The organism is Aeromonas sp. 600948 (assembly GCF_049174875.1).
In the GTDB taxonomy this organism is placed as follows: domain Bacteria; phylum Pseudomonadota; class Gammaproteobacteria; order Enterobacterales; family Aeromonadaceae; genus Aeromonas; species Aeromonas veronii_A.
On sequence record NZ_JAAKTY010000016.1, the window covers coordinates 1 to 100112 of the forward strand.

Genomic DNA, 100112 nt, shown 5'->3' on the forward strand with positions numbered 1-100112 from the left:
TGTTGCTCCTGCTGGCTGAGACCCAGTTGTTCGCAGGCCTGCTCAAAGCTGATCCCCAGATGGCACATCATGATATCCAATAACGGGAGGGCTTAGTTGGCTTGGCTCTGCTGTTGCTGCAATTGATCCAGTGCCTGTTGCTCCTGCTGGCTGAGACCCAGTTGTTCGCAGGCCTGCTCAAAGCTGATCCCCAGATGGCACATCATGATATCGATGGCGGGCAGATAGTTTTTCATAGCTTCTTCCATGGTGATCCTCCAGACCCGTCACTTATGCCCTGAACCACTCGGTGCGGCAATTAGACTTTAGGCTTAGTTTGTCCATTTGATCAGCACCCCTGCCACTGGGGTAGGGAATTTGTTACCCTGCACCATGATAAAAACGGTTGCCGTATGACTGCGAGCAACAGGTGAGGAGCAGGGCATGTTATTGAGTTTCTTGATCATCGCTTCAGGTTGGTGGCACATCCGTGCTGCCTACGGTTCAGACTGCCGCCAGTTCTATATCAGCAAGCCGCTTACCATGCTGCTTATCATCGCGTTGGCGTTCGGCTACCAGAGTTATGACCACGATGGTTCACACGCTTGGATCCTGCTCGGCCTTTGTCTCTCGCTGGCGGGCGATGTGCTGCTGATGTTGCCAAGCGATCGCTTCATTCAGGGGTTGGCGGCATTTCTTGTCGCGCATCTCTGCTATATCGTCGGTTTTGCCCAGGGGCCATTGCTGCTCAATCTGGTGGATGGTTTGCTGCTGTTGCTGATCGCCGGCATGGTATTCGGCCTGCTGTGGGGCAAGCTGGGGGAGATGCGGATCCCGGTCTTCTGCTACATGCTGGTGATCATCGGCATGGCCTGGGTGGCCGCCGGTGCCTGGCACGCCTCTCTCACTGCCGGTTCGGCCGCCGCTCTGGTGGGGGCGCTGATGTTCCTCTTCTCCGACAGCATGCTGGCGCTCGATCGCTTCCGCCACCCCTTTCCCCACGCCCGCGCCTGGGTGATGAGTAGCTACTTCGCAGCGCAATTCCTGATCGCGGGGTCGCTGGCGGGATAACGCCTTCTGGTTGAGTGCAGGTAACAGATAACGAAAAACGGGCATTGGCCCGTTTTTCGTTTTATGCCCGGCGTTTTTCACGCCTCTAGCGGTTCGGCATCCGCAGCCCGTGGGGCGGGGGATTTGAGCAACAGCATCAGTGCGCTGGCGATCAGCAGGAAGATCCCCATGATGTAGAACACCTGGTTGTAGGCCATGATGGCCGCTTCCCGGTTGATGGTATTGGCCAGCATGGCGTGGGCTTGCTGCTGGGCAATCTCGGGGCCTGAACCCTGCGCCATCATGCTCTGGGCCAGTTGCAGCAGATAGCTCTGCCCCTCGATACTGCTGGCGGCCAGAGTGCTGCCAATCTGCAGCACATGGGTGCGGGTATCGTTGTCGAGCAGGGTCGCGATGATGGCGATACCGAACGCACCACCGAGGTTGCGCAGCACGTTGAGCAGGGTCGAGGAGGAGGGGATCTCGTCGTGGCTCAGGCTGGCGGTGGCGACCAGGGAGAGCGGCACCATGATGAAGGGCTGCCCCAGCGCCCGCACGATGAGGGACTGGATCAGCTGCGGCCCGGCGTAGTCGGCACTCATGTTGACGTTCATAAAGCAGCTGACGGCGAAGATCAGGAAGCCGAAGCTCACCAGATAGCGCGGGTCTATCTTGTGGGTCAGCCTGGGTACCAGCGGTAGCACCAGCAGTTGCGGTAGTCCCATCCACATCAGGACTTCGCCGATTTCCAGCGCGTTGTAGTTGTGGATCTGGGTCATGTAGAGCGGCAGCACATAGATAGATCCCATCAGCGCCATGCCGAGGATCAGATAGGCGAAGCAGGCCAGCGCGAAGCGCGGGTTGTGCAGCAGCCGCAGATTGACCAGCGGGTGACGGCGGATCAGCTGGCTGATGACGAAGAACACCAGCGCCACCGCCGAAATGACTGCCAGTCGCACGATGAAGCTTGAGCCGAACCAGTCTTCCCGGTTGCCCTCTTCCAGTACCACCTCCAGCAGGCCGAGGCCAAGCGCCATGGTGACGATGCCGATGAGGTCTACCCGCTTGATCACGGCCCAGTCCACCGGTTTTTTATCAAGCCCGTGGGCCAGCATGGCCATCACCAGCAGTCCCGGCGGCACGTTGAGATAGAAGATGTAGTGCCACGACATCTGCTCGGTGAGCCAGCCACCGAGGGTTGGGCCGATGGCGGGGGCGAAGGTGGCGCAGAGGCCAAACAGCGCCATGCCGGTGGCCCGCTTCTGTAACGGCAACAGGGTGACGATGAGGGAGAAGGCCATCGGGATCAGCGCCCCGCCAGTGAAGCCCTGCAGCGCCCGGAAGACGATCATGCTGGTGAGGTTCCAGCTGAACGAGCAGAGCACGGAGGCGGCGATAAACGCACCGGTGGTCCAGAGCAGGTAACGGCGCACACTCAACCCCCGGCTCAACCAGCCGCTCAGGGGGATGGCGATCATCTCCGCCACCAGATAGGAGGTGGAGATCCAGGAGCTCTCGCTCAGGGTGGCCGACAGGGCCCCCTGAATATCCTTCAGGGAGGCATTGGTGATCTGGATATCGAGGATGGCCATGAAGGCGCCGATAAGGCCCCCCATGACCGCGATCCAGTTGCGACGTGGAATGGGTTCCATCAGTTGGCAGCCACCACGGGCTCAGGAGTGCGGGTATCCACGATCACTTCGGTGGAGAGACCCGGCAGCAGCTTGCCTGCCAGCGGACCTGGCTCGGGGATGCGGATCTTTACCGGCACCCGCTGCACGATTTTGGTGAAGTTACCAGTGGCATTCTCCGGCGGCAGCAGGGCGAACTTGGCGCCGGTCGCCGGGGCCAGGCTGTCGATGATCCCCTCGACCGGTTGATCCGGGTAGGCATCGAGCACCACTTCGACCTTCTGGCCCGGCTGCATATGGGCGAGCTGGGTCTCCTTGAAGTTGGCTTCGACCCACACCTGCTGCAGCGGTACCAGGCTGGCGACCTGCATGCCGGACTGGACGTAGAGCCCTTCCCGCAGGCTGCGCTTGCCAATGATGCCGTCAGCAGGCGCCCGCAGCTCGGTGTAGCCGAGCTCCAGCTTGGCCTGCTCCAGTTGCGCTTCGCTCAATGCCAGCTTGGCCAGATTCTGTTTGCGTTCGGCATCCAGTACCAGCAGTCGCTCACGGGCCGCTTGCAGGGCGGCTTGGGCCTCCCGGGCTTGCGCCTGATTGACCTGCAGGCCTGCTCGCACCTCGTCCAGACTGTCTTGCGAGCTGTAGTGGCGCTGGTTGAGCTGACTGATCCGGTTGACCTGCTGGCTGGCGCGCAGCTGTTCAGCATTGGCGGAGGCGACCTTGGCCTCTGCCTGCTGGATCAGGCTCAGTTGTTGGGTGCGGGTGGCGGCCAAATTTTCGGCCGTCGCCTGATTGAGGCGCAGGTCGGCTTCGGCCTCCGCGACCCTGGTTTTGTATTCGCGATCATCGAGACGAGCGATCAGTTGGCCCGCTTTGACCGGCTGGTTGTCGGTGACCAGCACTTCGCGGATATAGCCGGGCAGCTTGGAGCTGATCCCGGTCACTTCACTTTGCAGATAGGCGTTGTCGGTGCTTTCAAAATAGCGGCCGTGAAGATACCAGTAACCGGCGAACAGCAGACCGAGCAGCGCCAATATCATGGCTGCCAGCAGGGGAATTTTTTTGTGTTGACTCATTTTTGTGATTCCTGAACTTAAGGGGCGCAGGCTAACACTGGTCAACTGTTTCGATTAGTATTGGTTCACGAGATATACAGTTTCACTGGTGCAACAATGGATCTCAATGCCGCGTTAATTCTGGTGCGTATCGTCGACAAGGGCTCGTTTACGGCGGCCGCCCGCGAGCTGGGGATGACCAAGGCGATGGTCAGCCGCCGGATCGCCGAGCTGGAACAGCGGCTCGGTGTGCGTCTGCTCTATCGCTCCACTCGTCAGCTCACTTTGACCGAGGAAGGGGAGAAGTACTACCTGCACTGCAGCAAGGCGGTCGATGCCCTGACCGAAGCCGAGCTGATGCTGAGCGCCAGCCAGCAGGAGGTAACCGGCACCCTCAAACTGGCGGTGCCCATCGAGACGGGGCAACTGGTGGTTGGGCGCTTGGTCGCCAAGTTTTTGCAGGCCTATCCCGCCCTGCAGGTGGAGCTGGAGCTGACCAACCGGGTGGTGGACCCCATCAGTGAAGGGCTGGATGCGGTGGTGCGGATTGGCGACATGAGCGACTCCAATCTGGCGGCGCGCCGACTCTGGAGCACCGGAAGGCTGCTCTGTGCCAGCCCGGACTATCTGGCCCGCAGCCCGGTCATCGAGCGGCCGGAGGATCTGGCCAACCACGAGCGGGTGACGGTGAGCAGCGGGTTTCTCGCCTCTCACTGGTGTTTCGAGCTGGATGGCAGAGAGGTGCTGGTTGACCCCCCATCCCGTTTTCGGGTCAATAATATTACCTGTGCCCGGGAGGCAGCGAAGGCGGGGCTGGGGTTGGCTTCGTTACCCGCTATGCTCTGTCAGGATGAGCTGGCCAGCGGCGAATTGGTGATCCTGCTGCCAGAGTGGCAGCAACCCAGGGTGCCAATTTATTTGCTGTTTCCGGAGCGGCAACTGATGCCGCGCAAGTTGCGGGCATTCATCGATTTCATGATTGAGAACGGCGCTGAGTTTGGCATCGACAAGTTGTTGTAAGGGGGAGCTATGGATAACTGGATCAATCTCTATCGCGCCTCACACACCCTGGAGGCGCACGCGTTGAAAGGGGCGCTGGAGGCGGAAGGGGTGCTGGTGCGCCTCAATGGCGAGGGGCTGTCTGGCGCCCTTGGCGAACTGCCGGTCGACATGTTGCAGGTGACCCTGATGGTGCGGGCCGAGGATCGCAGCAAGGCAGGACGGGTCATCGAGCGTTACCAGCAGCGTCAGGGTAACGGCTGGCTGTGCGGCCAGTGCGGGGAGGAGAACGGCGCCAACTTCGACGTCTGCTGGCGCTGTCATCACGATCCCCACGACAGCTGATCTCTCTTCCGCTAGCGCGGCGGGAACTCGATATCTTCCCCTGCGCTGGCATCGTGATAGGTCGCCAGATCCAGCTCGTTTTCGCTGCGGGCGATCAGCACCGACACCAGAATATCCCCCGATACGTTGACCGTGGTGCGCGCCATGTCGAGGATCCGGTCAATGCCTGCAATCAGTGCCACCCCTTCCAGCGGCAAGCCCACCGCTGTCAGGGTCAGGGTCAGCAGCATCAACCCGGTGCCAGGGGTACCTGCCGTACCGATACTGGCCAGGGTGGCGATGCTGATGATGGTCAGATAATCGACCATGTGCAGATCCACCCCGAATGCCTGAGCTACGAACAGCGCTGTCACTCCCTGATAGAGGGCGGTGCCATCCATGTTGATGGTGGCGCCGATGGGCAGCACCTTGGCGGTGATGGCGGGAGAGACTCCCAGCCGCTTCTCGGCGCAGGCCAGACTGATGGGCAGGGTGGAGTTGCTGGAACTGCTGGTAAACGCAACCGCCTGGGCATCAACGATGCTCTTGAAGTAGTGCAGCGGATTGAGCCGTGCCAGCAGGAGCAGCAGGGTGCTGTAGACCCCGAGCACGTGCAGCAGGCAGCCGAGGTAGACGGCGCCGATCACCTTGAGCAGCGGCAGCAGCAGGTCGAGACCGTACTTGCCGGTCATCCAGGCCATCAGAGCGCAGACACCGTAAGGCGCGAGCGCCATCACCATCTGGGTCAGCTTGAACATCCCCTCGGCCAGCGAGGTGAAGAAGAGGATGGCGGGGCGGCCACGGCGACCGCTGGCATTGAGGGCGACCGCCAGCGCCACCGCAAAGACGATCACTTGCAGGATCTTGCCATCCACCATCGCCTGTACCGGGTTACTCGGCACCAGATGGCTCAGCACGCTGGCCAGGGTGGGTGGTTCCGACATACCGACCCGCTCATAGGGGCCCATGTCGGCACCCATGCCGGGTTCCAGCAGCCAGCCCATCATCAGGCCGATGCAGATGGCGATGGCGGTGGAGCAGAAGTAGAGGCAGATCGCCTTGCTGCCGATGCGATCGAGGGCCTTGCCCTTGAGCAGCGAGGTGAGACCGGCGATGACCGAACAGAAAATGAGAGGCACCATCAGCATCTGGATGGTGTTGACGAACAAGACGCCAAGGGGCTTGAGCAACAGGGCTTGCTCTTCAAAGCTGACGCCCAGACCCACCCCTGTCAGCATGCCGATCAGGGTCTTGAGCCAGAGTGGTCGGCGGGTCCAGATCTGCCAGGGCTTGAGAGCCTCTCCATGGAACAGCATGACGCCAATATCCTTATACATTGTCTGCGATGGCCAAAAAGGGGCGCCAGTGTAGCGATCCCTGACGCGGGTTGCCACATTATCGACAAAGCGGTGGCGGTGACCACTCCCCTGACCAGGTAATGCGCAATTTATTGGCCTATATCAAGATCCCTCCGGGCGGGGAGATATTTAATTGGCATTAAATATGTTCATTATTGAGGTGAGAGATGTCGCAATCGGTTCATGGTCACGAAGTGATGGAGATGATGTTGGCACAAGGGGGACAATTTACCCGTGCCAGCCTGAAACAGGCGATGGCCGAACGGTTCGGTGCCGAGGCCCGTTTTCATACCTGCAGTGCCAGCGAGATGGATGCGGAAGCGCTGATCGATTTCCTGGCCGCTCGTGGCAAATTCATCGACTCGGCTGAGGGTTTCCAGACCCGCGCAGACAAGATCTGTAACCACGGTTAATCCCGCTGCGAGCGCATCATGGCGCTCGCTCAATTCTTCGCCCTTTGCTATATTTCGCCCCCTCTCTTTTCCCTATTCAGGGCGTAGCCCGGGCGTTGTATGGATACTTTCTCTGCCGCAGTCATGCTGTTTCTGATCATGGACCCGCTGGGTAACCTGCCGGTCTTCCTCTCTATCCTGCGTCATATTGATCCCAAGCGACGTCGCAAGGTGATGGTGCGCGAGCTGCTCTTCTCGCTGGCCATCATGATGCTGTTCCTGTTCGTCGGTCAGCAGATCCTCGGCTTCCTCAACCTGCGGCAGGAGGCGGTCAGCATTGCGGGGGGGATCATCCTGTTCCTGATCGCCATCAAGATGATCTTTCCGAGTGAGGGGGGCGTGACCGGGCTGGCGGCGGGCGAGGAGCCCTTCCTGGTGCCGATGGCGATCCCGATGATTGCCGGCCCCTCGATCCTCGCCTCTTTGATGCTGCTGGCCAATCAGGAGCCGACCCGGATGGTGGACTGGTCGCTGGCGCTCTTTATGGCCTGGGCCGCCAGCGCGGTGATCCTGATGTTCTACGAGGTATTCAACAAGCTGCTGGGTGAGCGGGGACTCACTGCGGTGGAACGGTTGATGGGTATGCTGTTGGTGATGATCTCGGTCCAGATGCTGCTGGACGGGGTACATCACTATCTGGCGGTGACCGGCCAGGGCTGAGTGGTTTACATCTTGAAGTGAATGAAACGGGGCTACGCAGAGCCCCGTTTTTTGTGCCGCCGAGAAGGCGTGCCGTCATCCGTGAGTGGTCGCTGCAGGTTCCAGTTTGCTCATGATGAGGGACAGCAGCAGCTCCCGCAGCCAGCGGTGGCCCGGATCCTCGCTGTGACGCTGATGCCAGATCAGCAGATGGGAGATGCTGTCCAACCCGATGGGCAGCGGCAGCTGTAACAGCGGATAGACCTGGGTGGCGTGGCGGGCGTAGAGCCGGGAGAGCGTTACTATCATGTCGGAGTGCATCCCCATCCGCAGCGCCGCCTCGAAGGAGGGCACGGTTGCCTCGATACGCCGGTAGAGATCCTGCTCTGCCAGCTTGTGATCCAGCATCCAGCGGTCCCGCCCCTCGCAGTAAGTCTGTACATGGGGATAGCTGAGGTAGTGCTCCAGATTCCAGTTGGGCTCCCGCAGCGCGGGGTGGTGCTGCTGCACCAGACAGGTGAGATCATCGACCGCCAGCACTCGCTGACAGATGCTGTCGGGCAGGGTATCGAGCCGATAATCGGAGCTGATGCAGTTCTCTCGCACCGCGAAGGCGATGTCCACCTGTCCCTGACTCATCTCGGTCAGACTGTTCTCGGTCCACTCCTCGTAACGCAAGCGGATCCTTGGTGCCTGCCGCTTCAGCTCGCTCAGGTAGAGCGGGGCAAACAGGGTAAAGGCGCTGTCCATGCTGGCGATGACGAATTCCCGCTCCGAGCTGGCGGGGTCAAACTCGGGCGGCTGGATCAGGTTATCCAGCGACAGCAGGATGGGTTGCAACTGCTGCTGCAGTGCAAGGGCACGGCCGGTGGGTTCCAGCCCGTAGGCAGATCGGATGAAGAGGGGATCATTGAAGGTATCGCGCAGACGGCCGAGGGCTTTACTGACCGCGGACTGGCTCAGATGAAGGCGGCGTGCCGCCTTGCTGCCGTTGCGCTCTTCCAGCAATACCTGCAGGATAATCAGCAAATTGAGGTCGATGCGACCCAGTTGTTCCAGCAGCATGATATGAATCCTCTTCAATTCTAAGATGAATTTATACCATTTGTTTTCATATCTTGGCGATCTTATCCTCGAATGGTCTCAGGTTCGCATGAACCACTGGTACAGGATGTAGCGGTTGAGGGGACATGTAGCACAATCAATATGGCGACCTCAGGGTCGCCCTATTTTTTGGCTATGATTTATTTGCTCACTTGCACCTGCCTTGATTTTGCCCAACAATCCCTGCGCTCTATTTTGATACAAGTAACAGATATCTCTTTGTGAGGGAGTATCCCTATGGGACTCGGTGGAATTCATATCTGGCATATGCTGATCCTCTTGCTGGTCGTTGTGCTGGTCTTCGGCAGCAAGCGTCTTGCCAGTGCAGGTGAGGATCTGGGGACCGCCATCAAAGATTTTCGCAAGGCGATGCGTGACGACGCAAATCATCCGAAATAAGCAGTAGGAGTAGAAAATGTCTGTAGACGAGAAAGTTGAACTGAACGAAACCTGTGACAGCTGCGGCTGTTTTGCCGAGATCGGCACCATCATCGGCGAAGGCGACGATGTGATGGAGCTGGTTATTGAAGCCGCGGCCGAGGCGGATGCCCGCGCCAAGCTGGCTGCCTATGAAGTACTGGCCAAACAGGTCACCGCCGAAGCTCAAGTGAGCAGCGAACTGACCCAGGGCGCCAACGGCGTGATCCTGAAAGCCCGCCTGCAATTCACCTGCACCGCCGAAAAACTGATTTTCGAAATGCGGGCCCGCTCTATCTGAGTTGTCTGATAACGCGGCAGGTTTGCCTGCCGTGTTGACCCTTCTGCTGTGGGTCGGCGTTCTATAGTTACTCTATCCCACAGACGTTTTGCCCGGCGCGAGTCGGCCAACAGAAGGCGTAAATATCATGACGCAGCGATGGATCTCTGCCCCCAATCCCACCCTCTATCGTGATCCGTGCTGCCAACAGGCAGCAGGCGTGACCTCAGCACAGGGGCAGCCATCGTGATGCGACGCTGGATTTGGGCTCTGCTGGCCCTCTGCTGTTTTTCCCTGCTGGCGGCTGAGCTCAAGCCGGTGCGTTTGCCCCAACCCGGGGACCTCGAAAGCATTCTGCAAAAGCGCGAACTCAGGGCTCTGGTGGTCTATGAGCGCGGTTTCTATTTTCTCGATCGCGGCACCCAGTACGGCATTCTGGTCAATCAGCTGCAAGGATTCGAGCGCTGGCTGAACAACACCTATCTCGCTAAAGAGAAGGTCAAACTCAAGGTGGTCTACATCCCGGTGCGGCAGGACAAGCTGCTGGACTATCTGACCGAGGGGCGTGGTGATCTGGTGGCGGCGACCATGACGGTGACCCCGACCCGGCGTGAACAGGTGGCCTTCTCCCGGCCGCTCATCTCTTCCATCGAGGAGTGGGTGGTTAGCCAGAACAGCCTGCCCGCCTTCAGCCGCATTACCCAGCTCTCCGGCAGGCGGGTCTGGGTGCGGGCCAGCTCCAGCTACTACGAGAGCTTGCGCCAGCTCAACTGGTTGTTTCGCGAGTTGGGGCTGCCCCCCGTCTATATCGAGACGGTGCCCGAATATCTACAGGATGGCGATCTGCTGGAGATGGTGGCCGCCGGCATTATTCCCCTGACGGTGACCGACAGCTACAAGGGGCGGATCTGGCTGAGTGGCATGATCTCCGGTCTCAAGGCTCACAAGTTGATCCCCCTGCGCAGCAACGGCACCAGTGGCTGGGCGCTGCGCAAGAACAGCCCCGAGCTGCTGAAAGCGGTCAATGGCTATCTGGCGAGCGTCAGCCGCAACAGCCTCTACAGCGACATGACCCTGCGCCGCTTGCTGGTTCGCAGCGATCAGATGAGCAATATCCTGGCGCCGGATCCTATGGGGCGCCTCGCGACCATTCGCAAGGTGCTAGAGAAGTACGCCAATCAATACGATCTCGACTGGCTGATGCTGGCGGCGCTTGGCTACAAGGAGTCCGGCCTCAATCCCAAGGCGCGCTCGCCCAAGGGGGCCGTGGGCCTCATGCAGTTGCTGCCCAGTACGGGGCGGGAAGTCGGCATCAACGGCGCCAGACTCACCACGCTGGAGGGAAATGTGGAGGCCGCCTGCCGCTACATGCGGTTGATCCTCGATACCTACTTCAATGATCCCAAGCTGGATCGGCTCAACCGCCACCTGTTTGCCCTCGCCGCCTACAACGCTGGGCCGAACCGGGTGCAGGCGCTGCGAGGCAAGGCGGAGAAACTGGGACTCGATCCCAACGTCTGGTTCGGTAACGTGGATCAGCTGGTGGCCAACGAAGTCGGACAGGGGCCGATCAACTATGTCGGCACCATCTACAAGTACTACGTGGCCTATCGTTTCAGCCTGCCCCAGATCGAGGGCAAGGCTGCCGCTATCGAAGCGGCTCAGCCCTGAGCCGGTTGACCGGCAGGGTCGCCTGCACGGTCGGCAATTGCCAGCCACCGTCCCTGTGTTGCAAAAACCAGTGAGCAGGGCCGGTGGCCGGGATGAGATCTGGCTGGCTGAGCTGGCCCAGATAGCGCAACATCGGGGTATCATGCAGTTCCATCAGCAACTCCTTTTGAATATGTGAAGAGGCTCGCCAGCGTTATGACACCCGGCCATGACAGCAGGATGACACCATGATCCCCGGATCCTTTGCCCTGATCGACGATCCCCAGCTGGCGCTCAAGGTGCGTTGTCACTGGATCCGCCATGCCCGCGAGCGGATCCAGGCGCAGTACTACAGCTGGGAGGAGGACAGCAGCGGCAAGCTGCTGCTGAGCGAGCTGCTTCACGCCGCCCGGCGTGGCGTCAAGGTACAGCTGCTGGTGGATGATCTCTATGCCGGTGACAACCGCTTTCTGGAGATGGTGGCTCACTACCCGGGGATCGAGGTACGGCTGTTCAACCCCTTCTGGCTGCGGGGCTGGCGCCCGCTGGCACTGCTGCTGGAGGGACTGCTCAGCTTTCGCCGCATCAACCACCGGATGCATAACAAACTGCTGCTGGTGGATGGCAAGCTGGCGCTGATCGGCGGGCGCAACATCGGTGATCGCTACTTCGGTCTGGATCCGCAAGCCCCCTTCGTGGATCTCGATCTCGCCTGTCAGGGGGGACTGTGCCAGCAGATGGTGCAGGGGTTCGAGCAGTTCTGGCACAGCCGCTGGAGTCACCCCATCCGCCATCTGTTGCGCCGCGAGCTGCTGCCCGCCGAAATAGAGGTGGTCAACGACTTCCTGTTCACCATGACGGATCCGGCGGTAGCGACGGTCTACGATCTGCCCGCGGCGCTGTTTGACGAGCGCGATGTGCCGCTGCAATGGCATGAGGGGCGGGCCGAGGTGTGGTTCGACCGTCCCGGCAAGGGGCTTATCTCCCGTCCCACCACTGCCCGTCAGCTCTGGCGCCAGCTGGCTGACAATCCCGGCTCGCTGGGGTTGGTGACCCCTTACCTCATCCTGACCCGCGGGTTCCGGCACCGTCTGGCGCGGCTGCGCCAACAGGGGATCGCCATCGACATTCTCACCAACTCGCTGGCCAGCACCGATGTGCCACTGGTCTATGGTGCCTATCAGCGTTATCTCGGCTGGTTGCTGCGCCAAGGGATCCGGGTCGCCGAGTTTGACCATGGCCACGGCAGCCTGCACGCCAAGTTGATCCTGCTGGGGGAGGAGCGGGCGCTGTTCGGCAGCCTCAACCTCGATCCTCGCTCACTGTTTCTCAATACCGAACTGATGCTGCATCTGCACTGCCCGCCGATCTGCGAGGCGCTGCGAACGTGGCTGGCTCGCTGGCAGGAGCAGGCCGGTGGATTGCCGCGCAAACCCGAGGGGTGGCCAAGGCGACTGATAGCCCGTCTGAGTGACTGGTTGCCCCTGCGCCGTTGGCTGTAAGGCAGCCATTTTTTGTGCGAGATCTCGCAAAGCCTTGTAAGCCATTGCTGATGCCCTTTGCGGGTGAATAACCATGCATGAATCTATCTTGCTGTTTTATAACAATTTAGTGGTGATGATGAGGCTGTTTTTTGTACTCTGATGTGAATGGAATTAGCATAAAAACGTTTTTTATTTTGTTTTTATGCGTAATATTTCAGTTGCAAGGACAAACACGGCGGCTTGTCTGCCGTGTGGACGAAGGTTGTAACGGGTAGCTGGCCGGTTGCATTGCTGCAATTGGCGCGCACTTAAGATGGGTCGCGAACTATCGGAAAGTGAAACAGAGACCTGGCGTGGCCGGACTCCAATATGGAACATGCTATTTGCGAGGGGGTGACATGGACATGTCACCCCACTTTTTTGGTTCTTTGGCGAGTCTCGAGCCAATGAACGTTGGCCGCCAGGGGGCTGGTAAATAGCCTGACACGATATGGACCACTCTCGACCGCATTGAATCTCGGCAGCCCAGATGAATGTAAAAAGGCCCCCTTGCATTAGCGAGGGGGCCTTTTTATCGGCTAGCGATCAGTGGGCTATCAGCCCTTGATGCGCTCGATGCGGCCACCCAGACCCTGCAGCTTCTGCTCGATGTCTTCGTAGCCACGGTCAATGTGATAGATACGGTCGACGATGGTGGAGCCTTCGGCCACGAAGCCAGCCAGTACCAGACTGGCGGAGGCGCGCAGATCGGTCGCCATCACCTGGGCACCCTTGAGTTGCTCGGTGTCACGGCAGATGGCTACGTTGCCCTGCAGTTCGATGTCTGCACCCATCCGTACCAGTTCGGGAACGTGCATGAAGCGGTTCTCGAAGATGGTCTCGGTGACCATGCCGGTGCCTTTGGCGACGGCGTTCAGCACAGTGAACTGTGCCTGCATGTCGGTCGGGAAGGCCGGGTAGGGGGCGGTCTTGATGGTGACCGGCTTGAGGGTGCGGCCAGTCATGTCGAGGGTGATCCAGTCTTCCCCCTTCTCAATCAGGGCGCCAGCCTCTTCCAGCTTGACCAGTACCGCTTCCAGCAGGGTTGGGTCGGTCTTGCGGCAGGTGATCTTGCCGCCGGTGACCGCTGCACCCACCAGGAAGGTACCGGTTTCGATGCGATCAGGCTGCACGCTGTAGTTGCCGCCGTGCAGACGCTCGACACCGTCGATGGTCAGGGTGTCGGTGCCCGCCCCCTGGATTTTGGCACCCAGGGTATTGAGGAAGTTGGCCAGATCGACCACTTCCGGCTCGCGCGCGGCGTTTTCGATCACGGTGCGGCCTTCAGCCAGAGTGGCTGCCATCATCAGGTTTTCGGTACCGGTCACGGAGACCATATCCATCAGGATGTGAGCGCCTTTCAGGCGGCCATCGACACGGGCCTTGATGTAACCATCTTCGATGGTGATCTTGGCGCCCATCAGCTCCAGGCCGTGGACGTGCAGGTTGACCGGACGGGCACCGATGGCGCAGCCGCCTGGCAGGGAGACGTCAGCTGCGCCGAAACGGGCAGCCAGCGGGCCCAGCGCCAGAATGGAGGCGCGCATGGTCTTCACCAGCTCGTAGGGGGCGACGTGGTTGTTCACCGCACCGGTCAGCACGGTGACGTTGCCGTTGACCTTGGTGGTCGCACCCAGCATCTCCAGCAGCTTGATGGTGGTGCCCACATCTTTCAGGCGCGGCACGTTGGAGAGGTGAACCTCTTCATCACAGAGCAGGGTCGCGAACAGGATCGGCAGCGCGGCGTTTTTGGCGCCGGAGATGGTCACTTCGCCGTTGAGAGTACAACGACCATCGATTTTGAATTTGTCCATTTTTACTTCGTTACCAAATCAGGAGGGCAATAGAAATTTACGTTCGCGTTTCCACTCGGCGTCGGTGAACGCCTTGATGGAGAGGGCGTGAATGGCGTTGCTGGCGATCTTGTCCATCAGCGGGGCATAGATGGCCTGCTGCTTCTTGACCCGGCTCATGCCGTCAAACATGTCACCGACGGCGATCACTTGGTAGTGACTACCGTCCCCTTTGACATGGACTTCGGACAATGGCAGAGCCTCAAGGAGTATCGCTTCAATTTCAGAGACTTGCATTATGCGTCCTCAGTTGTGAGCGGGGTTGACTGAAACAGCCCGGCCACCCCGTAGAGGTTGGCCAGGGTATAGAAATCACTGGAGGCGCCCACCAGTTGCGGTGTGGCGCCTCGCGCTAATACGGCTTTGGCCCATTTGACCAGCAGGGCCAGTCCGGCAGAGTCGAGGGTGGTGACGCCGCCGAGCTCGAGCTGGTCGTCCTGCCACCATTCGGCGCGGCGTTGCCACAGGTCATTGACCTGTGGCGCCTGCAGCTCACCGCTGAGGGTCATGGCTTGAGTACCAGCGGCTTGGCGTTGTGTTCGCGCAACTGGGCGATCACCGCATCGATGCCGTTCTGGCGGATCAAACCGCCGAGCTCGCTCTGTTTGGCGGAGAGCAGGCTGATCCCCTCTGCCACCATGTCGAAGGCTTTCCATTCGCCGGTCTTGTTGTTCTTGCGCAGCTTGAACTCGAGGAAGATGTCCGGCTTGCCGGCCTCTTTCACGCTGACGTTGACGGCGGTGATGTTGCCGCTGGGTGCTTTGCCCGGCTCGACCTTGACGGTCTGCTTGTCAAAATGGGCCAGCGCATCGGCGTAGGAGCTCACCATGTACTCGGTGAACACTTCGACGAAGGCATTGCGCTGCGCTTCGGTGGTCTCTTTAATCTGGTTGCCAAGCACCTTGTAGGCGGCGAAGCGGTTGTCCACATAGGGCAGCAGCTCTTCGCGGATGATCACCCGCAGGTGATCCGGATTGCTTTTCACCTGGGCCTGATCGGCTTTCAGGCGGGCAAAGGTCTGCTTGGCAGCCTGATCCACCAGCGCATTGGGGTCGGTGGCATCGACAGCGGCCTGGGCAGACAGGGAAAAGAGCATGCTGGTCATCAGGCCCAGCAGCAGGGCGATTTTCTTGAACATGATTACTCCTTCTTGCTGTCTGATTTGCTGTCGGAGGATTGGCTGTAGAGGAACTTGCCAATCAGATCTTCCAGCACGATGGCGGATTTGGTGTCTTCAATCAGGTCGCCATCCTTGAGCATCTCGGTGCCCATCTCCTCATCGCTGAAGCCGGGGGCCAGCCCGATGTACTGCTCGCCGAGCAGACCGGAGGTGAGGATGGAGAGGGAGCTGGTATCGGCAAACTCGCCAGCGCTCTTTTGCATCATCAGGGTGACTTCGGGCACCTGGGTTTTCGGGTCCAGTACGATGTCGCTGACCCGACCGACCACCACGCCGCCGACCTTGACCGGCGACCGGACTTTCAGGCCGCCGATATTATCGAAATGCGCGCGCAGGGTATAGGTTTCTCCTTCCGGTTTGAAGCTCAAACCGGCCACTTGCAGGGCCAGTGCCAGAATGGCACCGATGCCAGCCAGCATGAAGGTGCCGACCAGGAATTCTACTTTGCTGAACTTCATCTTTACCTTATCCAAACATGACTGCAGTGAGTATAAAATCCAGGCCGAGCACGGCGAGGGATGAGTGGACCACGGTTCGGGTCGTGGCCTGACTGATCCCTGCCGAGGTCGGCTTGGCATCATAGCCGTTAAAGAGCGCAATCCAGGTGACCACCAGGGCGAAAATCAGGCTCTTGATGGCGCCCTGCATGATGTCTTCATGCCAGTCGACGGAGGCCTGCATGGCAGACCAGAAGCCCCCTTCGTCCACGCCGAGCCAGTCCACGCCGACCAGCTTGCCGCCGAAGATGCCGATCAGGCTGAACATAAAGGCCAGCAGCGGCATGCTGATGACGCCAGCCCAGAAGCGGGGGGCAACCACCCGGCGCAGTGGGTCGACCGCCATCATCTCTAGGCTTGAAAGTTGCTCGGTGGCCTTCATCAGGCCGATTTCAGCGGTCAGGGCCGAACCGGCACGGCCGGCAAACAGTAGCGCTGTTACCACAGGACCCAGCTCCCGCAGCAGGGAGAGGGAGACCAGCGGTCCCAGGCTCTGCTCGGCGCCGAAATCCTTCAAAACGTTGTAACCCTGCAGCGAGAGCACCATGCCGATGAACAGGCCGGAGACCAGAATGATGGCCACCGACTGTACGCCCACCACATACAACTGCTGGATCAGCAGCGGGAAGTGCTTGCGCGGCTCGGGTTTGCCCGCCAGCGCATGGAACAACATGATGGTGGCGCGACCGACGGAGCTGATAAACCGCACTCCGACCCGCCCCAGCTTGCTTATTTGACTTATCAACATCAGAGATCCTGTAGCAGATCGCCTGCCGGAAAATGAAACGGAACAGGACCATCGGGCAATCCTTTGAGGAACTGCTCGACTTCGGGATTGTGCTCCTCGCGCAGCTGATCCGGCGTGCCGTGCGCCACCACCTTGCGATTGGCAATGATGTAGGCGTAATCGGCGATGCTCAGCACCTCTTTCACATCGTGAGTGACGATGACGGAGGTGATGCCGAGGGCATCGTTCAGCTCCTTGATCAGCTTGACCAGCACCGCCATGGTGATGGGGTCCTGCCCGACGAACGGCTCGTCATACATGATGAGGTCAGGATCGAGCGCAATTGCCCGTGCCAGGGCCGCCCGGCGCGCCATGCCGCCGGAGAGCTCGGAGGGCATCAGTTTCGCCGCTCCGCGCAAGCCCACCGCCTGCAGCTTCATCATGACGATGGTGTGGATCAGCTCCTCCGGCAGGCCGGAGTGTTCCCGTAGCGGGAAGGCCACGTTGTCGTAGACCGTCATGCCGGTAAACAGGGCGCCGCTCTGGAACAGCATGCTCATCCGTTTGCGCACTTCATAGAGGCGCGAACGGGATAGGGTGGGGATATCTTCCCCGTCAAACAGAATGTGACCGGACTCCGGCTTGAGCTGGCCACCGATCAGCCGCAGCAGGGTGGTTTTACCGATGCCGCTCGGGCCCATGACGGCGGTCACCTTGCCACGAGGAATGGTCAGGTTGATCCCGTCATACAACAGCCGATCTCCGTGACTGAAGGTCAGGTCGGAGATGGTGATCAGGTCATTGTTCAAACAATTGTCCATCCGGTGTAAATGAGGTGCGAATTTTATGGGGTAGTCTAGGTCTAAGCAACAGCAAGGAACAACTATTGAACAGGCTGCAAGCCCATTTGCACGACAGTTTTCTGTAACAAAGTGCGTCATTGAGAGCGGGACTTGCCATCCGATTCGCTTATCCGGGCAGACTTTTTTATAATCCCGCAGCTAATTTCGGCCCGGAGCTGTGTCTTTATGTCTGTAAAGCCTGAGAAAGTGTCTGAACTGTTCGATTTTCGTCGCAGTGCCCGCGCGGTGCTGGACACAGAAAAGCAAGCCATTGATGGACTCTATCAGTATCTGAACGACGCCTTCGACAAGGCGTGCGAAATGGTGCTGCGCTGCGGTGGCAAGATAGTGGTCACCGGCATGGGCAAATCGGGCCATATCGGCAGCAAGATCGCCGCCACCCTCGCCAGCACCGGCACCCCGGCCTTCTTCCTTCACCCGGGAGAAGCGAGTCACGGCGATCTGGGGATGATCTCCAGTGGCGACCTTATCATCGCCATTTCCAACTCCGGCGAGAGTGACGAAATCCTGGCCCTGCTGCCGGTACTCAAGCGCCGCGGCATTCCGCTCATCTGCATGACCGGTAATCCCGCCTCCACCATGGCCAAAGAGGCCAACGTGCATCTGTGCATCAAGGTGGAGAAAGAGGCCTGCCCGCTGGGTCTGGCACCCACTTCCAGCACCACGGCAACCCTGGTGATGGGCGATGCCCTGGCGGTCGCCCTGCTGGAAGCGCGCGGTTTTACCGCCGATGACTTCGCCCTCTCTCACCCGGGCGGTTCCCTTGGCAAGCGTCTGTTGCTGCGGGTCGGCGACCTGATGCACAGTGGCGATCTGTTGCCCCGGGTGGGGATAGATGCCACCATCAGCCAGGCGCTGCTGGAAGTGAGCCGCAAGGGGCTCGGTATGACGGCTGTGGTCGATGGCAATGGCCTGCTGGCCGGGCTCTTTACCGATGGCGACCTGCGCCGCATTCTTGACCAGCAGATCGATATCCATCACACCCCCATCAGCCGTGTGATGACGGCCAACTGTGTTACCGTAGGTCCAGAGATGATGGCTGCAGAAGCCGTCAAGCTGATGGAAACGAGAAAAATCAACGGATTACTGGTCGTGGATGAAGAGAAACGCCCGCTCGGCGCCTTCAACATGCACGACCTGCTGAAAGCCGGAGTCATTTGATGCAAAACGTACCGACCCTCTATGGTCCGGTGACGCGCAGCCAGTTCGACAAGGCGGCGCAAATCCGCCTGCTGGTGTGCGATGTGGACGGGGTGCTCTCCAACGGCCTCATCTACATGGGAAACAACGGCGAAGAGCTGAAAACCTTCTGCACCCGTGATGGTGCGGGCATGCGAGCACTGCTCAATGCCGGGATCGAGATCGCCATCATCACCGGGCGCAACTCCCGAATCGTCAGTGATCGGATGAAAAGTCTGGGTGTGGCCCATGTGGTGCAGGGGGCTGATAAAAAGCTGCCTCACTTCGAAGCGCTGCTGGCTAAGCTGGGGCTGACCCCGGAACAGGCCGCCTATATGGGCGATGACACCATCGATCTGCCGGTGATGGCCGCCTGCGGCCTGGGTATCGCGGTGGCCGATGCCCATCCGCTGGTGCTGAGTCGTGCCGATATGGTGACCCGGCTTGGCGGTGGCATGGGCGCGGTGCGTGAGGTGTGTGACCTCATTTTGCAGGCGCAGGGCCAGGACGATTATCAGCCCGAGGCCTCGGTATGAGCAGACAAACCCTGTTGTTTGCCCTGCTGTTTCTGGTCGCGCTGGTTGCCTGGCAGTTGGGCAAGGTTGAGCTGGTGCCTGAGAGCGCCGTCAAAATCGAAAACTATCAGCCGGATTTTGTCGCCAAAGATCTGGTGACCACCCGTTTTGATATCAACGGCAAGCGCACCGAGCGGCTGGAGTCGACCTACGCCGAGTATTATCAAATCCTCGAGCAGGCCACCTTCGACAAGCCGGTGGTCTACATGTATGACGATCAGGGTGCCGCCGAGTGGAAGGTGACCGCCGAAACCGGCGTGCTCAACACCGGCGACAACGTCATCCTGCGGGACAAGGTGCATCTGGATGGTCTGCTACCTTCCTCTTTCATCTCCACACTGGATACATCCTATCTGGAGCTGGATCTGGTGACACAGGATGTGCGCAGCAACCGGGAAGTGAACATTCTGGGTCGGGATTTCCAGACCCAAGGGGTTGGCCTCAAGGGCCATCTGGACCGCAAATATTTTGAGTTACTGGATCAAGGCCATGCCATCTATTTCAATGAAAAACGCTAATCTGGCCCTCGCAGCCCTGTTGCTGTGTGGTGCGGTGACCGCCAAAGAGTCCGACTTTGCCGAGAAGGTCTACGTCGATGCCGTCAAACAGGTGGCCGAGATGCAGGACAACCGCATCACCTTCGAAGAGGACGTGACCATCAATCAGGGCACCATCCGGATCAAGGCTGACAAGGTGGTAGTGACCCGTTCCGGCGAGAAAGGAGCCGAGGTGATGACTGCCTACGGTAAGCCCGCCACCTTCTTCCAGATCCTGGATAACGGCAAGCCGGTCAATGCCCACGGCAATACCATCCGCTACGAGCTGAAGAACCGGCTGGTGACCATCACCGGCAACGGTCAGCTCAAGCAGGAAGATAGCCAGGTCAATGGCGATCTGATCCGCTACGACATCGTCAAACAGAAGATGATTGCCGAGAGCAAGAGCCCGAGCCAGCGGGTCAAAACCGTGTTCCTGCCTGATCAGGTAGAGAATTTCGACAAGCCCGCCGACCAGAAGAAGCAGGGAAAATAAGCCATGGCAGTGTTGAAAGCAGTGGGTCTGCAGAAGAGCTACAAGCGCCGCATGGTGGTGAGTGACGTCAGCCTTGAAGTGGGCACCGGCCAGATTGTCGGCCTGCTCGGCCCCAACGGGGCGGGCAAGACCACCTCCTTCTACATGATCGTGGGGCTGGTACAGCGCGATGCCGGTCTCATCACCATCGACGATCAGGACATCAGCCTGCAGCCCATGCATGTGCGGGCGCGTAACGGCATCGGTTACCTGCCGCAGGAGGCCTCCATCTTCCGTCGCCTGTCGGTGTTCGACAACCTGATGGGAGTGATGCAGACCCGCAAGGGGTTGAGTCGCGAGGAGCGTGAGGACAAGGTTCAGCAACTGCTGGAAGAGTTCAACATCACCCACATTCGCGACAACCTGGGTCAGAGCCTCTCCGGCGGTGAACGCCGTCGGGTCGAAATTGCCCGTGCACTGGCGGCCGAGCCGCGTTTTATTCTGCTGGATGAACCCTTTGCAGGGGTTGACCCGATTTCTGTGATAGACATCAAGAAGATCATTCAGCATCTGAAAGATAGAGGCCTTGGCGTCTTGATTACCGACCACAACGTCAGAGAGACTCTGGACGTATGTGAGAAGGCCTATATCGTCAGCCACGGCAAGATGATTGCCGAAGGTGCACCGGCTGACATCCTTGCCGATGAGCAGGTCAAGCGCGTCTATTTGGGCGATCAATTCAGTCTATAGTAAGGGGGCATGCCTTCATTTCCTTTGACGAGTGCCTCGCTGAACATAAGGATATCCCGACGTAGATGAAGCCGACATTACAGTTGCGTCTCGGTCAGTCCCTGACCATGACGCCGCAATTACAACAAGCGATTCGTCTGCTCCAGCTCTCCACTCTGGAACTTCAGCAGGAAATTCAGCAAGCGCTCGAAAACAACCCTCTGCTGGAGCAGGAAGAGAGCGAGGCGCAAGAGACCAGTCCGGAAGCGCCGGTCGATGCCAGCCAGCTGGATTCCAGCGATGCCATGGCCCAAGAGCAGATGCCGGATGAGTTGCCGGTGGATACCACCTGGGACGAGGTTTACTCTGCCGGCACCGCCCAGAGCGCGGGCCCCATCCACGATGGGGAAGATAGCGTCTATCAGGGTGAAACCACCGAAAACCTGCAGGATTATCTGCTGTGGCAGATGCGACTCACACCGTTTAGCGATGTGGATGCCGCCATCGCGCTCGCCATCATCGATGCCATCGACGAATCAGGTTATCTGACCGTTGCGCTGGAGGATATCCAGGCTGCCGTCACCAGCGATGACGTAGAGGTGGAGCTCGATGAGGTCGAGGCGGTACTCAAGCGGGTGCAGCACTTCGATCCGGTCGGTATTGCTGCCCGTTCTGTGCAGGAGTGTTTGCTGATCCAGCTGGATCAGTATGACCCGCAGACCCCCTGGCTCAACGAGGCCAAGGAGGTGATCCTCGAGCACATGGAGCTGCTCGGCAACCGGGATTACCGCACCCTCGCCCGCAAGACAAAACTCAAGGAGAGCGACCTCAAGGAGGTGCTGGATTTGATCCAGCTGCTGGAGCCGCGCCCCGGCAATGGCATCATCCAGAGCGACTCCCAGTACGTGATCCCCGACGTCTCCGTTGTCAAGAAGGGCAGCAAGTGGGTGGTCGAGCTCAATCCCGACTCCGCCCCCCGCATCCGGGTCAACGAGACTTATGCCGCCATGGCCCGCAACGCCCGCAGCAGCACCGACACCCAGTTTATTCGCTCCCATTTGCAGGAAGCCAAGTGGTTCATCAAGAGCCTGGAAAGTCGCAATGACACCCTGCTGAAAGTGGCCAGTTGCATTGTCGAGCAGCAACAGGGCTTTTTCGAGTATGGTGAAGAGGCGATGAAGCCGATGGTGCTCAATGACATCGCCGAAGCGGTGGAGATGCATGAGTCGACCATCTCCCGGGTGACGACCCAGAAGTACATGCATACCCCCCGTGGTATCTTCGAATTGAAGTTTTTTTTCTCCAGCCATGTGAACACCGAAGGAGGAGGAGAGTGCTCATCGACCGCAATTCGCGCGCTCATCAAGAAGCTGGTCACGGCAGAGAATCCTGCCAAGCCGTTAAGTGATAGCAAGATCGCGGATTTGCTGGCCGAACAGGGTATTATGGTGGCGAGACGCACGATCGCTAAGTATCGCGAATCCTTGTTTATCCCACCTTCCAATCAGCGCAAACGCCTGGTTTAGGCAAACAAAAGGATGATGTTATGCAAATTAACCTGACCGGACACCATGTCGAGATCACCGAAGCTCTGCGTGATTATGTGAATAACAAATTTGCCAAACTCGAGCGTCATTTCGACCACATCAACAATGTTCATGTGGTGCTTAGCGTGGAAAAACTGAACCAGATAGCGGAAGCCAAATTGCACGTCAGCGGTGGCGAAGTGTTTGCCAACTCTGAACATGCCGATATGTATGCTGCGATAGACACCTTGCTCGACAAGCTGGACAGGCAGATCATCAAGCACAAAGATAAGTTAAATAAAAAATAACCATGCAACTTGAACACATACTGAGTCGGGACTGCACCAAGAGTGCAGTCCCTTGTACCAGCAAGAAACGCGCCCTCGAAATCATCAGCGAGCTGGCCGCCGAACGCCTTGGCACCTCCCGTCAGGCGCTGTTTGAATGCTTGCTGGCCCGTGAAAAAATGGGTAGTACCGGGATCGGTGCCGGTATTGCGATCCCCCACGGTCGCATTGACGATGAGTTCCCGCCAACCGCGATCCTGATGACCTTTGCCGACCCTATTCCTTTCGACTCCATCGACAATCAACCGGTTGACCTGCTGTTTGCCTTGCTGGTGCCGGAAAGCGAGTGCAAGCAGCATCTCAAGACCCTTTCTCTGATGGCTTCCAAGCTGGGTGACAAGGCGGTTTGCCGCCAGTTGCGTCAGGCAACCAGCGACGAAGAGCTCTATCAGATCATGACCTCGGCCTGACAGCAGGCCAAGGATGAGACACCCGTTTTGGCGTGAGGGAACAAGATGCAGTTAATCGTGGTAAGTGGACGTTCGGGCTCCGGTAAAACGGTAGCCCTGCGAGTGCTGGAAGATCTGGGTTACTACTGTGTGGATAACCTGCCGGTCAATTTGCTGCCCCAGCTGATTGTCTCGGTGGAGAGCCAGTACGACAAGCTGGCGGTCAGCATCGACGTGCGCAACCTGCCGAGCGATCCGGAGAAACTGGAAAATCTGCTGGCTCAGGTGCGCAATGAGGGGCGGGTAGAGTTCTCCAGCTTCTTCTTCGACGCCGACAACGGCACCCTGCTCAAACGCTATGGCGAGAGCCGCCGTTTGCACCCACTCTCACGCAACAAGCTGTCGCTGGATGAGGCGATTCGGGAGGAGACCCACCTGCTGGCGCCACTCTCCTCGACCGCTGACCTGCGTATCGACACCACCACCCTCAGCATTCACGACCTGAGCGAGCTCATCAAAACCCGGGTACTCGGCAAGAAAGAGAACGAGCTGGTGCTGGTGTTCGAGTCGTTCGGCTTCAAGTACGGCATTCCCAAGGATGCCGACTTCGTGTTCGATGCTCGCTTCCTGCCCAATCCTCACTGGATCCCCGAGCTCAAGCCGTTCACTGGCAAGGATGAGCCGGTCGCCAACTACCTCTCGGCGCAGGCTGACGTGATGCTGTTTACCCAGCAGATCGAGAACATGCTGGTGACCTGGTTGCCCCATCTGGAGCGCAACAATCGCAGCTACCTCACGGTCGGCATCGGTTGCACCGGTGGTCAGCACCGCTCGGTCTTTATTGCAGAGCGGCTGGCCAGTGCATTCCGTTTGCTTGGCAAGAACGTGCAGATCCGCCACCGCACTCTCGACAAGAGTGCCCCCCAATCTTGACGGACCAATAGGACGACCCGATGACTGTTTCCGCCTCGGTTGAAGTGAAAAACAAGCTGGGTATTCATGCCAGACCTGCCATGATGCTGTTCGAGTTGGTGCAGGGTTTCGATGCTCACGTGCTGCTGCGCAATGAAGATGGTGTGGAGGCCGATGCTGACAGCATCATCGGCCTGCTGATGCTGGATTCCGCGCAAGGGCGGCAGGTGGAAGTACAGGTTGAGGGCCCCGAAGAGGTCGAGGCCCTGGCCGCCGTGGTGGAGCTGTTCACCTCTGGCTTTAATGAGGAGTAGTCACTCCTCGTTCTTCTTCTATTCCTTTCACTTGTATTCGGTCGCGCTATTGCGGCATGACATGGCTGACTATGTAGTTCCATGGAGAAATGAGAGTTAGGCGCAGCCTAACAGGCTGCAGGCTGATGCAATAGACCTTTGCCGCGTTAGCTGGCCGATGAGACATTGCTGACTCCAGCCCGGTTCTGATAGCGCACATCCTCTTCAATGGTGACCACCACTTCCAGCGGCTTGCCGGAGCGTAACACCGATATGGTCAGCTTGGTGCCGGGGCGGCTCTCGGCGATCTTGTCCAAGGCGGCTCTGGGACCGCTGATGGCTTCGCCGTTGATCTTGAGCAGCACATCCCCTCGTTGCAGACCGCCTTTGGCTGCTGGACCGTAGGGATCCAGACTCTTCACTACCAGACCACGCAGATCGCCGAGATTCATCATCCGCGCGATTATCGGGTTGATCTCGACGCTGGATATCCCAAGGTAGCCGCGAATGACCCTGCCATTGGTGATCAGCTCATCCATGATCCGCTTCGCCAGCCGGTAGGGGATGGCAAAGCTGATGCCGTAGCTCTCCTGATTGCCGTTGAGGTGATAAGTGGCGGTGTTGATGCCCACCAGATCGCCACGGCCGTTGACCAGCGCGCCACCCGAGTTGCCCTCGTTGATGGCGGCATCGGTCTGCAGCAGATCCTGCCGGCCATTGCTGTCCGGCCCCATGCTGGAGAGACCGGTGCGGCCAGTCGCGCTGATGATGCCCTGGGTGATGGTCTGGCCGACGTTGTAGGGATTGCCGATGGCGAGTACTACATCGCCCACTTCTGGCAACCGCTCCGGATCTTGCGGGATTACCGGCAGGTTATCTGACTCGATATAGAGCACGGCAAGGTCGGTAAGCGGGTCTGTGCCGACCAGCTCGGCACTGAAAACCCGGCCATCCTGCAGGGCTACGATGATCTGGTCGGCGTCAGCGATGACGTGGTAGTTGGTCAGCACGTAGCCGCGCTGGGTCATGATGACGCCGGAGCCCAGTCCTTGTGGACGCAGTTCCCCCTGATTGCCCTGGTTGGGAGCAAAGCTGCGGGTGTAGATGTTGACGACGGCGGGGCCGGCCCGATGAGCGGCATAGGAGAAACTCAGTTCTCGGGCATTGGTGATGAGCCCCGGGAGTTGGGCGCCACCGCGAAAATTGGGAAACAGCAGCAACAGCAGCACCGCGACGGTCAAACCGAAACCGACAGACTTGCCCAAGTAACTGACTAAAGGGGAAATTTTCATGTCATTCTCATCCGTACAGGCTGCGGGCAGAGAATAACACTATCGATGGATAAAAATCACCCGCGGCGAAGGCCGCGGGTGATAGAGAGGTTGTTGAACCATCAGGGGGTTAGCGGATCACCAGATAGAGCGAGGAGTCGCCGCGCTGGATATTGAGCGCCAGTACGTCAGGCTTGTTCTTGAGCGCCTTGCTCAGCTCGCCCAAGGTGTTGATGCGCAGACGGTTGACCCCGATGATGATGTCCCCCTTCTGCAGGCCGGAAGCGGCTGCCGGAGAACGGGGATCAATGTCGGCCACGGCGACGCCGGAGACCGGATCGGTAGTGGTGCTCAGCTTGGCCCCTTCCAGTGCCGGATGCAGCGCGCTGGCGCGCACTTCGCTGTCATCGGCCTGCTTCAGGGTCACTTTGGCCGTTTGTGACTTGCCATCGCGGATCAGTCCCAGCTCGACCTGCTTGCCAGCGCCCATGGTGGCGATCTTGGCACGTAGCTCGCCGAAGGAGCGAACCGGCTTGCCATCGATGCTGACGATGATATCGCCCGCCTTGATGCCCGCCTTGTCTGCGGCGGAGTCAGGCATGACCTGGTTGACGAAGGCGCCATCCTTCTTGTTGTAGCCGAAGGTCTTGGCGATGTCTGAGGTGAGTTCGGTACCGGTAATGCCCAGCTGACCGCGACGCACTTCACCGTACTTGACGATCTGCTCGGTCAGATCCCGCACCATGTTGGAGGGGATGGCAAAGCCGATGCCGATGTTGCCGCCGTTCGGGCCCAGAATCGCGGTGTTGATACCGATCAGCTCGCCACGCAGATTGAGCAGGGCACCGCCCGAGTTACCTGAGTTGATGGCCGCATCGGTCTGGATGAAGTTTTCCAGATTCTCGATGTTGAGGCCACTGCGACCGAGCGCGCTGACGATACCTGATGTGACGGTCTGACCCAGACCAAACGGGTTGCCGATTGCCAACGCATAGTCACCCACCCGCAGCTCGTCGGAGTCGGCGAACTTGATCTGCACCAGATCCTCGGCCTTGATTTGCAGCAGGGCGATGTCGGACTGCTTATCTTCACCGATCTTCTTGGCCGCATATTCACGACCATCCTTCAGAGTGACCTTGATCTCGTCCGCCTCGTGAACCACGTGGGCGTTGGTGATCACGTAACCCTTCTTGGCATCGACGATGACACCGGAGCCGAGTGCCTGGAACGGCTGCTCGCTCACCTGTTCATCGGGCATATTGGGACCGAAGAAGAAACGGAATTGTTCCGGCAGACGCTGGCGGGTGATCTTCTTGCCGGAGACAGAGATATTAACTACGGCAGGAGTGACCTGTTCGAGAACGGGGGCCAGACTTGGCATCTCCTGATTAGAGCCTAACAGGGAAGGCAGTGCGGCCTGAGCAGGGGCCGCAGACATGGCGATACCGACGCTGAGGGCTAGCACACTGAGCATGGAAAGAGGTTTACGCATATGAAAAACAGCTCCCAGAAAAAGTTGCATTGCAATCGTCAAGGTCAGACCACAGGGCTGGCCAATTAGTTCCGCGAGGAACTAATTTGGTTGTTTGAGCAGTCCGGAAGAGGCGCCGGCATAGTCGCGAGGCGGGACGCCCGGCTCATCTGCTTCTTTGGTTGGGGCTTCTTCTACCAATGATTCACGGAACAGCGGTTCCTGTGCCTTGGCCAGGAATTTGCTCTGCTCGGCCATGTGGCGATAGAGGGTCTGATACTGCTCGGCCAGTTGCTCCATCAGCGCGGCGCTGTCGGCGAAGTGGGTATTGATTTGGCCCTGATAGCTTTCAAGCTCCTTGTGGGCCTTTTTCAGTTCCTGTTCCAGACGGCCGGCATCGCGGCTGCGTACCGAAAAACGGCCGAGAACGATACCGATAATCAAGGCCGCGACAGCCAGCAGGATCCCAGTTAACAGACTCATAGATGCTCCTTGTTACAGCTAAAACAGAGTGGGTTTATGCGGCCGTCATAACCGCCATGCCTTGATGGCACTATACCGTGCGTCCTGAGGCCGTGATACCATTTTGTCCTCGATTCAGGGACTTGGAGAGGCGCTCAAGGATGACACCGCAGCAAAAATACCAGCAGGATCTGCTGCGCCCCGGCTTTGTGGCCGACCCCGCGCAGGGGATGGCCATTAGCAGGCTGGAGCGACTGTATCAGGATTTGCTACGGCGCCCGACTCCGACCAGATCTCGAGGGTTGCTGGGTTGGCTGCAAAAGCCCAAGCAGCCGGAGCCCGTCCTCGGTATCTATATGTGGGGCGGAGTGGGCCGAGGCAAGACCTGGCTGATGGATACCTTTTTCGACAGCCTGCCGGGGACGCGCAAGATGCGCAGCCATTTCCACCGTTTCATGCACCGCATTCACGATGAATTGCAGGGGTTGAGCGGGCAGTCCGATCCCCTCAAACTGGTGGCCAGCAAGCTTGCCAGCGAGACAGACATCATCTGTTTCGACGAATTTTTTGTCTCCGACATCACCGATGCCATGTTGCTGGGCACGCTGTTTCAGGAGCTGTTTGGTCACGGTGTTGTGCTGGTCGCCACTTCAAATATTCCGCCGCAGGATCTTTATCGCAACGGGCTGCAGCGAGCCCGTTTTCTGCCAGCTATCGAGCTGATCGAGCGTCATTGCGAGGTACTTAACGTAGATGGCGGTATCGACTATCGCCTGCGTACGCTGGAACAAGCGGAGGTTTATCACTGCCCGCTGGACTTGCAGGCAAAAGCCAATCTTGACCGCTATTTTCAGCAATTAACCGGTGGGCACACGGCTTGCGAGGGGACGTTCGAGGTCAATCATCGTCAGCTGACGTCGCTCGGAATGGGGGAAGGGGTGCTCTATATGGAATTTGAGCAACTTTGCTGTACTCCCCGCTCCCAGAACGACTATATCGAGCTGGCCAGACTGTTCCATACTGTTCTGCTGGCCAATGTGCAGCCAATGGGCACAGGCACGGATGACGCGGCTCGCCGCTTCATTGCCATGGTCGATGAGTTTTATGAACGGCACGTCAAGCTCATCATGTCGGCGGCGGTTCCCATGGCAGAACTCTACGGTGAAGGGCTGCTGAATTTCGAATTCAAACGCTGTCTTTCACGGCTTCAGGAAATGCAATCGCACGAATACCTTGCCAGAGTGCACCTTCCTTAGTCACAATACCGCGCCTGCCAGTCGGATGGGCATCTGCGGCAGGTAGGGCCGGGCGACATTTGCTAGCTTCATGGCAGTGAAATTAGCAGGTGATATTTAAGGCAACTTCACTTATAATCGCTCGGCCCACGTTACAGCTGTCGATAAGACAGCAACACTTTAAGCTTTACTTGTATTCGAAGGGGTACAGGTAGGCCATCGTTTGTTGTTTGTGGGAGAGCCCCCATAAACAATTGGGTCTGTAACAGGTAATTGGGTTTAACTTAATGAAAACTTTCGTTGCCAAGCCAGAAACCGTAAAACGTGACTGGTACATTGTGGACGCAGAAGGTAAAACTCTGGGTCGTATCGCAACCGAGATCGCTGCTCGTCTGCGTGGTAAGCACAAAGCTGAATACACTCCGCACGTTGACACCGGTGATTACATCATCGTTGTAAACGCTGAGAAGGTACGTGTTACCGGTAAGAAAACTACCGACAAAATGTACCACGCTCACTCCGGTTTCCCGGGTGGTATCAAGTCAATCAGCTTCGACAAGCTGATTCAGCGTAAACCGGAAATGGTAATCGAAGCTGCTGTTAAAGGCATGCTGCCGAAAGGTCCTCTGGGCCGTGCCATGTTCCGTAAACTGAAAGTTTACGCAGGCGCCGAGCACGCTCACGCTGCTCAGCAACCTCAAGTACTGGATATCTAATCGGGAACTGGCAACATGGCAGAAAATCAATACTACGGTACCGGCCGTCGCAAAAGCTCCACTGCTCGCGTATTTATCAAAGCGGGTAGCGGTAAGATCGTAATCAACCAGCGCTCCCTGGAGCAGTACTTCGGTCGTCCGACTGCCCGCATGGTAGTTCGTCAGCCGCTGGAACTGGTTGAGATGACCGAGAAACTGGATCTGTACATCACCGTTAACGGTGGTGGCATCTCCGGTCAAGCTGGTGCGATCCGCCACGGTATCACTCGTGCTCTGATGCAGTACGATGAAACCCTGCGTTCCGAACTGCGTAAAGCAGGCTTTGTTACTCGCGATGCCCGTAAGGTTGAGCGTAAGAAAGTCGGTCTGCACAAAGCTCGTAAGCGTCCGCAGTACTCCAAGCGTTAATTCGCTTTCGGTGCTCACTCTTTCGAGTGTCAAAAAAGCCTGGCAACCGCCAGGCTTTTTTTATTAGTAATATTACCGACATCAATGCTAACCACGCGTCACAAAAGACAAAAAATTGTTTCTTTATTGTTTTTATTGCTCACCGCTCTTTCTTGTCAAGTTGTTATCTTTTCTTTAAAATTTCCCCTGTTTTCTGTGGCAATTGTAAATCCAGCTTCCGCCGCTGTTGTCACGGGAAAAATGGGGAACAGGGACACTATAAGAATGTGCGGAGTCCACATGGGAGAGTTTTTGGATGAGCAATGCGCCAGTTGATACCGGTCGCCGCAGATTTCTTACCTGGTCAACGGTTGCCGTTGGTGGGGTAGGAGCTGCGTTTACCGCAGTGCCGTTTATAAAGTCATGGAATCCGAGTGCCAAGGCCAAAGCAGCCGGTGCACCGGTTGAAGTCGATATCAGTAAGTTGGAACCGGGTCAGCTCATCCGTGTCGAGTGGCGTGGCAAACCCGTCTGGGTGGTGAAACGCACCAAGCAGACGCTGGATGCCCTGGCAGCACATGATGACAAGTTGCGGGATCCCTCATCAGAAGAGCCGCAGCAGCCTGACTATGCCCATAACGGGTACAGATCGATCAAGCCCGAAATTTTTGTCGCGGTCGGTATCTGCACCCATCTCGGGTGTTCACCTTCTTATCTGCCTGACAGTTTTGGTGAGCAGGTGCAGGGGGTTGCGTCCGGATTCTTCTGCCCGTGTCATGGCTCCAAGTTCGATATGGCTGGCCGTGTGTTCCAGGGGGTGCCTGCACCACTGAACCTGGTTATTCCGCCGTATCAATTCATTAACGACACCACCATTCTGGTCGGTGCCGATGGCAAGGAGGCCTGATCATGTTGAGCAAACTGATGGGCTGGATTGACGATCGCTTTCCGCTTACGGCCATGTACAACGACCACATGGCCAAGTATCCGGCTCCGAAGAACCTGAACTTCTGGTATTTCTTCGGTTCGCTGGCCATGTTGGTGCTGGTTAACCAGATCATCACCGGCATCTGGCTGACCATGAACTACAACCCCTCTGCGGAAGGTGCGTTTGCCTCCGTCGAGTACATCATGCGGGATGTGGAGTATGGCTGGCTGCTACGTTACATGCACTCTACCGGTGCCTCTGCCTTCTTCGTGGTGGTCTACCTGCACATGTTCCGAGGTATGATTTACGGCTCTTACCAGAAGCCGCGCGAGCTGCTGTGGATTTTCGGCATGCTGATCTTCCTGGTGCTGATGGCGGAAGCCTTTATGGGCTACTTGCTGCCCTGGGGACAGATGTCATTCTGGGGGGCCCAGGTCATCATCTCGCTGTTTGGTGCCATTCCGGTCATCGGTGACGATCTTACCCTGTGGATCCGTGGTGACTACGTTATCTCTGGTGCGACCCTGAACCGCTTCTTCGCGCTGCACGTCATCGCGTTGCCGCTGGTTTTGGTGATGCTGGTTGCCATGCATATCCTGGCGCTGCACGAAGTCGGCTCCAACAACCCGGATGGCATCGATATCAAGAAGCACAAGGACGAGAACGGCTGGCCGCTGGATGCGGTGGCGTTCCACCCTTACTTCACCGTCAAGGATATGATCGGTGTGGCCGGCTTCCTGTTCTTCTTCTGCGCCATCATCTTCTTCAAGCCGGATATGTGGGGTTACTTCCTCGAGAAGCCGAACTTTGAAGTGGCCAACGGCCTGAAGACTCCGGCTCACATCGCGCCTGTGTGGTACTTCACCCCCTTCTACGCGATTCTGCGTGCGGTACCTGACAAGCTGCTTGGCGTCATCATGATGGGCCTCTCTATTGTGGTGTTGTTCCTGCTGCCCTGGCTGGATCGCTGCAAGGTGCGTTCAGTACGCTATCGCAGCAAGCTGCACAAGCTGAACATCGCCCAGTTTGTGGTCTGCTTCATCATTCTGGGGGTGCTGGGTGTACTGCCGTCGACGCCGACTCTGACGCTGGTTGCCCAGATCTGTACCTTGGGTTATTTCGGTTTCTTCGTGCTGTTGTTCTTCTACAGCAAAAACGAACGCACCAAGCCGCTGCCGGAGAGGGTGACATTTAAATGAAAAAAATAATATTTGCAGTGCTGACCCTGCTGCCCTCTCTGGTGTTTGCCGCTGGAGGTGCGGTTGCACTGGACAAGGCCAATTACGATCTGAGTGACAAGGCATCCCTGCAACGCGGAGCGGCCACCTTCATGAATTATTGTGCCGGCTGCCACTCTACCCAGTACCAACGTTACAACCGGGTTGCTGCCGATCTGGAGATCCCTGAGGATCTGATGAAGGAGAACCTCATTTTCACCGATGCCAAAGTGGGTGATCTGATGAAGAGTGCCATGTCCGAGAAGGATGCCGCTAAGTGGTTTGGTGCGCCGCCTCCCGACCTGACTCTGGTAGCCCGAGTACGTGGTGCGGACTGGATTTACACTTATCTGCGTTCTTTTTACGTGGATCCGACCCGTCCGTTTGGTGTGAATAACGTGGTGTTCCCGTCAGTGGGCATGCCCCATGTGCTGGAGCCGCTGCAGGGGACTCCCCGTGCCGAGTTCGCGACTCACATGGTCGATGGCGTCGAGACCCAGCAGGTTGTCAGCATCAAATCTGACGGCAACGGTGAAATGGATGACGAAGAGTATGATAAGACGGTACTGGATCTGGTAAACTTCTTGGTCTACTCGGCTGAACCGGTACAACAGGAGCGTGAACGCATGGGCTTCTGGGTGCTTGGTTTCATCGTGATCTTCTTCATCTTCACTGTGCTGTTGAAGAAGGAATTCTGGCGCGACGTTCACTAAGCGACCAGATCCGGGTAATATAATGCACGGCAATGAAGACCAAGATGCTTCATTGCCGTTTCTGCTTTTTTATGACGGGAGGGTTCAATGGCTGTAGCTGCCAATAAGCGTTCGGTAATGACGCTGTTTTCCGGTGCCAACGATATGTTCAGCCATCAGGTGCGTATTGTCCTGGCGGAGAAGGGTGTTAGTGTGGATATCTGTCAGGTTGACCCAGCCAATCTGCCGGATGAGCTGGCCGAGCTGAACCCGTACAACTCTGTACCGACCCTGGTTGATCGTGAGCTGGCACTCTACACCTCACGCATCATCATGGAGTATCTGGACGAACGCTTCCCGCATCCACCCCTGATGCCTGTTTATCCGGTTGCGCGTGGTAACAGCCGCCTGATGATGCACCGCATCGAGCTGGACTGGTATTCCCTGGCTGACAAGATCATGGCCGGTACCGATGCAGAAGCAGCACGCAACGAACTGCGTGACAACTTGCTCGCCATTGCACCGATCTTCGGTGAAATGCCCTATTTCATGAGCGAAGAGTTTGGTCTGGTAGATTGCTATATGGCTCCGTTGTTGTGGCGTCTGCCGAGCCTGGGTATCGACTTGACCGGTCGTGGCGCCAAAGAGCTGAAGGCCTACATGGTTCGTCTGTTCGAGCGTGAGTCCTTCCAGGCATCCCTGACCGAAGCCGAACGCGAGATCCGTGCTGGCGTATGAGCATGGAACCGACAATGACGCCGAGTCGCCCGTACCTGTTACGGGCGTTCTTTGACTGGTTGCTGGATAACGATCTGACTCCCCATCTGGTGGTCAACGTCAACATTCCCCATGTGATGGTGCCGATGCAGTTTGCTCAGGACGGGCAGATTGTGCTGAATATCGCGCCCCGTGCCGTGATGCAATTTCACATGGATAATGAGGCAATCAGCTTCAGCGCCCGCTTTGGCGGGGTATCCCAACAGGTCTATATCCCGATGGCGGCCGTGCTGGCTATCCATGCTAGGGAGAACGGCGTGGGAACCCTGTTCCCCCCCGAGCCTGGTTACGATATCTGGCTGGAGCAGGCCGAAGCACCGGTGGAGCCAGAGCCGGAACCGCCGCGTCCAAGCGGTCGTCCGACCCTGAAAGTCATCAAATAAAAAAACGCAGCCAATTGGCTGCGTTTTTCATATCCGTAATTATCAGTTCTGGGCGTATTCGAATGCCTTGATGACTCGCTTCACACCGCTAACGTGGCGAGCGATGTTGACCGCCTGCTCTCCCTCCTGACGGGTGACAAGACCAATCAGGAATACTTCGCCGTTTTCGGTGACCACCTTGACCTTGGCGCTATCGAAGTTTTTGGTGCCGAACATGTCGGCTTTCACCTTGGAGGTGAGCCAGGTGTCATTGCTGCGTGTGGTCAGGCTGACTGGCTGACCAAGGCGTAACTCGTTGTAGACGTGGCGGACCCCCTCGATGCGGCCAACAATCTTGCCTGCTTCCAGCTTGTAAACGTCAGAAGGTGTCTGACCGACCAGCAGCACGCGGCCATTGTTGCTGTAGACGCTGATCTTGCTGGCTGCGCTGAGCGGTTTGTTGTCGGCCAGCAGATTGGCTGCTTTCAGCTCGATGCTCTGGTCATCCCACTGGGCGCTCATGGTACGGCGGTCGCCAGAAACCTTGGCGGTACCAGCTGCTCCGCCAACCACCACGGCAGCACAGCCCTGCAATAGCAAGGCGCTGGCTAGCAGGCCAAGGATGAGTATCTGCTTGTTCATGGTTTCAATCTTCCTGTTGCGGGAAAAGAGTCTGGTCGATGAGATCACACAGACAGTGCAGGGTCAACAGGTTGACCTCAAGAATACGGGGGCGGCGGGCAGAGGGTACTCGGATCTCCACATCGTTTGGCCCCAGCAAGCCAGCCATTTCGCCACCGTCGCCGCCGCTCAGCACCACTATGGTCATGTCGCGGGAGAGAGCTGCCTCGGCCGCCTTGATCAGGCTTCGGCTGTTGCCCGTGGTGGTGATGACCACCAGAATGTCGCCAGGCTGGCCCAGCGCGCGGATCTGCTTGGCGTAGACCTCTTCAAAACCATGGTCGGTGGCGATGGCGCTGATGGTCGCCATGTCCGGGGTCAGAGCCATGCCGGGAAGAGAGGGGCGCTGGGTCTCGTAGCAGTTGACCAGCTCGGAGATGAACAGTTGCGCCAGTGCGGCAGAAGGACCGTTACCGCATGCCAGCACCTTGTGGCCATTGAGCAGGCAGATGGTGATCATCTGGGCTGCAGTATGGATGGCATCCGGCAGCGCCTCGGCGGCGGCTATTTTGGTCTGGATGCTTTCGGTGTAGTTCTCTTTGATGCGGTCAGTCATAGGGTCCTCTTAAAATGCGTTCTGGATCCAGGCTGGCTGGTCACCCTCGAACGCAATCACATCGAATCGGCAGGCCTGATTGGCCTCGTTGATGGCATGTTGCTTCAAATAGTGGCGCGCTGCCAGCATGATCTTGCGCTGTTTGCTATGGGTGACCGAGCTGGCGGCCCCGCCATGGCTGCCGGTGGCCCGGTAGCGCACCTCAACAAACACCAGGGTCTGGCCCTGGTGCATGATGAGATCTATTTCACCGCCACGACAGCGGTAGTTGCGAGCTACCGGTTGCAGGCCCTGGGCCTGCAACCAGCATTCAGCGACTTGTTCAAAGTGCTGTCCCTTGCTCGTTGGTGAGGGGAACAGGCTCGGCAACTGCTGGCGCATCCGTTTCCATAGTTCCTTCATTGGAGGGCTCCTCCAGTTGCTGAACGGCGTTCTCGTCGACCAGTTTGCCGTTCTGGTAAGTACCCCAGCTCAGCATCCGCACGATATTGCCCTGGGCATCCACGCTCAGCTGACCACTCATGCCGGCCTGCTGCATGCCACCCACCTTGCGCATCTGCTGCAGGTTCTCAGCCAGGCTGACGGCATCGTAGCCCATGGCAAACAGACGCAGCAGGTCACCCTGGGTCTGCGGCCAGAGCAGGGCGATCTGCTCGCGCTGTTTCTCGTAGCCGCCCAGCAGCAGCGGCATATCGGCGATATGCATGCCGTTGAGCTCGGAGGCGACCTCGGTGGCTGCGCTGTCGTAGCCGCGGGAGCTGGTGTAGATGGGCAGGCTGCCCATCGGATTGACCGAGACATCCACGTAGGGCTTGATCATCCGGGTTTCCAGGCTGTTGGCCACCACATAAACGGCATCGATGCTGCGCGGTGCGGCATCAGAGAGTTGCACTACTTCGCCAGCACGGGCGGTAGAGCGGCCGCTCAGGGCATTCTTGACCATCCCCTGTACTTCGTTGCGGGCACCGAAGGTGGCAACCACCGGCTTATCCTGGCTCAGGGTGGCCCAGCTCTGCTCGAACGCCTTGATACTGCTGTAACCGATCCGCCCCTGAGCGGCGATCAGCAGCGGTTTGCGGTAGCCCTGGGTGTAGAGGTACTGGGCTGCCTGCGCGGCATCTGCGGCGGCAGAGAGGGAGAAGTAGTAGGTGGTGTCGTTGACGATCGGCTTGTCCAGCTCGTTGAGCGCCAGTACCGGCACGGTCGGATTTGCCTTTAGCAGCTCCTCGACCCGGTCTTTCAGCAGCGGGCCGATGATCATGTCTGCCCCTTCCTGAATCGCCTGCTTATAAAGGTCGCCGGTCGACTTGCTCTGGGTGTCGTAGAAGTTCAGGGTGAATTGCCCCTGATTTTCCTTATAAGACATCAGCATACCGTTACGGATGGCGGCGCCCTGCGGCTCCAGATTGCCGGAGAGGGGCAGCAGCACGGCGATCTGTTGCACCGAGGTGCTGGCAGTGGCCGCCAGATCGCCCAATCCTGCCGGCATATCCTTCTGGGCTGGATGGTTGGGGAAGTCGCGCTTCCAGCCTGCCAGCTGGCGGGCCAGCAGGTTCGGTTGGGCGCCAAACTCGTTGACCAGTGCCGCCAGTCGCAACCAGCCGGTGGTCACATCAGGGGCCGGAGCCTCTTCCAGCGCTTGCAGGGTGGAGGGGGTCATGCTTTTGAGCAACGACCAGATTTGCTGATGGTTGGTCGCCTGCTCGCTCTGATTGAGGTAGGGCTCCAGTGCAATCAACGACTTGGCTGCGCCAAACTTGTTGTTGATGTCGAGTTGCAGCACTACGCGCTGGCGATACCAATCCTTTTGGGTATCGGCATCCAGCAGCACCTCGGGTTTGCCTTCCAGCAGGATCAGCGCCTGATTGGCGTGGCCTTGCGCCAGCAACAGATGGGCTTGCAGCAGTTGCAACTGCGCCTTCTGGGCGGGGTCCTTGGCCTGCTTCTGCAATTGCTGGAACAGTGCCGAGGCTGGTTTGGTCTGGCCCAGTGCCAGATAGCTGCGTGCCGCCAGCATTTGCCAGGTAAAGGCTTCGGCCGGCTTGGCGGGGTCCACCTGCTCAAGATACCACTGGGCATTCTTGGTCAGATTGGAAAACGCAGAGGGCATGCCTGACTGCCCTGACGGTTGATTGGGCTCCGACGCACAGGCTGCGAGCAGTACTGCCGCGAGTATGATGCCGAAGAGTCGTGATACACTTAGCTGCTTTGTAACCCGGTTCAAGTTCATTCCCCGACCAGTGTTGAAGTTCCCCATAGTGTAAACGGGCCAATATGGCGACACAATTGTCGGGGCACTCGGAGATCCCATGAGTGACATCCCAACCCTGTATATAGTCCCCACTCCGATCGGCAATCTGGCGGACATCACCCAGCGTGCATTGGATATTTTACGCAGTGTCGATCTGGTGGCAGCCGAAGATACCCGTCATACCGGTATCCTGCTCAGCCACTACCAAATCTCGGTGCCGACCTTCGCCCTGCACGATCACAACGAGCAGCAGAAAGCCGATGTGCTGATCGGCCGGATCAAAGAGGGCAAGAGTGTTGCGCTGGTCTCCGATGCTGGCACCCCGCTCATCAGCGACCCCGGTTATCACTTGGTCACCCGCTGTCGTGAAGCTGGGGTCAAGGTGGTGCCGCTGCCCGGTCCCTGTGCTGCCATCACGGCTCTGAGCGCGGCCGGTCTGCCCACCGATCGCTTTGCCTTTGAGGGCTTCCTGCCCGCCAAGAGCAAGGGGCGTGACGATCGCCTGCAAGCCGTTATTGAAGACACCCGCTCGCTGGTGTTCTACGAATCCCCGCGCCGTGTGCAGGATACAGTGGAAGCGATTGCTCGCATTCTCGGTGAGCGTCAGGTGGTGGTGTGCCGCGAGCTGACCAAGACCTTCGAGTCGATCCACGGTCTGCCAGCCTCTGAAATGCTGACCTGGCTTGGTGAGGATGACAACCGCTGCCGCGGCGAGATCGTGCTGGTCGTGGCTGGCGCCTCCAAAGAAGAAGAGGATCTGCCCGCCGAGGCGATCCGTACTCTGGGTCTGCTGGTGACCGAACTGCCACTGAAAAAAGCGGCCGCCCTGACCGCCGAGATCCACGGCGTGAAGAAGAATGCCCTCTATAAATACGGTCTCGAGCACTATTGAGTCGGTCAATAGGTCATCAGACTGTTTTTTGACCTGCGCAATCCCCTGTATCGACAATCAGTCAGCCTGTAAACGGGGGCCAAGCGCGATAAATGGCTGTAAACGGGAATTGCCGGTTTACCCCGTACGTATCGCAAGGGTATAATCCGCGCTTCGGAGTTGGCTGGGCAATCGCTGCTTCGTCGTTGTGTCCCTCGGGACAGACGGGCGGAGGGGAGGAAAGTCCGGGCTTCACAGGGCAGGGTGCCAGGTAACGCCTGGGGGGCGCGAGCCTACGACCAGTGCAACAGAGAGCAGACCGCCGATGGCCCGCAAGGGATCAGGTAAGGGTGAAAGGGTGCGGTAAGAGCGCACCGCGCGACTGGCAACAGTTCGTGGCACGGTAAACTCCACCCGAAGCAAGACCAAATAGGCCCCTATTGGCGCGGCCCGCGTTGGGGGCGGGTAGGTTGCTTGAGCCAGCGAGCGATTGCTGGCCTAGAGGAATGATTGCTACCCGGGGCAACCCGGTACAGAACCCGGCTTACAGGCCGACTCCGACCTCATTCCGAAGAGCCCCGCGATTTATCGCGGGGCTCTTTTTTATGCATGAGAAAATATGGCTTCGTTGGCAGGATATTTTCGGCCTTGTCATTTTGAATGAAATTATATGTTTTAAATCAATCGAATAGTTTCGTATTTGGCACGATGGCAGCGATAGATGGTGATAGAACCCAGGATGATTGTTCGCACCCGCATATTGTGTGTGTTCTCAGTTCATTCACTTATTTCAATTAATCACCAGAGCCTAAAGCCAAATAACTTGTGGAAAATCAACCCACTCAATCTGCGGTATGCAAATGCTGCGTCAATATGTTCCCTCTGCCCCATCTCCTTGCTTGAAAAGCCCCCTGCACGTCCTTAAACTTCAAGGTGGGGAAAAGTGGATCAAAGTGGTTTTTAGAGGGGCAATCAGCCTCCTCATTCACCTTCAGGGACAGCAATTTGTTGCGTGGCGCTCATGCCATCAGCCTGGACAGTAAAGGGCGGTTGGCGATTCCGACCAAATTCCGTGACTGGCTGCGCGACGAAAGCGACGGCCAGCTGGTCTGCACCATCGATATTGCCCATCCCTGTCTGCTGCTTTATCCCCTGAACGAGTGGGAAGAGGTCGAGCGCAAGCTAAAGACCCTCTCCAGCATGAATCCTCAAGAGCGCCGTTTGCAGCGGCTGCTGCTGGGTCATGCAACCGAATGCGAGCTGGATGGCAATGGCCGTCTGCTGCTCAGCCAGCCACTGCGTAACCATGCGGGGCTGGACAAGAAGATCATGTTGGTGGGCCAGCTCAACAAATTCGAGCTGTGGGATGAAGCCCGCTGGCAGCAACAGGTCAATGACGACATCTTGGGTCTGCCCGGGGACGATTGGGCAAGCTCACCACGACTACAGGATTTCTCTTTATAAATGACCCAAGCCGCTGAACACATCACAGTGCTGCTGCACGAAGCCGTCGAAGGTCTGGCCATCAAGCCGGACGGTGTCTATGTCGACGGTACTTTTGGCCGTGGTGGTCATTCTCGTCTGATCCTGCAGCATCTTGGCCCCAATGGTCGGTTGATCGCTATCGACCGCGATCCCCAGGCGATCGCCGAGGCCGCCAAGATCCAGGATCCCCGCTTCGAGATCGTCCATGGCCCCTTCTCCGGTATCACTCGCTATCTGAGCGATCGTGGTTTGCTTGGCAAGGTGGATGGCTTTCTGCTGGATCTGGGGGTCTCCTCACCCCAGCTGGATGATGCCGAGCGCGGATTCAGTTTTATGAAAGATGGTCCGCTCGATATGCGGATGGACCCCACTTCCGGCCAGAGCGCCGCCGAGTGGCTTGCCAAGGCCGATGTGGATGATATCGCCTGGGTGCTGAAGACCTTCGGTGAGGAGCGCTTTGCCAAGAAGATCGCCCGCGCCATCGTCCACGACCGGGTGACCGAGCCTTACGTGCGTACCCGTCAGCTGGCTGAGATGATTGCCCGGGTCAATCCGAGCAAGGAGAAGGGCAAGCATGCGGCAACCCGCAGTTTCCAGGCCATCCGCATCTATATCAACAGCGAGCTGGACGAGATCGAAACCGCGCTCAACGGTGCATTGGACGTGCTGGCACCACATGGCCGTCTGTCTGTGATCAGCTTCCACTCGCTGGAAGACCGGCTGGTGAAACACTTCATTCGCAAGCACGAGAAGGGGCCTGAAGTGCCCTACGGCATTCCCTTGACCGAGGCCCAGCTGGCTGGCGGTCGCAAATTGAAGTCGGTCGGCAAGGCGCTCAAGCCTTCTGATCATGAGGTCTCTGAAAACACCCGTTCGCGCAGCTCGGTGCTGCGGGTCGCCGAGCGGCTGGCGGAGTAAGCGATGAGCGAAGTACGTGTCCACCTAGCCAAGGAGATCGTTGCCGATCTCTGGCGGCACAAGCTGCAGATTTTTCTGTCGGTTGCCGTACTGGTGACCGCGTTTGCCGTGATCCTGGTGACCAACATGACCCGTGGCCTCACCGCCAAACAGAATGACCTGATGGCGGAAGAGGATCGCCTCAATATCGAATGGCGCCACCTCTTGCTGGAGCAGGGCACTCTGGCGGAACACTCCCGGGTCGCCACGCTGGCCATGGACAAGTTGCAAATGGGTCGCCCTCTGGTGACCACCGAGAAGGTAATTACTCTGCCATGAAACGGAAGGCTACAGCCAAAACCGCTAAAGCGAACGTTAAAGCGCCATCTATCTATCCGTGGCGCTTCCGCACGCTGGTCGTATTCATCGGCATCGCCTTTGTCGGGCTGATCCTCCGTCTGGCCTGGATCCAGGTGATCAATCCGGATCGTCTGCGTCAGGAGGGGGACATGCGCTCTCTGCGAACAACCTCCACCCAAGCGGTGCGCGGCATGATCACCGATCGCAATGGTGAACAGCTGGCTGTTTCCGTTCCGGTCGAGGCGGTCTGGGCCGATCCCAAGACGGTGCACGAGTCCGGCGCTATCCACAATGAGCGAGCTTGGATGGCGCTCTCAGCAGTCCTCAAAATCGATATCAATACTCTCAAGCAACGGATCGCCAACCCCAGCAAGCGCTTCGTCTATCTGCAGCGTCAGGTAACGCCCGCTGTCTCTGAATACATCAAGGGGCTCAAGCTGGGTGGTGTCTATCTGCGTCCCGAGTCGCGCCGCTTCTATCCGACTGGCGAAATCAGTGCCCACCTGGTGGGGGTAACCAACATCGATGGCAACGGGATCGAGGGGATCGAGCGCAGCTACAACGAGTGGCTGACGGCGACACCGGGCGAGATGCGGGTGCGCAAGGACCGGCAGGGCAGGGTCATCGAGCGTCTTGGTATCGTCAAAGAGGGCAAGAACGCCAACGATCTGCAGCTCAGCATCGATCAGCGGGTACAGGCTCTGGCCTATCGGGCGCTCAAGCGAGCAACCGACGAGAACAAGGCAACGTCCGGCTCCATGGTGATGCTGGATATCAAGACCGGCGAAGTGCTCGCCATGGTCAATACCCCCTCCTATAACCCGAACAACCGCGGCCAGTATCAGAGTTTCCGGGTACGCAACCGGGTGGTGACCGATACCTACGAGCCGGGCTCCACAGTCAAGCCGCTGATTTTGCTAAGTGCCTTGCAGGCGGGTGTCACCAGCTGGAAGGATTTCATTCCCGGTGGTCCGCTCTTTATCGGTGCCAAGCAGATCAAGGACGTCAGTATTCACAAGGCGACCAACCTTTACGATATCCTGCGCTACTCCTCCAACATCGGCATGTCGCGCATTGCCCTGCGGATGCCGGCCCAAGAGATGATCAACACCCTCAGTATGTTCGGTTTCGGTATGGATACCGGCAGCGGACTGATGGGCGAGAGCGGTGGTATGTTGCCTCAGCGTCGGCGCTGGTCCGATATCGAGCGGGCGACCCTTTCGTTTGGTTATGGTCTGCGGGTTACCCCGCTGCAACTGGCTTCCGCCTACGCCACCTTGGCCAACAAGGGCAAGCGAGTGCCCATCTCCATCGTCAAGGTGACCACGCCGCCCAAGGGTGAGCAGGTGATCGATCACAACAACGCCTCCGCCATGCTGCAGGCGCTGGAGTACGTAGTCGACAACGCTATTCCCAAGGCCAAGATTCCGGGTTATCGGGTCGGTGGCAAGAGTGGTACCGCCAAGGTCGCAGTTGCCGGAGGCTACGGCAAGGATTACATGGCCTGGTTTGCCGGTTTTGCCCCTGCCAGTAATCCCCGTTTCGTCATGGTGGTGGTGATTAACGAGCCAAAAGGTAGTGCCTACTATGGCGGTGCCGTGGCGACCCCGCCGTTTGCAGAGGCCATGGGCGGGGTACTGCAACTCTTCAATATTCGTCCTGATGCGGTGCCCACAGCGGTGCCCGCCAAACTTGCCCGTACGGAGGCTCCTCTTGTCCCGCGCACTTGATGCATTACTGCGCCCCTTCGGTATTCAGGCGCCGGCGCTCACTCTGACCGATATCCAGCTGGATAGTCGGCGGGTCAGGCCCGGCACGCTCTTCGTGGCCATTTGCGGTCATCAGGTGGATGGCAGACGGTTTATCGAGCAGGCGGTGGCTCAGGGAGCGACCGCTGTTGTGTTTGAGGAGGATGGTGAATTTATCCCACCATCGACTCCGGTTCCCTGTATCGGGATGCGGGATCTGCCCGCTCACCTCTCTGCTCTTGCGGGCTATTTCTACGATCAGCCAGCCCAAAAATTGGATCTGGTCGGGGTCACCGGCACCAACGGCAAGAGCACTACGGCACTGCTGGTCGCCAACTGGCGCACCCTGCTGGGTGGCAAGGCGGGTGTGATGGGGACCATCGGCAACGGCCTGTTTGGCAATTTGATCGAAGCGGAAAATACCACCGGCAGCGCCGTGCAGGTGCAAGCCAATCTGGCTGCGCTGCAAGCGCAGGAGGCGGATCTGGTGGCGATGGAGGTCTCCAGCCATGGTCTGGTGCAGCATCGTGTTGCCGCACTGCCTTTTGCCGCTGCCGTTTTCACCAACCTGAGCCGGGATCACCTCGATTATCACGGCACCATGGAAGCCTATGGTGCGGCCAAAGAGCAGTTGCTGCAGCTGGTCGATGAGTCGAATGCGGTGATCAACCGCGATGACGAGTTGGGTGCCAAGTGGCTCGGAAAATACCCGGCAGCGGTGGCGTTTAGCGTTAATGGCCCGATTGAACACCATTCTGGCCGTCAATTAACGGCGCAGCAGCTCGATTTTCACCAGCAAGGTTTTCGCGCGCAGATTAACTCCAGCTGGGGGAATGGTGTATTATCCGCCCCCTTGCTCGGGCGCTTCAACGTCAGCAATGTGCTGGCCGCGATGGGCGTGATGCTGGTGCTCGGTTACGACTTCCACGAGCTGCTGGCAACGGCCCCGAAATTGCAGCCGGTAACCGGTCGCATGGAGTGCTTTGGCGGTGGTGATACGCCGCTGGCGGTGGTCGATTACGCCCACACCCCGGACGCTCTGGAGAAGGCATTGCAGGCCCTGCGGGTGCACTGCACAGGGCAGCTCTGGTGTCTGGTTGGTTGTGGTGGCGACCGCGATCGCGGCAAGCGCCCCATGATGGCCGCCATGGCCGAGCAGTATGCGGATCGCGTGATCCTGACCGACGACAATCCCCGTACCGAGGAGCCGGCCCGGATCATGGCCGACATGGTGGCGGGTCTTCGCGATCCTGCTGCGGTGCAGGTGGAGCACGACCGGGTCAAGGCGATTGCGCTGGCCATCGGTCAGGCGAGCAAACAGGACATCATCCTGGTGGCCGGTAAGGGTCACGAGGATTATCAGATCATTGGAACCGACAAGCGGCACTACAGCGACCGGGAAACCGTTGCGGCCGCCTTGCACACATTATTGGAGTCATTCAAATGATGACCCTCAGGCTTGCCGAGCTGGCTCAGGTACTCGATGCCCGTCTGATTGGTAACGATGGCGAGATCAGCGTCGTCAGTACCGACACCCGTACTCTGGGCGCGGGTGCCCTGTTCGTTGCCCTGCGCGGCGAGCGCTTCGATGCCCACGATTTTTGCGAGCAGGCCGTTCAGGCAGGGGCCTCTGCCCTGCTGGTCGAGCGTGAGCTGCCGCTGGCCATCCCCCAGCTGGTGGTGACCGACAGTCTGAAAGGACTGGGCCGACTCGGCAAGCTGGTACGCGAGCGCATCAACCCGAAAGTGCTGGCTATCACCGGCAGCTGCGGCAAGACCACGGTGAAGGAGATGGCAACCGCCATCCTGCGCAACGAAGGGGAAGTGCTGGCCACCGCTGGCAACTTCAACAACGAGGTGGGCGTGCCGCTCACCCTGCTGCGCCTCGAGCCGCAACACCGGTTTGCAGTGATGGAGCTGGGTGCCAACCATCCGGGCGAGATCGCCTGGACTACCTCGCTGGCCAAACCCGATGCCGCCATCATCAACAACGTGGCGGCGGCCCATCTGGAGGGCTTCGGCTCGCTGGAAGGTGTGTTCCACGCCAAGAGCGAAATTTTTGAGGGGCTGAGCGAGGGCGGCACGGCCATCGTCAACGCCGACAACGAATTCTGGCCGAAGTGGCGGGAACGCGGCATTCAGTGCGCCTTCTCCATCGACGATCAGAGCCAGCCGTTCCACGCGCGCAACCTTGTGCTCAACGAACAAGGCTGCGCCGAGTTCGTGATGGTGACCCCGCAGGGTGAGCTGAGCCTGACTCTGGCGATCCCGGGTCGCCACAACGTGGCCAATGCGCTGGCTGCTGCTGCCGGTACCCTGGCACTCGGTGCTTCTCTGGCCTCGGTCAAAGCCGGTCTGGAGCAGATGGCTCCGGTCAAGGGACGCTTCTGTGTTCAGCACTGGGGCGGTCTGACCCTGGTGGATGATACCTACAACGCCAGCGTGGAGTCCGTGCTGGCGGGCATCGATGCCTTGACCGCCATGAGCGGCTTTAAGGTGCTGGTGTTTGGCGACATGCGGGAACTGGGTGAGGAGTCTGCCGAGCAACATGCCCGGGTTGGCCGTCATGCCCGCGAGTGCGGTCTGGATGCCGTGCTGACAGTAGGGGAACATAGTCGCTATACCGCAGATGCCGCGGCTGGCCGACATTTCGATAACAAGGCGTCGTTGTTTGAAGTGCTTGCGCAAATGATAAATACACATCAGGAAATTTCGATTCTGGTCAAGGGTGCCCGTGGCTCCCGCATGGAAGATATCGTCGAGATGGTCAAAGGCCATCAGGAGTCAGCCACATGCTAGTCTGGCTGGCCGAACTGCTCACCCCGCACTTCACCTTCTTCAACGTCTTCTCCTACCTGACGTTTCGCGCCATCCTGTCGATCATTACCGGTCTGGGAGTTGCGCTCTGGATGGGGCCGCGCCTCATTCGTCGCCTGCAGATCCTGAAGTTCGGTCAGGTGATCCGCAACGATGGTCCCGAGTCCCACCTCAGCAAGCGGGGCACTCCGACCATGGGTGGTCTGATGATCATTGCTGCGATTTTCACGTCTGTGCTGCTCTGGTGCCGCCTCGACAACCCCTATGTCTGGCTGGTGCTGTTTGTGCTGGGTGCCTATGGCGCCATCGGCTTTGCCGACGACTACCTTAAGGTGGTGCGCAAGAATACCGACGGCCTGATCGCCCGCTGGAAGTACTTCTGGCAATCCGCCGTTGCGCTGGGAGTGGCTGTATTCCTCTACGCCACGGCCACCCATGATGGTCAGACCCAGCTGGTGGTGCCCTTCCTCAAGGATGTGATGCCGCAACTTGGCCTGATGTTTATCCTGCTCACCTATTTCGTCATTGTTGGTACCTCCAACGCGGTCAACCTGACCGATGGTCTGGATGGCTTGGCCATCATGCCGACCGTGATGGTGGCGGGCGGCTTTGCGTTTATCGCCTGGGCAACCGGCAACGTCAACTTCGCCAGTTACCTGCATATTCCCTATGTTCCCTATACCTCCGAGCTAGTGATCGTCTGTACTGCCATCGTCGGGGCAGGTCTGGGCTTTCTCTGGTTCAACACCTATCCGGCACAGGTCTTCATGGGGGACGTCGGTTCCCTGGCATTGGGCGGCGCGCTCGGCACCATCGCCGTGCTGGTACGCCAGGAGTTCCTGCTGGTGATCATGGGCGGTGTCTTCGTGATGGAGACTGTCTCGGTGATCCTGCAGGTGGGGTCTTACAAGCTGCGCGGCGTGCGGATCTTCCGCATGGCGCCGATCCATCACCACTACGAGAAGAAGGGCTGGCCGGAGCCGCGCGTTATCGTGCGTTTCTGGATCATCACCCTCGTGCTGGTGCTGCTGGGTCTTGCCACCCTGAAGGTGAGGTAAGGCCATGGTCATCGTTATCGGACTCGGCAAAACCGGACTCTCCTGCGTCGACTACTTCCTCGGCCGTGGTGTCACCCCACTGGTGATGGACACTCGCGCCAACCCGCCCGGCAAGGATCAACTACCTGCCGAGGTGGAACTCATTTACGGGCTGGATGGTGAGCGACTCAAACAGGCGCATATGATCGTCGCGAGCCCGGGCATTGCCCTGGCTACCCCTGAATTGAAAGCGGCTGCCGAATGTGGTGTGCAGATCGTCGGCGATATCGAGTTGTTCGTTCGCGAGACCGAGACACCGGTCATCGCCATCACAGGTTCCAATGGCAAGAGCACTGTCACGACCCTGGTGGGTGAGATGATTGCCGAAGCCGGGCTCAAGGTGGGCGTGGGCGGCAATATCGGTACGCCTGCGCTGGAGCTGCTCAAGCAGCCGATGGATCTCTGCGTACTGGAGCTCTCCAGCTTCCAGCTGGAGACCACTCACAGTTTGCGTGCTGCTGCCTCTGTGGTGCTGAACCTCTCTGAAGATCACATGGATCGCTATCAGGGTATGGCCGACTACCGCGCCGCCAAGATGGAGATCCATCAGCACTCCAAACACATTCTGGTCAATCGCGACGATCCCCAGACTTTGCCCGATGTGGGTCAGGTGTGGCAGAGCTTCGGTCTTGACTGCAATGGCTATGGCCGCTGCCTGCTGGATGGCCGCTACTGGTTGACCCTGCACGGCGAGCCGCTGCTGGCGGTGGACGAGATGAAGATCGTCGGTGCCCACAATCAGGCCAACGCGCTGGCCGCCATGGCGCTGTGCGATGCGGTCGGCATTCCCCGCGCTGCCCAGCTCACCGTGCTGCGCCGCTTTGAAGGCTTGCCCCACCGTGCCCGTTTCGTGCGCGAAGTGAACGGGGTGCGCTGGATCAACGACTCCAAAGCCACCAACGTGGGAGCTACGCTAGCTGCCGTTGCCGGTGTGCGCGAGTCGGTCAAGGGGCGCCTGTTGCTGCTGGCCGGTGGTCAGGGCAAGGGGCAGGATTTTGGCCCGATCCAGGCGCTGCTGGGCAACCAGATCGATCACATGTACTGCTTCGGTCAGGATGCCGAGGTGCTGCTGGCGCTGGGCGAGCAGACCGAACGGGTGGCCGACCTGGCCACTGCGGTTGCCAAGGCGGCTGCCGATGCCAAGCCCGGTGACTGGGTGCTGCTGGCGCCAGCCTGTGCCAGCCTCGATCAGTTCAAGTCGTTCGAGGTGCGTGGCGATCGCTTTACCGAGATGGTGATGGCGCTATGAATGTCCTTCGCGCAGCCGCAGGTCTGTTCCAGCGCTGGCTATTGCCGGCGCGCCCTGCCGGCCTCTATGACCGGCAGTTGGTGTTGCTGGCGCTCTCCCTGATGGCGGTCGGGGTGGTGATCGTGGCATCAGCCTCGATCCCGGAGGGGATCTCCCTGGGGGATGATCCCTTCATGTTTGTGAAGCGTCACGCCATGTTTCTGGTGATGGCGCTCGGTATCTCCTGGTTTGTGTTGCAGGTGCCGATGGCGCGCTGGCAGGAGTACAACGGACCCATGCTGTTGCTGGCCATTCTGCTGCTGGTACTGGTGCTGGTGGTCGGGCGCAATGTCAACGGTGCGGTGCGCTGGCTGCCACTGGGCCCCTTCAACCTGCAGCCGGCCGAGTTTGGCAAGCTGGCCCTATTCGTCTATCTAGCCGGTTATCTGGTGCGGCGTCAGAACGAGGTGCGTGAAGCCTGGCTTGGCTTCCTGAAGCCCTTGGCAGTATTCGGGGTGTTGGCGATCCTGTTGCTGCTGCAACCGGATCTGGGGTCGACCGTGGTGATGTTCGTCACCTCGTTCGGCATGCTGTTTCTGGCTGGCGCCAAACTGTGGCAGTTCATGATCCTTATCGGTGGCGGTCTTGGTGGGGTGATCATGCTGATCATCGTCGAGCCATACCGGATGCGTCGGGTGACCTCTTTTATGGATCCCTGGGCCGATCCGTTTGGCAGTGGCTACCAGTTGACCCAGTCGCTGATGGCGTTTGGCCGTGGCAGCTGGTTTGGCGAAGGGCTCGGCAACTCCATCCAGAAGATGGAGTACCTGCCGGAAGCGCATACCGACTTCGTGTTTGCGATCCTCGGCGAAGAGCTGGGTTACGTCGGGGTACTGGGCGCCCTGTGTCTCATCTTTGCGTTGGCGATCAAGGCGTTGAAGCTGGGGCATCGCGCCCTGCAAGCCGACCGCCTCTATGATGGCTATCTGGCTATCGGTATCGGCATCTGGTTCAGTTTCCAGACTTTCGTCAACGTTGGCGCAGCCAGCGGCATGATGCCGACCAAGGGGTTGACCCTGCCGCTGGTCAGTTACGGTGGCTCGAGTCTCATCATCATGACAGTGGCGGTGAGCATGTTGATTCGAATCGATTTTGAGTTGCGTCAGGCGACTGCCCAGGCGCGCGTGCGGGAGGTTTAGTGAGCAAGACTCTGTTGGTGATGGCAGGTGGTACCGGGGGGCATGTCTTTCCCGGTCTGGCCGTGGCCGATCGCCTGAAGGCCCAGGGCTGGACTGTCCACTGGCTCGGCACTGCCGACCGGATGGAGGCGGAACTGGTGCCAGCCCACGGTTATCCCATCTCCTTCATCGATATTCAGGGGGTGCGTGGCAACGGCATCAAGCGACTGCTGGTGGCGCCCTATCGCATCGTCAAATCGATCCTGCAGGCGCGTCAGGTACTCAAGACCGTTCGTCCTGATGTGGTGCTCGGCATGGGCGGTTTTGCTTCCGGCCCGGGTGGCGTGGCTGCCTGGTTCTCCGGCATCCCGCTGCTGCTCCATGAGCAGAATGCCGCTGCCGGCATGACCAACAAGCTGCTGGCCCGTATCGCCAGGCGGGTGTTGATGGCATTTCCGGGCGCCTTCGCGCCGAGCCGCCGTACCGCCGTGGTAGGCAATCCGGTGCGTCCCGAAGTGGTCGCCCTGCCGGATCCGCAGCTTCGCAGCGAAGCCGAGCCGCTGCATCTGCTGATCGTCGGTGGCAGCCTGGGTGCCCGGGTGCTCAACCAGCAGGTACCCGCTGCGGTGGCGGCGGCTGGTGTGCCTATCGAGGTGCGTCACCAGTGTGGCAAGGGCAATGCCGAGACGGTGTCTGCTGCCTATGCCCAGCACGGCATCAATGCCGAGGTGAGTGAATTTATCAAGGATATGGCCAGCGCCTACGCCTGGGCCGACCTGGTGGTCTGCCGTGCCGGTGCCCTGACCGTTTCCGAAGTGGCTGCCGCCGGTGTGGCCGCCATTTTCGTGCCATTGCCCCATGCGGTGGATGATCACCAGACCCGTAACGCCTTGACCCTGGTCGACGGCGGTGCAGCCGAGTTTCTGCCCCAGTCCGAGCTGAATACCGCATCGCTGGCGGCGCGCCTGACCTGGTTGGCTGGTCGCCGGGAGACCCTGTTTAACATGGCGAAAGCGGCTCGCCGCGTCGCTATCACCGATGCGGCCGAGCGGGTTGCAGATGAGTGCAAACAGCTCGCAACCGGGCAGCGTGGTAAAGATTAATGAGCAAGGTTGCAGTGGTGACACCGTGCAACCTTGTACCTGTATGTATTGATGCCGCTGTGCAGCCGAGCTTTGACGGTACATGGCCTGCGGCAGACTAAAGAGACGATTATGACCAAGGTTGAACTGGCAAAACTGCGTACTGTGATCCCCGAAATGCGCCGCGTGCGTCGCATCCACTTTATCGGCATCGGTGGTGCCGGTATGGGCGGGATCGCCGAAGTGCTTGCCAACGAAGGGTATCAGGTAACGGGTTCGGATCTGGCTCGCAATGCTGTGACTGAACGGTTGGCCGGACTGGGCGCTCACATCTTCGTCGGTCACAGTGCCGAACACGTTGAGGGTGCCAGCGTGGTGGTGGTCTCTACCGCCATCAAGCAGGACAACCCGGAGCTGCTGGCCGCCCGCGAGCTACGTATTCCGGTGGTTCGTCGCGCCGAGATGCTGGCCGAGCTGATGCGTTTCCGCCACGGTATCGCCATCGCCGGTACCCACGGCAAGACCACCACCACCAGTCTGGTGGCGAGTATCTATGCCGAAGCCGACCGCGACCCGACCTTCGTCATCGGTGGCCTGCTCAACAGTGCTGGCACCAATGCCCGCCTGGGCAGCAGCCGCTACCTGATTGCCGAGGCGGACGAGAGCGACGCCTCTTTCCTGCATCTGCAGCCGATGGTCTCTATCGTGACCAACATCGAAGCGGATCACATGGACACCTACGGCGGTGACTTCTCCAAGCTGAAGGCCACCTTCATCGAGTTTCTGCACAATCTGCCCTTCTACGGACTGGCGGTGGTCTGCATCGATGATCCGGTGATCCGTGGCATGTTGCCCGAGATTGCCCGTCCGACCCTGACCTATGGCCTCTCCGACGATGCCGATGTGCAGGTGCTGGATTTTGTCCAGACCACCAACCACAGCTGCTTCCGTGTTCGCCGCAAAGAGGCGGGCGAGCTGCAGGTGACCCTCAATTTGCCGGGTATTCACAACGCATTGAACGCTGCAGCGGCGATAGCTGTCGCGACAGAGGACGGTGTTAGCGACGAGGCCATCATCTCTGCACTGGCCAAATTTGAAGGGGTCGGTCGTCGCTTCCAGCAGTATGGCGAGTTTGAAACCGGTCGCGGCAAGGCGATGCTGGTGGACGATTACGGACACCACCCGAGCGAAGTGAAGGTCACCATCAATGCCGCCCGTGCCGGTTGGCCCGAGAAGCGTCTGGTGATGGTGTTCCAGCCCCACCGTTATACCCGCACCCGCGACCTCTACGAGGACTTCGCCGATGTGCTCTCCAAGGTTGACGTGCTGGTGATGCTGGAGGTTTATGCTGCCGGTGAGGAGCCGATCCCGGGCGCTGATGGACGGGCACTGTGCCGCTCCATTCGCTCGCGTGGCAACCTGGAACCCATCTTCGTCGCTACACCGGATGACGTGCCAGCCGTGCTGGCCGACCTGATCGGCGAGGGGGATTTGGTGCTGACTCAAGGCGCCGGGAACGTCGGGGCACTGGCCCGTCGTCTCGGAGAGATGAAATTGAGCATAGATAGCATGAAATCTGGCGCCTGAGGGCCCAATGAGTATTTTGACCGCCAAGCCGGGGCCTATATAATGGCGAACCGGTCTGTCAAAGGCCGGTTTAGCGCGTTACACGGGGATCGATCGGGTGGAGGCAAGGGCACAGGGGCGCACCAAGGGTGGCTTCATCGCAGGGGTAGCGTTTTTCCTGCTGGTGATATGGGGCTGCTACCGGACGGCGCTGGATGTTAAAGGTTGGCTGACAGATGCCAACCGGTTGCCCATGAGCGAGCTGTTGCTGCAGGGGCAACACCAGTATTTGCAAACTGAAGAGCTGCGGATGGCCGTGCTGGATGGCGCCGAGCTGCGCAACTTCTTCGAATTGGACGTCAATGAATTGCAGGCAAGGCTCAATGCCTTGCCATGGGTGGCCTCGGTATCGGTACGCAAGAAGTGGCCGAACAAGATCAAGGTCTACCTGACGGAACAGGACGTAGCGGCGCGCTGGAACGGCAACCGCTTCGTCAACACCAAGGGCAAGGTGTTCAGCGCCCCGGATCGGGTCAAGACGCCGCTGATGCAGTTGTCGGGGCCGGATGATCAGGCCGCCCGGGTGTTGAAAGAGAGTCGGCAGTACGAGTCGCAACTGGCTGCCAAGGGATACAAGTTGCTGGGGGTGAATCTGACCCCCCGCCATGCCTGGGAACTGACCCTGGATGGCAATATCAAGCTGTTCCTGGGACGCAATGACATTGCGCTCCGGTTGCAGCGGTTTATCGATGCCTTCCCGGTTATCGAACCCCGTGCGCAAGTCGCCTACGTGGATCTTCGATACGACACCGGAATGGCAGTTGGCTGGAAGAAGAGCGAAGAGAAAGTGCATGACCAACACCGCAGATAGGAATTTGATTGTCGGACTGGATATCGGCACAACCAAGGTGGCGGTTCTGGTCGGGGAAGTATTGCCGGACGGTGAACTGAACGTCATCGGTATGGGCAGTCACGCTTCTCGCGGAATGGAGAAGGGCGGGGTCAATGACCTCGACTCCGTGGTCAAGTCACTGCGCCGCGCGGTGGAAGAGGCCGAGATGATGGCAGATTGCCAGATCAGCTCGGTCTATCTGGGGTTGTCCGGCAAGCATATCGACTGCCGCAACGAGACCGGTATGGTGCCCATCTCTGATGAAGAGGTGACGCAGGAGGATGTGGACAACGTGATCCACACCGCCAAGTCAGTTCGCCTCTCCGACGAGCTGCGCGTGCTGCATGTCCTGCCTCAGGAGTTTGCGATCGATTATCAGGAAGGGATCAAGAATCCGGTCGGCCTCTCCGGTGTGCGGATGGCGGCCAAGGTTCACCTGATCACCTGCCACAACGACATGGCTCGCAACATTGAGAAGTGTGTGGAGAAGGTCGGTTTGCGCGTGGATCAACTGATCTTCTCCGCGCTGGCCTCCAGCTATGCCGTGTTGACCGAAGACGAGAAAGAGCTGGGTGTCTGCGTGGTGGACATCGGTGGCGGCACCATGGACATGTCGCTGTTTACCGGCGGTGCCCTGCGCCACACCAAGGTGATCCCGTACGCTGGCAGCACTGTGACCAGCGACATCGCCTATGCCTTCGGCACGCCGCCGCTCGACGCGGAAGCGATCAAGGTGCGCTACGGTTGCGCCCTCGGTCGTCTGGTCAGCAAGGAAGACAATATTGAAGTACCCAGTGTCGGCGGTCGCCCGGCGCGCAGCCTGCAACGGCAGACACTGGCTGAAGTGATTGAGCCCCGTTACACCGAGTTGCTCTCCATGGTGAATGATGAGCTGGTGCGGGTACAAAGCGAGTTGAAAGCGCAGGGGGTCAAGCATCAGCTGGCAGCCGGTGTGGTCTTGACCGGCGGCGCTGCCCAGATTGAAGGCATTGTGGAGTGTGCAGAGCAGATCTTCCAGAGCCAGGTCCGGGTGGGAGAGCCCATGAACATACGTGGTTTGAGTGATTACGTGCAGGCACCGGTGTACTCGACTGCGGTCGGGTTGCTGCAGTACGGCCGCACCCATCAAGCCACAGGTAGCAACAAAGAATATGCCGCCAAGGCAAGCGTCGGTGGCCTGGTCAAACGGGTTAGCAACTGGCTGCGTGGCGAGTTCTAAGAATTTTGCTGAGTCAGGCAAATAAAGCGGAGAGACAACATGTTTGAATTTATGGATAGCCACACTGACGAAGCCGTCATTAAAGTGATCGGTGTAGGTGGCGGCGGCGGTAACGCTGTCGAGCACATGGTTCGTCAAAATATTGAGGGTGTTGAGTTTATTACCGTCAACACCGATGCCCAGGCACTGCGTAACTCCAGCGCCAACACTACCCTGCAGATCGGCGGTGGCATCACCAAGGGTCTGGGTGCCGGAGCCAATCCGGAAGTGGGTCGTGATGCGGCCATGGAAGATCGCGAAGCACTGCGTGAGCTGCTGACCGGTTCCGACATGGTGTTCATCGCCGCCGGTATGGGTGGTGGTACCGGTACCGGTGCTGCGCCGATCGTGGCCGAAGTGGCCCGCGAGATGGGCATCCTGACCGTTGCTGTGGTGACCAAGCCGTTCTCCTTTGAAGGGAAGAAGCGGATGGGCTTCGCTGCGCACGGTATCGAAGAGCTCTCCAAAAATGTTGACTCCCTGATCACCATCCCCAACGACAAGTTGCTGAAGGTGCTGGGTCGCGGTATCTCCCTGCTGGACGCCTTCAAGGCTGCCAACGATGTACTGCTTGGTGCGGTACAGGGCATTGCCGAGCTGATCACCCGTCCGGGCTTGATCAACGTCGACTTCGCGGACGTGCGTACCGTAATGCGCGAAATGGGTACCGCCATGATGGGTACCGGTTCCGCCTCCGGTGATGACCGTGCCGAAGAAGCGGCCGAGAAAGCCATCTCCAGCCCGCTGCTGGAAGACGTGGATCTGGCCGGTGCCCGTGGCATCCTGGTCAACATCACCGCCGGTATGGACATGACCATCGAAGAGTTCGAAACCGTGGGTAACGCGGTCAAGGCCTTCGCTTCCGAGAACGCCACTGTAGTTGTGGGTACCGTAATCGATCCGGAAATGCACGACGAGCTGCGTGTGACCGTGGTTGCTACCGGTATCGGTGCCGAGCGCAAGCCGGACATCACTCTGGTTAAGAGCAGCCAGGTGCAAGAGCGTCCGGTGCGTCAGCCGCTGGTTAGCGACATGATGCAAGGCCGCGTGATGGACGAAGCCCCGGCCAAGGTGGTCAACGCCGAACCGCAAGCCCGTCGTGAACCGGATTACCTGGATATTCCGGCGTTCCTGCGCAAGCAGGCAGACTAAGCCTCTTATGGCTCTTGTTTGTTTGTTGTTCAAGGAATGTGCTAAGATGGCCTGCCAACGACCATCTGGTCCGGATTTTAAGCTGTTTAGGGTACACCCATGATTAGACAAAGAACCTTGAAAACGAGTGTACAGGCGACTGGTGTCGGCCTGCATTCGGGCCGGAAAGTCACCATGACGTTCCGTCCGGCGCCTGTGAACACAGGAATCGTTTACTTGCGTACCGACCTGAATCCTGTGGTGGAGCTGCCAGCCAATGCCGATCAGGTGCGCGATACCGTGCTCTGTACCGCTCTGGTCAACGAAGCCGGTGTCCGTGTCTCTACCATTGAGCACCTCTCCGCCGCGCTGGCCGGGATGGGGATCGACAACCTCTATGTCGAGGTTGACGCGCCCGAGATCCCGGTAATGGATGGTAGTGCGCATCCCTTTATCTACCTGCTGCAGGAAGTCGGGATCCGTGAGCAGAATGCTGCCAAGCAGTTTGTGCGGATCAAGAAGAGCATCCGGGTTGAAGACGGCGACAAGTGGGCGGAATTCCACCCCTATCGCAACGGCTTCAAGATGGATCTCGAGATCGATTTCCAGCATCCGGTTTTTGAAGGGCGCAATCAGCGTTGCGTACTGGACTTCTCCGGTGCCTCCTTCGTGAAAGAGATCAGCCGTGCCCGTACCTTCGGGTTCATGCGTGATATCGAGTACCTGCGTTCCCAGAACCTGGCGCTGGGCGGAAGCTTGGAAAACGCCGTGGTACTGGACGACTATCGGGTGCTGAACGAAGACGGTTTGCGTTATGAGGACGAGTTCGTCAAGCACAAGATGCTGGACGCGATCGGTGACCTCTACATGTGTAACCGCAGCATCATCGGTGAGTTCCGTGCCTACAAGACCGGACATGCCCTGAACAACAAGCTGCTGCGTGCCTTGCTGGCCGAGCAGGAGGCTTGGGAACTGGTGACCTTCGAGGGTGAGGGCGACAAAGCGCCTATCGCTTACTACGATAACGGTCTGGTTCTGGCCTGATAGCTGTGCAACGGAACGTCGGTCCTCTCTCCGCACCGACGTTCCGTCATTTGTTTACTCCATCCTTTAATACCGATTATCTCCCGGTTTTATTTCCCGTGCAGGCTCCTGGCCGCACCTGACCGAGCAGACTGATTTCTATGAGCATTACCCTGATCCTCCACGGCAAGCAGCGACGCAAGTTGCACCTGCCCAAACAACGTCTGGCCTGGGTCGGCGGTATTCTCTTCTCCCTGTTGGCTCTTGGTGGTGGTTGGCTCTGGCAGAGCTGGCACCAGAAAATGGAGGCGCTGGAAGTGGCGCTTGCCGTTGCCGAGCAACAGTCCGTTGACCAGATTGGCGACGAAGCCCGTGAACAGTTGGCAATGCTGGCAGCTCAGGTGGGCACCATGCAGGGCCAGCTTGGCCGTCTCAATGCCCTCGGCGAACGATTGACCGAGCAGGCCGATCTCGATCCCGACGAGTTCAATTTCAAAGAGCTGCCCCCCATGGGCGGCCCTTCTTATGATGAAGAGCTGGAAGTGAGCCTCAACGAGCTGCAAGCCTCGATGAAACACCTCAGCCAGCAGCTCAGCAGCCGTGAAGAGCAGCTGTCGGTACTTGAATCTTTCATCATGAATCACCATATCACCGATGCCGGTTTTATTTCCGGCACGCCAGTCAAACAGGAGCGAGTTTGGGTCTCGTCCGGGTTTGGTGGACGGGTCGATCCGTTCAACGGGCGTGCCAAGATGCACAAAGGGGTCGATTTCCGTGGCAAACCGGGAACCCCGATTCTGGCCACCGGGCCCGGCATTGTCAGCTGGGCGGGCCGTCATCCGGAATTTGGCAATATGGTGGAGATTAATCACGGCAATGGCCTAGTCACCCGCTATGCCCACAACTCCAAGTTGCTGGTCGAGGTGGGCACCCTGGTTGATCAGGGTCAGAAGATTGCCTTGATGGGACGCACCGGTCGCGCGACCGGGGTCCATTTGCATTACGAAGTGTTGAAAGATGGTCGTCAGGTCAACCCCGCACGCTTTCTCAGTGCCAGACGGGGTTAGGTTTTTTTCTTCAGGTTCCAGTGACGGAACGCTTTATAACCAGAAATAGTTGGTACCCATGATTAGCACACTGCTTACCAAGATTATCGGCAGCCGGAACGACAGAACGCTCAAGGCTTTGCGCAAAATTGTAAAACAGATCAATGCCATGGAGCCGCAGTTCGAGGCTCTCTCCGATGCCGAGTTGCAGGCCAAAACGGCTGAATATCGTCAGCGTATCGAGCAGGGTGAGACCCTGGAGCAGTTGCTGCCGGAAGCGTTCGCGACCGTGCGTGAAGCCTCCAAGCGGGTGTTCGGCATGCGTCACTTCGACGTGCAGCTGATCGGCGGCATGGTGCTGAACTCCAACCGCATCGCGGAAATGAAAACCGGTGAAGGTAAGACCCTGACCGCAACCCTACCAGCTTACCTGAACGCCCTGAGTGGCCGTGGTGTGCACGTGGTGACGGTGAACGACTATCTGGCCAAACGTGACGCTGAGGCAAACCGCCCGCTGTTTGCCTTCCTCGGCATGACCGTCGATTGCAACGTGCCCGGTATGGATGCGTCCCAGAAGCGTGACGCCTACGCCGCCGACATCACCTACGGTACCAACAACGAATTCGGTTTTGACTACCTGCGCGACAACATGGCGTTCTCGCCGGAGCAGCGGGTACAGCGTCCGCTCAACTACGCGCTGGTGGATGAGGTGGACTCGGTGCTTATCGATGAAGCCCGTACTCCGCTGATCATCTCCGGCCCGGCTGAAGACAGCTCAGAGCTCTATATCCGCGTCAACAAGCTGATCCCGCTGCTGGTCAAACAGGACAAGGAAGACACCGAAGAGTACACCGGCGACGGTCACTACACAGTAGACGAGAAGAACCGTCAGGCTCTGCTGACCGAAAACGGCCAGATCTTCGTGGAAGAGCTGCTCAAGAAAGAGGGGCTGCTGGACGAGAACGATTCCCTGTTCTCCGCCTCCAACATCAGCCTGCTGCACCACGTCAATGCGGGTCTGCGTGCTCACACTCTGTTCGAGCGCAACGTGGACTACATCGTCCAGAAAGACGAGATCGTCATCGTTGACGAGCACACCGGCCGTACCATGCCGGGTCGTCGCTGGTCCGATGGTCTGCATCAGGCCGTTGAAGCGAAGGAAGGGGTGAAGATCCAGAACGAGAACCAGACGCTGGCATCCATCACCTTCCAGAACTACTTCCGTCTCTACAACAAGCTGGCGGGCATGACAGGTACTGCGGATACCGAAGCCTTTGAATTCCAGCAGATTTATGGCCTGGATACCGTGGTTATCCCGACCAACAAGCCGATGGTGCGCAAGGACATGGGCGATCTGGTCTACCTGACCGCCAACGAGAAGTATGCCGCCATCATCGAAGATATCCGTCAGTGTGTGGCCAAGGGCCAGCCTGTACTGGTCGGTACTGTCTCTATCGAGAACTCCGAGCTGCTCTCCGGCATCCTGACCAAGGAGAAGATCCCGCACAAGGTGCTGAACGCCAAGTTCCACGCCATGGAAGCGGAGATCGTCGCCCAGGCCGGTCAGACTGGCGCGGTCACTATCGCCACCAACATGGCCGGTCGTGGTACCGACATTGTGTTGGGCGGCAACTGGCAGGCAGAGATTGCCAAGCTGGAGAACCCGACCAGCGAGCAGATTGCAGAGCTGAAAGCCGCCTGGCAGGTGCGTCACGATGCGGTGCTAGCCGCCGGTGGCCTGCACATTATCGGCACCGAGCGTCACGAATCCCGTCGTATCGACAACCAGCTGCGCGGCCGTTCCGGTCGTCAGGGTGACCCGGGTTCCTCCCGTTTCTACCTCTCCATGGAAGATACCCTGATGCGGATCTTCGCCTCCGATCGCGTGACCGGCATGATGAAGAAGCTGGGCATGGAAGAGGGCGAAGCCATCGAGCACCCGTGGGTCACCAAGGCGATCGAAAATGCCCAGCGCAAGGTGGAAGGTCGCAACTTCGACATCCGCAAGAGCTTGCTGGAGTTTGACGATGTGGCCAACGACCAGCGCAAGGTGGTTTACGAGCAGCGTAACGAGCTGCTGGATACCAACGACATCTCCGAGACCATCCACGTTATCCGTGATGATGTCTACGGCAGCGTGATTGACGAGTACATCCCGCCCCAGTCTCTGGAAGAGATGTGGGACGTGCCGGGTCTGGAAGCACGCCTGAAGGCCGACTTCGCGCTGGATCTGCCGCTGCAGCAGTGGCTGGCGGAAGATGACAAGCTGTATGAAGAGAAGCTGCGCGAGCGCATTCTGGACGAAGCCACCAAGCTCTATGCCCACAAGGAAGAGCTGGTCGGCAAAGAGGTGCTGCGCAACTTCGAGAAAGCGGTGATGTTGCAAACTCTGGATGGCCTCTGGAAAGAGCATCTGGCGGCCATGGATCACCTGCGTCAGGGCATCCATCTGCGCGGCTACGCCCAGAAGAACCCCAAGCAGGAGTACAAGCGCGAATCCTTTGATCTGTTCACCCAGATGCTGGAAACTCTCAAGCGCGACGTGGTCAGCATCCTGAGCCGTGTTCAGGTGCAGGAGCGCGATGTGGAAGCGATGGAAGAGCAGCAGCGCCAGCAGGCGGAAGCCGCTCCCCGTACCTATACCCACGCCGCTGCCGAGAGCCAGCTGGCCGATGAACAGGCTGCGGGCGAAGAGGGTCACACCACCTTCGTACGCGACGAGCAGAAGGTCGGTCGAAACGATCCCTGCCCGTGTGGTTCCGGCAAGAAGTACAAGCACTGCCACGGTCAGTTGACCTGATCGACGCTATGCCATAACAGGCGGGCCAAGAGCCCGCCTTGTTATTGGTGGCAACAAGCGAACAGAGGTAATTGATGGAACAGAAAAAACGGATCTGGGTGGCGGTTGGTGTCATCGAGAATGAACGGGGCGATATCTTCATCGCCAGACGCTCCTCCGATCGCCATCAGGGGGATCGCTGGGAGTTTCCCGGTGGCAAGGTGGAGTCCGGTGAGGATCTGCTGACTGCGCTGGATCGGGAGCTGTGGGAAGAGATCGGCATCCGGGTATTGGATTGTGCCCCCTTTATGGAACTGCAGCACGACTACCCCGAGAAGCAGGTGTTGCTGGATATCTGGAAGGTGACCCGTTTCAGCGGCGAGCCGTTCGGCAAGGAGGGGCAGGAGTGTCTGTGGGTGCCGGTGGCCGAGCTGCACAACTACCACTTTCCCGATGCCAACGGTCCGATTGTCGCGCGGCTTCAAGGCCTGCTGGCTTGAACCGGTTGCAAAAACAAGCATCAAAAAAGGGCCCATCGGCCCTTTTTTATTTTATAGCTGAGAGTGACCAGGGGCTTATAGCCACTGATCGCCCTCTTCCTGCTCTGGCAGCAGATCCGGGTTGATCTCCCCGGGTATCCGTTTCTCTTCATCAGCCCACTCGCCGAGATCGATCAACTGGCAGCGTTTGCTGCAGAAAGGTCGGAACGGACTCTGCGAGCCCCACTCCACTTCGCTCTGGCAGGTCGGACACTTTACCTTGGTGACCATAAGTACTCCTTAGCAGCAGGCGAGCTGGAATGGCACATCGCCAATCTGCTGCTCGCCCGTAGGCAGGAAGCGCAGGGCAAAACGATTCTTGTGGCCGCTCAGGGTCGGGTAGCAGAACAGATTGCCCGGCAGCTTGATGCGGATCAGCTCGGCGCTTTCGGCGGTGTCCTGGAAGAAGCCGTTGGTCGCCACCTGCTCGCTGAAGCTGCCCGATTCACGCCACAGACGCAGCAACAGAGTGATGGCATTCATCAGCAGGGTGATGTCGCTAAGCCAGCCCTGCATCTGCTGGTGACGGGTGATGGCCGGGGTTCCGAGCCAGTGGTGCAGCTGGGGCACGTCGAAGGCACACAGACCACCCGGGATGGAGAAGCGCTGGCGAATGGAACCGAGCAGACGATCCTCTTTCAGGCGGGCTCCCGGGCGTGGCGAGTTGAGCAGGTTGCGGGAGAGCTGGCTGCTCTCTTGCTGCATCTGTTTGATCTGCTCCAGATCGACGTCGGGCAGGCTGGCCCAGTGGCTCAGACGTTGGCCGAGACGCTCCAGATCCTTGATAAGGTCAGCGCGCAAGTCACCACGCTCCAGCAGCTCCTGCAGATCGAACAGCCCTTTGAAGAAGGCGATATGGGCCCAGGATTGCTCGCTCTCCAGATTGTCGCGAATTTGGGAAAACAGGGACTCCAGACGCAGGTAGGTCCGGCTTTTTTCATTGAGGGGAAAATCGTAAATCATGCCTAATCCTGGCCAGCCATAAACCGGCCTAGTGTACTCACTGTTGACGGGGTTGTTGAGAGGCAAATGCCAGATATGTCTCGTGCAGTGCCAAAATCCGCGTTTTTATCGCCATTTCGCTGCCATTGGCGTTCTCGATGACATCATCCGCCGCAGCTAGCCGTTCTTTCCGGCTGGCCTGTGCTGCGATGATGGCTCTGGCCTGCTCGGTGCTGACGCCATCACGACGGCAGGTGCGCTCAATCTGGGTCGCTTCGTCCACATCGATCACCAGCACCCGGTCGGCGAGGCCGGTGAGTTTGTTCTCCACCAGCAGCGGCACCACCAGCAGGCAGTAAGGAGAACTGGCTGCGGCACACTGGCGCAGCATTTCACTGCGAATCAGCGGATGGAGCAGTGCATTGAGCCACTCCTTGGCCTGCGGGTCGCTGAAGACCCGCTCGCGCAGGGTGCGACGGTCGAGTTGACCGCTCGGCTCAATCACATCCGGGCCAAAATGGTCGGCGATGGTGGCAAGGGCCAGGGTGCCCGGCTCTACGACCTCGCGGGCGATCACATCGGCATCCACCACCTCGATACCCAGTTCTGCAAACTGATTGGCGATGGTGGTCTTGCCACTGCCGATACCACCGGTAATAGCAACTACATACATGGGGGGCCTCTTGCTCAAAGCAGGGTAGAGAGATACCAGTTGGTGATGGTATCGCCCCACAGCAGGGCAATCCAGCCCGCGATGGCGAGGTAGGGGCCGAAGGGGATGGGCTTGCCCTGATGATGTTTTTGCAAGGCGATCAGGCTGATGCCGATCACGGCGCCGACCAGGGATGAGAGCAGCAATATGATCGGCAGCGCCTGCCAGCCGAGCCAGGCACCCAGCGCCGCCAGCAGCTTGAAGTCGCCATAGCCCATCCCCTCCTTGCCGGTGAGCAGCTTGAAGGCCCAGTAGAGGCTCCAGAGCACCAGATAGCCGACCATGGCGCCAATCACGGCATCCGCCAGCGGTACGAAGCCACCTGCCAGATTGAACAGCAGACCGCCCCACAGCAGGGGCAGGGTGAGCTGATCTGGCAGCAACATCTTGTCGAGATCGATAAAGGTGAGGGCCACCAATACCCAAGTCAGCAGCAGGGCGGCCAGTGTGCCCCAGCCCGGCGTTATGACCATGGCAACGGCCACCGAGAGCAGGGCTGTTATCAGCTCTACCAGCGGATAGCGGGCCGAGATGGGCGCCTGACAGTCGCGGCAACGCCCCTTGAGCCAGAGCCAGCTCAGCAGCGGAATGTTCTCGATGGCGGTAATGGGGTGACCACAGTGAGGACATGCGGAGCGCGGTACCATCAGGTTGTAGCGCTCTGGTGCGATGGCCTCTTCGTCGGGGGAGAAGTAGCTGCGATACTCGGCCTGCCACTCTCGCTCCAGCATGATGGGCAGGCGGTGGATCACTACGTTGAGGAAACTGCCGATCATCAGGGAAAAGATAAAAACCAGCGAAAAAAAGAGCCATGGCAAGCCGTGAGCCAGCTCGAGAAGAAGTGTCATAACCAACCGTCAGTTATTGAATGAGTGAAGGGCATGGCTTTGGCTCCATGCCCTGATGAATCAACCCACCACGTCGCCAAGTTTGAAAATGGGCAGGTACATGGCGATAACCATGCCGCCGACCAGCACCCCGAGCACCACCATGATGAGGGGTTCCAGCAGGCTGGTAAGGCCATCGACCAGGTCGTCCACCTCTTGCTCGAAGATGGTGGCAACCTTGGAGAGCATATCATCGATAGCGCCGGACTCCTCGCCGATCATCACCATCTGGATCACCATGTCCGGGAAGAGATCGACGGTGCGCATTGCCACGTTGATCTGCATACCGGCCACCACCTCGTTGCGAATGGCCATAACGGCGGTGCGATAGACATAGTTGCCGGAGGCTCCGGCCGCCGAGATGAGTGCATCCACCAGCGGGATACCGGCCGAGAAAGTGGTTGAGAGTGTGCGGGCAAAGCGGGCCATGGCCGCCTTGTGCAGGATCATACCGACCACCGGGATGGTGAGCACAAACTTGTCGGTATTGTCCCTTACCTTCTGGGAGGCGCGCCAGGCGCGTACATAGAGGAAGATGGCGAGCGCAGCTCCGCCGAAGAAGACATACCACCAGTTCTGCATAAAGCGTGAGATGCCGATAACAAACTGGGTGAACACCGGCAGCTCGGCGCCAAAGCTCTTGAAGATATCCTCGAACTGGGGGATGACGAACAGCAGCAGGATGGAAGTCACCACTATGGCCACCAGAATAACCATGGTGGGGTAGAACATGGCCTTCTTGATCTTCGACTTGAGCGCTTCCGACTTTTCCCGATAGGTGGCGATACGGTCGTAGATGGTCTCCAGCGCACCGGATTGCTCCCCCGCCTCAACCAGATCGCAGTAGAGATCGTCAAAATGGCGAGGGTGGCGGCGCAACGCCTCCGACATGGGGGTTCCGGTCTCAACATCGGAGGCGATCTCACCCATCAGCTCGCGCATGGCGGCTTTCTCGTGGCTGCGGGCGATGATCTGCAGGCTCTGTACTAGTGGTACGCCGGCGGAGAGCATGGTGGTGATCTGGCGGGAGATAATCGCGATATCCATCGGCTTGATCTTGGCGCCGCCTTTGGAGAAGAGCCCCTGAGATTTTTTGGCCACCTTGGTGACGTTTACTCCCTGCTTGCGCAGCTCCGCCTTGACGGTATTGATGCTGTCAGCCTGCAGCTCGCCGGAGACCTTCTGCCCCTTGCGATTGACCCCGTGCCAGCGGAAGGCAAAGACTTTTTTCGGGGTGTTGTTCTTTTTCGTTAGGGTTGCCATCTTTGCATCCTGCAATTGGGCGGATGGTCAGGGAGCCCCTGAACCATCTGACCTGATAAATATCCTCAAACGGCTTGGCACCATCTGGTCGCTTGCTGGTAGATCATCTTGCTCGCATCTTGGCGAGGTTTAATTGGTGGTGACCCGGTTGACCTCGGCAAGGCTGGTGACACCAAGCCGTGCCTTCTCCAGTCCCGAAGTGCGCAGGGTGCGCATGCCCTCTTTCTGGGCAATCGCCGCAATTTGCAGGGAGTTGGCCCCCTGCATGATCAATTTTGCGATATTTTCCGACATTAGCATGATTTCGTAGATGCCGACTCGCCCCTTGTAGCCGCCGGAACACTCCTTGCAACCAACCGGTTTGAACAGTCGCAAGCCGGCTGCCAGCTGCTGCGGGGTAAAACCCAGCTCCAGCAGCTCGGCTTCCGGCACCACCTCCGGCGCCTTGCAGTGGTCGCACAGTTTACGGGCCAGCCGTTGGGCCATTATCAGGGTGACCGAAGAGGCAATATTGAAGGCGGGCACCCCCATATTCATCATCCGGGTCAGGGTTTCGGCAGCCGAGTTGGTATGCAGGGTTGAGAGCACCAGGTGGCCGGTTTGTGCCGCCTTGATGGCGATCTCGGCGGTTTCGAGATCCCGTATCTCCCCCACCATCACCACATCCGGATCTTGCCGCAAGAAGGAGCGCAGGGCGCTGGCAAAGGTGAGCCCCGCCTTGGGGTTGACCTGTACCTGGTTGACGCCCGGCAGATTGATCTCCACCGGATCTTCGGCGGTGGAGATGTTTACCTCGGTGGTGTTGAGAATATTGAGGCCGGTATAGAGCGAGACCGTCTTGCCCGAGCCGGTGGGGCCGGTGACCAGTATCATCCCCTGCGGTTTCGAGAGGGCTCGCAGGTACTGTGCCTTCTGGCGGTCGTCAAAGCCAAGCTGCTCGATATTGAGGCGGGCCGCCGAGGAGTCGAGCAGACGGATAACGATCTTCTCCCCCCACATGGTGGGCAGGGTGTTGACCCGCATATCCATCGACTTGTTGCGCGACAGCTTCAATTTGATGCGGCCATCCTGCGGCAGCCGCCGCTCGGCGATATCGAGCCGCGCCATCACCTTGAGGCGGGCAGAGAAGCGGTTGGCCAGATTGACCGGCGGGGTTGCGATTTCGTGCAAAATGCCATCGATGCGAAAGCGCACTCGATATTTGAACTCATAGGGCTCGAAGTGCAGGTCGGAGGCACCGCGCTTGATGGCATCCATCAGGATCTTGTTGATGTACTTGACGATGGGGGCGTCGTCATCGGCGGTATTGACGCTCTCGTCCAGCCGGCTGTTCTCGTCGGAGACTTCGAGATCGGAAATCTCGGCCTCATCGATCTCCTCCATGCCGAGGGCATCGTTTTCGCTCTCCAGCAGCTTGCCGATGGCGGCGGTGAGCTTGTTCTCCTCCACCAGCAGCGCCTCGGTATGGAGTCCGAAGCTGAAGCCGAAGTCCTCCAGGGCCGAGACATTGGTCGGATCCGACATGGCGATATAGAGAGTGTGGCCCTGGGTGTAGATGGGCAGCACATGGTGTTTCTCAATCAGCTTCTGATTGAGGTACTTCTGCGGGATCTCGGCCAAATCGAAGGCGGCAAGATCCAGCAGAGGTACCCCATACTCCAGCTCGCAAAAATCGGCGAGCGCCTTGCTGTCGAGGATGTCGTTTTCTATCAGAAAGGTGACAAAGGGTTTGCGCTGGGCCTTGGCCTGGCTCAGATAGCGCTGGGAGTCCTCTTCACTGATCAGTGAAGAGGCGGCCAGGCTTAACGCCAGGCCGCTATTAGGGCTAGATGTCATGTATTAGCAGATGCCTGCTGTTACACAAGTCCCCCCATTGGCATCGCTGGAACCATCATGCTTCCAAGTCACTTGTTTTGTTGTCGCATCCACAGTTCCTTTAAGAATGTAAGTTGCTCCTGCTGCACTAGAACCTGAGTTTATGCCTTGAGATGTCACCGTAATTTTTACGTTAGGAGCTGTGTCTGCTGCGAGAGCCACGGCATTTACATAGCCTGCAGCAGAAGGCGCTGGAGGTATGCCGTTTGCACCTTGACTGGTACAAAGAGTATTGGTTGTGGCAATGTCTTTTGTTTGAGCACATACCTCAACAGCAGTTTTTAGTGCCCCTGTAGCTGAGATTACTTCTGAGAATTTCGCTTTTTGTGTGTACGTTTGATATGCAGGCAATGCAATCGCCGCCAGAATGGCTACGATCGCGACCACGATCATCAATTCAATAAGTGTAAAGCCTGATTGTTTCTTCATTTCGCTGTTCATGGAAAATATCCTTTTATCCTTGGTTCCTGGGAAGTGCCGGTGGAAAATCATCTGCACGTCAGTATCTTATCCGAGCTGTCAGGGGTGGCAACAGAGATTGTCTATTTTGTTAATCACACTTCTTTCATTTAGCAAAAACTTGATGCGTGTCATAAAAGAAGTGGCCTCCTATGACTCTTTCTGTGGCCGGATTAGGGTCCGTCTGTACACTCCTTTGCCGAGGGATCCTGCATAAAGAAAAGGCGCCCATGGCGCCTTTTGCAAGTTGTTTATCCGGTTATATCGAGTGTTTGCTCAAGCCTGTGGGGGGCGTCTCACGGTTGGATAAAGCGCATGGAGAGATCGAGTGCCCGTACATGCTTGGTCAGCGCCCCGACCGAGATAAAATCGACACCGGTGGAGGCAAACTCGGCCAGAGTATCCAGCGTCACATTGCCGGAGACTTCGAGCTTGGCGCGGCCCTGATTGATGGCGACGGCTTCGCGCATCATGGTCACGTCGAAGTTGTCGAGCATCACGATATCGGCGTTGGCCGCCAGCGCCTGCTCCAGTTCTGCCAGTGATTCCACTTCCACCTCCACCGGTTTGCCCGGATTGAGATGACGAGCCTCATTAATCGCCTCGGCAATACCACCACAGGCCAGGATGTGGTTCTCCTTGATGAGATAGGCGTCGTAGAGGCCGATGCGGTGATTCTTGCCGCCGCCACAGGTGACCGCGTACTTCTGGGCGGTGCGCAGCCCCGGTATGGTCTTGCGGGTGTCGAGCAGACGGCAGTCGGTGCCCTCCAGCTCAGCCACATAGCGAGCGGTGAGGGTGGCGACGCCGGAGAGGGTCTGGACAAAGTTCAGGGCATTGCGCTCGCCGGTCAGCAGCAGGCGGGCAGGGCCGTGGAGGCGAAACAGCTCCTGATTGGGGGAGAGCACTTCCCCATCCTGGACCTTCCACTCCACCTTCACGTCGCCGCCGAGCTGGGCCTTCAGTTGCAGGAAGACTTCATCCACCCAGGGTTGGCCGCAGAATACGCCGGCTTCACGGGTGATAACCCGGGCGCTGGCCATCCGATCGGCCGGGATCAGCTGGGCGGTGATATCGGCGCTGGCGTCCGGTTGGTCCAGCGTGGTGAGGGCATCGCCCAGATCTTCGAGTAGTGCGGCGCGCACGGCGCGGCTGACATCCTGTTGAAACATGCCTTATTCCTGCAAGGGTCTGAGCAGCAGTTGCCGCTCCTTTTGAACCAGCTCCAGCCGACCGAGGGCGTTCATGCCAACCAGCACTTCGTCACCGTCTGCCACCGGATTGATAAAGATGGCCAGATCGTACAAGGTCAATGGCCCCATCGCCAGCGTTTCGATGGTGCCGTTGCCGACCCGGATCTGCCCCGCGGCGGTATTGACCTGGCTGCTGCCATAAGCGGTCAGGCCGAGCCGCTCGGCAACCTGCTGCGGGATGGTGATGCGGGTGGCGCCGGTATCGAGCAGCAGTTGCACCGGCTGGCCGTTGATGGCACCCTCCAGACGATAGTGGCCGCTCTGGTCGGCTCGCAACAACAGTTCGCCGCTGGCGGTGACGCTTGGTTGGTTGCGGGAGTGAAAATAGAGGGTCAGCAGGCCCATCAAAGAGAGCCAGGCCAGTAACCACATCCAGCGTGCCGTGTGCTGCATACCCCATCCATATCGAGCGGAAGATGACTCAGCCTAACATACCATTTCCCGTTGATTCAGTGAGTTGGTGCCGGGTTGCCTATCAGGTATTTTCGTTTTTTCGCCATTTATCAGCCAACTCGAGTAGCCGATGACTCAACTCGCTTCGCAACCTTGTTTCTCTATCGATGCCGCTGGCTGGTGCCAGCAGGCGCGCCGGGTGCCTTCTCCCCATCACAACGAACGGGCAGCCCCGGATGATATCTCCCTGCTGGTGGTGCATGGCATCAGCCTGCCGCCGGGGGAGTTCGGCGGCCCCTTTATCGACGATCTTTTTATGGGGAGGCTCGACCCCGATGCCCACCCCTATTTTGCCGGTATCCATCAGTTGCGGGTTTCGGCCCATTGCCTGATCCGCCGTGATGGCGAGCTGGTGCAGTATGTGCCGTTCGGCGCACGCGCCTGGCATGCTGGTGTCTCGAGCTGGCAGGGGAGGGAGGCATGCAATGACTTCTCCATCGGCATCGAGCTGGAAGGGACTGACGAAATCCCCTACACCGAGGCTCAATACCGGGCATTGGCAGGGCTCACTCGAGCTATCTCGGAGCGCTATCCGGCCATCACCCACGAAAAAATTGTCGGTCATTGCGATATCGCGCCAGGGCGCAAGACGGATCCCGGAGCCAGTTTTCAGTGGGATTACTACCGGCAGTTACTAAACAGATAAAGTAAATATTCAAATTTAGTTTGGATTTTAAAATCAATGGCTTGCCTATCTGGCAGGCCATTTTTGTCTCTGGTTGCGCAAATGTTATTTGTGAGCGTGGTCAAGAATATTGGTCAGACCATTTTCTATGAGCTAAATCATGTTTCCCCTGCTTTACTCCTTAAGTGGCGGGGTTGATTCTTGACTCAGATCATCTTTTGAGTGGACTTTTCAAAAGGCCTCTGCTAATTTTCGCCCCATCCATAAAATTGGTAATACCAATTTAACAAAGTAGCCTCATGCCCTATCGCAAGATTACGCAACCCAAGTTGGCCGACTCCATTGTCGCCGAGCTGGAACAGATGATTCTGGAAGGCAGCCTGCAGCCGGGGCAGAAATTGCCTCCCGAGCGGGAACTCGCCATCCAGTTTCAGGTATCGCGCCCCTCCTTGCGCGAAGCCATCCAGCGACTGGAAGCGCGCGGATTGCTTTATCGCCGTCAGGGCGGCGGCACTTATGTGCAGAATGCCCTGAGCAAGGGGATCGCCGATCCTCTGTTCGAACTGCTCAGTACCCACCCGGAAGCCCGGTATGACCTGCTGGAGTTTCGCCACGCGCTGGAAGGCATCTGTGCCTACTACGCGGCCTTGCGGGGAACCGGGTCTGATTTCGAGCGCATTCGTCAGGTGCAAACCACCATCGAAGAGGCGGGCCAGCTGGGCTCGCTGGTGGCCGAGTCGGCAGCCGTGACCCAGTTCTATCTGGCGGTGGCCGAGGCGTCCCACAACGTGGTGCTGCTGCACCTGCTACGGGCCATGAGCCCGATGCTCGAACAGAACATTCTGCAGAATAACGAGATTTTGAATCGCCGCCCGGGAGTGGTAGCCAAGATACGTCGCCATCGCGCGAATCTGATCGAGGCTATTCTTTCGGGGGCTCCGGAGCGGGCCAGAACAGCTTGTCATGAGCATCTGGCCTTTATCGAGGACACCTTGTTGGATATGCAGAGGGAAGACAGCCGGATCCAGCGATCCATGCGTCGGATCCGTCAGCAGGAAAACTAATCCCACAAGGCTTTATTGTCGAATGCTTGCGCCCTTCGCCGTGCAATGCCGTGCAATCACAACAACATAGGAACCAGCCATGTCTGATATCCTGAAGAACGATGTGGACCCGATAGAAACGCTGGAGTGGCTTGCCTCTCTGGAATCCCTGCTGCGTGAAGAGGGTCCGCAACGCGCTCAGTTCATCCTTGAACAGTTGGCCGAGAAAGCCCGCGTAAGCGGTGTGGACGTGGCTGCCAAGGCAAATCGCGATTACATCAACACCATCCCGTCCAGCGACGAGCCGGACTACCCGGGTGACCTGGAGATGGAACGCCGCATTCGCGCCATCATCCGCTGGAACGCCATGATGATCGTGCTGCGCGCGTCCAAGAAAGACCTGGACCTGGGTGGTCACATGTCTTCCTTCGCTTCTTCTGCGACCATCTATGATGTCTGTTTCAACCACTTCTTCCGTGCTCGCAACGAGAAGGATGGTGGTGATCTGGTTTACTTCCAGGGTCACATCTCTCCGGGCATCTATGCTCGCGCCTTTGCTGAAGGTCGTCTGACCGAAGAGCAGCTGGACAACTTCCGTCAGGAAGTGGACGGCAAGGGTATCCCTTCCTATCCGCACCCGAAACTGATGCCGGACTTCTGGCAGTTCCCGACCGTCTCCATGGGTCTGGGCCCCATCGCCGCCATCTATCAGGCTCGCTTCCTGAAGTACCTGACCGACCGTGGTATCAAGGATTGCTCCGAGCAGACCGTTTACGCCTTCCTGGGTGACGGCGAGATGGACGAGCCGGAAGCCAAGGGTGCCCTGACTGTTGCCGTGCGTGAAAAGCTCGACAACCTGGTGTTCGTGGTCAACTGCAACCTGCAGCGTCTGGATGGTCCGGTTGTCGGTAACGGCAAGGTCATCAACGAGCTGGAAGGCCTGTTCGCTGGCGCCGGTTGGGATGTCACCAAGGTGATCTGGGGTCGCAAGTGGGATGAGCTGCTGAAGAAAGACACTTCCGGCAAGCTGATCCAGCTGATGAACGAGACCGTGGACGGTGACTACCAGACCATGAAGTCCCGCGACGGTGGCTACATCCGCGAGCACTTCTTCAACCGTTATCCGGAAACTGCCGCGCTGGTCAAAGACATGACCGACGAGGAGATCTTCGCTCTGAACCGCGGTGGTCACGATCCTCGCAAACTGTTCGCTGCATTCAACAAGGCGACCCAGACCAAGGGCAAGCCGACCGTTATTCTGGCCAAGACCATCAAGGGTTACGGTATGGGTGAAGCGGCCGAAGGCAAGAACATCGCTCACCAGGTCAAGAAGATGGAGCTGGACTCCGTGCGTCACCTGCGTGACCGCTTCAACCTGCCGGTGGCCGACGAGCAGCTGGCCGATCTGCCGTACCTGAAGATCGAAGAGGGCAGTGAAGAGCACAAGTACCTGCATGCTCGTCGTGCAGCCCTGAAAGGCTATCTGCCGACCCGTCTGCGCGAAAGCACCACCAAGCTGGAAATCCCGGCGCTGGATGCCTTCGGCCCGCTGTTGGGCGAGCAAGCGCGCGAAATCTCCACCACCATGGCGTTCGTGCGTTCCCTGAACGTGATGCTGAAAGACAAGTCCATCGGCAAGCGCATCGTTCCGATCCTCGCTGACGAAGCCCGTACCTTCGGTATGGAAGGTCTGTTCCGCCAGATCGGTATCTACAGCCCGCACGGTCAGCAGTACACCCCGCAAGACCGCGACATCGTCTCCTACTACAAGGAAGACAAGCAGGGTCAGGTTCTGCAAGACGGTATCAACGAGCTGGGCGCCATGTCCTCCTGGCTGGCTGCTGCGACCTCTTACAGCACCAACGATTGCCCGATGATCCCGTTCTACATCTACTACTCCATGTTCGGCTTCCAGCGGATCGGCGACATGGCGTGGGCAGCCGGTGACCAGCAAGCCCGTGGCTTCCTGCTGGGTGCAACCTCCGGTCGTACTACCCTGAACGGCGAAGGTCTGCAGCACGAAGATGGTCACAGCCACATCCTGGCGAACACCATTCCGAACTGCATCTCTTACGACCCGTCCTATGCCTATGAAGTGGCGGTGATCGTACAGGACGGCCTGCGCCGCATGTACGGTGAGAACCCGGAAAACGTGTTCTACTACATCACCACCCTGAACGAGAACTACGCCATGCCGGCCATGCCGGAAGGCGCCGAGGAAGGCATCCGCAAGGGTATCTACAAGCTGGAATCCGTCGCCGGTGCCAAGGCGAAAGTTCAGCTGCTGGGTTGTGGTTCCATCCTGGGGCACGTGCGCAAGGCTGCCCAGATCCTGGCCAGCGAGTACGGCATCGGTTCCGATGTGTTCAGCGTCACCTCCTTCAACGAGCTGGCCCGTGACGGTCAGGACGCGGATCGCTGGAACATGCTGCACCCGACCTCTGAAGCGCGTGTTCCCTACATCGCTCAGGTACTGGGTTCCGAAGCCACCATCGCTGCGACCGACTACATGAAGTCCTTCGCCGATCAGGTTCGCGCCTTCGTTCCGACCGAGAACTACCGCGTGCTGGGTACCGACGGCTACGGCCGTTCCGACAGCCGTGCCAACCTGCGTCGTCACTTCGAAGTGAACGAGTTCTACGTGGTGGTTGCTGCTCTGACCGAACTGGCCAAGCGCGGCGAGGTAGACAAGCAGGTTGTGGCCGACGCCATCGCCAAGTACGGCATCGATGCCGACAAGGTCAACCCGCTGTACGCGTAAGTGGATCAAGGGTCGCGCCGTCATGCGGCGTGACCCTGCCAGGATTTAAAACGGTTAACGCGAGATGTGCGTGGCGGCATCAGCCAGTCACGCGGATCGACGCAAGAGGATAAAGCACAATGTCCAAACAGATTATGGTGCCGGATATCGGCGCCGATGAAGTTGAAGTCACCGAGATTATGGTGGCCGTGGGTGACAAGGTCGAGCTGGACCAGTCCATCATCGCGGTAGAAGGCGACAAGGCCTCCATGGAAGTACCGGCCCCGTCTGCCGGTATCGTTAAAGAGATCCTGATCAAGGTAGGCGACAAGGTTGCCACCGGTTCCCAGATCATGATCTTCGAAGCCGAAGGCGCTGCCGCCCCTGCTGAAGTGGCTGCACCGGCTGCCGCTGCTCCGGCCGCCGCACCTGCCGCTGCCGTGCGCAAAGATGTGCACGTACCGGACATCGGTGACGACGAAGTGGACGTGACTGAAATCATGGTTGCCGTGGGCGACATGGTTGAAGCCGACCAGTCCATCATTGCCGTGGAAGGTGACAAGGCCTCCATGGAAGTGCCAGCGCCGTTTGCCGGTCGCGTGGTCGAGATCAAGGTTGCCGCTGGTGCCAAGGTCTCTACCGGTTCTCTGGTGATGGTATTTGAAGTGGCTGGCGCTGCGCCTGCTGCCGTTGCTGCTCCGGCTCAAGCTGCCGCGCCCGTGGCTGCTGCCCCGGTTGCCGCCGCTGCCAAAGAGGTCAACGTACCGGATATCGGTGGCGACGAAGTGGAAGTCACCGAGATCATGGTTGCCGTGGGTGACAAGGTTGAAGCTGACCAGTCCCTGATCGCCGTGGAAGGTGACAAGGCCTCCATGGAAGTGCCTGCGCCGTTCGCCGGTGTGGTCAAAGAGATCAAGGTGAAGGCGGGTGACAAGGTCTCCACCGGTTCCCTGATCATGGTATTCGAAGTGGCTGGCGCAGCTCCTGCTGCCGCGCCGGTTGCTCAAGCTGCCGCTCCGGTCGCCGCTGCCCCTGTTACTGCTGCTTCGGCTCCGGTTGCTCAGGCTGCTGCCGCTGCGACCGATTTCGTTGCCAACGACGCTTATGTACACGCCTCTCCGGCGGTACGCCGTCTGGCGCGCGAGTTCGGCGTCAACCTGGCCAAGGTGAAAGCCTCCGGTCGCAAGGGCCGCATCGTCAAAGAAGACGTGCAAGCCTACGTGAAGGATGCCATCAAGCGTGCCGAGTCCGCTCCTGCCTCTGCCGGCGTAGCCGGTGGCAACGGTCTGGGCGTACTGCCGTGGCCGAAAGTAGACTTCAGCAAGTTCGGTGATGTGGAAGAGGTCGAGCTGACCCGCATCCAGAAGATCTCCGGTCCGAACCTGCACCGCAACTGGGTCATGATCCCTCATGTCACCCAGTTCGACGAAGCCGATACCACCGAGCTGGAAGCGTTCCGCAAAGAGCAGAATGCGATGCTCGAGAAGCAGAAGGCAGACGTGAAGATCACCCCGCTGGTGTTCATCCTGAAAGCCGCCGCCAAGGCGCTGGAAGCCCACCCGCGCTTCTGCAGCTCCCTGTCCGAAGATGGCAGCAAGCTGATCATGAAGAAGTACATCCACATCGGTGTGGCGGTAGATACCCCCAACGGTCTGGTTGTGCCCGTGGTGCGCGATGTTAACAAGAAGGGCATCATGGAGCTGTCTCGCGATCTGGCCGAGATCTCCAAGAAGGCCCGTGCCGGCAAGCTGACCGCTGCCGACATGCAGGGCGGTTGCTTCACCATCTCCAGCCTGGGTGGCATCGGCGGTACCAGCTTTACCCCGATCGTCAACGCGCCGGAAGTGGCCATCCTCGGTGTTTCCAAGTCCGAGATGAAGCCGAAGTGGAACGGCAAAGAGTTCGCGCCGCGCCTGATGCTGCCGCTGGCTCTGAGCTACGACCACCGCGTGATCGATGGTGCCGATGGGGCTCGCTTCATCACCACCATGAACGGCGTGCTGTCCGACATTCGTCGACTGGTCCTGTAAGTGAGAGGGCGGGCCCAGAGCCTGCCCTTTTTACTTCTCATTTCATTAACATGATCGTAAACTTGCCCCGTTTTTTTCACGGCTGCAGCCACCCGTTTCGGTATAAGACTGCGCTGTCCGGGGATATAAGAACGACAAAGAGGTCATGATGAGTAAAGAAATCAAAACCCAGGTCGTAGTACTGGGTGCTGGCCCTGCCGGTTATTCCGCTGCTTTCCGTGCAGCCGATCTGGGTCTGGATACTATTATCGTCGAGCGTTACTCCACCCTGGGTGGCGTCTGCCTGAACGTGGGCTGCATCCCCTCCAAGGCGCTGCTGCACGTTGCCAAAGTGATTGAAGAAGCCAAGGCGCTGGCCGAGCACGGCATTGTCTTCGGTGCACCGCAGACCGACATCGACAAGATCCGTCTGTGGAAAGAGAAGGTTATCAACCAGCTGACCGGCGGTCTGGCTGGCATGGCCAAGATGCGTAAAGTTCAGGTTGTTAACGGCTTGGGTAAATTTACCGGCCCGAACACGCTCGAAGTGACCGGGGAAGACGGCAAAACCACCGTGACCTTCGACAACGCCATCATCGCGGCCGGTTCCCGTCCGGTGAAGCTGCCGTTCATTCCCCACGATGACCCGCGCGTATGGGACTCTACCGATGCGCTGGAGCTGAAAACCGTTCCTGGCAAACTGCTGGTTATCGGTGGCGGCATCATCGGTCTGGAGATGGGTACCGTTTACTCCTCTCTGGGTTCCGAGATCGACGTGGTGGAATTTGCCGACCAGCTGGTTCCGGCTGCCGACAAAGACATCGTCAAGATCTATACCAAGCGTGTGGCCAAGAAATTCAACATCATGCTGGAGACCAAGGTCACCGCAGTTGAAGCGCGCGAAGACGGCCTGTACGTCTCCTATGAAGGCAAACACGCCCCGGCCGAGCCGGTTCGTTACGACAACGTGCTGGTTGCCGTAGGCCGTGTGCCGAACGGCAAGATGCTGGATGCCGAGAAAGCTGGCGTTGCCGTGACCGAACGCGGTTTCATCGAGGTGGACAAGCAGCTGCGTACCAACGTGGCGCACATCCACGCCATCGGTGACATCGTGGGCCAGCCGATGCTGGCACACAAAGGTGTGCACGAAGGTCACGTTGCCGCTGAAGTTATCGCCGGCAAGAAGCACTACTTCGACCCGAAAGTGATCCCGTCCATCGCCTACACCGAGCCAGAGATGGCATGGGTTGGTCTGACCGAGAAGGAAGCCAAGCAACAGGGCCTGAACTTCGAAGTCGCCACCTTCCCGTGGGCTGCTTCCGGTCGCGCCATTGCGTCCGACTGCTCCGACGGTATGACCAAGCTGATCTTCGACAAGGAGAGCGGCCGCGTCATCGGTGGTGCCATCGTGGGTACCAACGGTGGTGAACTGCTGGGTGAAATCGGTCTGGCCATCGAGATGGGGGCTGACGCCGAAGATATCGCGCTGACCATCCACGCTCACCCGACTCTGCACGAGTCCGTGGGTCTGGCTGCCGAAGTGTTCGAAGGCTCCATCACCGACCTGCCGAACGCCAAGGCCAAGAAGAAAAAGTAATCTTCTGCCATCTTCATGAAAAAGCCGCTCATTTGAGCGGCTTTTTGTTTTCGGGGTTTGGCTAAGAGGTTAGCAGCGCCCCTTCTTGGCCTGACCGGGCGGGCAGAAGGTGCCATAACCGCCACCACTGCCGTCACTGACCCGGATCCGGGTATCGTCTACGCTCACGTCGGCGCCGTGTACCCGCACCGGCCCGTTGCTGCAGGCGCTGAGCACTCCTCCCAGCAACACCATCACTATCAGTTTGCCCATAACTCCTCCTCATATTTCCCTGATTATGAGGCATTTCGAGAGCCGCATAACGGCGGTTGAATGGCCGTGCGTCACCGTTTGCCGTGGCTATGACAGAGGGTGCCGCAGCGCCCTCTGGTGAGTCTTCATAAGTGGGATGCAGACTACAGCCGGAAGTTGCCAACCAGCTTGTCCAGCTGACCGGAGAGCTGCTGCAGGCTGCGGCTGGACTCGGTCAGCTGGTGGGCGATATCTGCGGTCTCCATGGTGAGCTGGTTGATATCTTCCACGTTGCGGTTGATCTCGCCGACCACACTGGACTGCTCCTCGGTGGCGGTGGCGACCTGGATATTCATGTCGTTGATCTGGGTGATGTGGGCGGTGATCTGTCCGAGGGCGGCGTTGGCCTCATCGGCCTGGCTCACCACCTCCAGACTCTGGTCGCGCCCCTGTGCCATGGCGCTGACGGCGCGGGCACTCTGCTCCTGCAAGCGGTTGATCATCCCCTGGATCTCGGCAGTCGAGGCGGCGGAGCGGTTAGCCAGATTGCGCACCTCATCTGCCACCACGGCGAAACCGCGACCCTGTTCACCGGCGCGAGCGGCCTCGATGGCGGCGTTCAGTGCCAGCAGGTTGGTCTGCTCCGAGATGCTGCGGATGGTTTCGAGGATGCTGCCGATGGAGTCGGTCTGGCTCGCCAGCGACTCGATAACCCCTGCCACCAGCTCAATCTCGCCGGAGAGGTCGACGATGCCGTGGCGCGCCTGCGCCACCACTACCGCCCCTGCATCGGCCTGATTGTTGGCCTGTCTGGCTACTTCGGCTGCCAGAGAGGCGTTACCGGCGATCTCGCTCACCGTGGCACCCATCTCGTGGATGGCGGTAGCCACCTGTACGGTACGGTCACGCTGGGCAGTACAGTTGTGCTGGGTCAGCTGCGCCTTGTTGGCCACCTCGTTGGCGGTGGCCGCGAGCTGGCGGGAGTTCTCTGCTACCTGCTCGATGGAGCCGTGGATCTTGGCGACGAAGTTGTTGAAGCCGGTGGCAACCTGGCTCAGCTCGTCACGTCCTTCCACCTTGAGGCGCTGGGTGAGGTCCCCATCGCCGCTGCCCAGCTCCTTGAACAGGCGGGCCAACTCGTTGAGCGGGCGGCTGACCGAGCCTGCCAGCAACATCCCCATCAGCCCCATGGCCAGCGCAATCACCAGCGAGATCATCAGGATCTCGTTGCGGGTCTGATCCAGTTCGGCATAGATCTCGGCTTCTGGCACCTGGGCCACCAGATACCAGTCGAGCAGCGGGATATAGCTGCTGGCCAGTACCATGGGCTCGCCGCTCACCTCGGCGTTGATGACGGCAAAGGGGCGTTTGGCCAGCAGGCTGCCGGTATCACCACTGGCAATGTTGCCAAGCGTGTCACGCTCGATGCGGTTGGCCTCGGGGTGCAGCTTCACCTTGCCGCTGCCATCGACCATAAAGACGATGCCGCTCTCTTCCAGCCGGAAGTTGGAGACCATGGTCACCATGGTATCGAGGGATTTGGCAAAGCCTGCCAGCCCGCGCCCGTTGAGTTGCTGGAAGTTGACGAACAGCTTCACCTCGCCGTTGCTCTCGCGGAAGATGCTGAGGGTCATCTCCTTCTGGCTCTTGGTGTAGTCATAGAACCAGGCGTCTTGCGTGGGGGTCAGGTTGCGCAGAAAGCCATCCTGGTTGTAGTAGGCGGCACTCTGGCGATCGGCGAAGGAGGCGGTCACCAGACCATACTGGTTGGCCACATCCTTGAGCTGGTTAATGAGGATCGGCTCCTGCTCTTTGGGCATGCCCCGATCCACCCAGTCGAGGATGAAGCGGTCGGTGGCCAGTTGGCGTGCGGCCTGGGCGATGCCGTGGAGATCCTGTTCAATCTCCTTGCTGATCCGCTGGGTCAGGTTGGGGAGCTCCTGCTCGAACATCCGGTTTTCGATCAGTTGCTGGGCCGAGCGTTGACTGAAGTAGCCTACCAGCAGGCAGGAGACGACCACGGCCAGGGTGACCGTGGCCAGTATTTTCTGTTTAAGAGTGAGGGTTGCCAGCATAAAGGTGCTCAAAAGGTTGAGATTGACGACGCTCATATTAGCGGCAGCGCGGCGCTACCCATGAGGCTTGCAGCCCTTTATTTGCGGATTACGTTTGCGCTCACAGGGGCGGCGACAAGCCCCTTCGCCATGCAGCACAGGCGGGATGCGGATTGACGGTTGCGCTAACTGCCGGGCCCCTTATAGTAGAGGCCATCCTTGGTGACTGACCCTCTGAATAATATGGAAAATATGATGCGCAGTTTAGGTGCGGGATGGACCCGTCTGCTTTTGGTGATGCTGGCGGCCTGCCCGCTGCTGGCTGTGGCGGCACAGGGGGATCGCCCGAAAATTGCGGTGGTGCTCAGCGGCGGCGGTGCCAAGGGTTCTGCCCATATCGGCATCCTCAAGGTGCTGGAGCAGAAACGGATTCCGGTCGACATCATAGTCGGTACCAGCATGGGCTCTTATGTGGCGGGGATGTATGCCATGGGGCTCAGTGCCGAGGAAGTGGAGCGCACCACTTTGGCCATCGACTGGAACAAGGGGTATCAGGACAAGGTGGGCCGCGACGAGCTGTCGCTGCGCAAGAAGCAACAGAACGAGCAGTATCAACTGCGCACCGACATAGGGGTGAATGGCGACACCACCCAGCTGCCGGACGGTTTCTTCCAGGGCCAATCCATGGCCAGCCTGCTGCGGGGGGCCACCTCCAACCTGCCGGTGCAGGCGAGCTTCGACGATCTCCCCATTCCCTACCGCGCCATGGCGACCGACATGGAGACGGTCACCCCCTTTGTGCTGGATCACGGCAGCCTGGCCAAGGCGATGCAGGCCTCCATGTCCATTCCCGGCGCCCTCAAGCCGGTGGAGTGGGAGGGGCACATCTTGGCGGACGGCGGCAGCGTCAACAACATGCCGGTGGATGTCGCCAAGGCGATGGGGGCCGACGTGGTGATCGCGGTGGATATCGGTGCCAAGCTGCGTACCCGGGAGTCCCTCAAATCAGGGTTGGCGATGATCGACCAGCTCACCACCTACATGACCCAGGTGGGCACCGACAAGCAGAAGGCGCTGATGGGACCGAAGGATATTCTGATCGCTCCCGAGTTTGGCGATATGGGGATCGCCGACTTTGCCCGGATGCCGGAGGGGATCAAGATCGGTGAGACGGCGGCTGACAAGGTGTCGCTGCAACTCGATAAGCTGTCGCTCACCAAGGCGCAGTACAACGCCTATCGCAACCAGAAGCTGAGCCGCCGTGCCGAGCGTAGCGGTCAGCCCGCCTACTTCATCGACAAGGTGGAGATCATCAACAAGTCGCGCCTCTCCGACGAGACGGTGCACGCCATGCTGAAGGTTCGGCCGGACAAGATCCAGACCAACGAGAGTCTGGAGGCTGGCATTCGCCGCCTCTATGCCCTTGAGTCCTTCGATCGCATCACCTACGAGGTGGAGGAGCGTGACGGGGAGAATGTGCTGTTGGTGGATGCCAGCGAGAAGAACTGGGGGCCGGGCTACCTCAACTTCCAGTTCGGTTTCACCGATGACTTCGAGAACACCTCCAACTACAACGTCGGCATGTCCTATACCCTCACCAACGTCAACGAGTGGGGAGCGGAGTGGCTGACCGAGGCGTCGCTGGGCACAGCCAAACATATCAAGACCGACTTCTATACCCCGCTGGAACCCTCCCAGACCTTCTATGGTGAGGCGAGTCTGGCCTATGACCAGACCCTGCGCCGCCTGTTTTTCCCCAATCCGGATCCCGAGACGGTTTCGATAAGCTATCTCGACTCCGAATACTCCTTCTTCAGCGGCGATCTGGCGGTGGGCTGGAACCGCCAGCCCTGGAGCCGGTTGTCGATGGGACTGGAGGGACAACTGGGCACGATTGATGTGAAGAACTTCAAGGGGCTGGAGATGGATGCCACGGCGTGGGGCCCCTATGTCCGCTTTGAACACGACAATCTGGATAGCCTCTATTTCCCCTATCAGGGGATGAAATGGGACATGAAACTGGGCCACTCCCATGTCAGTGTGGATGGACTCGAGTCAGCAGATGGGCGCAGTGAAGGCTGGAATTATCAACTCTCCATGATCAAGCCCTGGTCATGGGACAGGCACAGCCTCAACCTGATCCTCGAAGGGGGTGGCTCGGGCAGTGAAGAGGTGGTGCCGCTGCATATTCAGGATCTGGGCGGACTGTTCCGCCTCTCCGGTTTCCAGCGCTACCAGCTGAGCGGTCGCTACAGCCTGTTTGGTGGCCTGCGCTACATCTATCGGGTGGCGGACAACGACTTCGGTGCCCTCAAGATGCCGCTCTATCTGGGTGGATCTCTGGAGCAGGGCGGGGTCTGGAACAAGGGGGAGGATATCAGTCTGGAGAGCTCGTTTACCGCCGGTTCGCTTTATGTCGGGGTGGAGAGCTTCCTTGGCCCCGTGTTCCTCGGCTACGGCATGGCGGAGGGGGGCAATGACGTCTTCTATCTGCAATTGGGCAGTACGTTCGAATAATGCCGAAATGATGCCAATTTGTTAACTATGGTTGAGGGCGTTCAATTAATTTTCAAAAAATACCAGTCTGTTTAATTGGTTACGACTTTGTGGTGAATAAGTAAACAGGGTTTGGATTTTAATTAGTCGTTAAAACTTATATAGTGGGGAGCACCCTACGGGGTGTCCCGCAAGGACGATCGCCGCGAGCGTGGGCGAACCCCAAAAAAAGACCAAAGAGGAATTAGTCGTGCTTGAAACATACCGTAAACACGTCGCAGAACGTGCCGCCGAGGGCGTGGTTGCCAAACCTCTGGATGCAGAGCAGGTCGTCGCCCTGGTAACGCTTCTCAAGAACCCGCCCGCTGGCGAAGAAGACTTTCTGAAAGAGCTGTTGTCTTCCCGTATTCCCCCCGGTGTTGATGAAGCGGCCTATGTCAAAGCCGGTTTCCTCACCGCCGTCGCCAAGGGCGAAGCCCACTCTCCCATCCTGACTGCCGCCGAAGCTGTCGAGCTGCTGGGCACCATGCAGGGTGGTTACAATATTCAACCGCTGATCGACCTGCTGGATCACGCCACTCTGGCGCCGCTTGCCGCCAAGGGGCTCTCCCACACCCTGCTGATGTTTGACTCCTTCCACGACGTGGAAGAGAAGGCCAAGGCGGGCAATGTCCACGCCAAACAGGTGATGCAGTCCTGGGCTGATGCCGAGTGGTTCCTCTCCCGCCCGGAGCTGGCCGAGAAGATCACCGTCACCGTGTTCAAGGTGACCGGTGAAACCAACACCGACGACCTCTCGCCGGCACCGGACGCCTGGTCCCGCCCGGACATTCCGCTGCACGCCCTGGCGATGCTGAAAAACGCCCGTCCCGGCATTACTCCGGACAAGGATGGCGCCGTCGGCCCCATCAAGACCATCGATGCCCTGAAAGAGAAAGGCTTCCCGCTTGCCTATGTGGGTGACGTGGTCGGTACCGGTTCTTCCCGTAAATCCGCCACCAACTCGGTGCTCTGGTTTATGGGCGACGACATTCCGTTCGTGCCGAACAAGCGCGCTGGCGGTGTCTGTCTGGGTGGCAAGATTGCCCCGATCTTCTTCAACACCATGGAAGATGCCGGCGCTCTGCCTATCGAAGTGGACGTCTCCAAGCTGGAAATGGGCGATGTAATCGACATCTACCCCTATGCCGGCAAGATCTGCAAACACGGCACCGAACAGGTGCTGGCACAGTTTGAATTGAAAACCGATGTACTGATCGACGAAGTGCGTGCCGGTGGCCGTATCCCGCTGATCATCGGTCGCGGTCTGACTGACAAGGCCCGCGAGGCACTGGGTCTGCCGTTCTCCACCGTATTCCGTCGCCCGCAGCCGGTGGCCGATACAGGTAAAGGCTTCACCCTGGCCCAGAAGATGGTGGGCAAGGCGTGCGGCGTGAAGGGCATTCGCCCGGGCACCTACTGCGAGCCCAAGATGACCACCGTCGGCTCCCAGGACACCACGGGCCCGATGACCCGCGACGAGCTCAAAGATCTGGCCTGCCTCGGCTTCTCCGCCGATCTGACCATGCAGTCCTTCTGTCACACCGCGGCCTATCCGAAGCCCATCGACGTACAGACTCACCACACTCTGCCGGACTTCATCATGAACCGCGGCGGCGTGAGCTTGCGTCCGGGTGACGGCGTCATCCACTCCTGGCTGAACCGCATGCTGCTGCCGGATACCGTGGGTACCGGTGGTGACTCCCACACCCGTTTCCCCATCGGGATCTCCTTCCCGGCGGGCTCCGGTCTGGTGGCCTTCGCCGCCGCCACCGGCGTGATGCCGCTGGACATGCCGGAATCCGTGCTGGTGCGCTTCAAGGGCGAGCTGCAACCGGGCATCACCTTGCGTGATCTGGTTCATGCCATCCCCTATGCCGCCATCCAGAAAGGGCTGCTGACCGTCGAGAAAGCGGGCAAGAAGAACATCTTCTCCGGCCGCATCCTCGAGATCGAAGGTCTGCCGACCCTGAAAGTAGAGCAAGCGTTCGAGCTGGCAGATGCCAGCGCCGAGCGTTCCGCTGCCGGTTGCACCATCAAGCTGGATAAAGAGCCGATCATCGAGTACCTGAAGTCCAACATCGTGATGCTGAAATGGATGCTCTCCGAAGGTTACGGCGACGTGCGCACCATCACCCGTCGCATCAAGGGGATGGAAGAGTGGCTGGCCAACCCGACCCTGATGGAAGCGGACAAGGATGCCGAGTATGCCGAGATCATCGAGATCGATCTGGCCACCATCAAGGAGCCGATCCTGTGTGCGCCGAACGATCCGGACGATGCCCGTCTGCTGAGCGACGTGGCTGGCGACAAGATCGACGAGGTGTTCATCGGTTCCTGCATGACCAACATCGGTCACTTCCGCGCCGCCGGCAAACTGCTCGAGAAGTATCAGGGCGAGCTGCCGACCCGCATGTGGATCGCACCGCCCACCAAGATGGACAAGGATCAGCTGACTGAAGAGGGCTACTACGGCATCTTTGGTCGCGTCGGTGCCCGCATCGAGATCCCGGGCTGTTCCCTCTGCATGGGTAACCAGGCGCGGGTAGCGGAAGGGGCCTCGGTGGTCTCCACTTCCACCCGTAACTTCCCGAACCGTCTGGGTAAAGGTGCCAACGTCTATCTGGCCTCTGCGGAGCTGGCCGCTGTTGCCGCCATTCTCGGCAAGATCCCGACCGTGGCAGAGTACCTGCAATACGCCAAGGCGCTCGATGCCACTGCGGCTGACACCTACCGCTATCTCAACTTCAACGAGATCGCCTCCTACACCAAGAAGGCCGATGCGGTGATCCTGCAGCAAGCTGTCTGAGTGAATGGATGACAGGGCCCTGCAGGGGCTCTGTGTCAGCCAATAAAAATGCCGCGTAGCTACGCGGCATTTTTCATTTATGCGGACGGTTAGAGTCGGGTCATTGCCTCTCTCTTGTCGCCTGTCATGACAAAGTGCAACTCCCCTCCGGCCCTGATCTCGCTGTGCTCGAAGGTGAGATCCCCCGATAGCGGCTTGCCGTTGATGGTGACAGACTTTACGTACTTGTTGTGAGGGCTGTTATTGTCGGCGGTGATCCTGAAGGTCCCGTCTTTCATTGCAATCGTCACCTCATCGAACAGTGGGCGGCCGATGCTGTAGTGCGGAGATGCAGGGGTAACCTGATAGAATCCCATGGCCGACATGATGTACCAGGCCGACATCTGGCCGACATCCTCATTACCAATCAGACCGGTTGGCTTGGTGGTGTAAAACTCGTTCATGACCCGATCCAGATACTCCTGCGTTTTCCACGGTTCATCGGTCATGTTGTAGAGGTAGGGGATATGGTGCGACGGTTCATTACCATGCATGTACTGGCCGATATAACCGGTCAGGTCAGGCAGCGCTTCACCGCTATTGGATGAGCGGGCGTTGAACAGTTCATCCAGATCCTCGCGCAGCCCTTTCTCTCCGCCCACTTCCTGTTTGAGCCACTGGAAAGCATGCAGCGGCTGGAATTTCCATTGCCAGCTATTGCCCTCGGTGTAGGCAAACTCGTCCACATAGTAGGGATCAAATGGCAGTAGCGGGCAGACGCGCATCTCGACGCTGGTGCCATCGGGTTTGTTGACCGTCTCCAGCTTGCAGTCAGGAGAGTTCTCATCAACGGGTTGATTGAACTGGCTGGCCGGGCGGTGCGGGTTCCAGCTGTCTGGGTGGTTTTTGGGGCGGAAGAAGCCGGTTGTGGCATCCCAATGGTTCAGGTAGTTGTTCGAGCGGTTGAGAAATTCCTGCTGAACCTTGTTGTTGCCCGCCATTCGGGCGATTTCCGAGAGAGCCCAATCGCCGTAAGCAAACTCCAGGGTATAGGAGGTGGAGTTCCAGTATCCCCAGTGTACATAGCCGTTCTGCTCGTATACCTCGAGCTGGGCAATGCTGGCCGCACCTATGTTCTGGTCTTCGGTCCAGTCCGGGAGCTCCTCTTTCTTGTGATAGCGGGCGGTAAATTCGGCGGCGTCCAGAGCCTCTTGGGCATCGACATTCATCCCCTTGACCATGGCATCCGCAATGATGGAGATGGCTGGAAAGCCAATCATGGTGCCTGTGTAGTGACCGTGCAACTCCCACTTGGGCAGAATGCCACCATCCTTGTACTTGCGGATCAAGTCGTTAACATACTCCTCGGCTTTACGAGGGTTGATGATGGTTTGCAGCGGGTGCTGTGCCCGGAAGGTGTCCCACATGGAGTAGACGGAGTAGTTGGGGATGGCTCCGGCATCCTTGATCTCCTGAGTGCGCATTGCACGATACTTGCCATCCACATCCTGGAATATCATCGGGGCAATCTGGGAGTGGTACATGGCGGTATAGAAAATCTCTTTTTGGGCCTGAGTGCCTCCGCTTACTTTTACTTTTTCCAGCTCGCCATGCCAGGCCTGCTGGTTGCTGGCTACCTGATCCTCGAAACCCCAATCCGGCACCTCGGTTTCCAGATTTTTCTGCGCCCCTTCAACTCCGGTGGGGGAGATCCCGACCTTCAGTTCGAGCTGTTGTTCACTGGGACTGAAAGTCAGATAGGCGATGGTTTTAGTTCCCCTGAATGCATCCTGTTTCAAGGTCGCTTCGGTTGTTACGTCATCGACAACGACGCTGGCCTTGACCACTGGCTGGCTGAATTTTGCGTAGAAATAGATGTGCTGGTTGTTGGCCCAGCCATCCGAACTGCGCTTGCCGCGAATGGTGTATTCATCGACAAATTCAATATCGCCAACAGTGGTGCGATTGCCCCAGCTCTTATTCAGTGTGTGATCAAGGTCGAGTTTAATTGAGGGCGTGCTGCCTTTGGGGAAGGTATATTTGTGATATCCAACCCGGGCTGACGTTGTTAACTCAGCCTTGATTTTTCCGTTGTTAAGAATGACAGAATAGTGGCCCGCCTCTGCTTGCTCATTGGCTTTATCAAAGGTGTTGTAAGTAGTGTTGTTTTTATCGGTAAACGGCAAAATGAGAATATCACCGAGATCAGTAATACCAGTGCCTGACAAATGGGTGTGAGAGAAGCCATAAACTGGAATATCAGATAGCTTGCCATGGTCAAAATAGCCAGCTGCCGAGCCCCAACCCTCCATCTCTGTATCAGGGGAGAGCTGCACCAGTCCACCCGGGTAGACGGCTCCAGGGAAGGTGTGGCCATCAGCACCGGTGCCGATTAATGGGTTTATATACTGGATTAACGATTTATCAGGTGTCGGACGAGAGTTATCAGAACTGGTGGTCGAATCACTGTTACAGCCGGATAGTGCTATGGTGAGCGCTATCACTAATGGGGTTGGTTTATGTTTCATGATTGGGCTCCTTGGCAAGGTTGTGTCATTTATGAACGAGCAATATCTTTCTTCGCCAATATTTGGCAAAGATGGCTTCGGTGACTGATAGAATTTTTACGTTTGCAGCTGAACGTAATAGATGGTCAACATAATTATTTGTAGATTCTTATTTTAGTAAATTGATGTTAATAGGGTGTCGATTGAGCGAGTAGATTAATTTTGTGGCATTTACTGGATTATTATGACGGTCATCCAGTTGTGTGAATTTGATCACCTGCACCTCAGGACGGGTTCTTTCGACATTATTTTTAACAGGCAGAGTTAACCGCACAGGTCTGTCGTTAGCCTCTTCAGAGAGGCTACTGGGAGAAGGGCGAGCCGGAGCAGGCTGTGTTTTAGATGAATGTGATCCGTTCGGGGTCTTTTGCGGCAGACATCATCCTTTCAATGAACCTTACAGTTCGTTTTATAAACGCTTTGCGTTATGTTGTCTGGTTATGACCGGTCGCGAAACAGTGCTCCGCTATCGGTGTGAGATGAGTTCTTTTCTCTTTGGCTTGTGCGGGCTGGCCCGACGAATTGCGGCGTGGTTCTTTATGTTTCTGTTCAGGATCGATCTCTCCCGAACCGGGTTACGCTTCGGCGGTGCCTTGCTGGTCTTTACCCTGCCGCTGCTGGTGGGAGGTTCGCTCATCCACAGCAATTATGTGCAGGAGCTGAAAGCGGAATCCAGCGCCTCGGCCCACAAGGCCAGAACCCTGATGGAGTCGATGCTGGATCATGCGGAGCAGGCCAATCGCTCTGTGCTGCCTCTGGTGAATGCTCCCTGTCGCGACAACCTGCTGGTACTGCGCAAGAAGGTCGCCATCGAGCCCTTCCTGCGTTCGGTCAATCTGGTGCGAAACGGCATCATCAATTGCACCTCGCTGTTTGGTGAAGCCAATGATGCCGATGACGGCTCCATCTACACCGGCCGCAAGCTACTGCTGATGAGTGGCAACCGGGTGCGGCAAAATCACCCGCTGCTGGTGGTGCGCACCGAGCAGGGCAAGGATGCCGCCTTGAGTGCCATCGACAGTACCCAGCTCAGCTTCATGCTCTCCATGAGCGGAAAATCCAGTGCGCTCTATCTTCAGGTTGGGTCGGCCTGGCTCAATGAGTCGGGCCGCTATCTGAGCGAGGCGCCCACCCTCCAGCGCGGGATTAGCCTGGCCCTCACCTCATCCCATTATCCTTTCACCATCCATGCCGGTTATGCCATGCCGGTCTACTGGGCGTCGCTGTGGGCCGCGCGGCATGTGGCGCTGTCGTGGCTGGCGGTTTCCTCGCTTTTGCTGGCCTGGCTGGTGTGGTGGGTGCTGGGGCGTCCCGGCTCGCCAACAGATGAGTTGCGACGCGCCCTGCGGGCCAGGGAGTTTGTTCCCTATCTGCAGCCGCTGATTGCCAGCCACGACGGCAAGATGATGGGCGCCGAGGTACTGATGCGCTGGGAGCATGTCAATGAAGGGGTGATCCGGCCCGATCTCTTTATCCCGCAAGCGGAGGAGTCGGGACTGATCGTTCCCATGACCACCCATATCATGAAACAGGTGGCGACACGGTTGAACCGCTCTCAGGAGCAGTTGCCCGATGGGTTTCATATCAGCTTCAACATCAGCGCCGCTCATTGCCATGATTTTGCCCTGCTGGCCGAGTGTCGCGCCTTCCTCGGGCATTTCCTCCCCGGCAAGGTGGTACTGGTGCTGGAGCTGACTGAACGGGAGCTGCTGATGTCCGATCCCCAGACCCTCTCCCTGTTCCGCCAGCTGGACGAGATGGGGGTAAAACTCGCCATCGACGACTTTGGTACCGGCCACTCCAGCCTGGCTTACCTGCAGCAGTTCCATGTGGATTACCTCAAGATCGACAAATCCTTTATCGCCCGTATCGGCACCGAGTCCCTTTCGGAACATATCGTGGACAACGTGATCGATCTGGCGACCCGGCTCGGTCTGGCGCTGGTGGCGGAAGGGGTGGAGAGTGAGCGTCAGGCTGACTACCTCAGGGCGAAAGGGGTCGATTATCTGCAGGGTTACCTGTTTGCTCGCCCCATGCCGTTGCGCCAGTTCTGCGAGGAGCTGCTACCGGAAGAGGCACAAACCCGCCAGCCAGATGGGCGAGGCATCCCGAACGCCACCTGATTTATCGGTGACAGACGGGCGGCCAAGCTCCTTTCTGGCAGGGTAGGGAAGTGCTCTCCCCCTATCCCCCCTCGAGTGCAGGGGCTTGTTTTTCATGCCTTGTGGCTCACTTTTCGGTAGAATCGGCGCTCATTTTGAAGTCAGATGAGGCGCGGTATGACGGTTCAGTTCCAGGCATTTCACAGCATCAAGGCGATTGGTAATCGGGAGGTGCTGTTCAACTGGTCGAGAACCAATCCCCTCGGGGCGCTGGATCAGGTGTGGCGCCCGAAAACCCGCGATGAGCTGCAAGCGCTGCTGCGGGAGCACCCCGAGCGCAAGCTGCGCCTTATCGGCTCCGGCCTCTCTTTTGAGCCCATTCATAGCGTCTACGCCGAGGGCAGTCAGGCACTGCTGGTGGACTTGCACCACCTGCGCGGCCAGCTGGCTAAAACCGCCGATACCGTGACCTATCAGGCGGGGACGCCGCTCGATACCGTCTATGCCGAGCTGATCGCCATGGAGCGGATGCTGCCCGCATCCCCCGGCGTCATCGGCATCCAAACCCTGGGCGGCGCCCTCAGCACCGGCACCCACGGTCAGGGGCTGCACCAGTCAGCCCTGTGCGATGCGGTGGAGGCGATGACGGTGATGCTGGCCAATGGCGACATCATCCGGGTGGATCGCTCCGACCCGCGCTTCGGCGCCTTCGTGATGGGGATGGGGATGCTCGGCATCCTGCTAGACGTCACCCTGCGTACCGTGCCCAACCGCATCATGCGTTGCACCAAGTTCACCACCGATTACCCCTTCCTCCTGGAGCACAACGAGCGGCTCAACCGCGAGCACGGCTTCGTGAAGAGCTGGTGGTTTGCCTGGACCGGCGAGAGCCACATCTGGCTGGTGGATCCCGCCTCCGATGAGGAGGTTGCCCGCTACCGGGCCGCGGGTAGCGAGCCGCTGCTGCTGGATGGCGATATCGACGCCCGCATGAACGCCACCATAGATGCCACTTTGCAGAAGATGGCGAAAGATACCAAGGATGAGGCACTGGCCGGTGAGCACTTCGAGACGGTGCGCCGCTTCAAGGATGCCTCCGATCTGGTGGGCAACGTCTATCAGATCCTCTGCAAGGGGATCCCGGCCCCCCAGATCAACTGCGAGGTGGCGGTGCCGCTGCATCGCATGAACGAGGCGCTGGAGACCCTGCAAGCGTGGCAGCAGGCCAACCCGGGCGTGCTGCACTACCCCTTTATCCTGCGTTGCACCGGCCCTTCCGAGGCCTGGCTCAGTGCCGCTTATGGCCAGTCGGTCTGCTGGATCGGTTTTCTGGTCTATCTGGCGGCGGACGGCACCTTCGTCAACGGCTCCATGGAGCAGATGCGCGAGCTGCAGCAACTGCTGGCGCCGCTCGGCGGCATTCCCCATTTTGGCAAGCATCTGGCGATGGATCTGTATGACTTCCCGGCCCTGCTGCCGCGCTGGAACGACTTCGTGGCGTTGAAAGCCGAGCTCGACCCCCACGGCCGCTTTGAAAACCGCTGGCTCAGCGACCTGTTTGCCAACCGGTAAGGATCTGACATGACCGATATGCAAGATACCCGTATCCCTGTGACCCTGCTGACCGGCTTTCTCGGCAGCGGCAAGACAACTCTGCTCAACCACTGGGTCAAGCAGCCGGAGCTTGGCGAGTGCGCCGTGCTGATCAACGAGTTCGGCTCGGTGGGGCTGGATCACCATCTGGTGCAGCAGGTGGATGAGCAGGTAATGCTGCTCGACTCCGGCTGCATCTGCTGCTCGGTGCAGGGCTCTTTGGTGGAGGCGTTACAGGGGCTCTTTATGAAGGCCATCCAGCGCAAGATCAAACCGTTCAAGCGGCTGATTATCGAGACCACCGGTCTGGCAGATCCTGCCCCCGTGCTCTTTACCCTGCGCGAAGAGGGCTTTATCGCCCAGCGCTACCGCTTCGATGGCACTGTCACCGTGGTGGACGCCGGTCATATCGAGCAGCAGTTGGCGGCCCAGTATGAGGCGGTAAAACAGGTGGCGCTGGCGGATCTGCTGGTGGTGAGCAAAGGCGATCTGGTGGATGGCGAGCAGCTGGCTCGGGTCGAAGCCCAGCTGGCGACACTCAATCCGGCGGCCCCGATCCAGCAGGTGACCAATGGCGAACTGTCTCCAGCGGTGCTGGAGAAGCTCGGTGCCTACAACGAAGCGGCGGGGCGCGATGTGCGCCAGCTGCTGGCCTGGCTGCGCACCGAATCCCCCAAGCTGGGGCTGGCGTCACCGATGCAGCCGAAGATGCAGCCGTTCGCCGCCAAGGTGGGCACAGCTGCGCCCACCCACTTCGAGCACGGCAACATCGAGAGTTTCTCCCTGCGCATCGGTGAGCCGCTCAAGCCCTCTCGTCTGCTGGCTGCCATCGATGCGGTGCAGGCCCAATACGGCGATGCCCTGCTGCGCCTCAAGGGGATCTTGCAGCTGGAAGGGGAGAGCCAGCCGGTGGTGATCCACGGCGTCCACGGCCAGCTCTATCCGCTGCAGGCATTGGGTGACTGGCCGGAGGGCAAGGCCCAGTCCCGACTGGTGTTTATCGTGAAAAGTCAGGACAAGGCCGGTATCGAGCAGCTCTTTATGGCGACCCTCAAGGCCCCCGAGCCCACCCTGGAAGAGCGTCTCAAAGCCATGCTGGGTCAGCCCGACAACTGATCTTGCGCGTTGCAGCTCTCCTGCACCGGGTCAGGACGGCGGCGGTTGAACAACACAAACGCCACCGGTACAAAGTAGAACGAGAGCAGGGTCGCCAGCGCTGTGCCACCGGCGATGGCGATGGCAAAGGGGGGCCAGAAGCCGCCGCCCCCCAGCAATAGCGGGATGAAGCCGCCCACCGTGGTGATAGTGGTCGAGACGATGTGGCGGCTGCAACCGGCCACCAGATCGCGGATCTGCGGCAAATTGCCCTGTTGTGCCAGCGGGTCAGCCTTCAGCTCGGCCAGAATGACGATGGCTGCGTTGATGGCCAGCCCCATCAGTCCCAGCAGGGCGATGATCACCGTAAACCCGAAGGGGTAGCCCAGCAGCCAGACCCACAGCAGCCCGAGCCCCGCCGACTGGATCGCCACCAGGGTGACGATGCCTGCCAGCCGGAACGAGTTGAAGCTGAGCACCAGCACGGCCACCAGCAGCACGGCGACCAGGCTGACATGGGCCATCAGATTGCCCACCGATTCATCCCGCTTGGCGGCTTCCCCGCCAAACTCCAGTCGATAGCCCGGCGGCAACGCCAGCGCCTTGGCGGCCAGCCTCTCTTTGACCTGCTCCAGCACGGTTTGCGGCAGTACGCCGACCGCCAGATAGGCCTCCAGCACATTGACCCGCTCACCATCCCGACGGCTGATCTCCCCCCAGCTTGGCAGCAGCTCGGGAGTGGCCAGTGCCCGCAAGGTGAGACTGGCAGCCCCTTGCTGGCCGGTGCCGGTGAGCGACAGCGGCACATTGAGCAGCGCATCCGGATCCTGACGCAAGGGTTCGGCCAGTCGCACCCGAACCGGGATTGACTCGGTGCCTTCCAGCACAGTGCCGCCCAACCTGCCATCCAGTGCGCCCGCCAGCCGGGAGGCAACATCGGTCAGGCTCATGCCTGCCAGTCGGGCGGCCTCCTCATCGACCTGCAACCAGAGTTTGGGGGCCCCGGCCTGCAAGGTGGCGCGAGTCTGCACCACGGCCGGGGTATTGGCGAGCAGACTGCGCAGCTCCTCTCCCAGACGGTGTAGTTGTTCAAGGTCGGGGCCAAACAGCCGCAGCTCGACGGGGGCATTGAAAGGCGGCCCCTGTTCCAGCTTGCGCACCAGGATCTGCGCTTCGGGAAATTTTGCATCGAGCCGCTGCTGCAGTTGTGGAATGAGCCGCTCGGCAGCATCGGCATCCTGCAGAGTGATCATCCCCTGGGCGTAATCGGCCCGACCCTGTTTTCTGGGCACCAGGTTGTAGTAGAAGCTGGGGGCGTTGTCGCCCACCACCCAGTCCTGACGAACCAACTCGGGGAGGCTGGCCAGCTCGGCGGAGATCCCCAGTGCCAGCTCGCGAGTGCGCGCCAGGCTCGCCTGTGGGGAGAGGCTGGCCTCGATGTGGATCATGTCCCGGTCGGCAGGGGGAAAGAACTGTTCGGTGAGGCGGCCCGCCACCCAGAAACCGAGCAGGGGCAGCAGACTGACCAGCAGCAGGGTTTGCCAGGGGTGAGCCAGCGCCATGGCGATGCTCTGCTGGAAACGGGCGCTCACCCGGGGCAGGTGCAAGCCATCCTGATACCAGCGTCCCCCCTGGTCACTGCCAATCCAGCGGGCTGCGAGGCCAGCCACCAGGGTATGGGCGATGAGGTAGGATCCCAGCAGCGAACAGATCACCGCCCAGGCGATGCCGCCGACAAACTCGCCCGCCGGGCCCGGCATCAGAATGATCGGCATAAAGGCGAGCATGGTGGTGAGGGTGGAACCCAGCAGTGGCAGCCAGAGGTGGCCGATGGCTTCCAGTGCGGCGGCACTCATGGCCATGCCGTGGCGGCGCTGATACTGCACCCGATCCGCCATGACGATGGCGTTGTCCACCATGATCCCGAGCGCCACCACCAGACCGGTGACCGACATCTGGTGAATGGGCAGATTGATCAGGTTCATGCAGGCGAATGAGAACGCCACGGTAAGCGGCAGCGACAGGGCCACGATAATGGCGGCCTTGACCCCCAAGGTCACCAGCAGCACGGCCACTATGATGAGAAAACCCTGCACAATGTTGATGAGTAGGGTGTCGAGCCGCTGATCGGTATAACGCTGCTGATCGAAGCTGGTGACGAGGCCGATATTATCCGGCAAGTCCTGTTGCAGCTGGGCCAGCATGGTATCGACCCGTGCCGACCAGAGGTCGATGCGGTGATCCTGTGCCATCCGCAGGCCGACCACCACGGCCCGTTCACCATTGGCAAAGGCCAGCTGGCTCTCCGGCTGGTGCAGGGTACGTCTTACCTCAGCCAGATCGCCAAGGCGCAGGGTCTGGCCCTGCTCGCCGGTTCGCAGCGGGATCTGGCGGATCCGCTCCAGGGTATCGAGGGCGCCGCGGATCTCCACCTGAAAGCGATTGTGGCTGCCTTGCAACTCCCCGGCGGCCACTTTGGCATCGGCACCGCTCAGCGCCAGGGCAAGCTGTTCGCCACTCATGCCGCTGGCACTGAGGGCGAGGGGATCGAACCGCACCTCGATCTCCTCCTGTGGTGCCCCGACCCGCTCGACGTATTCGGTGCCCGGCAGCTGGCGAGCCCGGCGTTCCAGCTCGGCGCTGTAGCGGGCGAGGCGATCCAGCTGCGGCTGGCCCGGCCCGCGCCAGACCACATTGACCAGCCGGGTGAAGGGGTAGCCCTTCTCGTCATCCAGCTTGGGGGCACTGGCGCCGGCTGGCAGTCCGGCGGCAAGATCTGCCAGCCGATCACGGACTCTGGACCAGACGGGTTCGACATCGCTGACCTCATCCTTGAGCTCCAGATTGATGATGGAGAGACCGGGGCGAGAGCTCGACTCGATCAGCTTGATCTCGCTCTGGGCCCGCAGCCGGTTCTCGATGGGCTCGCTCACCAGCGCCTCCACCCGCTCGGCGCTGGCCCCGGGGAAGTGGGTAACCACGCTGGCAAAGCGGCTGGTGAGCTGGGGATCTTCGGTTCTGGGCAGGATCTGCAATGCCGCAAGGGCGGCCGTCAGCAGCAGCGCGACCGTCAACAGCAGCAGGCGGCCATTCTCGATAAACGGGCGGATCATGACTGTGGCTCCGGATGGCCTGCCTGATGATCCACGCTGGTTGTCAGGGTGACCTGCTGGCCCAGCACCAGTTTATGCAGGCCATCAGTCACCAGCTGTTCTTGTCCGTTCAGGGCACCACTGATCCAGGCCCGCTCACCATCTTGCTGCAGCAGGGTGACGTCCCGACTGACCACCCGGGGTGGTGTTTCATCGTTGAGAAGATAGAGGGTCCAGCTGCCGCGCAATCCCTGGGTCAGCGCGGTGAGCGGTACTTCGTAGGCGCGGGTAGGCTCGCGGGTCTGATGCAACAGGGTGATCAGTTGCCCTTCTGCCAGTTGTTCGCCGCCCCGGGTCAGCTGGAAGCGGGCGGTGCGGGTGTGAGTCTGCCCGTCCACTTGTACTCCCAGATTAAGCAGGCGCCCCTCCAGTGATTGCGCACCGCTTTGCAGGGGGTAGTGTTGGCCGACGATCAGGGACTCGGCCTGTTTCACCGGCACGCCGATATCGGCCTCCCACTGGCCGCTGCGGGTCAGGGAGAAGAGAGGCTGGCCTGCGGCCACCACGGCCCCCAATGCCTGCTCGCGGCTGACCACAATCCCGTTGAAGGGGGCGCGCAGCTGTGATTTTTCCTGTTTGACCCGGTTGGCTTCGAGGGCGGCGGCCAGCTGGTTGGCGCTTGCCTCCAGCATGCGGACTTTGCCTTGCTGTTCATCCAGCGCCTGACGGGAGCTGAACTGCTGCTGGCGCAGGGCGGTGAGTCGATCGAGCGTCTGCCGGGCAAGGGTCAGCTCGGCCTCGTTCTGGGCGGCCCGGGCGGCCAGCTCTTTGGCTTCCACTGCCAGCAGCCGGGTGTCCAGTGTGGCGAGCAGTTCACCGGCCGCTACCGGCTCTCCGCGTCCCTTGTGCAGGGTGGCGATCCGCCCTGCCAGCTCGAAGCCTATCTGGCTGTGCTCGGGGGCGATCACCCTGCCATTGAAGCGGTGCAGCACCGGGTAGTGATCGCTGGCTTGCAGCGGCTGGGTGATCACCCGGGTCAGGGCGGGTGTTTCTTCTGACTCTGTGACCGGGCTGCAGCCACTCAGTAACAGCGCCAGCAGGATTAAGCAAAGTGTCATGACATCATCCTCTGGTTGACATAACATCAAATCACACCGGTGAGTCTAGTTTTTCGAAACTAGACTGTCCAGTTTGATTGTGGAGGAAAAATGAACATTTCACCCCGTAGTCAGCAGAAGCGGGCTGCGATCCTCGATGCTGCCGGGCGGCTCTTCTGTCAACACGGTCTGCATCTGGTCAGCATGGACATGGTGGCCAGTGAAGCGGGCGTCTCCAAGCAGACGGTCTACAGCCATTTTGCCAACAAGGAGTCGCTGTTTGCCGAAGCGGTGGGCAGCAAGTGCGTCAGCAGCGAGCTGATGCCGGAGGTGTTGCTGCGTGGCAACAATGTGCGGGAGAGTCTGATTGCCTTTGGTCGCAGCTTTCGCAAGTTGATCCTGAGCGATGATGCCATCAATATCTTTCGCACCTGCATCAGCTGCAACGATGCCCAGCTGGCCACCCTTTTTTTCGAGGCGGGCCCGCTCTATGTGACCGAGATGCTGTCCAACTGGCTGGAGCAGCAAAAGCAGCAAGGCCTGCTGTGCCATCAAGACAGCGAACAGGCCGCCTTGCAGCTGTTGCTGATGTGGCAGGGCAAGGAGCGCATGCTCCGTGAGCTGGGTCTGCCGTTGACCCAGAGCGCTGCCGAGCAGGATGCCTGGACCCTGAGTTGTGTCGATCTCTTCCTGACCGCCGCCGCTCCCCCGCAAAAATAATGGAGGTGGCAATGAGCCACACAGTGACAGATGCCCAGCGCAAGTGGCTGCCCCTGCTGGCTGCGGTCGGTTTCTTTATGCAGGCGCTGGATGGCACCATTCTCAACACCGCCCTGCCCAGCATGGCCGAGACCTTGGGAGAGAGCCCGCTGCAGATGCAGTCGGTGATCATTGCCTACATGTTGACGGTGGCGTTGCTGATCCCGGCTTCCGGCTGGCTGGCAGACAGATTCGGCACCCGCCGCATCTATCTGGCTGCCATCTCGCTCTTTACCCTCGGCTCGCTCGCCTGCGCCGCCTCCAATTCGCTCTCCATGCTGGTGGCCGCCCGGGTGCTTCAGGGGATTGGCGGTGCGCTGCTGATGCCGGTGGGACGGTTGGCGGTGCTGCGGGTCTATGACAAGCATGAGCTGCTGCGGGTGATGTCGTTTGTCACCATCCCGGGGCTGCTCGGCCCGTTGATGGGGCCGGCGCTCGGTGGCTGGCTGGTGGAAGTGGCGAGCTGGCACTGGGTGTTTCTCATCAACCTGCCGGTGGGGCTGCTCGGCTTTATCGCCAGCTGGCACTTTATGCCGGAGCTGCGGCAGCAGACCGCCCGGTTCGACTGGCAGGGCTTTGTGATGTTCAGCGTCGGCATGGTGCTGGTGTCGGTCGGCTTGCAGGGGTTGGGGGAGCACAGCATCTCCACCGGTTGGGCGCTGTTTGCACTGATCTTCGGCTTGGCGGCGATGGCGAGCTACTGGCTCTATGCCGCCAATGCACCGCAGCCGCTCTTTAGCCTGAGCCTCTTTAAGACCGCCACCTTTGCCATCGGCATCTGGGGCAACCTGTTTGCCCGCCTCGGCAGCGGCGCCATGCCGTTCCTCACCCCGCTGTTTCTGCAGCTGGGGCTCGGTTTCTCGCCAAGCAAGGCGGGGATGACCATGATCCCCACCGTGATTGGCGCCATGCTGACCAAGACGCTGGTGAACAAGCTGATTCCGAAGGTGGGCTATCGCCGCATCTTGATCGGCAACACCCTGTTGCTGGGGGCGATGATCGCCAGCTTCTACTTTATCGACAACCAGCTCCCTTACGGGGTCTTGCTGGGCTGGCTGGCGATCTTCGGCGCCATCAACTCGCTGCAGTTCTCTGCCATGAACACTCTCACGCTGCAAGATCTCAGCCCGACCCTGGCCAGCAGTGGCAACGGCCTGCTCTCGGTGGTGATGCAGCTCTCCATGAGTTTGGGGGTGGCGATTGCCGCCAGCCTGCTCGGGCTCTTCTCGGCGGGTACCTCAGCGGGCACTTTAGTGGCCGAGGGTCAGTGGCTGGCCGGGTTCCACCTTACCTACCTCTGTGTCGGGTTGCTCTCCATGCTGGCGGCGCTGATCTTCGCCCAGCTGGCGCGCGATGGGGCTACGCCGTCGGGGCGGGCAGATAGCTGACCTCGCAGGGGAGCTGCGCCAGCACTTCGGCCAGATGCTCGGTCGCCAGCAGAAAGGTCTGCTCCGGGTGGCCCGGAGTCCAGGTGAAGGCGGTGTGGTTGAGCAGTTGCGGATCCACCAGTAGCGGAATATCGGCACGGGGCAGGAAGGGGCAGACCGCCCCCGGCAGGCAGCCGATCTCCGCCTGCATCTCTTCGGCGGTGCAGATGGAGGGCTTGGCACCGAGTGCGGCCTTGACCGCCTTGTTGTCGAGCCGTCCGTCCCTGTGGGTCAGCAGCAGGGCGAAGCGGCCATCCTTGAACTTGAGAAACAGGGTCTTGCTGAACTCCGCCTGCCAGCCGAGGCGGGCCTTGACCTTTTCATCGGTGGCGTAGTCGAGGATGGGTTCATGCTCATAGCGCTGGTGGGGCAGTTCTGCCAGCAACTGGCAGTTAAAGTGGTGAATGGTATCGAGTGGCATGGGGTTCTCCTGTAGTGGGCGCTATCCTGCCAGCCTCGCAGGGTCAGGCCCAATGACACTTTCTTATCCGTAATAAGCAACCCTGTCCGTGAAAACAACAAGGGCGCCGTGAGGCGCCCTTGCGGATCAGTGATGCTGCAATTCGCACGCTTCCCAGTGAAAGGGAATGGGGCACAGCTGCTGGGAGGCCTTGTCATAGGCTTGCCACAGCTCGCCCATGGTGCGGCCATCGACGGGGTGGCGCAGTTTGGGGGCCAGCTCGGCCAGCGGCCAGAGCACGAAGGCGTTGGTGAGCACTTCACCACGCGGCAGCACCAGCGGGGTGTCGCAGACCAGATCGCCATAGAGCAGCAAATCGAGATCCAGGGTGCGCGGGGCGAACTTCTTGGCATCCGGCTCGCGGCCGTGGGCGAACTCTATGGCCCGCAGTCGCTGGCAGACGGTGGCCAGCGGCAGATCGGTCTCGGCAGCTGCCACCAGGTTGTAGAAGGGGCGGCCGTTGAAGCCGACCGCTTCGCTCTCGAATACCCGGGAGACCCGCAGCTGGCCAAATTCGGCGTGCAGGGCATCGAGTCCGGCACGGATATGGCGATCCCGCTCGATGTTGGAGCCCAGGCTGATATAGATGGTGGTCATCAGTTGCTGCTCGCGGCCGGCGTGCGATGGCGCAGGATCTCGACGCCGACCCCGGCGGCATTGGGCACGGCGCCCGGCTTGGTGAGGGTCACCTTGACCCACTGTACCCGCTCGTCGGCGAGCACCAGCATGGCAACCTGCTCGGCCATGGTCTCGACCAGCTCGACCACCTTGCCGCTGACATGCTCGCAAATCTTGTTGGAGAGGTCGGCATAATCCAGTGCCAGATTGATGTCGTCGGTTGCTGCCGCGGGGCGGTTGTCGAACCCCATCTCGAGGTCAAAACGGAGCTTTTGGCGAATGCCCTTCTCCCACTCATATACACCTATGGTGGTCAAAACTTCGAGTCCGCGAATAAACACCTTGTCCATGACTGTACTTCTTCTTTACTCTTGATGGGCTGTGATGACAGCGCAGGGATGCTGGCCGGGCAACAGGCTTGCCGAGGCGCTCTGGGTGGGCATGGGCCCATGCCAGCGTATGTGGCCCGCATCATACCCCATTCATATCGTGGTAAAAACGACCAAGATGACGGCCCTGACGATTTTGATGATTATTCTGGCCTACCTGGGTGGTTCACTATCCAGTGCTGTGCTGGTCTCCCGCTGCACCGGTCTGCCCGACCCGCGGGATCATGGCTCCCACAATCCGGGGGCAACCAATGTGCTGCGCCTCGGTGGCCGGATGGCGGCGCTGGTGGTGCTGCTGCTCGATGTGCTCAAGGGTACTGTGCCCGTCTATCTCGCCTGGTATCTGCAGATCAAACCCGTCTATCTCGGCTTTATCGGGGTCGCCGCCTGCCTCGGCCATATGTACCCCATCTTCTTTCATTTTCGTGGTGGCAAAGGAGTCGCCACGGCACTGGGGACCATGATGCCCATCGGCTTTACCATGGGGGGCGCCGTGATTGGCACCTGGCTGCTGGTGTTGCTGGTGAGCGGCTACTCCTCGCTGGCCTCCATCATTACCGTGCTGCTGACGCCGCTCTTTACCTACCTGCTCAAACCCGAATACACCCTGCCAGTCTCGCTGCTCTCCTGCCTTATCCTGATCCGCCATCACGAGAACATCTCCCGCCTGCTCAAGGGGGAGGAACCCAGAGTCTGGGGGCGAAAAGGCGCGGCCTGTACCGAAGAAGTGGCAGAAATGGACGATGTTGCGCAAAAAAGAGACGAACGAGACAAAAAGTGAAATTTCCCGTTGACCATCTGCCTTAAAATCCGTTTAATAGCGCCCACGCCCAGATAGCTCAGTCGGTAGAGCAGGGGATTGAAAATCCCCGTGTCGGCGGTTCGATTCCGTCTCTGGGCACCAA

96 protein-coding genes, 1 tRNA gene and 1 other RNA gene are annotated in these 100112 nt (G+C 59.1%); 61 read left to right on the plus strand and 37 right to left on the minus strand.

What is annotated here, in order from left to right; translation table 11 throughout:
• Positions 1-92: 92 nt before the first annotated feature.
• The gene (locus G5182_RS13860; RefSeq protein WP_162182404.1) at positions 93-236 is read right to left on the minus strand and encodes a hypothetical protein; all 144 of its coding nucleotides are present in this window, start codon (positions 234-236) and stop codon (positions 93-95) included.
• A gap of 187 nt (positions 237-423) precedes the next feature.
• Here G5182_RS13860 and G5182_RS13865 point away from each other — a divergent pair, with 187 nt between their 5' ends.
• Positions 424-1050 carry a lysoplasmalogenase gene (locus G5182_RS13865; protein WP_113740353.1) on the plus strand — a complete coding sequence of 209 codons (627 nt, stop codon included), beginning with the start codon at positions 424-426 and terminating at the stop codon, positions 1048-1050.
• Positions 1051-1127: 77 nt separating this feature from the next.
• Here the strand turns inward: G5182_RS13865 and G5182_RS13870 are convergent, their stop codons facing one another.
• On the minus strand, positions 1128-2681 hold the full coding sequence (locus G5182_RS13870) for a DHA2 family efflux MFS transporter permease subunit (RefSeq protein WP_227341808.1): 1554 nt from the start codon (positions 2679-2681) through the stop codon (positions 1128-1130).
• Positions 2681-3733: an HlyD family secretion protein gene (locus G5182_RS13875; RefSeq protein ID WP_021231553.1), complete on the minus strand. Its 1053-nt coding sequence runs from the start codon at positions 3731-3733 to the stop codon at positions 2681-2683. The genes G5182_RS13870 and G5182_RS13875 overlap by 1 nt, the downstream gene beginning before the upstream one ends.
• Before the next feature lie 96 nt (positions 3734-3829).
• Between G5182_RS13875 and G5182_RS13880 the strand changes: the two genes are divergently transcribed.
• Entirely contained in the window at positions 3830-4732 is a 903-nt protein-coding gene (locus tag G5182_RS13880; RefSeq protein ID WP_139433146.1) for a LysR family transcriptional regulator, read from the plus strand.
• A gap of 9 nt (positions 4733-4741) precedes the next feature.
• Positions 4742-5056 carry a DUF2007 domain-containing protein gene (locus G5182_RS13885; protein ID WP_005339933.1) on the plus strand — a complete coding sequence of 105 codons (315 nt, stop codon included), beginning with the start codon at positions 4742-4744 and terminating at the stop codon, positions 5054-5056.
• An 11-nt stretch (positions 5057-5067) separates the two neighbouring features.
• Here G5182_RS13885 and G5182_RS13890 read toward each other — a convergent pair whose 3' ends face one another.
• Positions 5068-6351 carry a dicarboxylate/amino acid:cation symporter gene (locus G5182_RS13890; RefSeq protein ID WP_203119382.1) on the minus strand — a complete coding sequence of 428 codons (1284 nt, stop codon included), beginning with the start codon at positions 6349-6351 and terminating at the stop codon, positions 5068-5070.
• Between the two features lie 209 nt (positions 6352-6560).
• On the opposite strand from G5182_RS13890, the gene G5182_RS13895 reads away from it, so the two are divergent.
• Both G5182_RS13895 and G5182_RS13900 read left to right on the plus strand, forming a co-directional pair.
• Positions 6561-6806 carry a YecH family metal-binding protein gene (locus G5182_RS13895; protein WP_005357633.1) on the plus strand — a complete coding sequence of 82 codons (246 nt, stop codon included), beginning with the start codon at positions 6561-6563 and terminating at the stop codon, positions 6804-6806.
• Positions 6807-6905: 99 nt separating this feature from the next.
• The gene (locus tag G5182_RS13900; protein ID WP_041234986.1) at positions 6906-7505 is read left to right on the plus strand and encodes a YhgN family NAAT transporter; all 600 of its coding nucleotides are present in this window, start codon (positions 6906-6908) and stop codon (positions 7503-7505) included.
• Between the two features lie 75 nt (positions 7506-7580).
• On the opposite strand, the gene G5182_RS13905 is transcribed toward G5182_RS13900, so the two are convergent.
• Complete coding sequence (locus G5182_RS13905) at positions 7581-8549, minus strand: LysR family transcriptional regulator (RefSeq protein ID WP_005357635.1); 969 nt, start codon at positions 8547-8549, stop codon at positions 7581-7583.
• A gap of 276 nt (positions 8550-8825) precedes the next feature.
• Between G5182_RS13905 and tatA the strand changes: the two genes are divergently transcribed.
• From tatA to G5182_RS13920, 3 genes are all read left to right on the plus strand, one after another.
• Positions 8826-8987 (plus strand): twin-arginine translocase TatA/TatE family subunit, encoded by a 162-nt coding sequence (tatA, locus tag G5182_RS13910; protein ID WP_005339944.1) that lies wholly within the window; start codon positions 8826-8828, stop codon positions 8985-8987.
• A gap of 16 nt (positions 8988-9003) precedes the next feature.
• Complete coding sequence (locus G5182_RS13915) at positions 9004-9306, plus strand: YfcZ/YiiS family protein (protein WP_227341809.1); 303 nt, start codon at positions 9004-9006, stop codon at positions 9304-9306.
• Positions 9307-9534: 228 nt separating this feature from the next.
• A complete protein-coding gene (locus G5182_RS13920) occupies positions 9535-10956 on the plus strand; it encodes a transglycosylase SLT domain-containing protein (protein WP_227341810.1) in 1422 nt (473 codons plus the stop codon).
• Here the strand turns inward: G5182_RS13920 and G5182_RS13925 are convergent.
• On the minus strand, positions 10934-11110 hold the full coding sequence (locus tag G5182_RS13925) for a hypothetical protein (protein ID WP_005339947.1): 177 nt from the start codon (positions 11108-11110) through the stop codon (positions 10934-10936). The two genes, G5182_RS13920 and G5182_RS13925, sit on opposite strands and share 23 nt — an antisense overlap.
• A gap of 73 nt (positions 11111-11183) precedes the next feature.
• Between G5182_RS13925 and G5182_RS13930 the strand changes: the two genes are divergently transcribed.
• Positions 11184-12437, plus strand: a complete 1254-nt coding sequence (locus G5182_RS13930) for a phospholipase D-like domain-containing protein (protein WP_227341811.1) — start codon at positions 11184-11186, stop codon at positions 12435-12437.
• 578 nt (positions 12438-13015) lie between these two features.
• Here G5182_RS13930 and murA read toward each other — a convergent pair.
• From murA to mlaF, 7 genes are read right to left on the minus strand one after another with little or no spacing between them, the layout of a single operon-like run.
• Positions 13016-14272 carry a UDP-N-acetylglucosamine 1-carboxyvinyltransferase gene (murA, locus tag G5182_RS13935; RefSeq protein WP_201938913.1) on the minus strand — a complete coding sequence of 419 codons (1257 nt, stop codon included), beginning with the start codon at positions 14270-14272 and terminating at the stop codon, positions 13016-13018.
• Between the two features lie 18 nt (positions 14273-14290).
• Positions 14291-14548 carry a BolA family iron metabolism protein IbaG gene (gene ibaG, locus G5182_RS13940; RefSeq protein ID WP_005306001.1) on the minus strand — a complete coding sequence of 86 codons (258 nt, stop codon included), beginning with the start codon at positions 14546-14548 and terminating at the stop codon, positions 14291-14293.
• Complete coding sequence (locus G5182_RS13945) at positions 14548-14820, minus strand: STAS domain-containing protein (protein WP_005336352.1); 273 nt, start codon at positions 14818-14820, stop codon at positions 14548-14550. Before G5182_RS13945 ends, ibaG begins: the two co-directional genes overlap by 1 nt.
• Entirely contained in the window at positions 14817-15449 is a 633-nt protein-coding gene (locus tag G5182_RS13950; RefSeq protein WP_005336350.1) for an MlaC/ttg2D family ABC transporter substrate-binding protein, read from the minus strand. Before G5182_RS13950 ends, G5182_RS13945 begins: the two co-directional genes overlap by 4 nt.
• Before the next feature lie 2 nt (positions 15450-15451).
• Positions 15452-15949 (minus strand): outer membrane lipid asymmetry maintenance protein MlaD, encoded by a 498-nt coding sequence (gene mlaD / locus G5182_RS13955; RefSeq protein WP_005336348.1) that lies wholly within the window; start codon positions 15947-15949, stop codon positions 15452-15454.
• Positions 15950-15956: 7 nt separating this feature from the next.
• On the minus strand, positions 15957-16736 hold the full coding sequence (mlaE, locus tag G5182_RS13960; RefSeq protein ID WP_005355158.1) for a lipid asymmetry maintenance ABC transporter permease subunit MlaE: 780 nt from the start codon (positions 16734-16736) through the stop codon (positions 15957-15959).
• Positions 16736-17536, minus strand: coding sequence for a phospholipid ABC transporter ATP-binding protein MlaF (gene mlaF, locus G5182_RS13965; protein ID WP_005336343.1), 801 nt, complete (start codon positions 17534-17536; stop codon positions 16736-16738). The genes mlaE and mlaF overlap by 1 nt, the downstream gene beginning before the upstream one ends.
• A 207-nt stretch (positions 17537-17743) precedes the next feature.
• Between mlaF and G5182_RS13970 the strand changes: the two genes are divergently transcribed.
• The 10 genes from G5182_RS13970 (at position 17744) to npr (ending at position 24560) form a co-directional block, all read left to right on the plus strand.
• The gene (locus tag G5182_RS13970) at positions 17744-18739 is read left to right on the plus strand and encodes a KpsF/GutQ family sugar-phosphate isomerase (RefSeq protein WP_005336342.1); all 996 of its coding nucleotides are present in this window, start codon (positions 17744-17746) and stop codon (positions 18737-18739) included.
• Positions 18739-19293: a 3-deoxy-manno-octulosonate-8-phosphatase KdsC gene (kdsC, locus tag G5182_RS13975; RefSeq protein ID WP_227341812.1), complete on the plus strand. Its 555-nt coding sequence runs from the start codon at positions 18739-18741 to the stop codon at positions 19291-19293. The genes G5182_RS13970 and kdsC overlap by 1 nt, the downstream gene beginning before the upstream one ends.
• Positions 19290-19850 (plus strand): LPS export ABC transporter periplasmic protein LptC, encoded by a 561-nt coding sequence (gene lptC, locus G5182_RS13980; protein ID WP_227341813.1) that lies wholly within the window; start codon positions 19290-19292, stop codon positions 19848-19850. The genes kdsC and lptC overlap by 4 nt, the downstream gene beginning before the upstream one ends.
• Positions 19837-20364 (plus strand): lipopolysaccharide transport periplasmic protein LptA, encoded by a 528-nt coding sequence (gene lptA, locus G5182_RS13985; RefSeq protein ID WP_040068817.1) that lies wholly within the window; start codon positions 19837-19839, stop codon positions 20362-20364. The genes lptC and lptA overlap by 14 nt, the downstream gene beginning before the upstream one ends.
• 3 nt (positions 20365-20367) lie before the next feature.
• A complete protein-coding gene (gene lptB / locus G5182_RS13990; RefSeq protein ID WP_005336333.1) occupies positions 20368-21093 on the plus strand; it encodes an LPS export ABC transporter ATP-binding protein in 726 nt (241 codons plus the stop codon).
• Positions 21094-21158: 65 nt separating this feature from the next.
• Positions 21159-22598: an RNA polymerase factor sigma-54 gene (locus tag G5182_RS13995; protein ID WP_005336331.1), complete on the plus strand. Its 1440-nt coding sequence runs from the start codon at positions 21159-21161 to the stop codon at positions 22596-22598.
• Positions 22599-22618: 20 nt separating this feature from the next.
• Complete coding sequence (gene hpf, locus G5182_RS14000; protein WP_005336323.1) at positions 22619-22906, plus strand: ribosome hibernation promoting factor; 288 nt, start codon at positions 22619-22621, stop codon at positions 22904-22906.
• 2 nt (positions 22907-22908) lie between these two features.
• Positions 22909-23355, plus strand: coding sequence for a PTS IIA-like nitrogen regulatory protein PtsN (gene ptsN / locus G5182_RS14005; protein WP_005336322.1), 447 nt, complete (start codon positions 22909-22911; stop codon positions 23353-23355).
• A 45-nt stretch (positions 23356-23400) separates the two neighbouring features.
• Positions 23401-24267 (plus strand): RNase adapter RapZ, encoded by an 867-nt coding sequence (rapZ, locus tag G5182_RS14010; RefSeq protein ID WP_040068818.1) that lies wholly within the window; start codon positions 23401-23403, stop codon positions 24265-24267.
• A 20-nt stretch (positions 24268-24287) separates the two neighbouring features.
• On the plus strand, positions 24288-24560 hold the full coding sequence (npr, locus tag G5182_RS14015) for a PTS phosphocarrier protein NPr (RefSeq protein ID WP_005336318.1): 273 nt from the start codon (positions 24288-24290) through the stop codon (positions 24558-24560).
• A 146-nt stretch (positions 24561-24706) separates the two neighbouring features.
• Here the strand turns inward: npr and degS are convergent, their stop codons facing one another.
• The 3 genes from degS to G5182_RS14030 all read right to left on the minus strand — a co-directional run bounded on the left by degS (position 24707) and on the right by G5182_RS14030 (position 27764).
• Positions 24707-25831 carry an outer membrane-stress sensor serine endopeptidase DegS gene (degS, locus tag G5182_RS14020; protein ID WP_266134915.1) on the minus strand — a complete coding sequence of 375 codons (1125 nt, stop codon included), beginning with the start codon at positions 25829-25831 and terminating at the stop codon, positions 24707-24709.
• A gap of 109 nt (positions 25832-25940) precedes the next feature.
• Positions 25941-27302, minus strand: coding sequence for a Do family serine endopeptidase (locus G5182_RS14025; protein ID WP_216952220.1), 1362 nt, complete (start codon positions 27300-27302; stop codon positions 25941-25943).
• An 81-nt stretch (positions 27303-27383) separates the two neighbouring features.
• A complete protein-coding gene (locus G5182_RS14030; protein WP_216952219.1) occupies positions 27384-27764 on the minus strand; it encodes a YhcB family protein in 381 nt (126 codons plus the stop codon).
• Between the two features lie 140 nt (positions 27765-27904).
• Between G5182_RS14030 and zapE the strand changes: the two genes are divergently transcribed.
• The 8 genes from zapE to G5182_RS14070 all read left to right on the plus strand — a co-directional run bounded on the left by zapE (position 27905) and on the right by G5182_RS14070 (position 34078).
• Positions 27905-28999, plus strand: coding sequence for a cell division protein ZapE (zapE, locus tag G5182_RS14035; RefSeq protein WP_421254445.1), 1095 nt, complete (start codon positions 27905-27907; stop codon positions 28997-28999).
• A 266-nt stretch (positions 29000-29265) separates the two neighbouring features.
• Complete coding sequence (gene rplM / locus G5182_RS14040; RefSeq protein ID WP_005341737.1) at positions 29266-29694, plus strand: 50S ribosomal protein L13; 429 nt, start codon at positions 29266-29268, stop codon at positions 29692-29694.
• A gap of 15 nt (positions 29695-29709) precedes the next feature.
• On the plus strand, positions 29710-30102 hold the full coding sequence (rpsI, locus tag G5182_RS14045; RefSeq protein ID WP_005336286.1) for a 30S ribosomal protein S9: 393 nt from the start codon (positions 29710-29712) through the stop codon (positions 30100-30102).
• A gap of 295 nt (positions 30103-30397) precedes the next feature.
• Complete coding sequence (gene petA, locus G5182_RS14050; protein WP_216952217.1) at positions 30398-30988, plus strand: ubiquinol-cytochrome c reductase iron-sulfur subunit; 591 nt, start codon at positions 30398-30400, stop codon at positions 30986-30988.
• 2 nt (positions 30989-30990) lie between these two features.
• Positions 30991-32208, plus strand: a complete 1218-nt coding sequence (locus G5182_RS14055; protein WP_005341735.1) for a cytochrome b — start codon at positions 30991-30993, stop codon at positions 32206-32208.
• Positions 32205-32939, plus strand: coding sequence for a cytochrome c1 (locus tag G5182_RS14060; RefSeq protein WP_201938939.1), 735 nt, complete (start codon positions 32205-32207; stop codon positions 32937-32939). Before G5182_RS14055 ends, G5182_RS14060 begins: the two co-directional genes overlap by 4 nt.
• A gap of 87 nt (positions 32940-33026) precedes the next feature.
• Positions 33027-33656, plus strand: coding sequence for a stringent starvation protein SspA (gene sspA / locus G5182_RS14065; RefSeq protein ID WP_005336279.1), 630 nt, complete (start codon positions 33027-33029; stop codon positions 33654-33656).
• Positions 33653-34078 (plus strand): ClpXP protease specificity-enhancing factor, encoded by a 426-nt coding sequence (locus tag G5182_RS14070; RefSeq protein ID WP_041234002.1) that lies wholly within the window; start codon positions 33653-33655, stop codon positions 34076-34078. The genes sspA and G5182_RS14070 overlap by 4 nt, the downstream gene beginning before the upstream one ends.
• Positions 34079-34120: 42 nt before the next feature.
• On the opposite strand, the gene dolP is transcribed toward G5182_RS14070, so the two are convergent.
• The 4 genes from dolP to G5182_RS14090 are packed head-to-tail and all read right to left on the minus strand — an operon-like array spanning position 34121 to position 37404.
• The gene (gene dolP, locus G5182_RS14075; protein ID WP_227341815.1) at positions 34121-34699 is read right to left on the minus strand and encodes a division/outer membrane stress-associated lipid-binding lipoprotein; all 579 of its coding nucleotides are present in this window, start codon (positions 34697-34699) and stop codon (positions 34121-34123) included.
• Positions 34700-34703: 4 nt separating this feature from the next.
• Positions 34704-35294, minus strand: coding sequence for a D-sedoheptulose-7-phosphate isomerase (locus G5182_RS14080; protein ID WP_005341724.1), 591 nt, complete (start codon positions 35292-35294; stop codon positions 34704-34706).
• Positions 35295-35303: 9 nt separating this feature from the next.
• On the minus strand, positions 35304-35675 hold the full coding sequence (locus tag G5182_RS14085) for a YraN family protein (RefSeq protein ID WP_321537290.1): 372 nt from the start codon (positions 35673-35675) through the stop codon (positions 35304-35306).
• Positions 35617-37404: a penicillin-binding protein activator gene (locus G5182_RS14090; protein ID WP_421231508.1), complete on the minus strand. Its 1788-nt coding sequence runs from the start codon at positions 37402-37404 to the stop codon at positions 35617-35619. The genes G5182_RS14085 and G5182_RS14090 overlap by 59 nt, the downstream gene beginning before the upstream one ends.
• Before the next feature lie 199 nt (positions 37405-37603).
• On the opposite strand from G5182_RS14090, the gene rsmI reads away from it, so the two are divergent.
• From rsmI to mutT, 20 genes are all read left to right on the plus strand, one after another.
• On the plus strand, positions 37604-38437 hold the full coding sequence (gene rsmI, locus G5182_RS14095) for a 16S rRNA (cytidine(1402)-2'-O)-methyltransferase (RefSeq protein ID WP_047438714.1): 834 nt from the start codon (positions 37604-37606) through the stop codon (positions 38435-38437).
• Positions 38438-38592: 155 nt separating this feature from the next.
• Positions 38593-38979: RNase P RNA component class A (rnpB, locus tag G5182_RS14100), an RNA gene on the plus strand.
• Positions 38980-39421: 442 nt separating this feature from the next.
• A complete protein-coding gene (gene mraZ / locus G5182_RS14105; protein ID WP_013723406.1) occupies positions 39422-39880 on the plus strand; it encodes a division/cell wall cluster transcriptional repressor MraZ in 459 nt (152 codons plus the stop codon).
• Positions 39881-40819, plus strand: coding sequence for a 16S rRNA (cytosine(1402)-N(4))-methyltransferase RsmH (gene rsmH, locus G5182_RS14110; RefSeq protein WP_421172513.1), 939 nt, complete (start codon positions 39881-39883; stop codon positions 40817-40819).
• A 3-nt stretch (positions 40820-40822) separates the two neighbouring features.
• Positions 40823-41137, plus strand: coding sequence for a cell division protein FtsL (ftsL, locus tag G5182_RS14115; RefSeq protein WP_216952213.1), 315 nt, complete (start codon positions 40823-40825; stop codon positions 41135-41137).
• The gene (locus G5182_RS14120; RefSeq protein WP_216952212.1) at positions 41134-42888 is read left to right on the plus strand and encodes a penicillin-binding transpeptidase domain-containing protein; all 1755 of its coding nucleotides are present in this window, start codon (positions 41134-41136) and stop codon (positions 42886-42888) included. The genes ftsL and G5182_RS14120 overlap by 4 nt, the downstream gene beginning before the upstream one ends.
• The gene (gene murE / locus G5182_RS14125; protein ID WP_421231507.1) at positions 42821-44353 is read left to right on the plus strand and encodes a UDP-N-acetylmuramoyl-L-alanyl-D-glutamate--2,6-diaminopimelate ligase; all 1533 of its coding nucleotides are present in this window, start codon (positions 42821-42823) and stop codon (positions 44351-44353) included. The genes G5182_RS14120 and murE overlap by 68 nt, the downstream gene beginning before the upstream one ends.
• Complete coding sequence (locus G5182_RS14130; RefSeq protein ID WP_421172511.1) at positions 44350-45705, plus strand: UDP-N-acetylmuramoyl-tripeptide--D-alanyl-D-alanine ligase; 1356 nt, start codon at positions 44350-44352, stop codon at positions 45703-45705. The genes murE and G5182_RS14130 overlap by 4 nt, the downstream gene beginning before the upstream one ends.
• Positions 45699-46781, plus strand: a complete 1083-nt coding sequence (mraY, locus tag G5182_RS14135) for a phospho-N-acetylmuramoyl-pentapeptide-transferase (protein WP_005341701.1) — start codon at positions 45699-45701, stop codon at positions 46779-46781. Before G5182_RS14130 ends, mraY begins: the two co-directional genes overlap by 7 nt.
• Positions 46782-46785: 4 nt before the next feature.
• On the plus strand, positions 46786-48069 hold the full coding sequence (gene murD / locus G5182_RS14140; RefSeq protein WP_421172510.1) for a UDP-N-acetylmuramoyl-L-alanine--D-glutamate ligase: 1284 nt from the start codon (positions 46786-46788) through the stop codon (positions 48067-48069).
• Entirely contained in the window at positions 48066-49247 is a 1182-nt protein-coding gene (ftsW, locus tag G5182_RS14145) for a cell division protein FtsW (RefSeq protein WP_421172509.1), read from the plus strand. The genes murD and ftsW overlap by 4 nt, the downstream gene beginning before the upstream one ends.
• Positions 49247-50329, plus strand: coding sequence for an undecaprenyldiphospho-muramoylpentapeptide beta-N-acetylglucosaminyltransferase (gene murG / locus G5182_RS14150; protein WP_421172508.1), 1083 nt, complete (start codon positions 49247-49249; stop codon positions 50327-50329). Before ftsW ends, murG begins: the two co-directional genes overlap by 1 nt.
• 111 nt (positions 50330-50440) lie before the next feature.
• Positions 50441-51895, plus strand: a complete 1455-nt coding sequence (gene murC, locus G5182_RS14155; protein ID WP_005336150.1) for a UDP-N-acetylmuramate--L-alanine ligase — start codon at positions 50441-50443, stop codon at positions 51893-51895.
• A gap of 97 nt (positions 51896-51992) precedes the next feature.
• On the plus strand, positions 51993-52745 hold the full coding sequence (locus G5182_RS14160) for a cell division protein FtsQ/DivIB (RefSeq protein WP_421172507.1): 753 nt from the start codon (positions 51993-51995) through the stop codon (positions 52743-52745).
• Complete coding sequence (gene ftsA, locus G5182_RS14165; protein ID WP_005336148.1) at positions 52726-53985, plus strand: cell division protein FtsA; 1260 nt, start codon at positions 52726-52728, stop codon at positions 53983-53985. The genes G5182_RS14160 and ftsA overlap by 20 nt, the downstream gene beginning before the upstream one ends.
• A 39-nt stretch (positions 53986-54024) precedes the next feature.
• Positions 54025-55176, plus strand: coding sequence for a cell division protein FtsZ (gene ftsZ, locus G5182_RS14170; protein WP_005336147.1), 1152 nt, complete (start codon positions 54025-54027; stop codon positions 55174-55176).
• 99 nt (positions 55177-55275) lie between these two features.
• Positions 55276-56199 carry a UDP-3-O-acyl-N-acetylglucosamine deacetylase gene (lpxC, locus tag G5182_RS14175; protein WP_005336146.1) on the plus strand — a complete coding sequence of 308 codons (924 nt, stop codon included), beginning with the start codon at positions 55276-55278 and terminating at the stop codon, positions 56197-56199.
• A gap of 140 nt (positions 56200-56339) precedes the next feature.
• Positions 56340-57245 (plus strand): peptidoglycan DD-metalloendopeptidase family protein, encoded by a 906-nt coding sequence (locus tag G5182_RS14180; protein WP_421254446.1) that lies wholly within the window; start codon positions 56340-56342, stop codon positions 57243-57245.
• 58 nt (positions 57246-57303) lie between these two features.
• On the plus strand, positions 57304-60024 hold the full coding sequence (gene secA / locus G5182_RS14185) for a preprotein translocase subunit SecA (protein ID WP_204482309.1): 2721 nt from the start codon (positions 57304-57306) through the stop codon (positions 60022-60024).
• 74 nt (positions 60025-60098) lie between these two features.
• Positions 60099-60503 carry an 8-oxo-dGTP diphosphatase MutT gene (mutT, locus tag G5182_RS14190; protein ID WP_019444787.1) on the plus strand — a complete coding sequence of 135 codons (405 nt, stop codon included), beginning with the start codon at positions 60099-60101 and terminating at the stop codon, positions 60501-60503.
• 75 nt (positions 60504-60578) lie between these two features.
• Here mutT and yacG read toward each other — a convergent pair whose 3' ends face one another.
• The 9 genes from yacG to G5182_RS14235 all read right to left on the minus strand — a co-directional run bounded on the left by yacG (position 60579) and on the right by G5182_RS14235 (position 68326).
• Positions 60579-60773 carry a DNA gyrase inhibitor YacG gene (gene yacG, locus G5182_RS14195; protein WP_216952204.1) on the minus strand — a complete coding sequence of 65 codons (195 nt, stop codon included), beginning with the start codon at positions 60771-60773 and terminating at the stop codon, positions 60579-60581.
• A 9-nt stretch (positions 60774-60782) separates the two neighbouring features.
• Entirely contained in the window at positions 60783-61505 is a 723-nt protein-coding gene (gene zapD / locus G5182_RS14200) for a cell division protein ZapD (protein ID WP_216952203.1), read from the minus strand.
• 37 nt (positions 61506-61542) lie between these two features.
• Entirely contained in the window at positions 61543-62157 is a 615-nt protein-coding gene (gene coaE / locus G5182_RS14205) for a dephospho-CoA kinase (protein WP_421254447.1), read from the minus strand.
• 14 nt (positions 62158-62171) lie between these two features.
• Positions 62172-63044, minus strand: coding sequence for a prepilin peptidase (locus tag G5182_RS14210; RefSeq protein WP_421254448.1), 873 nt, complete (start codon positions 63042-63044; stop codon positions 62172-62174).
• A 60-nt stretch (positions 63045-63104) separates the two neighbouring features.
• Positions 63105-64346, minus strand: coding sequence for a type II secretion system F family protein (locus G5182_RS14215; protein ID WP_227341827.1), 1242 nt, complete (start codon positions 64344-64346; stop codon positions 63105-63107).
• A gap of 129 nt (positions 64347-64475) precedes the next feature.
• Complete coding sequence (gene tapB / locus G5182_RS14220) at positions 64476-66182, minus strand: PilB family type IVa pilus assembly ATPase TapB (protein ID WP_266134898.1); 1707 nt, start codon at positions 66180-66182, stop codon at positions 64476-64478.
• Between the two features lie 3 nt (positions 66183-66185).
• Positions 66186-66662 (minus strand): pilin, encoded by a 477-nt coding sequence (locus tag G5182_RS14225; RefSeq protein ID WP_421254449.1) that lies wholly within the window; start codon positions 66660-66662, stop codon positions 66186-66188.
• A 314-nt stretch (positions 66663-66976) separates the two neighbouring features.
• Complete coding sequence (gene nadC, locus G5182_RS14230; RefSeq protein WP_421254450.1) at positions 66977-67852, minus strand: carboxylating nicotinate-nucleotide diphosphorylase; 876 nt, start codon at positions 67850-67852, stop codon at positions 66977-66979.
• Positions 67853-67855: 3 nt separating this feature from the next.
• Positions 67856-68326, minus strand: coding sequence for a retropepsin-like aspartic protease family protein (locus G5182_RS14235; protein WP_201905148.1), 471 nt, complete (start codon positions 68324-68326; stop codon positions 67856-67858).
• Between the two features lie 130 nt (positions 68327-68456).
• On the opposite strand from G5182_RS14235, the gene ampD reads away from it, so the two are divergent.
• The 5 genes from ampD (at position 68457) to lpdA (ending at position 76400) form a co-directional block, all read left to right on the plus strand.
• The gene (gene ampD / locus G5182_RS14240; RefSeq protein WP_421254451.1) at positions 68457-69032 is read left to right on the plus strand and encodes a 1,6-anhydro-N-acetylmuramyl-L-alanine amidase AmpD; all 576 of its coding nucleotides are present in this window, start codon (positions 68457-68459) and stop codon (positions 69030-69032) included.
• A 278-nt stretch (positions 69033-69310) separates the two neighbouring features.
• Complete coding sequence (gene pdhR, locus G5182_RS14245; RefSeq protein ID WP_159144446.1) at positions 69311-70075, plus strand: pyruvate dehydrogenase complex transcriptional repressor PdhR; 765 nt, start codon at positions 69311-69313, stop codon at positions 70073-70075.
• Between the two features lie 79 nt (positions 70076-70154).
• Positions 70155-72815, plus strand: coding sequence for a pyruvate dehydrogenase (acetyl-transferring), homodimeric type (gene aceE / locus G5182_RS14250; protein ID WP_227341830.1), 2661 nt, complete (start codon positions 70155-70157; stop codon positions 72813-72815).
• Positions 72816-72934: 119 nt separating this feature from the next.
• Entirely contained in the window at positions 72935-74824 is a 1890-nt protein-coding gene (gene aceF, locus G5182_RS14255) for a pyruvate dehydrogenase complex dihydrolipoyllysine-residue acetyltransferase (protein WP_216952196.1), read from the plus strand.
• 148 nt (positions 74825-74972) lie between these two features.
• Complete coding sequence (lpdA, locus tag G5182_RS14260) at positions 74973-76400, plus strand: dihydrolipoyl dehydrogenase (protein ID WP_005341659.1); 1428 nt, start codon at positions 74973-74975, stop codon at positions 76398-76400.
• Between the two features lie 69 nt (positions 76401-76469).
• Here the strand turns inward: lpdA and G5182_RS14265 are convergent, their stop codons facing one another.
• Both G5182_RS14265 and G5182_RS14270 read right to left on the minus strand, forming a co-directional pair.
• Entirely contained in the window at positions 76470-76652 is a 183-nt protein-coding gene (locus G5182_RS14265; protein WP_216952195.1) for a hypothetical protein, read from the minus strand.
• 143 nt (positions 76653-76795) lie between these two features.
• Positions 76796-78706: a methyl-accepting chemotaxis protein gene (locus tag G5182_RS14270; protein ID WP_421254452.1), complete on the minus strand. Its 1911-nt coding sequence runs from the start codon at positions 78704-78706 to the stop codon at positions 76796-76798.
• Between the two features lie 234 nt (positions 78707-78940).
• Between G5182_RS14270 and G5182_RS14275 the strand changes: the two genes are divergently transcribed.
• Both G5182_RS14275 and acnB read left to right on the plus strand, forming a co-directional pair.
• Positions 78941-81202 (plus strand): patatin-like phospholipase family protein, encoded by a 2262-nt coding sequence (locus G5182_RS14275; RefSeq protein ID WP_421254458.1) that lies wholly within the window; start codon positions 78941-78943, stop codon positions 81200-81202.
• A gap of 229 nt (positions 81203-81431) precedes the next feature.
• Positions 81432-84029 (plus strand): bifunctional aconitate hydratase 2/2-methylisocitrate dehydratase, encoded by a 2598-nt coding sequence (acnB, locus tag G5182_RS14280; RefSeq protein WP_421254453.1) that lies wholly within the window; start codon positions 81432-81434, stop codon positions 84027-84029.
• An 89-nt stretch (positions 84030-84118) separates the two neighbouring features.
• On the opposite strand, the gene G5182_RS14285 is transcribed toward acnB, so the two are convergent.
• The gene (locus tag G5182_RS14285) at positions 84119-86605 is read right to left on the minus strand and encodes a GH92 family glycosyl hydrolase (protein ID WP_421254454.1); all 2487 of its coding nucleotides are present in this window, start codon (positions 86603-86605) and stop codon (positions 84119-84121) included.
• Between the two features lie 509 nt (positions 86606-87114).
• Here G5182_RS14285 and G5182_RS14290 point away from each other — a divergent pair.
• From G5182_RS14290 to G5182_RS14300, 3 genes are all read left to right on the plus strand, one after another.
• The gene (locus G5182_RS14290) at positions 87115-88698 is read left to right on the plus strand and encodes an EAL domain-containing protein (protein ID WP_421251068.1); all 1584 of its coding nucleotides are present in this window, start codon (positions 87115-87117) and stop codon (positions 88696-88698) included.
• A 156-nt stretch (positions 88699-88854) separates the two neighbouring features.
• Entirely contained in the window at positions 88855-90249 is a 1395-nt protein-coding gene (locus tag G5182_RS14295; RefSeq protein WP_421254455.1) for a D-arabinono-1,4-lactone oxidase, read from the plus strand.
• Between the two features lie 9 nt (positions 90250-90258).
• Complete coding sequence (locus G5182_RS14300; RefSeq protein WP_227341834.1) at positions 90259-91386, plus strand: CobW family GTP-binding protein; 1128 nt, start codon at positions 90259-90261, stop codon at positions 91384-91386.
• Here the strand turns inward: G5182_RS14300 and G5182_RS14305 are convergent.
• Positions 91371-94478, minus strand: coding sequence for an efflux RND transporter permease subunit (locus G5182_RS14305; protein WP_421254456.1), 3108 nt, complete (start codon positions 94476-94478; stop codon positions 91371-91373). The genes G5182_RS14300 and G5182_RS14305 overlap by 16 nt on opposite strands.
• A complete protein-coding gene (locus tag G5182_RS14310; RefSeq protein WP_227341836.1) occupies positions 94475-95575 on the minus strand; it encodes an efflux RND transporter periplasmic adaptor subunit in 1101 nt (366 codons plus the stop codon). The genes G5182_RS14305 and G5182_RS14310 overlap by 4 nt, the downstream gene beginning before the upstream one ends.
• Positions 95576-95665: 90 nt before the next feature.
• Here G5182_RS14310 and G5182_RS14315 point away from each other — a divergent pair, with 90 nt between their 5' ends.
• Entirely contained in the window at positions 95666-96274 is a 609-nt protein-coding gene (locus G5182_RS14315; RefSeq protein WP_005355070.1) for a TetR/AcrR family transcriptional regulator, read from the plus strand.
• Positions 96275-96285: 11 nt separating this feature from the next.
• Positions 96286-97701: a multidrug transporter subunit MdtD gene (gene mdtD / locus G5182_RS14320; protein WP_139740549.1), complete on the plus strand. Its 1416-nt coding sequence runs from the start codon at positions 96286-96288 to the stop codon at positions 97699-97701.
• On the opposite strand, the gene G5182_RS14325 is transcribed toward mdtD, so the two are convergent.
• The 3 genes from G5182_RS14325 to folB form a co-directional block, all read right to left on the minus strand.
• Positions 97673-98161: a YbaK/EbsC family protein gene (locus G5182_RS14325; protein ID WP_005336108.1), complete on the minus strand. Its 489-nt coding sequence runs from the start codon at positions 98159-98161 to the stop codon at positions 97673-97675. The genes mdtD and G5182_RS14325 overlap by 29 nt on opposite strands.
• Positions 98162-98287: 126 nt before the next feature.
• Positions 98288-98797 carry a 2-amino-4-hydroxy-6-hydroxymethyldihydropteridine diphosphokinase gene (gene folK, locus G5182_RS14330; RefSeq protein WP_421254457.1) on the minus strand — a complete coding sequence of 170 codons (510 nt, stop codon included), beginning with the start codon at positions 98795-98797 and terminating at the stop codon, positions 98288-98290.
• Entirely contained in the window at positions 98797-99168 is a 372-nt protein-coding gene (gene folB, locus G5182_RS14335) for a dihydroneopterin aldolase (RefSeq protein WP_005355064.1), read from the minus strand. Before folB ends, folK begins: the two co-directional genes overlap by 1 nt.
• 157 nt (positions 99169-99325) lie before the next feature.
• Here folB and plsY point away from each other — a divergent pair, with 157 nt between their 5' ends.
• Together plsY and G5182_RS14345 are read left to right on the plus strand one after the other, a co-directional pair.
• Positions 99326-99988 (plus strand): glycerol-3-phosphate 1-O-acyltransferase PlsY, encoded by a 663-nt coding sequence (plsY, locus tag G5182_RS14340; RefSeq protein ID WP_201947226.1) that lies wholly within the window; start codon positions 99326-99328, stop codon positions 99986-99988.
• Between the two features lie 47 nt (positions 99989-100035).
• Positions 100036-100111 (plus strand) — tRNA-Phe (locus tag G5182_RS14345).
• Position 100112 lies beyond the last annotated feature (1 nt).

What these genes read in the sequence shown, in the direction of transcription:
- G5182_RS13860 (WP_162182404.1), bottom strand. Translation starts at nt 236, where the DNA reads ATGAAAAACTATCTGCCCGCCATCGATATCATGATGTGCCATCTGGGG.
- G5182_RS13865 (WP_113740353.1), top strand. Translation starts at nt 424, where the DNA reads ATGTTATTGAGTTTCTTGATCATCGCTTCAGGTTGGTGGCACATCCGT.
- G5182_RS13870 (WP_227341808.1), bottom strand. Translation starts at nt 2,681, where the DNA reads ATGGAACCCATTCCACGTCGCAACTGGATCGCGGTCATGGGGGGCCTT.
- G5182_RS13875 (WP_021231553.1), bottom strand. Translation starts at nt 3,733, where the DNA reads ATGAGTCAACACAAAAAAATTCCCCTGCTGGCAGCCATGATATTGGCG.
- G5182_RS13880 (WP_139433146.1), top strand. Translation starts at nt 3,830, where the DNA reads ATGGATCTCAATGCCGCGTTAATTCTGGTGCGTATCGTCGACAAGGGC.
- G5182_RS13885 (WP_005339933.1), top strand. Translation starts at nt 4,742, where the DNA reads ATGGATAACTGGATCAATCTCTATCGCGCCTCACACACCCTGGAGGCG.
- G5182_RS13890 (WP_203119382.1), bottom strand. Translation starts at nt 6,351, where the DNA reads ATGCTGTTCCATGGAGAGGCTCTCAAGCCCTGGCAGATCTGGACCCGC.
- G5182_RS13895 (WP_005357633.1), top strand. Translation starts at nt 6,561, where the DNA reads ATGTCGCAATCGGTTCATGGTCACGAAGTGATGGAGATGATGTTGGCA.
- G5182_RS13900 (WP_041234986.1), top strand. Translation starts at nt 6,906, where the DNA reads ATGGATACTTTCTCTGCCGCAGTCATGCTGTTTCTGATCATGGACCCG.
- G5182_RS13905 (WP_005357635.1), bottom strand. Translation starts at nt 8,549, where the DNA reads ATGCTGCTGGAACAACTGGGTCGCATCGACCTCAATTTGCTGATTATC.
- tatA (WP_005339944.1), top strand. Translation starts at nt 8,826, where the DNA reads ATGGGACTCGGTGGAATTCATATCTGGCATATGCTGATCCTCTTGCTG.
- G5182_RS13915 (WP_227341809.1), top strand. Translation starts at nt 9,004, where the DNA reads ATGTCTGTAGACGAGAAAGTTGAACTGAACGAAACCTGTGACAGCTGC.
- G5182_RS13920 (WP_227341810.1), top strand. Translation starts at nt 9,535, where the DNA reads ATGCGACGCTGGATTTGGGCTCTGCTGGCCCTCTGCTGTTTTTCCCTG.
- G5182_RS13925 (WP_005339947.1), bottom strand. Translation starts at nt 11,110, where the DNA reads ATGGAACTGCATGATACCCCGATGTTGCGCTATCTGGGCCAGCTCAGC.
- G5182_RS13930 (WP_227341811.1), top strand. Translation starts at nt 11,184, where the DNA reads ATGATCCCCGGATCCTTTGCCCTGATCGACGATCCCCAGCTGGCGCTC.
- murA (WP_201938913.1), bottom strand. Translation starts at nt 14,272, where the DNA reads ATGGACAAATTCAAAATCGATGGTCGTTGTACTCTCAACGGCGAAGTG.
- ibaG (WP_005306001.1), bottom strand. Translation starts at nt 14,548, where the DNA reads ATGCAAGTCTCTGAAATTGAAGCGATACTCCTTGAGGCTCTGCCATTG.
- G5182_RS13945 (WP_005336352.1), bottom strand. Translation starts at nt 14,820, where the DNA reads ATGACCCTCAGCGGTGAGCTGCAGGCGCCACAGGTCAATGACCTGTGG.
- G5182_RS13950 (WP_005336350.1), bottom strand. Translation starts at nt 15,449, where the DNA reads ATGTTCAAGAAAATCGCCCTGCTGCTGGGCCTGATGACCAGCATGCTC.
- mlaD (WP_005336348.1), bottom strand. Translation starts at nt 15,949, where the DNA reads ATGAAGTTCAGCAAAGTAGAATTCCTGGTCGGCACCTTCATGCTGGCT.
- mlaE (WP_005355158.1), bottom strand. Translation starts at nt 16,736, where the DNA reads ATGTTGATAAGTCAAATAAGCAAGCTGGGGCGGGTCGGAGTGCGGTTT.
- mlaF (WP_005336343.1), bottom strand. Translation starts at nt 17,536, where the DNA reads ATGGACAATTGTTTGAACAATGACCTGATCACCATCTCCGACCTGACC.
- G5182_RS13970 (WP_005336342.1), top strand. Translation starts at nt 17,744, where the DNA reads ATGTCTGTAAAGCCTGAGAAAGTGTCTGAACTGTTCGATTTTCGTCGC.
- kdsC (WP_227341812.1), top strand. Translation starts at nt 18,739, where the DNA reads ATGCAAAACGTACCGACCCTCTATGGTCCGGTGACGCGCAGCCAGTTC.
- lptC (WP_227341813.1), top strand. Translation starts at nt 19,290, where the DNA reads ATGAGCAGACAAACCCTGTTGTTTGCCCTGCTGTTTCTGGTCGCGCTG.
- lptA (WP_040068817.1), top strand. Translation starts at nt 19,837, where the DNA reads ATGAAAAACGCTAATCTGGCCCTCGCAGCCCTGTTGCTGTGTGGTGCG.
- lptB (WP_005336333.1), top strand. Translation starts at nt 20,368, where the DNA reads ATGGCAGTGTTGAAAGCAGTGGGTCTGCAGAAGAGCTACAAGCGCCGC.
- G5182_RS13995 (WP_005336331.1), top strand. Translation starts at nt 21,159, where the DNA reads ATGAAGCCGACATTACAGTTGCGTCTCGGTCAGTCCCTGACCATGACG.
- hpf (WP_005336323.1), top strand. Translation starts at nt 22,619, where the DNA reads ATGCAAATTAACCTGACCGGACACCATGTCGAGATCACCGAAGCTCTG.
- ptsN (WP_005336322.1), top strand. Translation starts at nt 22,909, where the DNA reads ATGCAACTTGAACACATACTGAGTCGGGACTGCACCAAGAGTGCAGTC.
- rapZ (WP_040068818.1), top strand. Translation starts at nt 23,401, where the DNA reads ATGCAGTTAATCGTGGTAAGTGGACGTTCGGGCTCCGGTAAAACGGTA.
- npr (WP_005336318.1), top strand. Translation starts at nt 24,288, where the DNA reads ATGACTGTTTCCGCCTCGGTTGAAGTGAAAAACAAGCTGGGTATTCAT.
- degS (WP_266134915.1), bottom strand. Translation starts at nt 25,831, where the DNA reads ATGAAAATTTCCCCTTTAGTCAGTTACTTGGGCAAGTCTGTCGGTTTC.
- G5182_RS14025 (WP_216952220.1), bottom strand. Translation starts at nt 27,302, where the DNA reads ATGCGTAAACCTCTTTCCATGCTCAGTGTGCTAGCCCTCAGCGTCGGT.
- G5182_RS14030 (WP_216952219.1), bottom strand. Translation starts at nt 27,764, where the DNA reads ATGAGTCTGTTAACTGGGATCCTGCTGGCTGTCGCGGCCTTGATTATC.
- zapE (WP_421254445.1), top strand. Translation starts at nt 27,905, where the DNA reads ATGACACCGCAGCAAAAATACCAGCAGGATCTGCTGCGCCCCGGCTTT.
- rplM (WP_005341737.1), top strand. Translation starts at nt 29,266, where the DNA reads ATGAAAACTTTCGTTGCCAAGCCAGAAACCGTAAAACGTGACTGGTAC.
- rpsI (WP_005336286.1), top strand. Translation starts at nt 29,710, where the DNA reads ATGGCAGAAAATCAATACTACGGTACCGGCCGTCGCAAAAGCTCCACT.
- petA (WP_216952217.1), top strand. Translation starts at nt 30,398, where the DNA reads ATGAGCAATGCGCCAGTTGATACCGGTCGCCGCAGATTTCTTACCTGG.
- G5182_RS14055 (WP_005341735.1), top strand. Translation starts at nt 30,991, where the DNA reads ATGTTGAGCAAACTGATGGGCTGGATTGACGATCGCTTTCCGCTTACG.
- G5182_RS14060 (WP_201938939.1), top strand. Translation starts at nt 32,205, where the DNA reads ATGAAAAAAATAATATTTGCAGTGCTGACCCTGCTGCCCTCTCTGGTG.
- sspA (WP_005336279.1), top strand. Translation starts at nt 33,027, where the DNA reads ATGGCTGTAGCTGCCAATAAGCGTTCGGTAATGACGCTGTTTTCCGGT.
- G5182_RS14070 (WP_041234002.1), top strand. Translation starts at nt 33,653, where the DNA reads ATGAGCATGGAACCGACAATGACGCCGAGTCGCCCGTACCTGTTACGG.
- dolP (WP_227341815.1), bottom strand. Translation starts at nt 34,699, where the DNA reads ATGAACAAGCAGATACTCATCCTTGGCCTGCTAGCCAGCGCCTTGCTA.
- G5182_RS14080 (WP_005341724.1), bottom strand. Translation starts at nt 35,294, where the DNA reads ATGACTGACCGCATCAAAGAGAACTACACCGAAAGCATCCAGACCAAA.
- G5182_RS14085 (WP_321537290.1), bottom strand. Translation starts at nt 35,675, where the DNA reads ATGCGCCAGCAGTTGCCGAGCCTGTTCCCCTCACCAACGAGCAAGGGA.
- G5182_RS14090 (WP_421231508.1), bottom strand. Translation starts at nt 37,404, where the DNA reads ATGCCCTCTGCGTTTTCCAATCTGACCAAGAATGCCCAGTGGTATCTT.
- rsmI (WP_047438714.1), top strand. Translation starts at nt 37,604, where the DNA reads ATGAGTGACATCCCAACCCTGTATATAGTCCCCACTCCGATCGGCAAT.
- rsmH (WP_421172513.1), top strand. Translation starts at nt 39,881, where the DNA reads ATGACCCAAGCCGCTGAACACATCACAGTGCTGCTGCACGAAGCCGTC.
- ftsL (WP_216952213.1), top strand. Translation starts at nt 40,823, where the DNA reads ATGAGCGAAGTACGTGTCCACCTAGCCAAGGAGATCGTTGCCGATCTC.
- G5182_RS14120 (WP_216952212.1), top strand. Translation starts at nt 41,134, where the DNA reads ATGAAACGGAAGGCTACAGCCAAAACCGCTAAAGCGAACGTTAAAGCG.
- murE (WP_421231507.1), top strand. Translation starts at nt 42,821, where the DNA reads ATGCGGTGCCCACAGCGGTGCCCGCCAAACTTGCCCGTACGGAGGCTC.
- G5182_RS14130 (WP_421172511.1), top strand. Translation starts at nt 44,350, where the DNA reads ATGATGACCCTCAGGCTTGCCGAGCTGGCTCAGGTACTCGATGCCCGT.
- mraY (WP_005341701.1), top strand. Translation starts at nt 45,699, where the DNA reads ATGCTAGTCTGGCTGGCCGAACTGCTCACCCCGCACTTCACCTTCTTC.
- murD (WP_421172510.1), top strand. Translation starts at nt 46,786, where the DNA reads ATGGTCATCGTTATCGGACTCGGCAAAACCGGACTCTCCTGCGTCGAC.
- ftsW (WP_421172509.1), top strand. Translation starts at nt 48,066, where the DNA reads ATGAATGTCCTTCGCGCAGCCGCAGGTCTGTTCCAGCGCTGGCTATTG.
- murC (WP_005336150.1), top strand. Translation starts at nt 50,441, where the DNA reads ATGACCAAGGTTGAACTGGCAAAACTGCGTACTGTGATCCCCGAAATG.
- ftsA (WP_005336148.1), top strand. Translation starts at nt 52,726, where the DNA reads ATGACCAACACCGCAGATAGGAATTTGATTGTCGGACTGGATATCGGC.
- ftsZ (WP_005336147.1), top strand. Translation starts at nt 54,025, where the DNA reads ATGTTTGAATTTATGGATAGCCACACTGACGAAGCCGTCATTAAAGTG.
- lpxC (WP_005336146.1), top strand. Translation starts at nt 55,276, where the DNA reads ATGATTAGACAAAGAACCTTGAAAACGAGTGTACAGGCGACTGGTGTC.
- G5182_RS14180 (WP_421254446.1), top strand. Translation starts at nt 56,340, where the DNA reads ATGAGCATTACCCTGATCCTCCACGGCAAGCAGCGACGCAAGTTGCAC.
- secA (WP_204482309.1), top strand. Translation starts at nt 57,304, where the DNA reads ATGATTAGCACACTGCTTACCAAGATTATCGGCAGCCGGAACGACAGA.
- mutT (WP_019444787.1), top strand. Translation starts at nt 60,099, where the DNA reads ATGGAACAGAAAAAACGGATCTGGGTGGCGGTTGGTGTCATCGAGAAT.
- yacG (WP_216952204.1), bottom strand. Translation starts at nt 60,773, where the DNA reads ATGGTCACCAAGGTAAAGTGTCCGACCTGCCAGAGCGAAGTGGAGTGG.
- zapD (WP_216952203.1), bottom strand. Translation starts at nt 61,505, where the DNA reads ATGATTTACGATTTTCCCCTCAATGAAAAAAGCCGGACCTACCTGCGT.
- coaE (WP_421254447.1), bottom strand. Translation starts at nt 62,157, where the DNA reads ATGTATGTAGTTGCTATTACCGGTGGTATCGGCAGTGGCAAGACCACC.
- G5182_RS14210 (WP_421254448.1), bottom strand. Translation starts at nt 63,044, where the DNA reads ATGACACTTCTTCTCGAGCTGGCTCACGGCTTGCCATGGCTCTTTTTT.
- G5182_RS14215 (WP_227341827.1), bottom strand. Translation starts at nt 64,346, where the DNA reads ATGGCAACCCTAACGAAAAAGAACAACACCCCGAAAAAAGTCTTTGCC.
- tapB (WP_266134898.1), bottom strand. Translation starts at nt 66,182, where the DNA reads ATGACATCTAGCCCTAATAGCGGCCTGGCGTTAAGCCTGGCCGCCTCT.
- G5182_RS14225 (WP_421254449.1), bottom strand. Translation starts at nt 66,662, where the DNA reads ATGAACAGCGAAATGAAGAAACAATCAGGCTTTACACTTATTGAATTG.
- nadC (WP_421254450.1), bottom strand. Translation starts at nt 67,852, where the DNA reads ATGTTTCAACAGGATGTCAGCCGCGCCGTGCGCGCCGCACTACTCGAA.
- G5182_RS14235 (WP_201905148.1), bottom strand. Translation starts at nt 68,326, where the DNA reads ATGCAGCACACGGCACGCTGGATGTGGTTACTGGCCTGGCTCTCTTTG.
- ampD (WP_421254451.1), top strand. Translation starts at nt 68,457, where the DNA reads ATGACTCAACTCGCTTCGCAACCTTGTTTCTCTATCGATGCCGCTGGC.
- pdhR (WP_159144446.1), top strand. Translation starts at nt 69,311, where the DNA reads ATGCCCTATCGCAAGATTACGCAACCCAAGTTGGCCGACTCCATTGTC.
- aceE (WP_227341830.1), top strand. Translation starts at nt 70,155, where the DNA reads ATGTCTGATATCCTGAAGAACGATGTGGACCCGATAGAAACGCTGGAG.
- aceF (WP_216952196.1), top strand. Translation starts at nt 72,935, where the DNA reads ATGTCCAAACAGATTATGGTGCCGGATATCGGCGCCGATGAAGTTGAA.
- lpdA (WP_005341659.1), top strand. Translation starts at nt 74,973, where the DNA reads ATGAGTAAAGAAATCAAAACCCAGGTCGTAGTACTGGGTGCTGGCCCT.
- G5182_RS14265 (WP_216952195.1), bottom strand. Translation starts at nt 76,652, where the DNA reads ATGGGCAAACTGATAGTGATGGTGTTGCTGGGAGGAGTGCTCAGCGCC.
- G5182_RS14270 (WP_421254452.1), bottom strand. Translation starts at nt 78,706, where the DNA reads ATGCTGGCAACCCTCACTCTTAAACAGAAAATACTGGCCACGGTCACC.
- G5182_RS14275 (WP_421254458.1), top strand. Translation starts at nt 78,941, where the DNA reads ATGCGCAGTTTAGGTGCGGGATGGACCCGTCTGCTTTTGGTGATGCTG.
- G5182_RS14290 (WP_421251068.1), top strand. Translation starts at nt 87,115, where the DNA reads ATGTTTCTGTTCAGGATCGATCTCTCCCGAACCGGGTTACGCTTCGGC.
- G5182_RS14295 (WP_421254455.1), top strand. Translation starts at nt 88,855, where the DNA reads ATGACGGTTCAGTTCCAGGCATTTCACAGCATCAAGGCGATTGGTAAT.
- G5182_RS14300 (WP_227341834.1), top strand. Translation starts at nt 90,259, where the DNA reads ATGACCGATATGCAAGATACCCGTATCCCTGTGACCCTGCTGACCGGC.
- G5182_RS14305 (WP_421254456.1), bottom strand. Translation starts at nt 94,478, where the DNA reads ATGATCCGCCCGTTTATCGAGAATGGCCGCCTGCTGCTGTTGACGGTC.
- G5182_RS14310 (WP_227341836.1), bottom strand. Translation starts at nt 95,575, where the DNA reads ATGACACTTTGCTTAATCCTGCTGGCGCTGTTACTGAGTGGCTGCAGC.
- G5182_RS14315 (WP_005355070.1), top strand. Translation starts at nt 95,666, where the DNA reads ATGAACATTTCACCCCGTAGTCAGCAGAAGCGGGCTGCGATCCTCGAT.
- mdtD (WP_139740549.1), top strand. Translation starts at nt 96,286, where the DNA reads ATGAGCCACACAGTGACAGATGCCCAGCGCAAGTGGCTGCCCCTGCTG.
- G5182_RS14325 (WP_005336108.1), bottom strand. Translation starts at nt 98,161, where the DNA reads ATGCCACTCGATACCATTCACCACTTTAACTGCCAGTTGCTGGCAGAA.
- folK (WP_421254457.1), bottom strand. Translation starts at nt 98,797, where the DNA reads ATGACCACCATCTATATCAGCCTGGGCTCCAACATCGAGCGGGATCGC.
- folB (WP_005355064.1), bottom strand. Translation starts at nt 99,168, where the DNA reads ATGGACAAGGTGTTTATTCGCGGACTCGAAGTTTTGACCACCATAGGT.
- plsY (WP_201947226.1), top strand. Translation starts at nt 99,326, where the DNA reads ATGACGGCCCTGACGATTTTGATGATTATTCTGGCCTACCTGGGTGGT.